Source organism: Bacteroidetes bacterium GWF2_43_63 (assembly GCA_001769275.1).
In the GTDB taxonomy this organism is placed as follows: Bacteria; Bacteroidota; Bacteroidia; order Bacteroidales; family DTU049; genus GWF2-43-63.
Map to the genome: position 1 here is coordinate 1 of MEOQ01000045.1, position 115,343 is coordinate 115,343.

At 41.8% G+C, this 115,343-nt stretch carries 95 protein-coding genes and 3 tRNA genes; 55 read left to right on the forward strand and 43 right to left on the reverse strand.

The window, feature by feature from the left end:
• Nucleotides 1-187 precede the first annotated feature (187 nt).
• The 8 genes from A2W93_09905 (at nucleotide 188) to A2W93_09940 (ending at nucleotide 10,593) form a co-directional block, all read left to right on the forward strand.
• Nucleotides 188-265 (forward strand) — tRNA-Val (locus A2W93_09905).
• Between the two features lie 8 nt (nucleotides 266-273).
• Nucleotides 274-351, forward strand: a tRNA-Val gene (locus A2W93_09910).
• A gap of 927 nt (nucleotides 352-1,278) precedes the next feature.
• Entirely contained in the window at nucleotides 1,279-2,997 is a 1,719-nt protein-coding gene (locus tag A2W93_09915; protein OFY52838.1) for a restriction endonuclease subunit M, read from the forward strand.
• A gap of 1 nt (nucleotide 2,998) precedes the next feature.
• Complete coding sequence (locus A2W93_09920) at nucleotides 2,999-4,348, forward strand: hypothetical protein (protein ID OFY52839.1); 1,350 nt, start codon at nucleotides 2,999-3,001, stop codon at nucleotides 4,346-4,348.
• A gap of 10 nt (nucleotides 4,349-4,358) precedes the next feature.
• Nucleotides 4,359-6,020 carry a hypothetical protein gene (locus A2W93_09925; protein ID OFY52840.1) on the forward strand — a complete coding sequence of 554 codons (1,662 nt, stop codon included), beginning with the start codon at nucleotides 4,359-4,361 and terminating at the stop codon, nucleotides 6,018-6,020.
• Between the two features lie 184 nt (nucleotides 6,021-6,204).
• On the forward strand, nucleotides 6,205-9,231 hold the full coding sequence (locus A2W93_09930; GenBank protein OFY52841.1) for a restriction endonuclease subunit R: 3,027 nt from the start codon (nucleotides 6,205-6,207) through the stop codon (nucleotides 9,229-9,231).
• A 167-nt stretch (nucleotides 9,232-9,398) separates the two neighbouring features.
• Nucleotides 9,399-9,899 (forward strand): hypothetical protein, encoded by a 501-nt coding sequence (locus A2W93_09935; GenBank protein OFY52842.1) that lies wholly within the window; start codon nucleotides 9,399-9,401, stop codon nucleotides 9,897-9,899.
• A 1-nt stretch (nucleotide 9,900) separates the two neighbouring features.
• The gene (locus tag A2W93_09940) at nucleotides 9,901-10,593 is read left to right on the forward strand and encodes an HAD family hydrolase (protein OFY52843.1); all 693 of its coding nucleotides are present in this window, start codon (nucleotides 9,901-9,903) and stop codon (nucleotides 10,591-10,593) included.
• Nucleotides 10,594-10,687: 94 nt separating this feature from the next.
• On the opposite strand, the gene A2W93_09945 is transcribed toward A2W93_09940, so the two are convergent.
• From A2W93_09945 to A2W93_09985, 9 genes are all read right to left on the reverse strand, one after another.
• On the reverse strand, nucleotides 10,688-11,299 hold the full coding sequence (locus A2W93_09945; GenBank protein ID OFY52844.1) for a hypothetical protein: 612 nt from the start codon (nucleotides 11,297-11,299) through the stop codon (nucleotides 10,688-10,690).
• Nucleotides 11,292-12,008 (reverse strand): hypothetical protein, encoded by a 717-nt coding sequence (locus tag A2W93_09950; protein OFY52845.1) that lies wholly within the window; start codon nucleotides 12,006-12,008, stop codon nucleotides 11,292-11,294. The genes A2W93_09945 and A2W93_09950 overlap by 8 nt, the downstream gene beginning before the upstream one ends.
• Nucleotides 12,009-12,050: 42 nt before the next feature.
• Nucleotides 12,051-14,156, reverse strand: a complete 2,106-nt coding sequence (locus A2W93_09955; GenBank protein ID OFY52846.1) for a hypothetical protein — start codon at nucleotides 14,154-14,156, stop codon at nucleotides 12,051-12,053.
• 216 nt (nucleotides 14,157-14,372) lie between these two features.
• Nucleotides 14,373-15,074, reverse strand: coding sequence for a hypothetical protein (locus A2W93_09960; GenBank protein OFY52847.1), 702 nt, complete (start codon nucleotides 15,072-15,074; stop codon nucleotides 14,373-14,375).
• 4 nt (nucleotides 15,075-15,078) lie between these two features.
• On the reverse strand, nucleotides 15,079-16,077 hold the full coding sequence (locus A2W93_09965; protein ID OFY52848.1) for a hypothetical protein: 999 nt from the start codon (nucleotides 16,075-16,077) through the stop codon (nucleotides 15,079-15,081).
• A 12-nt stretch (nucleotides 16,078-16,089) separates the two neighbouring features.
• Nucleotides 16,090-16,734: a hypothetical protein gene (locus A2W93_09970; GenBank protein ID OFY52849.1), complete on the reverse strand. Its 645-nt coding sequence runs from the start codon at nucleotides 16,732-16,734 to the stop codon at nucleotides 16,090-16,092.
• 62 nt (nucleotides 16,735-16,796) lie between these two features.
• Nucleotides 16,797-17,699 (reverse strand): hypothetical protein, encoded by a 903-nt coding sequence (locus A2W93_09975; GenBank protein ID OFY52850.1) that lies wholly within the window; start codon nucleotides 17,697-17,699, stop codon nucleotides 16,797-16,799.
• Nucleotides 17,700-17,759: 60 nt separating this feature from the next.
• A complete protein-coding gene (locus A2W93_09980) occupies nucleotides 17,760-18,803 on the reverse strand; it encodes a hypothetical protein (protein OFY52851.1) in 1,044 nt (347 codons plus the stop codon).
• A gap of 220 nt (nucleotides 18,804-19,023) precedes the next feature.
• A complete protein-coding gene (locus A2W93_09985; protein OFY52852.1) occupies nucleotides 19,024-19,770 on the reverse strand; it encodes a hypothetical protein in 747 nt (248 codons plus the stop codon).
• 108 nt (nucleotides 19,771-19,878) lie between these two features.
• Here A2W93_09985 and A2W93_09990 point away from each other — a divergent pair, with 108 nt between their 5' ends.
• From A2W93_09990 to A2W93_10000, 3 genes are read left to right on the forward strand one after another with little or no spacing between them, the layout of a single operon-like run.
• Complete coding sequence (locus A2W93_09990) at nucleotides 19,879-20,433, forward strand: hypothetical protein (GenBank protein OFY52853.1); 555 nt, start codon at nucleotides 19,879-19,881, stop codon at nucleotides 20,431-20,433.
• 3 nt (nucleotides 20,434-20,436) lie between these two features.
• Entirely contained in the window at nucleotides 20,437-20,916 is a 480-nt protein-coding gene (locus A2W93_09995) for a hypothetical protein (protein ID OFY52854.1), read from the forward strand.
• Nucleotide 20,917: 1 nt separating this feature from the next.
• A complete protein-coding gene (locus tag A2W93_10000) occupies nucleotides 20,918-21,532 on the forward strand; it encodes a hypothetical protein (protein OFY52855.1) in 615 nt (204 codons plus the stop codon).
• 129 nt (nucleotides 21,533-21,661) lie between these two features.
• On the opposite strand, the gene A2W93_10005 is transcribed toward A2W93_10000, so the two are convergent.
• The gene (locus tag A2W93_10005) at nucleotides 21,662-22,690 is read right to left on the reverse strand and encodes a WYL domain-containing protein (GenBank protein OFY52856.1); all 1,029 of its coding nucleotides are present in this window, start codon (nucleotides 22,688-22,690) and stop codon (nucleotides 21,662-21,664) included.
• A gap of 32 nt (nucleotides 22,691-22,722) precedes the next feature.
• Nucleotides 22,723-22,932 carry a hypothetical protein gene (locus A2W93_10010; GenBank protein ID OFY52857.1) on the reverse strand — a complete coding sequence of 70 codons (210 nt, stop codon included), beginning with the start codon at nucleotides 22,930-22,932 and terminating at the stop codon, nucleotides 22,723-22,725.
• A 137-nt stretch (nucleotides 22,933-23,069) separates the two neighbouring features.
• Between A2W93_10010 and A2W93_10015 the strand changes: the two genes are divergently transcribed.
• The 10 genes from A2W93_10015 (at nucleotide 23,070) to A2W93_10060 (ending at nucleotide 33,982) form a co-directional block, all read left to right on the forward strand.
• The gene (locus tag A2W93_10015) at nucleotides 23,070-24,239 is read left to right on the forward strand and encodes an RNA-directed DNA polymerase (GenBank protein ID OFY52858.1); all 1,170 of its coding nucleotides are present in this window, start codon (nucleotides 23,070-23,072) and stop codon (nucleotides 24,237-24,239) included.
• Nucleotides 24,239-25,390 carry a hypothetical protein gene (locus tag A2W93_10020; GenBank protein ID OFY52859.1) on the forward strand — a complete coding sequence of 384 codons (1,152 nt, stop codon included), beginning with the start codon at nucleotides 24,239-24,241 and terminating at the stop codon, nucleotides 25,388-25,390. Before A2W93_10015 ends, A2W93_10020 begins: the two co-directional genes overlap by 1 nt.
• Before the next feature lie 2 nt (nucleotides 25,391-25,392).
• Nucleotides 25,393-26,127, forward strand: coding sequence for a hypothetical protein (locus tag A2W93_10025; protein ID OFY52860.1), 735 nt, complete (start codon nucleotides 25,393-25,395; stop codon nucleotides 26,125-26,127).
• Nucleotides 26,096-27,748: a hypothetical protein gene (locus A2W93_10030; GenBank protein OFY52861.1), complete on the forward strand. Its 1,653-nt coding sequence runs from the start codon at nucleotides 26,096-26,098 to the stop codon at nucleotides 27,746-27,748. Before A2W93_10025 ends, A2W93_10030 begins: the two co-directional genes overlap by 32 nt.
• Nucleotides 27,749-27,804: 56 nt before the next feature.
• Entirely contained in the window at nucleotides 27,805-30,021 is a 2,217-nt protein-coding gene (locus tag A2W93_10035) for a hypothetical protein (protein ID OFY52862.1), read from the forward strand.
• The gene (locus A2W93_10040) at nucleotides 30,011-31,558 is read left to right on the forward strand and encodes a hypothetical protein (protein ID OFY52863.1); all 1,548 of its coding nucleotides are present in this window, start codon (nucleotides 30,011-30,013) and stop codon (nucleotides 31,556-31,558) included. Before A2W93_10035 ends, A2W93_10040 begins: the two co-directional genes overlap by 11 nt.
• A 12-nt stretch (nucleotides 31,559-31,570) precedes the next feature.
• Complete coding sequence (locus tag A2W93_10045) at nucleotides 31,571-32,053, forward strand: hypothetical protein (GenBank protein ID OFY52864.1); 483 nt, start codon at nucleotides 31,571-31,573, stop codon at nucleotides 32,051-32,053.
• 138 nt (nucleotides 32,054-32,191) lie between these two features.
• On the forward strand, nucleotides 32,192-32,464 hold the full coding sequence (locus tag A2W93_10050; protein ID OFY52865.1) for a hypothetical protein: 273 nt from the start codon (nucleotides 32,192-32,194) through the stop codon (nucleotides 32,462-32,464).
• Between the two features lie 10 nt (nucleotides 32,465-32,474).
• Nucleotides 32,475-32,834, forward strand: a complete 360-nt coding sequence (locus A2W93_10055; GenBank protein ID OFY52866.1) for a hypothetical protein — start codon at nucleotides 32,475-32,477, stop codon at nucleotides 32,832-32,834.
• Between the two features lie 23 nt (nucleotides 32,835-32,857).
• Nucleotides 32,858-33,982, forward strand: coding sequence for a hypothetical protein (locus A2W93_10060; protein ID OFY52867.1), 1,125 nt, complete (start codon nucleotides 32,858-32,860; stop codon nucleotides 33,980-33,982).
• Between the two features lie 282 nt (nucleotides 33,983-34,264).
• Here A2W93_10060 and A2W93_10065 read toward each other — a convergent pair whose 3' ends face one another.
• From A2W93_10065 to A2W93_10080, 4 genes are all read right to left on the reverse strand, one after another.
• On the reverse strand, nucleotides 34,265-34,558 hold the full coding sequence (locus A2W93_10065; protein ID OFY52868.1) for a hypothetical protein: 294 nt from the start codon (nucleotides 34,556-34,558) through the stop codon (nucleotides 34,265-34,267).
• Between the two features lie 189 nt (nucleotides 34,559-34,747).
• Entirely contained in the window at nucleotides 34,748-35,671 is a 924-nt protein-coding gene (locus tag A2W93_10070) for a hypothetical protein (protein ID OFY52869.1), read from the reverse strand.
• 7 nt (nucleotides 35,672-35,678) lie between these two features.
• Complete coding sequence (locus A2W93_10075) at nucleotides 35,679-36,926, reverse strand: hypothetical protein (GenBank protein ID OFY52870.1); 1,248 nt, start codon at nucleotides 36,924-36,926, stop codon at nucleotides 35,679-35,681.
• Between the two features lie 66 nt (nucleotides 36,927-36,992).
• Complete coding sequence (locus A2W93_10080; GenBank protein ID OFY52871.1) at nucleotides 36,993-37,244, reverse strand: hypothetical protein; 252 nt, start codon at nucleotides 37,242-37,244, stop codon at nucleotides 36,993-36,995.
• 62 nt (nucleotides 37,245-37,306) lie between these two features.
• Between A2W93_10080 and A2W93_10085 the strand changes: the two genes are divergently transcribed.
• The 4 genes from A2W93_10085 (at nucleotide 37,307) to A2W93_10100 (ending at nucleotide 42,320) form a co-directional block, all read left to right on the forward strand.
• Nucleotides 37,307-38,539 (forward strand): hypothetical protein, encoded by a 1,233-nt coding sequence (locus A2W93_10085; GenBank protein ID OFY52872.1) that lies wholly within the window; start codon nucleotides 37,307-37,309, stop codon nucleotides 38,537-38,539.
• 11 nt (nucleotides 38,540-38,550) lie between these two features.
• On the forward strand, nucleotides 38,551-39,099 hold the full coding sequence (locus A2W93_10090; GenBank protein ID OFY52873.1) for a hypothetical protein: 549 nt from the start codon (nucleotides 38,551-38,553) through the stop codon (nucleotides 39,097-39,099).
• Nucleotides 39,100-39,305: 206 nt separating this feature from the next.
• Nucleotides 39,306-39,677 carry a hypothetical protein gene (locus A2W93_10095; protein ID OFY52874.1) on the forward strand — a complete coding sequence of 124 codons (372 nt, stop codon included), beginning with the start codon at nucleotides 39,306-39,308 and terminating at the stop codon, nucleotides 39,675-39,677.
• 831 nt (nucleotides 39,678-40,508) lie between these two features.
• Nucleotides 40,509-42,320 carry a beta-galactosidase gene (locus tag A2W93_10100; protein ID OFY52875.1) on the forward strand — a complete coding sequence of 604 codons (1,812 nt, stop codon included), beginning with the start codon at nucleotides 40,509-40,511 and terminating at the stop codon, nucleotides 42,318-42,320.
• A gap of 14 nt (nucleotides 42,321-42,334) precedes the next feature.
• Here A2W93_10100 and A2W93_10105 read toward each other — a convergent pair whose 3' ends face one another.
• Complete coding sequence (locus tag A2W93_10105) at nucleotides 42,335-42,757, reverse strand: hypothetical protein (protein OFY52876.1); 423 nt, start codon at nucleotides 42,755-42,757, stop codon at nucleotides 42,335-42,337.
• 180 nt (nucleotides 42,758-42,937) lie between these two features.
• Here A2W93_10105 and A2W93_10110 point away from each other — a divergent pair, with 180 nt between their 5' ends.
• On the forward strand, nucleotides 42,938-43,474 hold the full coding sequence (locus A2W93_10110; GenBank protein ID OFY52877.1) for a hypothetical protein: 537 nt from the start codon (nucleotides 42,938-42,940) through the stop codon (nucleotides 43,472-43,474).
• A gap of 33 nt (nucleotides 43,475-43,507) precedes the next feature.
• Here A2W93_10110 and A2W93_10115 read toward each other — a convergent pair whose 3' ends face one another.
• On the reverse strand, nucleotides 43,508-43,873 hold the full coding sequence (locus A2W93_10115; GenBank protein OFY52878.1) for a four helix bundle protein: 366 nt from the start codon (nucleotides 43,871-43,873) through the stop codon (nucleotides 43,508-43,510).
• A gap of 97 nt (nucleotides 43,874-43,970) precedes the next feature.
• Nucleotides 43,971-46,760 (reverse strand): DNA polymerase I, encoded by a 2,790-nt coding sequence (locus A2W93_10120; GenBank protein OFY52879.1) that lies wholly within the window; start codon nucleotides 46,758-46,760, stop codon nucleotides 43,971-43,973.
• 425 nt (nucleotides 46,761-47,185) lie between these two features.
• On the opposite strand from A2W93_10120, the gene A2W93_10125 reads away from it, so the two are divergent.
• On the forward strand, nucleotides 47,186-48,781 hold the full coding sequence (locus tag A2W93_10125; protein OFY52880.1) for a hypothetical protein: 1,596 nt from the start codon (nucleotides 47,186-47,188) through the stop codon (nucleotides 48,779-48,781).
• Between the two features lie 75 nt (nucleotides 48,782-48,856).
• On the opposite strand, the gene A2W93_10130 is transcribed toward A2W93_10125, so the two are convergent.
• Complete coding sequence (locus A2W93_10130) at nucleotides 48,857-49,054, reverse strand: hypothetical protein (GenBank protein OFY52881.1); 198 nt, start codon at nucleotides 49,052-49,054, stop codon at nucleotides 48,857-48,859.
• A 2-nt stretch (nucleotides 49,055-49,056) separates the two neighbouring features.
• Nucleotides 49,057-49,497, reverse strand: coding sequence for a hypothetical protein (locus A2W93_10135; GenBank protein OFY52882.1), 441 nt, complete (start codon nucleotides 49,495-49,497; stop codon nucleotides 49,057-49,059).
• 189 nt (nucleotides 49,498-49,686) lie between these two features.
• Here A2W93_10135 and A2W93_10140 point away from each other — a divergent pair, with 189 nt between their 5' ends.
• From A2W93_10140 to A2W93_10160, 5 genes are all read left to right on the forward strand, one after another.
• Complete coding sequence (locus tag A2W93_10140) at nucleotides 49,687-52,542, forward strand: hypothetical protein (protein OFY52883.1); 2,856 nt, start codon at nucleotides 49,687-49,689, stop codon at nucleotides 52,540-52,542.
• Between the two features lie 146 nt (nucleotides 52,543-52,688).
• Nucleotides 52,689-53,459, forward strand: a complete 771-nt coding sequence (locus A2W93_10145) for a hypothetical protein (GenBank protein OFY52884.1) — start codon at nucleotides 52,689-52,691, stop codon at nucleotides 53,457-53,459.
• A gap of 170 nt (nucleotides 53,460-53,629) precedes the next feature.
• The gene (locus A2W93_10150; GenBank protein OFY53000.1) at nucleotides 53,630-55,138 is read left to right on the forward strand and encodes a replicative DNA helicase; all 1,509 of its coding nucleotides are present in this window, start codon (nucleotides 53,630-53,632) and stop codon (nucleotides 55,136-55,138) included.
• Between the two features lie 33 nt (nucleotides 55,139-55,171).
• A complete protein-coding gene (locus A2W93_10155) occupies nucleotides 55,172-56,437 on the forward strand; it encodes an asparagine synthetase B (protein OFY52885.1) in 1,266 nt (421 codons plus the stop codon).
• Nucleotides 56,438-56,536: 99 nt separating this feature from the next.
• Nucleotides 56,537-58,366 (forward strand): menaquinone biosynthesis decarboxylase, encoded by a 1,830-nt coding sequence (locus tag A2W93_10160; protein OFY52886.1) that lies wholly within the window; start codon nucleotides 56,537-56,539, stop codon nucleotides 58,364-58,366.
• A 105-nt stretch (nucleotides 58,367-58,471) separates the two neighbouring features.
• Here A2W93_10160 and A2W93_10165 read toward each other — a convergent pair whose 3' ends face one another.
• Nucleotides 58,472-59,431: a UDP-glucose 4-epimerase gene (locus A2W93_10165; GenBank protein OFY52887.1), complete on the reverse strand. Its 960-nt coding sequence runs from the start codon at nucleotides 59,429-59,431 to the stop codon at nucleotides 58,472-58,474.
• A gap of 292 nt (nucleotides 59,432-59,723) precedes the next feature.
• Between A2W93_10165 and A2W93_10170 the strand changes: the two genes are divergently transcribed.
• The 3 genes from A2W93_10170 to A2W93_10180 all read left to right on the forward strand — a co-directional run bounded on the left by A2W93_10170 (nucleotide 59,724) and on the right by A2W93_10180 (nucleotide 63,229).
• Nucleotides 59,724-60,971, forward strand: a complete 1,248-nt coding sequence (locus tag A2W93_10170) for a glycine C-acetyltransferase (GenBank protein ID OFY52888.1) — start codon at nucleotides 59,724-59,726, stop codon at nucleotides 60,969-60,971.
• Nucleotides 60,972-61,299: 328 nt separating this feature from the next.
• Nucleotides 61,300-62,007: a hypothetical protein gene (locus A2W93_10175; GenBank protein OFY52889.1), complete on the forward strand. Its 708-nt coding sequence runs from the start codon at nucleotides 61,300-61,302 to the stop codon at nucleotides 62,005-62,007.
• Entirely contained in the window at nucleotides 61,982-63,229 is a 1,248-nt protein-coding gene (locus A2W93_10180) for a 3-phosphoshikimate 1-carboxyvinyltransferase (GenBank protein OFY52890.1), read from the forward strand. Before A2W93_10175 ends, A2W93_10180 begins: the two co-directional genes overlap by 26 nt.
• Before the next feature lie 237 nt (nucleotides 63,230-63,466).
• On the opposite strand, the gene A2W93_10185 is transcribed toward A2W93_10180, so the two are convergent.
• Nucleotides 63,467-64,126, reverse strand: coding sequence for a hypothetical protein (locus A2W93_10185; protein ID OFY53001.1), 660 nt, complete (start codon nucleotides 64,124-64,126; stop codon nucleotides 63,467-63,469).
• Between the two features lie 79 nt (nucleotides 64,127-64,205).
• Between A2W93_10185 and A2W93_10190 the strand changes: the two genes are divergently transcribed.
• Together A2W93_10190 and A2W93_10195 are read left to right on the forward strand one after the other, a co-directional pair.
• Nucleotides 64,206-64,520 carry a hypothetical protein gene (locus tag A2W93_10190; protein OFY52891.1) on the forward strand — a complete coding sequence of 105 codons (315 nt, stop codon included), beginning with the start codon at nucleotides 64,206-64,208 and terminating at the stop codon, nucleotides 64,518-64,520.
• Nucleotides 64,475-65,095, forward strand: a complete 621-nt coding sequence (locus tag A2W93_10195) for a hypothetical protein (protein OFY52892.1) — start codon at nucleotides 64,475-64,477, stop codon at nucleotides 65,093-65,095. Before A2W93_10190 ends, A2W93_10195 begins: the two co-directional genes overlap by 46 nt.
• A gap of 48 nt (nucleotides 65,096-65,143) precedes the next feature.
• Here A2W93_10195 and A2W93_10200 read toward each other — a convergent pair whose 3' ends face one another.
• A complete protein-coding gene (locus tag A2W93_10200; protein ID OFY52893.1) occupies nucleotides 65,144-65,755 on the reverse strand; it encodes a hypothetical protein in 612 nt (203 codons plus the stop codon).
• Between the two features lie 51 nt (nucleotides 65,756-65,806).
• Between A2W93_10200 and A2W93_10205 the strand changes: the two genes are divergently transcribed.
• From A2W93_10205 to A2W93_10220, 4 genes are read left to right on the forward strand one after another with little or no spacing between them, the layout of a single operon-like run.
• Complete coding sequence (locus tag A2W93_10205) at nucleotides 65,807-66,949, forward strand: hypothetical protein (GenBank protein OFY52894.1); 1,143 nt, start codon at nucleotides 65,807-65,809, stop codon at nucleotides 66,947-66,949.
• 42 nt (nucleotides 66,950-66,991) lie between these two features.
• The gene (locus A2W93_10210; protein OFY52895.1) at nucleotides 66,992-67,744 is read left to right on the forward strand and encodes a monofunctional biosynthetic peptidoglycan transglycosylase; all 753 of its coding nucleotides are present in this window, start codon (nucleotides 66,992-66,994) and stop codon (nucleotides 67,742-67,744) included.
• On the forward strand, nucleotides 67,701-68,222 hold the full coding sequence (locus A2W93_10215; GenBank protein OFY52896.1) for a prolyl-tRNA editing protein: 522 nt from the start codon (nucleotides 67,701-67,703) through the stop codon (nucleotides 68,220-68,222). The genes A2W93_10210 and A2W93_10215 overlap by 44 nt, the downstream gene beginning before the upstream one ends.
• A gap of 17 nt (nucleotides 68,223-68,239) precedes the next feature.
• Nucleotides 68,240-68,725: a hypothetical protein gene (locus tag A2W93_10220; GenBank protein ID OFY52897.1), complete on the forward strand. Its 486-nt coding sequence runs from the start codon at nucleotides 68,240-68,242 to the stop codon at nucleotides 68,723-68,725.
• Between the two features lie 221 nt (nucleotides 68,726-68,946).
• Here A2W93_10220 and A2W93_10225 read toward each other — a convergent pair whose 3' ends face one another.
• Both A2W93_10225 and A2W93_10230 read right to left on the reverse strand, forming a co-directional pair.
• A complete protein-coding gene (locus tag A2W93_10225) occupies nucleotides 68,947-70,068 on the reverse strand; it encodes a hypothetical protein (GenBank protein OFY52898.1) in 1,122 nt (373 codons plus the stop codon).
• Nucleotides 70,069-70,311: 243 nt separating this feature from the next.
• Nucleotides 70,312-72,207 carry an amidophosphoribosyltransferase gene (locus A2W93_10230; GenBank protein ID OFY52899.1) on the reverse strand — a complete coding sequence of 632 codons (1,896 nt, stop codon included), beginning with the start codon at nucleotides 72,205-72,207 and terminating at the stop codon, nucleotides 70,312-70,314.
• Nucleotides 72,208-72,792: 585 nt separating this feature from the next.
• Here A2W93_10230 and A2W93_10235 point away from each other — a divergent pair.
• Genes A2W93_10235 through A2W93_10255 form a run of 5 tightly spaced genes read left to right on the forward strand, consistent with a single transcriptional unit; the run spans nucleotide 72,793 to nucleotide 78,159 of the window.
• A complete protein-coding gene (locus tag A2W93_10235) occupies nucleotides 72,793-74,628 on the forward strand; it encodes a penicillin-binding protein 2 (protein ID OFY52900.1) in 1,836 nt (611 codons plus the stop codon).
• On the forward strand, nucleotides 74,625-75,887 hold the full coding sequence (locus A2W93_10240; GenBank protein ID OFY52901.1) for a hypothetical protein: 1,263 nt from the start codon (nucleotides 74,625-74,627) through the stop codon (nucleotides 75,885-75,887). Before A2W93_10235 ends, A2W93_10240 begins: the two co-directional genes overlap by 4 nt.
• Before the next feature lie 2 nt (nucleotides 75,888-75,889).
• Nucleotides 75,890-76,450: a 2'-5' RNA ligase gene (locus tag A2W93_10245; GenBank protein OFY52902.1), complete on the forward strand. Its 561-nt coding sequence runs from the start codon at nucleotides 75,890-75,892 to the stop codon at nucleotides 76,448-76,450.
• 24 nt (nucleotides 76,451-76,474) lie between these two features.
• Nucleotides 76,475-77,209, forward strand: coding sequence for an LPS export ABC transporter ATP-binding protein (locus tag A2W93_10250; protein OFY52903.1), 735 nt, complete (start codon nucleotides 76,475-76,477; stop codon nucleotides 77,207-77,209).
• Nucleotides 77,209-78,159: a hypothetical protein gene (locus A2W93_10255; GenBank protein ID OFY52904.1), complete on the forward strand. Its 951-nt coding sequence runs from the start codon at nucleotides 77,209-77,211 to the stop codon at nucleotides 78,157-78,159. Before A2W93_10250 ends, A2W93_10255 begins: the two co-directional genes overlap by 1 nt.
• A 62-nt stretch (nucleotides 78,160-78,221) precedes the next feature.
• Here the strand turns inward: A2W93_10255 and A2W93_10260 are convergent, their stop codons facing one another.
• Together A2W93_10260 and A2W93_10265 are read right to left on the reverse strand one after the other, a co-directional pair.
• Nucleotides 78,222-78,605: a hypothetical protein gene (locus A2W93_10260; GenBank protein ID OFY52905.1), complete on the reverse strand. Its 384-nt coding sequence runs from the start codon at nucleotides 78,603-78,605 to the stop codon at nucleotides 78,222-78,224.
• A 269-nt stretch (nucleotides 78,606-78,874) separates the two neighbouring features.
• On the reverse strand, nucleotides 78,875-79,384 hold the full coding sequence (locus A2W93_10265; GenBank protein ID OFY52906.1) for a hypothetical protein: 510 nt from the start codon (nucleotides 79,382-79,384) through the stop codon (nucleotides 78,875-78,877).
• Nucleotides 79,385-79,658: 274 nt separating this feature from the next.
• On the opposite strand from A2W93_10265, the gene A2W93_10270 reads away from it, so the two are divergent.
• Nucleotides 79,659-87,617: a hypothetical protein gene (locus tag A2W93_10270; GenBank protein OFY52907.1), complete on the forward strand. Its 7,959-nt coding sequence runs from the start codon at nucleotides 79,659-79,661 to the stop codon at nucleotides 87,615-87,617.
• 95 nt (nucleotides 87,618-87,712) lie between these two features.
• Here A2W93_10270 and A2W93_10275 read toward each other — a convergent pair whose 3' ends face one another.
• The 6 genes from A2W93_10275 to A2W93_10300 all read right to left on the reverse strand — a co-directional run bounded on the left by A2W93_10275 (nucleotide 87,713) and on the right by A2W93_10300 (nucleotide 94,839).
• Nucleotides 87,713-88,393, reverse strand: coding sequence for a hypothetical protein (locus tag A2W93_10275; protein ID OFY52908.1), 681 nt, complete (start codon nucleotides 88,391-88,393; stop codon nucleotides 87,713-87,715).
• On the reverse strand, nucleotides 88,393-89,736 hold the full coding sequence (locus A2W93_10280) for an adenylosuccinate lyase (GenBank protein OFY52909.1): 1,344 nt from the start codon (nucleotides 89,734-89,736) through the stop codon (nucleotides 88,393-88,395). The genes A2W93_10275 and A2W93_10280 overlap by 1 nt, the downstream gene beginning before the upstream one ends.
• Before the next feature lie 164 nt (nucleotides 89,737-89,900).
• Nucleotides 89,901-92,903: a translation initiation factor IF-2 gene (locus A2W93_10285; GenBank protein OFY52910.1), complete on the reverse strand. Its 3,003-nt coding sequence runs from the start codon at nucleotides 92,901-92,903 to the stop codon at nucleotides 89,901-89,903.
• 111 nt (nucleotides 92,904-93,014) lie between these two features.
• Nucleotides 93,015-94,250, reverse strand: a complete 1,236-nt coding sequence (locus A2W93_10290; GenBank protein OFY52911.1) for a transcription termination/antitermination protein NusA — start codon at nucleotides 94,248-94,250, stop codon at nucleotides 93,015-93,017.
• A 19-nt stretch (nucleotides 94,251-94,269) separates the two neighbouring features.
• Entirely contained in the window at nucleotides 94,270-94,716 is a 447-nt protein-coding gene (locus A2W93_10295) for a hypothetical protein (protein OFY52912.1), read from the reverse strand.
• A 52-nt stretch (nucleotides 94,717-94,768) separates the two neighbouring features.
• Nucleotides 94,769-94,839, reverse strand: a tRNA-Gln gene (locus tag A2W93_10300).
• 294 nt (nucleotides 94,840-95,133) lie between these two features.
• Here A2W93_10300 and A2W93_10305 point away from each other — a divergent pair.
• The 5 genes from A2W93_10305 to A2W93_10325 all read left to right on the forward strand — a co-directional run bounded on the left by A2W93_10305 (nucleotide 95,134) and on the right by A2W93_10325 (nucleotide 103,760).
• A complete protein-coding gene (locus A2W93_10305) occupies nucleotides 95,134-98,292 on the forward strand; it encodes a hypothetical protein (GenBank protein ID OFY52913.1) in 3,159 nt (1,052 codons plus the stop codon).
• Nucleotides 98,293-98,294: 2 nt separating this feature from the next.
• Nucleotides 98,295-99,035 carry a hypothetical protein gene (locus A2W93_10310; protein ID OFY52914.1) on the forward strand — a complete coding sequence of 247 codons (741 nt, stop codon included), beginning with the start codon at nucleotides 98,295-98,297 and terminating at the stop codon, nucleotides 99,033-99,035.
• Nucleotides 99,036-99,291: 256 nt separating this feature from the next.
• Nucleotides 99,292-100,239 (forward strand): deoxyribose-phosphate aldolase, encoded by a 948-nt coding sequence (locus tag A2W93_10315; GenBank protein ID OFY52915.1) that lies wholly within the window; start codon nucleotides 99,292-99,294, stop codon nucleotides 100,237-100,239.
• 10 nt (nucleotides 100,240-100,249) lie between these two features.
• Nucleotides 100,250-102,082: a hypothetical protein gene (locus tag A2W93_10320; protein OFY52916.1), complete on the forward strand. Its 1,833-nt coding sequence runs from the start codon at nucleotides 100,250-100,252 to the stop codon at nucleotides 102,080-102,082.
• Nucleotides 102,083-102,506: 424 nt separating this feature from the next.
• Nucleotides 102,507-103,760, forward strand: a complete 1,254-nt coding sequence (locus A2W93_10325) for a hypothetical protein (protein ID OFY52917.1) — start codon at nucleotides 102,507-102,509, stop codon at nucleotides 103,758-103,760.
• 15 nt (nucleotides 103,761-103,775) lie between these two features.
• On the opposite strand, the gene A2W93_10330 is transcribed toward A2W93_10325, so the two are convergent.
• The 3 genes from A2W93_10330 to A2W93_10340 are packed head-to-tail and all read right to left on the reverse strand — an operon-like array spanning nucleotide 103,776 to nucleotide 106,369.
• Nucleotides 103,776-104,603, reverse strand: coding sequence for a hypothetical protein (locus tag A2W93_10330; protein OFY52918.1), 828 nt, complete (start codon nucleotides 104,601-104,603; stop codon nucleotides 103,776-103,778).
• A 13-nt stretch (nucleotides 104,604-104,616) separates the two neighbouring features.
• Nucleotides 104,617-105,972 carry a DNA repair protein RadA gene (locus A2W93_10335; GenBank protein OFY52919.1) on the reverse strand — a complete coding sequence of 452 codons (1,356 nt, stop codon included), beginning with the start codon at nucleotides 105,970-105,972 and terminating at the stop codon, nucleotides 104,617-104,619.
• A 1-nt stretch (nucleotide 105,973) separates the two neighbouring features.
• The gene (locus tag A2W93_10340) at nucleotides 105,974-106,369 is read right to left on the reverse strand and encodes a hypothetical protein (GenBank protein ID OFY52920.1); all 396 of its coding nucleotides are present in this window, start codon (nucleotides 106,367-106,369) and stop codon (nucleotides 105,974-105,976) included.
• Between the two features lie 423 nt (nucleotides 106,370-106,792).
• Here A2W93_10340 and A2W93_10345 point away from each other — a divergent pair, with 423 nt between their 5' ends.
• The 3 genes from A2W93_10345 to A2W93_10355 all read left to right on the forward strand — a co-directional run bounded on the left by A2W93_10345 (nucleotide 106,793) and on the right by A2W93_10355 (nucleotide 109,000).
• The gene (locus A2W93_10345; protein ID OFY52921.1) at nucleotides 106,793-107,677 is read left to right on the forward strand and encodes a hypothetical protein; all 885 of its coding nucleotides are present in this window, start codon (nucleotides 106,793-106,795) and stop codon (nucleotides 107,675-107,677) included.
• Between the two features lie 58 nt (nucleotides 107,678-107,735).
• On the forward strand, nucleotides 107,736-108,218 hold the full coding sequence (locus A2W93_10350) for a hypothetical protein (GenBank protein ID OFY52922.1): 483 nt from the start codon (nucleotides 107,736-107,738) through the stop codon (nucleotides 108,216-108,218).
• Nucleotides 108,219-108,298: 80 nt separating this feature from the next.
• Nucleotides 108,299-109,000 (forward strand): hypothetical protein, encoded by a 702-nt coding sequence (locus tag A2W93_10355; GenBank protein OFY52923.1) that lies wholly within the window; start codon nucleotides 108,299-108,301, stop codon nucleotides 108,998-109,000.
• Between the two features lie 127 nt (nucleotides 109,001-109,127).
• Here the strand turns inward: A2W93_10355 and A2W93_10360 are convergent, their stop codons facing one another.
• The 7 genes from A2W93_10360 to A2W93_10390 all read right to left on the reverse strand — a co-directional run bounded on the left by A2W93_10360 (nucleotide 109,128) and on the right by A2W93_10390 (nucleotide 114,931).
• Nucleotides 109,128-109,811, reverse strand: a complete 684-nt coding sequence (locus A2W93_10360; GenBank protein OFY52924.1) for a hypothetical protein — start codon at nucleotides 109,809-109,811, stop codon at nucleotides 109,128-109,130.
• Nucleotides 109,812-109,920: 109 nt separating this feature from the next.
• A complete protein-coding gene (locus A2W93_10365; protein ID OFY52925.1) occupies nucleotides 109,921-110,643 on the reverse strand; it encodes a hypothetical protein in 723 nt (240 codons plus the stop codon).
• Nucleotides 110,644-110,662: 19 nt separating this feature from the next.
• Nucleotides 110,663-111,295, reverse strand: coding sequence for a GTP cyclohydrolase I FolE (locus tag A2W93_10370; GenBank protein OFY53002.1), 633 nt, complete (start codon nucleotides 111,293-111,295; stop codon nucleotides 110,663-110,665).
• 38 nt (nucleotides 111,296-111,333) lie between these two features.
• On the reverse strand, nucleotides 111,334-111,522 hold the full coding sequence (locus tag A2W93_10375) for a hypothetical protein (GenBank protein ID OFY52926.1): 189 nt from the start codon (nucleotides 111,520-111,522) through the stop codon (nucleotides 111,334-111,336).
• A gap of 1 nt (nucleotide 111,523) precedes the next feature.
• The gene (locus tag A2W93_10380) at nucleotides 111,524-112,537 is read right to left on the reverse strand and encodes a type I glyceraldehyde-3-phosphate dehydrogenase (GenBank protein ID OFY52927.1); all 1,014 of its coding nucleotides are present in this window, start codon (nucleotides 112,535-112,537) and stop codon (nucleotides 111,524-111,526) included.
• 60 nt (nucleotides 112,538-112,597) lie between these two features.
• The gene (locus A2W93_10385; protein ID OFY52928.1) at nucleotides 112,598-114,286 is read right to left on the reverse strand and encodes a hypothetical protein; all 1,689 of its coding nucleotides are present in this window, start codon (nucleotides 114,284-114,286) and stop codon (nucleotides 112,598-112,600) included.
• Nucleotides 114,287-114,433: 147 nt separating this feature from the next.
• Nucleotides 114,434-114,931: a hypothetical protein gene (locus A2W93_10390; GenBank protein OFY52929.1), complete on the reverse strand. Its 498-nt coding sequence runs from the start codon at nucleotides 114,929-114,931 to the stop codon at nucleotides 114,434-114,436.
• Between the last annotated feature and the right edge of the window lie 412 nt (nucleotides 114,932-115,343).

A 115,343-nucleotide genomic window follows, 5' to 3' on the forward strand; every position in this document is an offset into this window, starting at 1 on the left:
TGAGTTCCTCTGTGAACCGAGCACCAGCGGTGCGAGCTCATGAGCACCTTGCAAAAGTGATTTAATGAGCGAATAAACTAGGATTCAGGAGGTTTTTGGTATGTTTAAATGCGTTGGTCCTGATAACATCCGTCCGGTGGATTCAATGATTCAAAAATTTATTATCTTTGCCTCCCCTTACAAAAGGGGGTTGTTAGCTCAGTCGGTTCAGAGCGCATGCTTCACACGCATGAGGTCACTGGTTCGAATCCAGTACAGCCCACCAGTAAAAACGAGTCTTTAGCTCAGCTGGTTTAGAGCGCTTGCTTGACAGGCAAGAGGTCGGCAGTTCGAACCTGCCAAGACTCACGAAAATGTAAAACGGCTTCAGACCTTGTGTTTGGGGCCTTTTTTTATGGGCTTTTGGCCATAATTTTGGCCTTTAAATTCAAGCGGTTTACACATGGTTTACACATTTGTCTTTTGTTTAGTTTCTTCGGGAAAAGAATGTATAATTGGAGATGTTTTTTAATGAAAAACCTGAGAACGAGCAAATCGAACTGTCCATTTTTCAGCATGAAGGAACTCTCAATCTTATAAAAAAAGAATTGCGAAAGCAGACTATTGATTTGATGATTGATAAAATACGAAATCTCACTGTTTTTTTAAGAAAGTAGTATTTGGAAACAGTGTGTACTAAAAAACTAAAAATCCCCTTAGAAATGTCCAAATGATCCGGAAATAAATCCATTTTAGGATCATTTTTGGTTCAAAAGTGGTCTGTTTTTGGGCGAAATTCGGACAATTCCAGACGTTTTTGGACGATTTCGGGCGAAAATGGTCGAAATCCGGGCAATTTCGGACGATTTCGGACGATTTCGGGTAAATTCGGGCGATTTTCAGGCGATTCCGGGTAAATTCGGGTAATTCCTGGTAATGTTCAAGTAATTTTCAGGTGAATTTGAGTAATTCTAAAAATTTTCAGGCGAAAATTGTTTTAAAATTGAATGTTTTGTGGCGATCTTAGCACGATTCCAAAATGATTCGATAGAAATTATGGCGAATTGTTCGCGAATTCAGAAATATTTTTCATCAAATTGTTTTTTCGGAAGAAAAGTTGGATTTTTCTAAAACACAATTGAAGAAGTGCTTATTGATCTTCGGGAGTGTTCAAAAAAGTGTGTCATTTCGGACACAACTGATAAAATTCAGGGCAACGCAGAGGCTGTTTTGCACGGGCTTTTTTACACTCTCTTATTATTTTTTTCTACATTTGAGAGCTAAAACGATGACATAAACATGAAGAATGTAAAAGAATCCGCGAACTTTATCTGGTCAATCGCCGACCTGCTGCGCGGAGAATACAAACAAAGCGACTACGGAAAAGTAATACTACCACTCACTGTGCTCAGACGACTTGATTGTGTGCTGGAAAAATCGAAAGAAAAGGTACTGGAGAAATTTGCGCAGACAAAATCAATGAAAATTGAAAACCTTGATCCGATTCTCAACAAAACTGCCGGATATAATTTTCACAACCGCAGCAAATTCGATTTCAATAAGCTCGTTGCCGATCCGGCCAATATTGCAGCCAATCTTCGAAACTACATCAATGGTTTTTCGGCCGAAGCCCGGGAAATTGTCGAACAATTTGAATTCGAAAATCAGATTGTGAAACTGGATGAAGCCAATCTACTGTTCATTGTCCTCAAGCGTTTTCAGGAAGTCGATCTGCATCCCGGCCGCATCAGCAATATCGAAATGGGATACATGTTCGAAGAATTGATACGTAAATTTTCAGAAATATCGAATGAAACCGCCGGAGAACATTTCACGCCCAGAGAAGTAATCCGCCTGATGGTAAACATTCTTTTTCTCAACGACCGCGATGTACTTACCAAAAAGGGCATCACTAAAACCATTTACGACTGCTGCGCCGGCACCGGTGGAATGTTGTCTGTTGCCGAAGAGTATCTGCACGACCTCAATCCCGATGCCCGCCTTGAAATGTTCGGACAGGAGCTCAACCCTGAGTCGTATGCTATCTGCAAATCAGATATGCTCATCAAAGGCCAGAACGCCAGCAATATTAAAAAAGGCAATAGTATTTCCGAAGATCATCTGAGCAACCTGAAATTCGATTACCTCATCACCAATCCGCCGTTTGGCGTGAAATGGGAAAAGTATGCAAAGAAAGTGAAAGACGAACATGAACAGCTGGGACACGGTGGCAGGTTCGGAGCCGGTTTGCCCGCCATGACCGACGGTTCGTTTCTGTTTCTGATGCACCTGATGAGTAAAATGAAACCCGATGGCTCGCGCCTGGCCATTGTTTTCAATGGTTCGCCTTTATTTTCCGGCTCGCCAAGTTCAAAGAAAAACGAAAGCAGCATACGCCAGTGGATCATCGAAAACGATATGCTCGAAGCCATTATAGCCCTGCCCAATCAATTGTTTTACAACACCGGTATAAGCACCTACAACTGGATCATTACCAACAAAAAACCGAAAGCAAGAAAAGGCAAGGTTCAACTCATTAATGCTGTCGATTTCTTCAAAAAAATGAGCAAGTCGTTAGGAGACAAACGCAACGAGCTCAGCGACGAACATATCACCGAAATAACAAGATTATACGGTGAATTCAAGGAAAGCGAATACTGCAAGATATTCGACAATAAAGAATTTGGTTATTCAAAAGTGACCGTAGAGCGACCGGAGCGCAATAGCAAAGGCGAAATTGTGAAAGATAAAAACGGCAAACCAAAAGCCGACAGCAGCCTGCGCGATACCGAAAGCATTCCTCTCAAAGAAGACATACAGGAATACTTCAAACGTGAGGTTCTGCCTCATGTGCCCGATGCATGGATTGACGAAAGCAAAACCAACATCGGATACGAAATCAATTTCACCAAATACTTCTACAAGTATAAGCCGCTACGCTCGCTCGAAGAAATTCGGGCTGATATTCTTGAGCTTGAACAGGAAACCGATGGTTTGATGAATGAAGTGCTGAACTGATATGAAAAAATACGATTCATATAAGGATTCTGGCATTGATTGGATTGGAGAGATTCCGAAACGATGGACTCTAGAGAAAATAAAGCATACAACGTATGTTAAAGGAAGAATTGGTTGGCAAGGCTTGACAACAAATGAATTTATTGAAGAAGGAGAAAGTCTTGTAGTTACAGGCACTGATTTTATAAATGGAAGTATTAATTGGGATACATGTTACCAAATCACAAAATCTAGATATGATGAGGATCCCTATATTCAATTAAGAGAAAAAGACTTATTGATAACAAAAGACGGTACTATCGGTAAAGTTGCAGTTGTAAATAAAATTCCCAAGATTGCTACTTTAAATAGTGGGATCTTTGTTACAAGGCCGGTATCCAATCATTACATTTCAGAATTTCTTTATTGGATGCTCGTTTCAGATGTGTTTATTTCTTTCTATAGATATAATCAATCAGGCTCGACAATTCAGCATTTATATCAAAATGTATTCAATGAGTTCAAGTTTTGTTGTCCCTCAATCCAAGAGCAAACAGCCATCGCCAACTACCTCGACCACAAAACCGCACAGATCGACGCCCTCATAAGCAAAAAGGAAAAGCTGATTGAATTGCTTAACGAAGAACGCACCGCGCTCATCAATCAGGCAGTAACAAAAGGCCTCAACCCCGATGTACCCATGAAAGATTCAGGAATCGAATGGATTGGCGAGGTTCCGGCGCATTGGGAAATGTCAAAACTAAAACACCTGTCTTCAATTATTTCAAAAGGAACTACCCCATCAACAATTGGTAAAGACCTCATTGAAGAAGGTGTAATTAAATTTATAAAAGCAGAGAACATCTTTGAAAATATAATTCGGGATCATCCTTCCTTTTTTATTGATGAGGAAACTAATGAATTACTAAAGAGATCTAATCTGTGTGAAAATGACGTGCTATTTGTCATTGCTGGTGCTACAATTGGGAAAGTGGCGATTTTGCCAAAGTCTTTTTTGCCGGCAAATACTAATCAAGCTGTTTGTTTTATCCGCCTAAAGGACACCTCTCGTTCAATGTTTTTGTGGCTGTGGTTGCAATCAAATTACATAAGAGAAATTATTAAATTGCAATCCAATCAAGCAGCACAACCGAATATTTCAATGGAGGATATTGCGAATTTCAACATCCCTACTATGGATGATAATGAGCTCCAACAAATAGTTTCATTTATTGAACGACATTGCTCAAATTTAGATTCCATGAGTTCAAGAGTGTCGATGCAAATCGATCTCTTAAAAGAATACCGCACTGCCCTAATAAGCGAGGTAGTAACCGGGAAAGTGGATGTGAGAGATGAAATAATAAACTAAATTGCACGCCATGAATGAGCAGGAACTGAAGCAATTTTTAAAAGAAAAATATCCGAAGGAAAACGAAGCCTGCGAATGGAAAGAATTCGGGTCATTGAAGAACTCCTTTTCAGGATCGGCAGGCGATGATATAATTTCTTACGTTTCGGCCATAGCCAACATGGAAGGTGGCGCACTGGTTATTGGTGTTGAAGACAACACCTGCGAGATTAAAGGCATTCGCGATTTCAACAACCACACTACTCAAAAAATCAAACTCAGAATACTGGAAAAATGCGCAAGTCTTTCTTCGGAAGGTTTGCACGCCGAAGATTTTACAACCAGCGATTCAAATAAAACGATTTGGATTATTCATATTCCGAAGCACCTGCCCCGCCAGCCGGTTATAGCCCATTCAAAGGCCTGGCAGAGAATTGAAGACAGTCTGGTAGAAATGAGGAAAGAGCGTAGAGATGCCATTCTGAAAGAACCGGCGGGTTATGCCGAAGACTGGTCAGCAGCCATCATTCCAGTAGCAACCATTGATGACCTGGACCCGCTGGCCATAAAGAAAGCCCGCGAAGAATACAAAACAAAAAATCAAAACAGAGCTGCTGAATGTGATCAATGGGACGATGTTACTTTTCTGAATAAGGCCAAAGTCACCATAAAAGGAGCAATTACAAATACCGCCGTTTTATTGCTTGGAAACGAGGAATCCTCACATTTTCTGCAACCCGCAATTGCAAAAATCAGTTGGATTCTGAAAGATGACAACAACACCGAATTGGATTATGAACATTTCGGAACGCCTTTCATTCTCAGTACGCAAAAAGTATTGGCCCGCATTAGGAATCTGACCTACAGATACCTCCCTGACAGCACGCTGTTTCCAACAGAAATACCACAGTATGATTCATATGTAATCAGAGAAGCCCTTCACAATTGCATTGCGCATCAGGATTACAGCATGCGTAGCAGAATTACTGTTGTTGAAAAAACGGATGAACTGGTTTTTACGAATGTAGGTCATTTTATACCTGAATCCGTTGAAATAGTAATTGAACAGGATGCTCCACAGGAGTTTTACCGCAATGCTTTTCTGGCTGAAGCAATGGTAAACCTCAATATGATAGATACCATTGGTAGTGGCATCAAACGTATGTTTAACACTCAACGAAAAAGATTTTTCCCAATGCCCGACTATGATCTGTCGAACCCCGAAAAGGTTGCAGTACGTGTTCTTGGCCGGGTTTGGGATATCAATTACACGCGATTGCTGATTAAAAACACTGATCTTGATTTGAAGACTGTTGTATTGCTTGACCGGGTTCAGAAACATCAGCCCATTACTGATACAGAAGCGTCTGACCTCAGAAAACAACGTTTGATTGAAGGCCGGAAAAACAACCTGTATGTGTCTTCTCATGTTGCAAAAGTTACCGGTGATAAAGCATCTTATATTAAAAACAAGGGCTTCGATGATCAGTATTATAAAGATATGATTATTGAATACATCCGGAAATTTCATGCAGCTGCCCGGGCCGACATAGAAGCGCTTATTATTGAGAAGCTGCCTGCCGGACTAACTGAAAAACAAAAGAAAGACAAAGTGAAAAACCTGCTGCAGGATATGAAACGCAAGGACCTTTTAACACTAAACGAAGAGCAGAAATGGATACTAAAGAAGTAACTGTTTTTAGACATACTCTTAGACATGTTTTTAGACGTGCTTTAGACGCTATTTTAGACGCCATGAGGTTATTAAGTGTTGATATTCAATGCAATACTACGTCATAAATCAACATTTTTAGACGCAACCTTAGACGCACTTTTAGACGGATAGACTCAAAATGAGATAATAAAAGAAGACAGTAATGGCAAACGGAATTCACACAGAACAAACCTTTGAAGCAGTTATCGAAGAATCGCTGCTCAGCAAAGGTGGCTATATCAAAGGTCATTCGGACGATTTTGATACACAGAAAGGTTTATTCCCCAAGTACATTACCGACTTTTTGAAAGAATCACAACCCAAGGCCTGGGAGAAAATCACGGCCACACATAAAGGCGAAGCCGAACAAAAAGTGGTGGCCCGCCTTATGAAAGAAATTGACCTTCGGGGCATTTTAGATGTAATCCGGAACGGTTTCACCGATTATGGTGTGAAATTCAACATGGCTTATTTCATGCCAGAAAGCTCACTCAACCCCGATGCAGAAACATTATACAACCTCAATAAACTATCAGTCACCCGCCAGCTTTTTTATGAGCGCAATGGCCGGAACTCGCTTGATATGGTGCTTGCACTCAATGGCCTGCCAATAGCTACCATCGAATTGAAAAATCAGTTTTCAGGGCAAACCGTTGCCAATGCACAAAAACAATATGTGTATGACCGGGAGCCGGCCGAACCCATATTTCAGTTTAAAAAGCGGGCATTGGTGCACTTTGCCGTTGACACCGATGAATGTTTCATGACCACTAAACTGGCCGGAAAAGAAACACGCTATCTTCCATTCAATATGGGAAACAACAACGGCGCAGGCAATCCGGCAAATCCAAATGGCTACAGAACTTCGTACCTGTGGGAATATGTCTGGGCAAAAGATAGCATTCTCGATATCATCGGAAAATTTCTTCACCTCAGAATTGAGGAATACAAGCTGGATGGCGTTATTAAGAAAAAAGAATCCATTATTTTTCCGCGCTTTCACCAAATGCAGGTGGTACGCATGCTCACCAAAGACGCCAAAGAATCCGGAGCCGGAAAAAATTACCTCATTCAGCATTCGGCCGGTAGTGGAAAATCAAATTCAATCGCCTGGCTCAGCTATCGCTTGTCGAGTCTGCACGATGCATCCGACAACAGAGTGTTTGATTCCGTTGTTGTCATTACCGACCGTCGGGTTCTCGACAGCCAGCTTCAAAATACAATCTATCAGTTTGAGCATAAAGAAGGCGTACTGCAGAAAGTCGACGAAGATTCCAATCAGCTTGCCGAAGCACTGGCCGCCGGGAAAAATATAATCATTACAACACTTCAGAAATTTCCCTTTATACTTGGCAAAGTATCAGAACTCCCAACACGGAAATACGCTGTTATTGTTGATGAAGCCCATTCTTCACAAGGCGGTGAAGCCACTAAGAAAATGAAAGAAGTACTGGCTGCCAAAACGCTTGAAGAAGCTGTAGCCGAAGAAAAAGAAACGGGAATAGATGATGATGCCGAAGACGAAATCCGCAAATCAATGCAGGCACGCGGCAAACAGGACAATCTGAGTTTCTTTGCATTTACGGCTACACCAAAATCAAAAACGGTAGAAGTATTTGGCACCAAAGGCTCCGACGGCCTCCCGCGCCCGTTTCACGTTTATTCAATGCGTCAGGCCATCGAAGAAGGTTTTATTCTGGATGTGCTGAAAAATTACACCACCTACAAAGCCTATTTCAAACTATCAAAACAAATAGAAGACGATCCCAAAGTAAATAAAAAACAAGCTGCACGCGCCATTGCCCGCTTCCTGTCGCTGCATCCGCACAACCTTGCACAAAAAACAGAAGTCATGGTTGAGCACTTCAGGCAGATTTCTTCAAAGAAAATTGGCGGAAAAGCAAAAGCAATGGTTGTAACAAGCTCGCGCCTGCATGCAGTCCGGTACAAAGAAGAATTTGATCACTATATCAAAGAAAAGGGATACACTGATATTCGCACGTTGGTTGCATTTTCAGGCAAAGTGTTGTGCGATGAATTCCCTGATGGTGTATCAGAATCCGATTTCAACGGTTTCGGCGAAAAAGAACTTCCGAAAAAATTTGCAACGGACGAATATAATTTATTGCTTGTTGCAGACAAGTACCAGACAGGTTTTGATCAGCCATTGCTGCACACTATGTATGTTGACAAAAAGTTGTCAGGGGTAAAAGCAGTGCAGACCCTTTCGCGTCTCAACCGCATGCACCCTGGCAAAGAAGACACTTTTATTCTTGATTTCACCAATGAAACCGATGATATACTGAATTCATTTCAGCCGTATTACGAACTCACCACCATCACTGAAAACTCCGATCCAAACAGGCTGTATGATCTTAAAGCAGAAATAGAGAAGCCCGGTATAATCTGGAATTCTGAGGTTGAAAATTTCTGTACTGTGTTTTTCAAATCATCAAAGAACCTGAATGTATCAGAGCAGAGCAAACTAAATGCTTATATCGATCCCGCTGTTGAACGTTTTAAAAAGCTTGCGAAAGCATGTGCCGAAGACGATGTTATCGGAACAGAACTCACACAGGAAGACTACAAAAACACGCTGCAGGCCTTCTATCGGGCATATTCATTCCTTTCGCAGATCATGCCTTTCTCCGATGTGGAGCTTGAAAAGTTATTTACGTATGTTCGTTTTCTGTTGAAAAAACTCCCGCGTACCAATCAGAATGACCGTTTCAGACTTGGCGACGAAGTATCTCTTGAGTATTATCGGTTACAGAAAATATCAGAAAATACAATTGCGCTTGAGCCACTGCCAGAATACAAACTGGAACCAGCAACCGATTCCGGCATCCGGCTTTCGAACGAAGAAAAAGCCGCGTTGTCTGAAATCATTGAGATATTGAATAAGCGCTTCCAGACTGAATTCAACGCAGCCGACAAGCTGTTTTTTGACCAGATAGAGCAAGAGCTCGTCGATGATGAAAAGTTATCCCTTCAGGCAAAAAACAACACAATGGAGAATTTTAGTTTCGGGTTCAACGACCTGTTTATGGACAAGCTCATTTCGCGCATGGAACAGAATCAGGACATTTTCAGCAAAATGATGGACGATTCCGACTTCCGCGATATAGTCCAGACCTACATGCTGAAGAAGGTGTATGAGAGGTTGAATGCGGGGAGTGGTAATGTGTAGAGGGTTGTATTAAAAACTCTTCTACTATTAAACACCAATAATTTTAATACCCTGTTCGTCAATTATGCATTTGTGGGATTCGAGGTCGGTTACCAATAAATACCTATTCAATAAATAAACACGAGCCAAAATGATCATGGCTTTTGATAATCAAATAATCCCTAACTTTGAGTAAAATCATTTTTGAAATGGTTGAAAAGATTTATCATTTTGAGTTGAAAGATTACCAACCCGACGGCGTTAATATAGAAACGCGGACTCCATTTGTATTGCTTATTGGTGAGTGGGAAGTTGATTTCTACGAGGCAAACAAACCTTTCAAAGCCAATTCCGTTCATGGAAACTTTCGGTTTATGAAATTGCTGCAGAACTCGTTTTTAATGGAGGATAACTACCGTCTTGGATTTGATGAGATTGACGGAAAAGTAGATCTGGATACCGCTATAAAAATGGATTTCCCGGCCTCGGATCATCAAACAGTGTATGCCCTGGGTTCACATTTCGACGAAGACGAAGCCTTGTTTCTGATTTCAGATGAAACCCTTCCTGATGGAGTAGCGCTCTTGAAATATACACCTGATGGGGACAGTGATGATCCGGAGCCCGAAATCAATCCGGCCGGAATTGGCGAAAATGAATTTAGCAAGTCAATAAAAAAGAAAGTGTAGAATGAAAAAGATAAGTGTAATTGCTTTTGATGCAGATGATACGCTATGGGTGAACGAACCGTATTATCAGGAAACGGAAAAATTGTTTTGCGCAATGATGCATGAATATGCCTCGCCGGAGCGGGTTTCAGAGGTTTTATTGCAAACTGAAAAACAGAATATAGGTTTGTATGGCTTTGGGGCAAAGGGATTCACTTTGTCGATGATTGAAACAGCAATGCATTTGAGCGACGGCAAGGCGGGTGGAAATATTGTTTCCGGCATTATTTCATTGGGGAAAGCATTGCTGGACAAGCCCGTTGAATTGCTTGGAGATGTTCGCACAGTGCTATCGGATTTACACTCCCGGTATACTATGGTGATTGCCACCAAAGGTGATTTGCTCGATCAGCAGCGAAAGCTTTCAAAATCAGGTATTGAAAAAATGTTTCATCACATTGAAATCATGAGCGACAAAGCCGAAGTAGATTACCAGAAGTTGTTGGTGAAACTGAATGTAAAGCCAGAAGAATTCCTGATGATTGGCAACTCTCTGAAATCAGACGTGTTGCCGGTTGTAGCCATTGGAGGCACCGCCATACATATTCCGTATTCAGTCACCTGGCAGCACGAAGCAGACACAGAGCCGGTTTCACATCCGAAAATTCTGACTGCAAAACGGATGGGAGAGATTCTGCCGATGTTGGAGAATTGATTTTGCCACAAAAGGACCAACAAACCCCCGAAGTTGCATTTGCAAATTGAATTCAGAATTAAAACAAATTGCTGTTGAACAATCCCAACTGAAATCAATGAGTTTCAAATGAATTCCAATAACTGCGTAGCTCACATGAAACAAAGACTTCGGCAATATGAAGAAGGAAGTTGTCATTTTCCGTAATAAATGTAATATCACATTTACTAATTTTCTCTTTTTGAATAGTTGAAATTTCCTCACAGATTTCCTTATTCAGATTTTCTTTACTTGTAAATCCAAATTTGTCAATAGGCTCTTTGTTTTTCTTGTTCAAGACAGCATGCAATTTATTGTCTTTGTCGTTTTTAAGCATTGCAAATGCCCAGGTGGCTGTATATCTGTCGCCGGCCATAACGTGCTGTTTTATTCTTTGAATTAAGTTCCTTGAAATTCCAGTATATAGAAAGAGTCTTTCCTCATGAACAATTTCAGAAAACACATACAATCCGGAGTATTTCTTGTCTTGATTTTCAGTTGCACCGCAGTTAAGTAATAGTTCTTTAATTTTTTTAGTGTTGTTTTCGCGTTTATCAAACAAATAGTTTACTGACTTGTGCTGTTCCGGATTGGTAAATTGCTGTTTAATTTTTTTTACGAAATGAAACAACATTTCTTCTATGCCAGACATCGAAGGAAAAGACTCAGTTTTGTAATTGTTACTCATGACAGTATTTCTTTATTAGAGAGCTAACATTCTCTGAAATTCTAAAGTATTCATCTTTACTAATTCTCCAACCAATATGTTTGGAGAAATAAATCTTTGCACCAGCAAGGCTTGTTTCTTTTTTATTTCCGATAGTTTTTTTTTGCATTTCCTTTTTAATGGTGTATGATCCGTCATTGTTGTCTTCAAATGTATAACCAAGCCAGATGTTTGTAAATTCACCGTCAGCTTGCTTTTTGGGATGCAAACCCCAGAAATTGGATGCAAAACGATTGAAAACTAAAATCAAGGTTGGTTGTATTTGCTCAATAACTTCTTGTGTTATTTCTAGCTGTTGCGCAATAAAATATTTTCCAGCATCAATTGAACAAAATTTCAGCAGATCATTTTGGTTGGAATGACGCTGAACCAGCATGTCAATATATGTTGCTTTATGAGCATGTGATTTTGGCAATAGATCGTACCTTGTTTTGTAATAGGAGTCGGTTTTACAAACTTTATAAAAATTAAACGGGTATGGTTCAATTTTATCATTTTTCCGATAAGACGGATTTATTCCGCAGATCAGTATTTTAGCAGATGAATCAAATTCTGACCAGACATAATTTCGTTCAAGAATTTCATTCAACTTCGGGTCTTCCATTTTCCCTTTATACTTTTCAAATAAATCATGGATTTTGTTCAGATACTTTTCTTCAAATGTGTTCATAGTTATATTTTCTTGCAATTTAGTAAAAATTAGAACATTTAGTTATTTTTTCAGATTGGCATCATCCATATTCATCACGAGTTTCGGCATCTCGTCAAATGAGGAGTGGGGTTGGGGATTGGCTCCGGCAGCGCATTTTCGGCGGAGATGATCGCGGTAGGAAAAAGATGATTGTGCACTATTAGCGGCCAACTGCGGGAATTGCGAACTCAGCAATTGAAGGATCTGCTTTTTGTCGATGCATGAATTTTCGGTCAGATGTGTGGCCAGTGCAAGCAATAGCGGAATATTTTCGTTCAGTATTTTCAATGATTTTGAAAATGAATCCTGCAACAGATTTTTTACTTCATCATTCAACTTGCCATCCAGGTCGAGGTAACTGTCATTTAGAAAAGGGGTGGGGAGATTAACAGCGCCCGGAAATGATCCCATGCCACAATTTCGGATGAGGAGAGCTGCTAATCGGGAGGCTCTTTCGATATCGGATCTTGAGCCTGAAGTCACATGCTCATGGCCGAAAATGATTTCTTCTGCGGCCATTCCACCAAACAAAGCAATCATGTCTTTTTTAAGCGTTTTCGCAGAATGGTATTCGCGAAACTGGTGAATGTCGACAAATCCGCTCAAATCCGCAGAGGCGCTGCGCGAAAAAACCCGATCAGGAATGTAGTTCAGCAGAACAATATCAATAACGGCATGTCCGGCTTCGTGTATGGCGACTATGGCCTGCCGGTCGTCGTCGCGTATTGCCCGGAGCTTCGACATTTCAAGATCAATTGGATATTTCATTGAACCGAGAATCTCATGATCTTTCATTAGACTAACTGAAACGCTGTCTTCAAAAGCTTCGAAAACTGCTTTATTACAGGGTTTCCTGAATTTCGACATTTCGTTGATGACCAATCCTAAGTTGGACACAATCAGTTGATTGATTGTTGACTGGATGGGCCTGACTCCAAGCGAAGGCGTAACCCCTTCAGCGTAGACCATGTCTCGCATACTTTGGCTGAATTCGAATAATATTCCATGCTTCTCCAGATATCGGGTACTGATTGTATTTAACGCGCCCTGGATAATTTGTCTGAAAGCTTCTCCGCTAAGCGAAGGGTAGATAAGGTGGATATTGCCAAGTCTTGCAATCTGCTCATGCCGGAACGACTCGCTCAGTACCTTTTTAATATCAGATCTGTTTATTCTGAGTGATTCAGCATGAAAATCATCGGCACTCATGTCTGGATTGTAGTTGCCACTCATAGAGTAAGCTCTGTCAAGGTTTCCAATAACGAAAACAACACTTTTTCTGCAATCGTAGGTAATGGGTGTAAGAATCATTGAATAGATTTCGCTGATAAATTGAAGTGTTTCTTTTCCATTTAATGTGAGAATGAATGACCGGAGGTCATATTCGGTTTTGAACCGGGGCCAGGCCGCTTCAATGATGCTGTCGATATATTCACTCTGAACAAATTGAAGATAGCCCTTAGATTCTTTTCGGGGTATCCATTTTCCATTGCATAAAATTTCTTCGGAGCCTTTTATATTCAGATAATCGAGAAACAGCATCTTGCCGCCGGTCACAACGCCATTTTTGACAGTAACGCCTTTTCTCAGCAGTGATTCCAAAATCAGTTTGAGTTTCTGGATTTTATCAAACGTATAGAACCCTGACCTGAAATCGTTGAAAGTGCCACTATCCAAAAGCTCCCAAACCAGCCTCGTGAGAGGCTTTTCAACGGATTCCCCTTTGCTGTCAATTGTGCTGGCATTTTGAAACTCATCAAATATGATCATCAGCTTTTTCTCGTTGTCTTTCGAAAGAACGTCGCAAAGCGTTCGACGCACTGACCAGCTGCTTGATGAGTCACCCATGTCGAAACGGTACAGCAGATCGTCCAGATTAAGAAGCTCGGCCAGCCTTTTCACCAGAGCAGTTTTGCCCACGCCGGTCATTCCCCAAAGGTTTATTATAAGCGGGCGTTCCTGCATGTCGGGGAATAGCACCCATGATTCGATGTTACGGCACAGCGAATCTATCACGGAGTCGATTCCGAAAAACTCATTTTTTAGTTTTGCGCAGGCTTCTTCAATCTGTCTGCGACGTGCGCTGATGTTTGATTTGTTGATCATAATAATGTCGTTTTCTGACAAAATTAGGTTGTCACTACGACAAAGCGTGGCGGTGTTGAATATTGAACAAGGAACATGGAGGTGAGAATGATGAAGTTGAGCTTTTTGCCACACCATTCTTTTGTCGCTGCAGGTGGAGACCTGGAATCATTGCAATAAGAAAACCCGACGATTCCATGTTAGTCCTTCGGACGAACGATGAAATTTCGGGTTTGAGGAAGAATTTTTAAACTATTTCTATTTCGGTTTTCTAAATTCCAGCAATTTTATTGTTGCGGCTTCGGTGCAATCATAAATGGCTTTGGCGTATTTCCTTTTGAATTTGTTGTTTATTTTAAAGGAAACAGCCATAACGACATCGTCGCTAACTGATTCAGTTGAAATATCATAATGCCCCTTATATTTTGCAAGTGCATAACTCACGGCCTTTTTAACTGCTTCTTTTATTGTCGTAAGGTCTTGAATTTCTACTGTGCCTTTTCCATAGTTTAGCGCATCGGCTAGAGTTTGTTTTGATATACATATGTACAAGTCCCCGTCCTCTAAAGGTTGCATTGGGACAAGTTTTGTCCTCATGGTCGATTTTTTGTTATCATTTGTCACAAACAAATACTCAAGTCCTTTTCCCTTTTCAGGATCATATCCTTCTCTGTTGTAGCGAGGTCCCATGAGGATTTGTGGGTGTTTGGCCTGTAATTGTTGCAGGGCATTTCGAGCCATTTCATAATGCGTTTCGGATTTCTGGCTGATTCGTATTGCCGCTAAAAACACGGCTAAAACTACAATAAGTCCTGCAATGTCTTTGATTGCGTCGAGCCAGTTTTCGTTTCCATAGCCTTTAATGTCAAGGTTTATGAAAATGGCAGCAATTCCAACAAAGCCGAAGACAGCTGTTAGAATTTTTTCGAGATCTTCGTTGTAATGGCTAATTAGCTTCATGTGGTTAGATTTTAAATGCGTTAATTAAATTTCCGTTGCTATCATATCCCAGCGTCTTGTTTTTAAAATAATGAAACATTTTGTCGGTGTCGCTGTTTGAAACGCCAGATTTAGCGATGAAATCATAGACATCTTCCCAACACATTCTGCTGAATGTTCTGGTATCATTGGCCTGGATATGCTTGCTGAATTCAGTCTCAATGGCCTTTTCTTTTTCGCGAAGCACAATATTAGCCAGAATAAATGGCTTATTCATTTGCAGGGCCATCCAGGTGCCGAGTAGCCAGAAACGAAGCAATTCGTATTTCTGAGCTTCAACGACCGTCTGGTAGTTGCTCCTGAACACCTGATCATACCAGCCATTGGCACCGGTAGTGTATCCATTCGGGACTTTCATGTGTCTGTCATAATTTTCTCCGGAACCGGAAGTGTCATTGCCCGAAGTTACTTTCGCCTCAATGAAAATCAAAGCTTTGTCTGTATTGATAATGATATCCGGCTCTGATCCGCGTGTAATTGTTTCGCCGAAAGCCAGTCTGGCTGAATTCAATTCGGACCAACCGGTGTATTTTTGGTCGTTTGCCGAATAGTATTCCAGTCTGGAAAATGACCAGAGAATCAGCTCTGCAGTATTTATGGCAGTACTGAAATAGTCGTTAAGAAATGACGGCAATAAGTTCTGCCGTTCCAGATACCTGAACACATTCCAGGTAACTGCATCTTCGCTGTTTTCGCGTGCAATGCGACTTTCGCGTTTAACGGTCTTGATAGCCGAAAACAACTCCATGTCCGAATCATCTGCCCAGAGCAGATTCTCTTCTTCTCTTTCATACTCATAGGTCGAAGGAGAAATAAATATCCGGTGCTCCGGACATTGAAAGCGCGGCTCTTTTTTAAATGAGTTTTTCTGTCGCTCCACTGTGTGCGTACAGCCTGCAACCGGACATTCGACAGTAGCGTCATCGATGGAGAGGAGGGGTTTGAGATTTGTTAAATTAAACATGGCAAGAAATACTTATCGTACACTTTTTTGTTTTTGAATTTCTGCTTTTTTAAATGCATTAATTACTTCATTGAAGTGCTTTTCATGTGTGTAATTCTTTTTTCTTACATTCGGATGCCAAGAATTTATCCAAATTCTGTTTTGTGAGTCTACATATGTCCAATCATCATCAAAATCAAAATTCTCATCCTTGACTACGTTTGTCAAGTGAAAAGTATTTCCACAAATAATTATTTCTGGTTTTATTTGGGTATTAATCTGATCAAATATTTTTTCTGCACAATTCTCTTTTTCAATTTCTCTTTTGAAAAGATTCATATCTGTATAAGAAATTCCAGGCGATTTTTTCAAATTGGCAACAGCAATATAGTCGAGTATGTCCGTTAGTTTCTTGTCGTCAAATTCATTGATTTCATCAAAGGAATTTGTGGTAAGAATGCCCCATGACACTTTGCACAAAAGGCCAAAGGTGTTTTTCCATTTTTCGTAACTAAATAGACCTTCTTTTGAATCTCTGACTCTTAAAAATTCAGTTAGATCCCAGTCCTTTTTTCCTTTTGGATCATTTACTTCTTTTAGAACCCACAGAAGTTTCTTTTTGTTTCCAAGCTTACCAAATTTGTCTTCGTTGATAATTCCGTCTTTAATTTTACTCATTTTGGGTTTTTTAGTTTGTAAATTTATTTTGTCTCTCCGCCAAAACACGTCGTAGCGGAAAATTATTTGTATTTCTTCGCCATGGCGTCAATGGTTTTCTTAATGTCTTTTACCAGCCATACTGGCTCCAGTAGCTTCGCGCGGTCGCCCATCATGAGCAGCTGCTGTTTGAATTCGAAATTGGGTTTAATGCGCAGACTTATTCGAAGCTCTTTATCATCATCAATCAGAATCTGCTGCGAAGGATGCAGGGGTAGGGTCTTTAAATATTTTCCCTGAAACGGATCGAGAGAAATTACCACTGTCTCGACCTTGCTGTTGCTGTAAGTGAGTCCGACAATGTTTTCGAAATCAGCCAGCGGATCGCGCTTCTTGTCGTGTTTGAAGACTTCGGGCAGTACCTGCAGATTTTCCATCCGGTCGATGCCAAAGGTTCTGAATTCGTTTATTCCATGCGGCATTCCGACCAGATACCAGCGGTTTTGATATTCTTTCAAAAGGTAAGGCGCCACCTGGAATTTTCGCGTTTTACCGGTACCGAAATTCTCATGAACAAAGCTCAACAGCTGTCTGTTGTGGATGGCCTGAAGAATGTGTTTGAGGTTTTCAATCCCTTTCAATCGGCCCTGCGCATCGAAAACAATATAGGATAAAGCTTCTTTACTGTCCCTGAGACTCGCACTCAGCACGTCAGCAGTGCCAATGATCTCGAAAAACCGCATGACTGATTCAAAATTCGGTGAGCGTTCATGGTCAACGCAATAGCCACCCAGGCTTCTGTTGTAAACGATCTCAATACCAAATTCGTCTCTTATTTGCTCAATGTCGCGCTGCAGCGTGCGTGTCGATATTTCAAAGTCGGAGTCATGGAGAAAAGACCTGATTTCTTCGAACGACGGATGCCGGTCTCCACCTATTTTCTGCAGCAGCAACAGCCAGCGGTGTAATGTACCTTGGTATGACATGGATACTTAAATAATTTTTGTAAATATACAAATTGCGATTAATCTCGTGAATAGTTGATATCACAAAAGAATTTTCTTAATCATATCCCCAAGCTTCAAAATCTGATACTGCTGTAGATCTGCTTGCGAGGCCTCTTCGTTGCCCATCAGCCGATGCAGGTTGCCACGGCATTCCCACGCGGTAGCATATTCTTTATTCATTTCTATCGCACGGTTGAATTCAAACATTGCATCGTCGAAACGTTGTTCACTGATGTATAATATTCCCCGGTTGACAATGGCCGGGACATATACAGGATTAAGTTCCAGCGCAGTTTTCAGATCCTCTCTGGCGCTGTCAATATTTTGAAGGATCAGAAATATTTCGCCTCTTTCGTTGTGAAACACACTACTGCTGCCGAACTTCATTATGGCCTGCTGTGCGGTTTGCAAAGCCTTGTCATACTCCTGCTGTTTTTTCAGCGCAACGATTTTATACTGCCATGCGCGTTCATCTTCCGGCAAAATCCGCAAATGGTTTTCAAGCATCTCCATTGCGTCTTCCATCTGTTTTCCCTTATTATACCGCTGAATAATCGTAATAGCACATTGCAGATATATAGTCGGGTGATTGGGTTCCGCAGCAACAAATGCATTGAAATATTCATCGGCATAAGTGAAACGCGACAAAGCAATTTTAGCCATCACAGCTTCATAATTCAGTTCTTTGCTTTTTTCCGGAAAATCAAACAATGCCATTGGCATTATTGCACCAGGTAAACGCCGCGAATAAATCAGCCTCAGATACTGTTCATATGCGAGTTCGCGGTCACCACACAAGCAATTCAGATGTCCGGCAAATTTCAGCACAATGCCTTGGTACGGATATTTTTCAAGAAGCTCACTCACAATCTCAAAGCTTTTCTTCAGTTTTTCCGCATCGCGTGAATGCCGCTCTACAAAATCGAGCATAACATCCTTTGCAAAATGAAATGAATTGTAATACTGATTCAACGTAAGATCCAAGCCCGAGCACTCCGGAAATCCAAGGATTTCCAGGACTTTCAGAAGCTTTTCGCGCACTTCATCGTCAACGGGGTTTGGGAGTGGGTAGATGATTTTCATTGGGGGTAAAGGTACGGATAAAGTGTTTGTTTCAAACGAAGTGCTCAATTTCCGACGCCAGTATTTTATTTGAGGATAGATGTTCAGACACTATTACTTGAGAAGAATGAAATTCATGAAATTTCAAAAAGCAAGTTCTGTCCGATTCAGGCTAAAGACAGGCTCTTGCACATTCAGAAACCATTATACCATACTGACCAATAAAAGAGCTTACGACCTATTATAATTTATGAGAGGGTACTCCATCTTCTTCTGAGGACACTATGTCTACATAGTCCAACCTGGACCGCAAATTCATAAAACAGGAAAACCTTCTGACTTGCTTTAGCAGCATAAATAATTTGTTTTCTATTTCATTAATGTTTTGCCGCTCATCTAAACTTAAAGTAAAACCACCTGACTTAAGGGGCTGCAAAATGCTTCCAACTGGGTCAACAACATTTACACAAACAATGGCCCTGCCAAAATAGTCTTCGGAATAAATTCTGCGAATTTTCCATGAGTTAACTACAAAATCATCAATTGAGTGACCTTGCAAATCTAAAAATGAAAATGAAAACTTCTGCGAAATTAAGTTCTGCGAATTATCATGCTTAATTAATATGCGGTAGGCAACTTCATTGTAAGGCTCCTCTGAATCATAATTATCAAAGTCAGCTGTATACTCAAATATTTTCTTCATATTCGAAATATTAATTTTACGTACAAATATAATAATAATCAGAAATTTAACCACCACCCCTAAATGTGTTGAGTTACTAAACTGAATTAAAAACAAATTGATGGCCAGCTTGAATAGTATTAAGAAAATTGAAATACTTGATTCGTCAAGCAAGGAAGACGTCCGTTTTACTCGGCCATAATTGATAAATGCAGCCATGGAGGAGCTTAGGACAGTAAATATCATTGGAACTGACTTGAATGGCAGAAAGAGCCAAGAGAAAAAATGAGAGAAGCTGAAAATCATAGAGAGCGAAATTGAACAGAAATAGAAAAATGTGGGGCTAAAAACATTCATTAATACATTTTAAACCACATCCACCAAATAAATAAATTTTAGTAACTTGCCGATTAAATGAAAAAGAACCCTATATATACAATTGGCCATGGACACAGGAAACAAGATGAATTCCTTGGGCTTTTGAAGCAGTTTGAAATTCAATATTTGATAGATGTACGGTCTCAACCCTATTCTAAATTCAACCCTGATTTTAACCAAAATGAGATAAAATTGTTTCTTGAAAAAAACTCGGTGAAGTACGTCTATATGGGAGATACTCTTGGCGGTATGCCAAAAGATCTTTCATGCTATACCCCTAAGGGTATTGTAGATTATGAAATATTGAAATCAAAGGATTTTTTCCTGAAAGGAATTGATCGGTTGATAATTGCAAATGATCAAGATTTGAAGATTGTTATTTTGTGTAGTGAAAGCAAGCCGACTGAATGCCATCGCACTAAGCTTATTGGGCGAGTTCTGAGTGAACATGAAATTGCTGTTGTACATATTGATGAAAAGGGAAAATTGAAAGACCAAATCACGGTCATAAATGAGTTAAATAAGGGCTACTCAGAGATTGACTTATTTGGCGAAAAGAAAAATACAACTTCAAGAAAACCACATCTTTGAAATATGGAAATTTTTACCATAGGCGTTTATAACTCAACTGAAAAAGAGTTTTTTGAAAAATTGACCACTTTAAAAATTGATACATTTTGTGACGTTCGTCAGCGGCGTGGCGTGCGAGGTTCAAAATATGCTTTCGTAAATAGCATCCGTCTTCAGAAAAGACTTGCGGAATTGAATATACAATACCTTTATGAGCCTGGGCTTGCACCTACGACCGAAATAAGAAATCTTCAAAAAGAAGTTGATTTGAACTTGGGGGAACAAAAAAGAGATAGACAGCAATTGGGAAAGGTCTTTATACTAGAGTTTAGTAATAGAATCATCAACAAATTTGATTTGACTCGGTTTAATTCCTTCTTGATATCTTCGGGCGCAAAAAAAGTTGTGTTTTTTTGCGTCGAGGAGTTTCCCAATGCATGTCACAGATCTTTAGTCGCAAATAAAATAAGAGATGAATTTAATTATGAGGTAAAACACCTATAACATGGAAGTTCTAATTGTTGCTAAAACGCATATGAGAAATGGGAGCTGCGTTGGAGGTTATGACATTACAAGTAAAAGAAATGTAAGGCTGTTAAATGCAAATGCTGAAAACCAGCCACATGACACTGAATTTAATGTAGGTCAGGTGTGGGAAATTGAGTACGCTATCAGACCGGTTCTAAATCCACCTCACATTGAAGATGTCCTTGTTTTATCAAAGAATTTTATCAGAGAAGAAAAAAACCCTTACACTTTTTTGCTTAACAGTGTAAAAATTTGGAAAGGTGATCCAACTTGCATTTTTGATGGCAAAGTGAATTTTCCTCGGGGAAAGAGCTGTTTTGTGACAAATACAAGAGGAATTCCATCTCAAAGTGTTGGATTTTGGATGGCAGACAAAGATCTCGAACTTACAATTTTTGGAGACCAGAAGCACTTTTACTACTTTGGTGAATACGGCGATGTTTATGCAATCCCTTTTGTTGGTTTTCAACCTGTAGAAGACAAAATTAAAAAAGGCTCTATAATCAGGGTGTCCCTTGCAAGATGGTGGAATCCAAATCCAAATGAAGACAAAAGGTGCTATTGTCAGCTGTCTGGTTGGTTTATGCAATAATTAGATAATCCCTTATTTGCAATATTAATGGATTAGCCATTTTTATTCAATCCATAATGTTGTAGAAAATTCCCGACATTCAATCTATTTGTCTGAATTTCAAAATGTGATTGTATCACAAAAAGCAGATTATTTACTGGCGTTTTTTTGCGTATAAATTTTAATCAATTCCATAACCCTATTCGTTATACGCGAGACCATGTGAGTTGGGCTGATTACTTTCACATTTTCCCCATACGACAACACCAATTGCTCAAATTCATAATTAATGATCAGGTTTAATCTGACTTCCAGGCAATCCGGGGATAACCATTTTGACTTTTGCGAACCATGAAGAGGTTTTGTTTCTATGTATTTACCGGATAGTCCGAAAAACAACAAAACTACTTCTTCCACTTTTCCGTTTTCCGGAATTGTGACGCCAACAATGTCATCAAAAAATTCGTCCCAGTTCTCGTCTGTTTTTACATATTTTGCTCTTGTCAACTCTTCAACAGAAACAACGCGATCCAAAGCAAGAGTCCATATTTTATTCTGCTGCATATTCAGCCCTAAAACAAACCAGCGATTGTTGTATTGCTTGAGGTAATATGGATGAAACTCTACTTCAATGGGCGCTTGCAAATCAAATGGATGATATTCAAGTTTCAGAACCTGCTTATATGTTATTGCGGAATACAAAACGCCGACATATTCTACCCCCTTTAAGTACTCATTGCTGTCAAAAGATATTACTGATGGCTGAGTTGAATTACTTTCCATCCCCTGTTGCAACTTTGGTATCAACTCGTAAACCCACTCAAACTGCGGCATCCCTTTGAATTGGCTCAGAATTGAAACTGCATCTTTAAGCTGGTTGATTTCTACTTCGTTCAAAGGCATGTTATTGATTGAAAAAGACATGTCGGCATACCGGTAAAACACTTTATGCCCCTCCCTGATTTTGTTCAACTCAACCGCCCAGCCGTCGCAACTCTCCATAAATTCTATATCATAGAGAAGTTGTCGCCGGCTTATTCCTTTCTTCTCCGGGTTAATTTCCTGCAGGACAGTATCGACTTCTCTCATTAGATCCTCAAGAAAGTACTTTCGGCCAGGGTTTCGAAAACAATTGTCGAGAATTTTATATCGAATAAGTGCATGTTTTGTGTCAGGCATATAGAAGATTTATTACATTTGAAGCAAATATATTAAATTTTCGCAACAATGCAAATTGATTGCACTATTATAATATAGTTTTGCTGCAGTTCTTTGAAACACCTGCCTAAGATATTGATTCCGGATGCTGGGAGTAATTGGGAAACCAATGAAACAATGATCGGCATCTCTTCCCGCCCTTGAGGTCCTTGTGGCACTTGTGGCTGGGATAAATGTCCATTGGACATGTCTGGAGCCTGCATAGCATTTATAGCAATGAATGAAATTCAAGATATGAAGCTATGTAAGCTAGATATGATTGAGATCTTGTGAGATCAAGCACGAGCTCATACATAAAGAGTATCAGGCAGGTGTTTTCGAGGAGCTAAAAAGCTAAAAAATGCAAATTGAACAAAAACATATTGACACATTAAGAGCACACTTTGCCGAAATGCAAAACAAAGAGGAATTGGCCTTGCTTTTAAGCGCTGCAAAAAATATTCTTTACGGAAAAGTGTGCAAACCAATAAGTGTAAAGTCTCTGAATTATTATGCAAATCCCGAGTATTGCAAACAGAGATATAAAACATTTGCAATAAAAAAGAAGTCGGGAGGAACACGCACTATTCATGCTCCTGTTGAAGGTTTAAAAACTAAACTGCGCGCATTAAACTTCGCATTACAATGTCTTTATGACCCGCACAAAGCTGCAACCGGGTTTGTGAGAGAAAAATCAATTGTCGACAATGCAAAATGTCATGTCGGACACAATTATGTTTTTAATATTGATTTGAAAGATTTTTTTCATTCATTCGACAGAAACAGGGTGAAGATTGGATTCATGTCCGAACCATTTAATTTAAATGGCGAAAAAGAGCCACTAGCATTCTTACTCGCAAGTCTTTGCACGCATCCCTTTGAAATTGATGGCATACAGCAAATAGTATTGCCTCAGGGCAGTCCCACATCTCCAACTATAACCAATATTCTATGCAGAAAACTGGACCATCGGTTAAGTGGCCTCGCTAAAAGATTTGGGGCAACATATACTCGTTATGCTGATGATATGACATTCTCTTCAGACCACAACATATACGGCAATGAAGATTTTAGAAATGAATTAGTTAGAATTATTGAAGAGGATCAAAAGTTGAAGATCAATCCTGATAAGACCAGGTTGCAAAAAACTGGTTACCGGCAGGAAACCACTGGGCTGGTCGTAAATGACAAAGTGAACGTTACGAGAAGGTATGTCAAGCAAATTCGAATGTATATCTATTATTGGGAAAAATACGGATATGAGAAAGCTGAGCAAGTTTTCAAAAAAGATTATACATTAGACAAGGGTTCTACAAAAAAGAAAACCCCAAGTCTTATCAACGTAATTGATGGGAAATTGAATTTTTTGAAAATGGTGAAAGGCTCTGAAGATGGAACCTATAAGGGTTTAAGAGGCAGGTTTGATTCTTTAGCCGGAGTTTTTGATCCCATTAATGAAGTGTTGGATGCCTGGGAAAAGAATGGAATAGATGAGGCAGTGAGTTTGTACTTTAAATTAAATGCGGACTAATGGCAAAAGATAAATACGACTTTATTTTGGAGTTGATTGCAAATAAAAAATTAAGCTTGAATCAAAAAGATCGGGTATTAAATTTGTATGCATTGGAATTAAAGAAAGATGGCCAATTGTTGAACGAAAGACTAGAAATGATTATTAGTGAGAATAAAATTGATTTGGAATTAATAAAAAGAATTGAAGAGGTTGAAAGCAAGATGCGAAAGTTAAATGACGAACAAAATGCACCTCTTAAACCTGCTGAAGAAACAAAAATAAGAATAGAACCAAATCCAAAACATGTTGCTGATTTCATGTCTTTATTTAATCAACGAGATGGGCTTAAGTATCTAACTCATGATTATGATGAAAATGACGACTTTGAAATTGATAAAATTCTTATTCAGGCAAACAAAGTTTTCACTGAAGCAACAAAAAAACTATTTATTCCACAAAGCTTGTGGCGAACAGTTAAACAATTTGCTTTTGACAGTAAGCAAACAGAGTGGACATCAATATCGGCAGATTACACAAAACCCATCCCAATAACAATCGGCTGGGCTACAAAAGAATTAAGAAATTGGTCAAAGCAAAACAAGTTACACCCTATCAGAAATAATGAGTATAAAAACATCATTAAAGATTTTAAAAGAATTACAAGAATTGAAGCTCCTGATTTTGAAATACTTATTGACAAAACCCTGGGTTCCGTTTTTGCAGATGATATAGAAAATTTCGAAGTTCAAAAAAACGCGTTAGAAAAAGCAGACTTTTATTCGCATGTGGGTTATTTGAAAGCAGCCTTAGAAGCTATATTCGAAGAAATAAAAAAACGATCAGATTCTTCTTTAAACAAGAAAATATCAATTCATTACGAACGATCTATTTCCGATGAAGGATATTACTTGAGAGAAGTTCTCATTACTCATCACAATTCATTTCCATCTAAAGAACTTAAACTAATATTACAAGAATGGAATGAAAAAGGTAACATGGGGAAAATCAAAGAGAAACTTAGAGGGTACTGCCATTGGTCTGTTGAAACCATTATTGAAGAAAAAGCCACTAAAGTTAACATTCTAAGAGATAAAGAATCCCCTGATTTCGAACTTATTGATAAAGTACCCGTTGGGTTTACTCATATATTAACCTTTTACTACAAATAGGCATGATTTACCTAATAGATGACAATCAAAATAATCAGCGACTCAGCAACTATAATATTACGTTTATAGAAGAAGGCGCATTTGATGAGTATTTAATTTCAATTGACAAACTTGAAATAGGAAGCAGCTTTTCTAGCACTTCACACTTAGATTTTTTAAAAAATGCAGACTGTATTCTTTTACATACCACAACAGAGGATTTTTTACCAGGAAAAGGGTTTATTCCAGGATCTAAAACCAATGTCCTAAAAATAAAGGAAATCATATCCCAAGAAGGGGAATTAATTCCGATTGTATTATTTAGCAATTCAATGGGAGAAACAGAATATAACTCTGATAAGAACCCAAACTATATAAGCTCTATTAAAAAGAATTTGTTTTATGAAAGACTCTTTGATTTTTTAGAAAATTACAAAAACTCAGGGATAGTTGATTTAAGAATTATAGCTTGGGGCAGCAATTTTGCATGTAAAGAAGTATCAAGACTTGCGATTGAAATACTAAGTGCTTTTGAGTCAAAGGATAATTCGGACAGATTAAAATTAAGCGATTTGTCGCCGATTATTAAAAGTTTCAAAACATTTCTTGAGCTTTCCTTCTCTAATAGCAAAGTTAATGAAATCTTGAACGACATAGAGGATAATCCAATTAGGATTAAAGAATTTAAGGACAAAATTAAACATATAACTGAATGTTATGCCAAATATGGAAAAAACACTTGTAATTGGAAACAGTAAATTGTTGAATGATTTGGGTGGTGCTTTTATTGAACTGCCTAGCTTAAACAACGAAATCGAAATGCATAACTGGATAGTTGATGTATTTCGTAAAAAAGAAATTGAAAAAGTTGTAATTGAAATTGCAGACAATCCAATACTTTCCCTTAAAATTGGTTATCATATTCGTCTTAGCATTGAAGATCTAAACAATAGAAGCCTTGTTCCAATTCTATTTATTTGTAAGCTGTCCTTAAATACATTAATAATTCAAACAACAATATTTAGTCATATTTTATCTACCAAAGGAGTTTCCTTTTCAGAATATAATTTACAAGAAAATAAAGCGGAAATTGATAATTTGGTTGGTATTAATGAAAGCGAATTCAAAACAAGGTTTCTTGACATTATTCACATTCAACCTGATGAAACAGTGGGGCGACATTCTTTGGCAAATATTTGGGGAGCTTATTCTATGGATAAAGCTTCTAATGCCAATGCTCTGCAAGCAAATTCTGAATTTAAAAAATCACTCTATTTTAAGTATGTTTCAGCATTTAATAATCTTAGTAAATTAAAACCAACTACACTGAAAATACTGGGAAAAATAAATGTTGGCAGTATAAAAAAAATTGAAGCAATTAATAAAAGAATTCTACTTATTGATGATGAAGCTGATAAGGGTTGGGAATTAGTATTAAGAAAGGTGTTTAATACTTCTTGCGATAAAGATTTTATAGTAATAAAAGAAAAGGTAAAAGATTTTGATACGCTCTCGGAAGAAAGTAAACGAATCATTAAATCAGAAAAATTTGATTTGTATCTTGTAGATTTACGTCTTAACGGATTGGACGAAGAAACAAACAATACAATTGAAGCGTTTTCAGGAATGAAAATGTTAAAAGAAATTAAATCTATAAACAATGGTAATCAGGTTATAATTTTTACTGCTTCGAATAAATCTTGGAACTTGAAATCCCTTTTTGATGCTGGAGCGGATGGTTATTACATGAAGGAATCGCCAGAATATAATTTTTCAAAAGCAATTTCCGAACAGAATTATATTGATTTCAAAGAAAGTGCTGAAAAATGCTTTAAAAAGAATTATTTGAGTGCAGTGTACATTCATTGGAGGAGCGCGAAAGAAATGAAATCTAATTTGATTAGTGATTTTATTATTGAATCGGACACTTCTTTAACTATTGCATGGAAATTAATATATCAGGAGTATCTTGATTTTGGATATTTAATATTATTCCAGATTATTGAATCTTATGCAGACTCCTTATTTCAAAGTGATGAATCAGGAGAAGATTGTAAAATAAATGACATCATTGTTATAAAAAAAATAGGCGATAATAAGAAAGAATGGGCACTTAAGCATATGCATAATGGTGCAAATGGAGATTATTTCACTTCTCGAGAAAAAGTGGAACAACATGCAACTCAAAAACCAACAGCTTTATTTAAGGCTTCTTGTATGTTGTATTTCAAATACAAAAAAGATGATGTTTTTCTACAAAACTTTGGCAAATTGAACAGAATGAGAAATGACATAGCCCATGGAAAAGGAATCGGAATTGCAAACCATAATAAATTGATTGAACTTTTGAAGATTATTAAAGAAATTAGAGAGAAATAAACAATGCATATACATTGCACTGGAGTTAGCAACCTTTGCATCAAACATTAACAACAATGAAGATCTTTGATCACTTCCAACATATCAACCTCACAAGCGATCAACAATATGCGTTGGAAATGCTTCAGGAGTTTTTGGAGAGTGATGAAAGTGTTTTCATTCTTCAGGGATATGCCGGCAGTGGTAAAACTACACTCCTAAAAGGATTGGTTGAATATTTAAATGAAATTGGTCGTAAGTCTCAATTAATGGCTCCAACAGGAAGGGCGGCAAAAGTAATTAAACAAAAAACCGGATTTGAGGCCACCACAATTCACAAAGGCATTTACAGCTTTGATACTCTTGTCGAATATGAGGCCTCTGAAACAGAAAACAACTCAGAGAGTTATAAATACTTTTACAAAACCAAATATAACCCAAATATTCATGAAACGGTGCTGATTATTGATGAAGCATCAATGATCTCAAATATTTCAAATGAAGAAGAATATTTTCGGTTTGGCAGTGGATGCTTATTAAATGATCTTATCGATTATTCTCAGATTAAAGCCCATCATTCAGGTTCAAAAATAATTTTTGTCGGAGATCCGGCCCAGCTTCCTCCAATCGGCATGAACTTTTCGCCGGCCCTTGATAAAAATTATCTAGCTGAAAAATACGAGTTAAAAATTGTTGACGCGGAACTCAAAGAAGTCAAACGCCACAATGCAGATAATGGGATACTTAGTTCTGCCACCAAAATCCGTAAGTGTCTGACCTCTGGGTTTTTTAATGACTTTGATGTTAGAGAAAACGGAAATGATGTTTTTAATCCAAAGTTTGAAGAATTTATCCCTTCGTATAATGCTCAACAAGGAACTAAGGTTGTTGTTTCATTTAAGAATAAAACAGCGTCTGACCTAAATCAAATTATACGCAAACATAAATACGGTTCTGATATTCCCATATTGGCCGGTGATATTATTCTTGTTGGTGGCAACCATTATCGGCTTGATATCATGAATGGTGAGTTTGGCGTTGTTTCAGCTGTAGCATCTGATACTATTAAACGAGAGGTAAGGTTTAATTTGAGAGATGGCCGCAAAGCATCGGTTTTACTCAAATGGAGACAGGTTGAATTGGTATTCCCTTCTGAAGGCGGTAACAGTAAAATGGCAAAAGGTTACATGCTGGAAAACTTTCTATATGGAGATAGTTCTCTTAATCGTGAAGAAAAGCAAGCCTTATATATAGATTTTAAAAATCGAAACCCCAACATAAAACCAAAGACTCCGGAGTTTAAAGACGCCATAATTAATGACCCTTTTTTCAATTGCATTTTGCTAAAATATGGTTACGCTGTAACTTGCCATAAAGCTCAAGGGGGAGAATGGGACTCGGTTTATGTTTTTTGGGATAAGGGAGTAAAAGAGAACTTTAACTTTTTGGATTCAGAACATAATCGATCCGGGAAAACAAATTCTGAATTCTATCGTTGGGCATACACCGCCATCACAAGAGCTTCTGGAAAACTTTTCTGCATTAATCCGCCTTATTTCAATTCATTCTCGCAAATGGCAATGGTTGAAGCTACTGTTCAGAACTCATTAAAAGAGTTGACGGGTCATGAAGCCAACCCAATTGAGGTTGTGATTTCAACTGAGGACAAAAAACAACTTGAAAAATTTAATCTCACAAACGCTCCTTTATCATTTCAGAATCACTTTCTCCTAGTGAATTTCGCTATTGGAAAGCATTGCATTGATATATTGAAATGGGAAAAGGTTGGGTATGAAGTCCGATATCTGCTGAAACGAGAAAATGATACTTGCAAGCTCAAGTTTTGGATAAACGTTGACAATAAGTTTAATTCGAATTTTCAGAAAATTCCTACTAATACAAATTCCGAGACATTTTTTGAAGAAATATCCGCATTGATAAATGCCACCCCTGCAATTATTTTTTCAAGAAATACGGTTGACACAATAATTCCCAGAATTGTATTTGATGTAGCTATTGAAGAAGAAAAACCTTTTCTTGGGGTTCTGTTTGACTCATTGCAAAGATTGCACGAGAAATCAAGCATAACAATTGATTTTGTCGAGCATCTGAATTATAGAGAACGCTACACTTTTACAAAAGATGGCGAAACCGCCGTTATTGATTTTGAATACAATGGTGATGGTTTCTTCGGAAGGGTTTTACCAATTGAAAACAAGTGTAGTAATATTGAATTGCTGAAAACTGTCTTGGATTCGGTTTCAAAATTAAAGGAGATGGATTATGTCATTTAAAGAAGTCAAAGAGCTTAGAACATCAGGAAAGCTTGAAGAAGCATTAACAATGGCGTCCTCGGATTTGGAGAATGATCCTTCAAATATCTGGAACAAACGTTCCATTGCTTGGGTGTATTACGATTATCTTAAAACGAATGCATATAAAGAATCCTTTGATAAATTTTCGGAAGTTTTGTCCAAGATAAATGAATTGGAATTGCCGGAAGATGAGAAAATGCTGTTCGATACTTTTTCGTACCAAATTGCAAAAATTATTTTTCATATATCAAAAGAGGAAAATATTGATTATTCGAAGTTAAATTCGATTTTTGATCAAATACAAAAATTTCATTTCACGAAACCATCAGAAGCTTATTCAATAGTTTATAAAGCTTTTCACAAAGGATATAAATCCTGGGCTAATTACATTCAATTCGCCGATTGGTGGGATTTTTCAAATTTTCGATCTGAGGATTATCTCAGTGAGGAATTTAAAGACAAAAAAATGATGTCGATCGCTGAGCAAGCCTACATCGCATATTCTAAAAAGCTGCTTGACGGAGAAGCAAAAGAAGAAAGTAGTTGGATTGTACAAAATAGTATCAACAAAGAAAAAATTCAAGCGTTTCTTCCAAAATTAAATACTATCATTGACCAACATCCGGAGTATCAGTATCCACCATATTTTAAAGCAAAACTGTTGTTATCGCTTGGATTGGATCAAAATATTCTTTCCACATTTCTTCCTTTTGCCAGACAAAAAAGAAATGATTTTTGGGTTTGGGAATTAATAACTGAAATATTTCCTAATGATAAGGATGTGCAGTTTGCTTGCTTCTGCAAAGCGTTAAGTCTTAAAACCCCTGAAGACTTCCTGGTAAAAACGAGGCAATCACTTGCAAAAATTCTTATTGATCTACAACAATATGACGAAGCAAAAACAGAAATTCAACAAGTTGTTGCAACAAGAGAGAAAAACAAATGGCCAATTCCAAATATTATTGGCAAATGGACTGGAGAAGAATGGTATAAAACCGCCGTTATAAAGACCAACAATCAGGAATTGTATTTAAAACATATTACCAAAGCTGAAGAAGTAATATTTCAGGACATTGCAGAAGAGATTGTGCTAATTGACTATATTAATCTTGATAAAAAGATGATATCATTTGTCTCGGCTTCAGAAAAATTTGGGTTTTTTAAATACATGTATATTCCCGGGAAATTGTTTCAGGGAGATGCATTGAAAGTTAGATTCTCGAACAAAAATGATGGTGAACGATTTTTTATTTACACTATTTCGCGGTATGATGAGAAAGCTGAAATACCTGGATTGACAAAAACGGTCAGCGGAAACATAAGAATAGGTGAAGGTAAAGATTTTGGGTTTGTCGATGATGTGTTTGTTTCTCCACAGCTTATAAAAAACAATAATCTTACTAACAAGCAAGCGGTGTCTGGTCTCGCAATGAAATCATTCGATAAAAAGAAAAATAATTGGAGCTGGAAAATGTATTGCATAAAACAGGTAAATAAAGATAACATTCACAACTAAAACAAAACAACCATGATTAAGCACAACGAAATTGTTTCCGAGCTAAAAATTACTATTCAGGGAGACATGTATGGCAAAGTAAAATATCATATTCTTGGCCGCTTCAATGATGAAGACAATGCGCCTGTTTCGGGGCTATATGACAAAAAAATTGACGAACTATTGGCCGCAAACAGACTAACAACAGATCATGACAACCTGGATGATAATTTAAAAATCATCCCGATTGTACTTTTGAATGATTTGTTACTAAATGGTAGTTTCCGGTTTGTTGAGAAAGGATCGGAATATCGCTACACCCAAGAAAAACTGGATAAAATGAAGTACAAGCCAAAAGGTACAACGAAAGATGGCACTATCGAACTTATTAAATCAGATACTAATTATATTGTCCAACGGTCAAAATGGATTGTTTCTGATGCAAATTCATTAACACTAGAGCTGTCTGATAAAATTTTAGAGGTGTTTGAAAAACTTAAAAGTCATGATGATTAATTGTTCATTTTAACTGGTTCAGAGTTAGCTTTCGCGGATTTGCCTTGTTTTAGTGTTCCATATACAGCCAGTTAGTAATATTGCTATGCAGGATGGTTGCACAATTGGGTTGTAATCTTGTGGTCAAACAGAATAAAAATGACAGACAACGCAATATATTTATGTAGTTCACTGCCGGACTGCAAAAGCAGTTCGCCAGCAATAAATTTCATTTCAGTCGATTTGAAAAGAAGCACGGGATATATTGATAAAGTCGGTTCCCGTTGGAAAATGTACATTAGCGGCAAGTATATGTTGGATGAATATAAGCCTCTGCTAAATGATAATAAATACTATTTCTATTCAAATTCGCTTACGGAATGTTGTCTGGAACTCGAAAAATTAACAGGTCGTACGATTGATATGATTTAAAATAAATAACATGGAAACAACCGCCAAACTCAAAAAAATCTTCCCAATCGTCACCGGACAAGGGAAAAACGGAACATGGAAGAAGCAGGAATTGTTGTTTGAGATCGGAGGACAATACCCGAAATCCTTATTTGGAGCGATTTGGGGCGATAAGGTAGATACAACGCTGTTGAAAGAAGGAAACACGCTTCGGCTGTTTTTTGATATCGAAAGCCGAGAATTCAATGGTCGCTGGTACACCGATGTGAAAATATGGAAACTGGAGCCCGAAACCGGAAGCACTTCTTCACCGTTGCAAGATTCACCACCAGTGTCTGATGTCGCTCCGGACGATCTGGGATATGATCCTATGGATCCGCTGCCGTTTTAATTTTTTTGTATTTGTAAAGCATCATGCAAAAAAGAAACTCCAAACACGACCTCATCTTCAACGCAGCAGCCATTGAGTTGTACAAGCTCCGGCCACCGGTGGCACCCGATGATTTATTGGAAGAGTATAGTGATTTTGGAAAGTATCGCTGGTTTATCGATCTGGTTCAATATGATGAACGACTGATGTCGTGCATGGCTGTTATGCTCAGGGATAACCTTGAGAAACGCGGCAAAATTAACCGGCGCGATCTATTCAGCTCACTGCGTAAGATGGCTGCTCGGATGCCGGATAAGCTGATAACGGATCATGAGCTGAGTGACGTGCTGTTTGAAATTTTCGAGAGACTTATGATTTCGGGTAGGCACAATTTCAGTAAAACCTGTATAAATGGATATCAGCAGGCCATAGATACAGTGTTGAAGAAAGTGGTGTTGGGTGATGATGCTGTAAAAACACTGTTGTCGCATGCATCGGACTCGTTCAGGATTCTGAACAGGATTGTGAATTATCCGGTTTCAAACAGCATGGTCAGCATGTGGGCTCTGGCCAATTTCGAAACGGATATTTTCAGACATAAGCGCATCAAGCTTCTGGCGCTTATTCTCAATGATGATCCGGATTACAGAATATCCCTGCAAATCATTGATGACGATCATGAGTATTTCAATCGGCACGACATGGCCGTGTACAAGGAGGCGGGAATTGACATTCAGCTGGGCCGGATATTTTCTGGAAGGTTTTTGCAGGAGCGCGATGACTTTGAGATTATATCCGATTTCGATCCGGCAAAAGAGAACTGGCTTTCAAAGGGCGGATCAATGCATATCAATGACTATTTTTCGAAAGATCATAAAAAACGATATCTGTTAGAAAGACTGGCGCGCAGGTACTATTACCGCTATCCGTCGGTGATGGAAAATCCGGACGATTACATCATGGAACTAAACAGGCATTTCGAAAGAGAGAAAGTGAAAACGTACATCACGGTGCGCATATACGCCATACTTTATTCGCATCTGGAGATGAACATAAAAACGCAGCTGATGAAAAACTGTTACACGGTCACAAAAGACACAGGATTGATCTACGTTGCGCGGCGGATGGGGAATGTGGAGTTTCTGGAATGGATGATGCGAAATTATTGAACAGGAACATGCGCTCCTTTAATTCAGGTGCACATTAAACACTGCTTTTTACCTCATCCACAGTTGCCCTACGACCATTTTTTTCATGCGGGATCTGGCGCTTAAAGACCAATCCATAGATGGTTGATGCCGAGCAATCCGGGAAATCTGCTGTTTCTTCTACATTCTGACTATTTCTGACTAAACGGCTCCACTCATTTCGGAGCAAACGGTGCCATTCGTTTCGGAGCAAAGGGTGCTTTTGAAAATTCGTGAATCCATCGATCAGGCCTTTTCAATTTGTTAGATCTGTTTTCCGTCATTGATCCATTTAATCAGTTCGCTTCTGCGAAATATCAGCTGGCGCCCTCTCTTATAGTGTGGGAGCAATCCTTGCTGAACAAGAGCATAAATTGTCGAGACAGCGCGATTGAGAAATGCCGCCGCATCCTGAACGAACATTATTTCTTTTTCGTTTTCTTGCTTAGGCTGATTAGTCAGCTCGTTTTTTATCTGCGAGAGCTCTTCTTTGATGCTGTCCTTAATAATTGTCTGTAGGAATACCCTGGCCGACTCAATAAAATCTTCGCTTTTCATTTTTCTGGAATTTTGATGATTGAAAACAGATTAACTGATTTGCTACGATCAAAATTAATTACACAAGCGCGAAGCTCAAAAACATAAGTATTGAATTGGTGAAACGATTATATTTTCCGGGAAAAAAGTAACTTGTTTGCACTTTGATTAAGTTGCAAAGTCATGTTTAACTTGATAATTGTGATTGAATTACTGCTCGTACGGTTTTTTCTTTCCAGATAGCAAAATGTATTTTTTCATCTGTCCATCCGTGTTTTCCTTTTTTGAAACGAAGTTGTGAAACACTGTCGGATACTCAAATCCATCGAAATAGTCAGTTAATAAGCGCACATAATATTGTTTTGAGCTTTTTCTTGTTTCATATATTGGTGAACTGCAGGATAGCTTGTGGAAATAATGAAAAAACTCATGAATCAGGAGTTTCTCCTTGCTTGAAATATTAAGCTTTATCTTGAAACAGGTGGGAGGGGGATTGGTTTTGTAGAATGCTGAATATATAAAATGAAAGAGATAAACCTCATCAACATATGGTTCTCCCTTTTTGTTTTTTTCGAAAAATAAGGCTGAAAAGTATTTCACAACGTCTTCCATCGGCATTCCGTTGAAGTTGTTTTTGCATTTTAGTGCTCTGTTTTTGCTCAATTCGAATTGTGTCGGAATCTGAAGTGTTGAGACTATATTGCTGAATTGAAACATCTGATTTTTCTCTTTTGGAACTCCTTCGATTGCGAGTATTTTAAATAGAAAAGGATCAATATAGCTGCAAAATTCCTGAATGTTTTCCTGGCAAAGGTCATTGGTTCTCAGCTCAAGAAAATAGACGGTTGTAATTCTCATTAGTTTTAACAGCACTTCGTTATATTCGTCTTCAGATGACCCCTTAAAATCAAATTTTGTATCGATATTTTCCATAGCTGTTTTACGGTAGCACTCATATAGTAAACACTCGGGATTTAGAAGCATTCCAACATGAAGCTCCATCGAACGAACTGGCGCAATCAGTTTTTTGATGGCATCTCTGTAATTCGTAACATTATAATGAGAAAATATATTTGCCAGAATTTCTTTTTCCTTGCCCAGAAACAGGTTTTCAATGTTTTTGAGGTCAATCATTGCTTAACTATTTAAGAAGTGCGGCCTTGCTTGCTTTATCCATTATTTCATCTTCAAAATCCTTCAGGTAGATTTCAGTCGTTTTGCTGTCTTTATGTCCCATTCCCTGCTGGATGATTTCAACAGGAACTCTTTCGTATTTCATAATAGTGGCCCAGCTGTGTCTGCTTACATAGGTTGTAATATCGCCCCTGACACCTGCCATATGGGCAATTTCTTTCAATTCTTTATTCACCCTTGTGCGGATCTTTCCAACCCGGTTTCTTTTGCTTTGCTCTGTCATATGAATTTTTTCATCCAGTATCGGGAAAATATATTTACTGTCTGAATTATAACGCTTATAATATTCAATTATTTCTAATGCTGGTTCAAGAAGAAGAATTGTGTATAATTTTCCTGTTTTGGCCCGCACATACGATACTCTGCCGTCAATAATGTTTTCCCACTTTAAATTGGCAAGATCGATAAAATTGATGCCCCGTAAATAGTAGCTGAACAGAAAGTAGTTTTTCGTATGGAACAAATGATCATTGTTGTCGAATTGCAAGGAGTCAATACGCGTCATATCAGCCTTGCTGATTGCTATCTTTCTGGCGGTGGGCTTAAGTTTTTGGATTTTATATTTTGCGAATGGATATGAGTTTTTTGGGCAGATTTCTTCGTCAATAGCTCGGTTTATCAATGCGCGAAATGTTCTCATGTGTGTACTGATGGAGCTTTCCTTTAAGTTTTTCTCCCGGAAAAACTGTTCAAAATCGTTTATCATACGAACATTTATGTCAGTAAATTTCAGATCTTTCCCATTTCTGAAACTTTTTAATTCTCTGAAAAGATTGTTGTAGACATCAGCATTTCCCAGATTATTTGTTTTTTTTAAGTCGCTGATTCTGGATTGTAGATATTCGAAGACCCATTCATTTGTCGTTTTTGGGAAAATCATGTTTAATAAGTGCTCATGAGTCAGCGGAATAGAATCAGCCCTGCATTGCACTTCTGCCTTTAATGCCTTGGTTTCCAATTCTGAGATAAATATTTTGATTTGTTCTACTTTGAGTATGTCATTTTTTGGTATCCTTTTTTTTGGATCATTCTTCTTTGGTTTTCTATTGGAAATAATATCCCATATTTCTTTTGTGCAGGAAAACGGAGTTGCTTTATAAACTCTTTTTCTGTCGATTGTTATTCGGAGCAAGATGGGACTTTCGCCATTTGAAAGAACCTTTGAGGGATAAAAAATTACTTTTGCTGCTGACATATCGGTTTACACATGGTTTACACAAATATACTGAATATTTACTAATAAATCGTTATAAATGATAAATTAATTTTCAGCACTACCCTCTGAAAGATAGAAATAGTGCGAATTGCCTAAATCAATGTTTTTATATGTTAATTCTCGTTCAGTGCTTGACAGGCAAGAGGTCGGCAGTTCGAACCTGCCAAGACTCACGAAAACGAAAATCGGCTTCATACCTTGTGTTTGGGGCCGTTTTTTATGGGGTGAAATTTCATTAGTTTTTTTGATTTTCGGGTCCGGTTTGAACAGGGTTTGAACAAAACAGCCCTGCACCATCAAATCAAATCGTTGATACCCATCCCAAACAAAAAATTCTGTAGTTTTACGATGTGAAAACGATGCGGAAAATAGAGTGCTTTGGGTGGCTGACTGAGATATCCGCTGTCTCCTTCGATGGAGATTGTCTTGTGGGACGCCGGGACCTGTGGGACAGCGGAGCTGCTGCATGCGGCATCCGGGTGGGCATTCATAAGATGGCAGGCATTTCTTCTCGCGGGGGACATGAGCGCGCGTTCACGTATGATTATGTTAAGCTGCACATAGCGCAGCGGCCGCAGGCATTGGAGCTCCCAGCCCCGCACGACCTCTCTGCATCGCAGAGCGAAGCGGCGCGATCTGAGTGCGTCGTGTTAGATAAAGCCACTCAGCACGACCTTCTATCGTCTGGCGGCAACAAGGTTTGGTTTGCGACAATTCCGCCGGACATGGAAGCGTCGTGCAGGCCAAATCAGCAAAACGGCTACAGCAGCCGTTACACCTTCTCCGCAAAAGAAAAGGATGATGAAACACAATACAGCTATTTCGGTGCGAGATATTATGACTCGGATTTGAGTGTGTGGTTGAGTGTGGATCCGATGAGTGATGATTATCAGAATCTTTCACCGTTTGCTTATTGTGCGAATAATCCAGTGATGTTGGTGGATCCAGATGGGATGAAAATTGATCCGACAAAGTTCATTGAAAATGCTGAGGGAGGACAAGCTAATTACGATCTTCTTGAAGCTGATTTAGAATCAAAGACTGGTTTAAAACTTGAATATCATTCAGATGGAAAAGGTGGAGGATCTATTTCTTATGAAACAACAAAAGGATTTCTTGGCAGAAATAAACCCGTGATTGATAAAGAAGGAACATCAGGTAAAGCGCGAAGAATGTTATTAAGAGCTATTAATAGTGATGAAACATTAGATGTTGATTATGGCGAATACAATGAAGGGTTCTATAAGAAAAATCTGATATTGCTTAACCCAAAAACAATTCAAGAGCAAATTGACAATACATCCTCAGATTTGAATAACACGACATTTGGATGGGCGTTAACATACTTTCATGAATTTTCTCATACACCACTTGGTGATCAGCACAAAGATCCGTCTCAATCTAATCTTAGTAATAAATATAAGCTTGGTGGGGCTGTAAGAAGCACTAATAGAATAAGAGGTCAATTAGGAACTGACTATGGCAGAAGATCAATGTATTTTGTAATTGATAACGTATTGCCATTTAGCAGAGAAGGAAGAAGACAAATAAAACATTTTCTTGAGCCAACTGAGAAGATAATTAAGTATTAAATCTTATTTAAATGAGACGTATACTACTTGTTGTATTGACAACACTACAGCTGTTCAATATCGATGCGAAAGCTAATAAGATTGAATATGGTATGTATTTTACAATATCTTGTAATTCTGGTGGTTCAAATTGCATTAATGCATACTATCACCGTATAAGATTAATAAACGATTCTACATTAGAGTATTCGATCATTCGAGTAAGTGAAGTCACATTCAATTTTTCCTATAATTCAATAGACACCTTAACTCTTGTAGGGAAATATAGTCTTTTGAAAAACAATTTGACAATAAGTATTGATGATGAAAAGATTTGCACATTTATAAAGCAAAAAAGTGATTCAGGTTTCAATTTTATAATATCAGGCATGTATAAAATGAAGTCTAACTATCTTAGAATGAAACCTAAACAGCTTTCAGTTTTTTCAAATCAAGTGTTGTTTATTGATAAATCTTCAATCCAAAAGAGTAAATGTTTCAAAAGACGCTTGAAGGATGGACAAAAATTGGGTGTGATTATTTGCTTAAATACTTTTTGGTTTTGGGAGCAAATTTTTTAATACATATCCTTGCAACACTGCACTGCAACATCCAAGACAAATCCAAAACACCCAATATCATCAAGCGGTCAGAAAATGGCCGCTTGTTGATTTTAGATATCCGATAGTAGATATTTGATTTTAGATTTTTTTGGAAAAAATATTTTGCTTCCGCAAGTTTTCTCATTTCCCAATGTCCAAGAATCAAATCAACCAAAAATCACGTTATGAAATTATCGAAAAATCTCTTGTCAGTTGCTTTGCCGGTTATCGCTTTTTTCTTATTCAGTTGCAGCGGAAACGCACAGACTTCCGTAGCAACCTCTGAATTGAAGGTCAAAACAGAGTTTCATTGCAATGGAGGAAAAAATAAAATTGAAACCGAAATCGCAAAACTGGACGGTGTTTCATCTGTTGTTGCCGATCTGGAAACAAAAATTGTAACCATTGTTTACGATTCAGCAAAACAAAGCAAAGAAACACTGGTGGCGGCCATTGATGCAACGGGTCATATGACTGAATTCTCGAAAACAGAAGTGAAAAGCACTTGTGGTTCACATGGCAAGGATAACAAAAACTGCGATACGGACAAAGAGTAATATCCTTTTGCAAGTAAAAAGTTAGCGACATTTTTTGTCGCTTTTTTTTGCACTAAGGTTTAAATTTAAAAAAGATTTCGCCACCAGGACACTACGTGTCACGTTTTACGTGAAGACTCATTTTTTTTCGTAGTAAAATTTAGTTGTCACAAAAGTATTTGCAAAAACATCAGATTGCATAATCGAACATTATTACATTACGATGACAAGGCTACGCATTATGAATAAACACTAATCATTTTATAATAGTGGTTAAAGTGATTATTCAAATTCAGTCTTGATTTTAGGGTTTTTGACAATTTTCTGACGTATGTGAATTCATCCATTCAATATAATATGGCTACATCTTTTTTTGTTGTGCCAATGAAATTATTAAGACACATTAGCACGAGTTAATTCGAATTCTAATACCGAAAAAGCAATAGGCTTTTATATGCAAAAAGTTGAATGTTCATCGACATTTTAGCCACGCCACTGTCATCCTGAGTTTCGCTTCTGTAGCGCTTTTTGTGAAATAGCTTGCGAAGTATCGAAGGAGACAGCGCAGTAAACTCCAGCAAGAGAAGGTTGAGGTATGATTTGCTGACCTGGAATCGTCGGTGTACGAGTCCAAAGCACCCAACGATTCCGTGTCCGCGCTTAGTTTCAAATCAGTGTCGGGTCCCGCTTCCAGCGGGATAAACTCCGCGCCAAAATGTTGGGTGCGCAGCAAAAACTTTGCGTTACATCAATTAATTTCAGCACCTCGAAAAAAAAATGCCTATAATTTCATGCGACGGTGTTCCCAATGTTTGAATTGATTAAATTTGCTACCCAATCCCCCCCCCCCAAATGAAATTCAATTCATTCATAGGTGTGTTGCTGCTATTTTCTGCTGCATCACTTAGTGCGCAGAAAGAAACCCGACATACATTTGCCATGGATTCCGTAAACTTTTTGCTCGACGGAAAACCATATCAGATAATTTCAGGTGAAATGCATTATGCGCGTATTCCGCATGAATACTGGCGTCACCGCATACAAATGGCAAAGGCCATGGGCTGCAACACCATTGCTACTTATGTTTTCTGGAATTACCATGAAACAAGCGAAGGTGTTTTTGATTTCGAAACAGAAAACCGCAATCTTGCTGAATACCTTGAGATAGCGAAAGAAGAAGGCATGTGGGTGTTGCTACGTCCGGGCCCGTATGCATGTGCTGAATGGGATTTGGGCGGTATTCCGCCATACCTGCTGAGTATTCCCGACATAAAACTCCGTTGCATGGACACAAGGTACATGGCGGCCGTTGAACGGTACGTGCAAAATCTGGCGGCAGTAGTCAAGCCGTATCTGATTACCAACGGCGGCAACGTCATTATGCTGCAGGTGGAGAATGAGTATGGCAGTTATGGCAATGACCGGAATTACATGAATGCAATGAAAAATCTGTGGAGTGCGCAGGGAATAGATGTTCCCTTTTATACTTCAGATGGAGCCACCGAATATATGCTCGAAGCCGGCGCACTGCCTGGTTGTGCAGTCGGTCTTGATCCATGTGGAAATATGGATGATTATAATCTTGCACGGAAAATGAACCCCGGCGTCCCTGTATTTGGAAGTGAAATTTATCCGGGCTGGCTCACACATTGGGGCGAAGAATGGCAGCGTCCCGACACCGCGGATCTGTTGAACAATGTTCGCTTCTTGCTCGAAAATAAAATTTCTTTCAACCTTTATGTTTTGCACGGCGGCACAAATTTCGATTTTTATGCGGGAGCCAATTCGGGTGGAACCGGCTATCAGCCAGATATTACAAGCTATGATTACGATGCGCCCATCAATGAGCAGGGACAACCGACACCGAAATATTTTGCATTGCAAAAAGAAATATTGAAATACAAAACAAAATCAGAAAAACGCTTCAAAATGCCTGAGCCGGTACCGGCTATGGAGATTCCTGAAATTGCAATGACAGAATTTGCATCTGTGTGGAATGCGCTTCCGGAGCCGGTTTTATCAGTTCAGCCAAAACCATTCGAAGCCTACAATTTGTATTACGGATTTGCAGTTTACAAAACCACTTTGATTGGACATAAATCGGGAAACCTCGCCATAACTGACTTGCATGACTATGCCACTGTTTTTCTGGATGGAAAATTTGTTGGAACAATCGACAGAAGTAAAGGCGAAACATCAATAAAACTACCAGCTTCGGAAAGCAAAAATCCTGTTCTTGAAATTTTTGTTGAAGGTATGGGGCGTATCAATTTCGCGCAGCAGCTTATCGACCGAAAGGGAATCACGGAGCGCGCTACATTGAATGGCATGACCCTGATGAATTGGGAAGTGTACTGTTTGCCTATGGACTCAGCGTACATCGCCCGGCTCGACAATACAAAATCAGAAAACAGGCCGGGGAAATTTTTCAAAGGAACTTTTTCTCTTGAGAAGACCGCAGACACATTCATCGATATGTCGCAGTACACCAAAGGTGTTGTCTGGGTGAATGGTCACAATCTGGGCCGATACTGGAACATTGGTCCGCAACAACGTTTGTATTGTCCGGCGCCTTTTTTAGAAGAAGGAAAAAACGAAATTATTATTTTAGATTTGTTGCAAATGGATGCGAAGTCGGTGACCGGGAAGAAGAATCTTTATTGAAAAAAATCATCATGCTACCACTCGCAGTATTCCTCAAAGGCGACTTCGGCATCTGAATAACCCAGTAAAATAGCCTGATACAGGTCGATGCAGGCTTTTTCGTAATAACGATAATCGAAATAGGTCAGGCCACGGTAATAATAAGCTTTTCCGCTTGTTGAGTCTATAGAAATGGCAGCATCAAAGTCTTTCCAGGCGCCGTCCAGATCCTTATTGTCCCATTTTGAAATTCCTCTGGCAATGTAGGCTTCGGTATATTTTGGATCAAGCGAAATGGCATAATCAAAATCAGCAATGGCACCAACATGATTTTCCTGGGCCTCTTTTTCAATGCCGCTGGAATAATAGTTAACGGCAGTTTGATCGGACACCGGCTCCTGACACTGTGCTGCAAGAGCAAATGAGATGAATAATAGTAGCGCGAGTATTTTTTTCATCAGTATAATGTTTTGAATTATTAGACAAATATAATCATTTGTGTTATTTACATCATACAAGGATGTGAAATATTGAAGGCCTCAACTGTTGTTATTCTCTTCGGTATTGTCAGTTATCTGAAGAAATAAGTTACTATGAACCGCCTACAAATATTATCTTTGAATTCAAATTCAATCAATATGTCTGTTCTAAGTTTTGGATACTACATTGACGGAAAACCCTACAAAGTTTTAGATGAAAGGCGCATGAGGGCTAGCGCCGGCATCATGATGCTGCTGGGAACCATTGCAACAATCAACGGATTCGTTCTGCATCAGTATGCAATCATACCATACATCATGGGGTTTTTTGTGATTAATTTTTTGATTGGTCTTTTTATTAACCCCTTGTTTTCGCCAACTGTCTTGTTGGCATGGTTATTTGTCCGGCGGCAGTCGCCGATACCCATTGGCGCGGTTCAGAAAAAATTTGCATGGAGCATTGGGTTTATGCTTTCAACAGCTATTTTTATTTTATCACTTTACCTGCAGACCGACGAGTCGTATTTTCACAATGTATGCATGCTTTGCATGTTGTGTCTGTTGATGCTTTATCTCGAAACAGCATTTGCCATCTGTGTTGGTTGTAAAGTATATGATCTGGCTATTAGAGCAAGGCTGCTCCCCAAGCCCAAAGAAAGACCCAATTGCATGGGCGACAGCTGCGAAACGAAATAGGAGGGAATTGTGTGTTTGGATAAACTGCTTGCATTACAGATTCAGTCGTTGATTCCGTAGTGCATTGATCATTCTTGAAGTTTTTTCAATCTGGTCGCGACTTTGATTTGCAATAGTCTCTTCAATGAATTCCAGTTCGGTTGAAATAATTATTTGATTGAGCAGTTCCATTAAACTACTATAAGCATATTGATAGAAATGCGCTTGATCTTTCGCACTGGTTCTCGAGCTTCCTTCTGCAAGATTGGAGCATACGGAAATGGAGGCACGTCTCATTTGTGTTACCAGACCAAACTTTTCATAGTCTGGAAATGTGACAGTGAATTTATACACCATCTTCGACAAAATTTTGCTTTCTTTCCAAGCTTCCAGCTTTTCAAAACTATAAGTAAATCCCATTTTATTTTGATTTTAAATTGAACTTCTCAACTTCTCAACTCCTCAACCTCTAAACCTCTAAACTCCTAAACCTCTAAACTTCTCAACCCCTAAACCTCTAATGCGCTTCCAGCCACGTCATTCCATGTCTCACGTCTACTTCCACCGGAACTTTCAGCGGTAGTGCGGCTTTCATCAGTCTTTCAATCTCCGGTTTTACAATATCAATTTCTTCTTTCGGCACATCGAACACCAATTCATCATGCACCTGCAAAATCATTTTTGTTTGCAGCCCGCTGTTTTGAAGCCATTCGTAAATGTTGATCATGGCCAGTTTGATCATGTCGGCCGAAGAGCCCTGAATGGGGGCATTGATGGCATTGCGTTCTGCAAATCCGCGCACAAAACTATTGGTCGAATGAATGTCTTTCAGATAGCGCCGGCGATGTTTCAGTGTTTCAACAAATCCGTTCGCACGTGCAAACAGAATGGTGTCGTCCATATATTTTTTTATTCCGGGAAATTGTTCAAAATAATTTTCGATGATATCCGCAGCTTCTTTTCTGCCAATTCCAAGTCGCTCCGAGAGCCCGAATGCAGAAATGCCGTAAATGATTCCGAAGTTCACCATTTTTGCATGTCGGCGTTGTTCTGGTTTGACATCGCTTAATGAAACCCCATACACTTTTGCAGCAGTGGCTGTGTGAATATCAATGCCTTGTCTGAATGCATCCACCATATGCTCATCGTTTGCAATCGAAGCAATGATGCGGAGTTCAATCTGGCTGTAGTCGGCCGAAATCAACACGTGGTTTTCGTCGCGCGGGACAAATGCTTTACGTATTTCCTGTCCGAGCTCAGTGCGAATGGGTATGTTTTGTAAATTCGGATTCGTAGAGCTGAGGCGGCCTGTAGAAGTCACTGCCTGATTGTAATTGGTGTGTACACGTCCTGTTTTAGGATGAATCAATTCGGGCAATGCATCCACGTAGGTGTTCTGAAGCTTTGACAGACCGCGGAATTCCAGCACTTTGGCAACAATCGGATGCCGCGAAATGTATTTTTGTAATACATCTTCTGATGTTGAATATTGTTTTGTCGCTGTCTTTTTTGGTTTCTCGGCAATCTGTAATTTGTCAAAAAGAATATCTCCCAATTGTTTCGGACTGGCAACATTGAAGGGCTGTCCGGCGAGCTGATGAATTTCGGACTCGAGCCGCAAAATTTCTTTTCCGAGCGTCAATGAAAATTCATTCAATGATTTTTGATCTATTCGAACGCCGCTCCGTTCCATGTCTTCAAGCACTTCTATCAACGGCGTTTCCATGTCGTAAAACAAATCGGTCATGCCATAAGTGTCGAGTTCCGGTTCAAGAATTTTCCACAATTTCAACGTCACATCGGCATCTTCGCAAGCGTAGTCTTTAAGCTTTTCTGGATCCACATCAAAAATTGAAATTTTCTGTTTTCCGCTTCCCAGCAGCTCTTCAAATGTGATGGTTTTATAGTTCAGATAGTTCTCGCTTAAAAAATCCAGATTGTGTCTGAGCTCAGGATGTAGGAGATAATGAGCCAGCATAGTGTCGGCGAGCTTTCCTCTAACGGTGACTCCATGCGTGCGTAGAACGGCAATATCGTATTTTAAATTCTGCCCGACTTTTATGATTTTTTCATTTTCAAATATCGGCTTTAGTTTTTCCAGTGCGATTTTTCGAAAATCATCATCTTTTGTATGAACAAAAAACGCCTTGCCTGGTTCAGTGCTAAATGAGATTCCAACTAGTTTTACAATCAGTGTGTCGAGTGAATCCGTTTCGGTGTCAAAGCAAATCAGATCTTTCTTTTTCAAGTCTGCAACTAGCGTTTCAAGACTTTGAATATTGTCTATCAACTGGTATTCATGCTCGGTACTGTTGATGTTGCTGATGATGGAATCGAGTCCGGCTCTGGCTTCTACGAAGTCCTGATCGAACAACGTCGATTGACCGATGGCAACAGCCGGTGTTTTTTCGGCAATAACACCCATAGTATCCCACCAGCGTTTAGCGAAAGTCTTGAATTCCATTTCTTCGAAAAACTTCTGTAAAGGCGCGAAGGGAGGCACTTTCCATTCAAGGTGCGAAGGCATGAATTGTATGGGGACATCGATAATAATGGTTGCAAGCTGCTTTGAAATCATGGCCGATTCTTTTCCCGCCAAAACCTTTTGTTTCATGGTGGGATTTTTTATTTCTTCGGCATGCGCAAGCAAATTTTCTACGGTTCCATATTCGGCAAGTAATTTTTTTGCGCCCACTTCACCAATGCCAAAAATCCCAGGAATATTATCAGCCGAATCACCCATGATGGCTAGAATATCTATTACTTGTTCTGGTCTTTCAATCATGAACCGGTCACACACTTCACGCACCCCCCACACTTCAGCTGCAGCACCGAATTTGGCAGGTTTGTACATGAAAATATTTTCGCTCACCAATTGTCCGAAATCTTTGTCGGGTGTCATCATATAAGTTTGATATCCGCGTGCTTCAGCTTCTTTGGCGAGCGTGCCAATCACATCGTCGGCTTCGTATCCATCCACTTCGAGGATTGGAATATCCATCAGCTGCAACATTTCCTTTATATATGGAAGTGAGATGGACAGATCGTCAGGCATTGGCTGGCGATTGGCTTTATAAAAATCAAACTCATCGTGACGTGCAGTAGGAGCTATGGTATCAAAAGCAACTCCAAGCAGATGGGGTTTTTCCTTATTAATCAAATCGAGAACTGTATTGCCAAACCCCAATATGGCACTTGTATTTAATCCTTTTGAATTGCGAACAGGATTTTTTATCATCGCGAAATAGGCCCTGTAAGCCAATGCCATGGCGTCGAGCAGAAATAATACCGGTCTCTTTTCTTCCATCGAAAAAGTTGTTTTTGTAAAAGTAGTAAATTTTTAGTAGCCAGTTGAATTCAGCTTTGTTCATTCATAGTTACAATCGTTACGCGTTACAATCACATAGCGCGGATTTGAAATCCGTGCTATGTGTATCACTGTCACGGTTGTCATATCCGCGCCAGTGAAGATAAATTTTCAAATCATCTCGTATTCACACATTGGAATTTAATCCGCGGAAGGCGGATCATTTGCGACCGTGTCATCACGTGAAACGTGACAAGCTGTCTCACGTAAAGCAACACATTTTCACATTAAAAGTATTTTCCATGCTCTACGGCTTTATGACTTCACAATTCAGTAACCTTTTCTTGTCCCATTATTATTTGTTCCGTAATGATCAGCTAATATGTGCATGTTTACTTTGCAACAGAAACTAAACGAAAAGAAAAATGAAAAATGTATTGACTATTGCAATGGGCTTTTTAATGTCTGCTGGATTGTTTGCGCAGCACAGTATTGAAAACCCGTTTTTTGATCAGGTAAGTTATCGTGGCGCTTTCGATGCCACCACTTTATGGACCGATGGCTGGACAACGTGGAATGCCGAAAACACAGCTTATCCTGCAACAACCGTGACAAAATCGGGCGAAATTTCTGCCAATGAAACATGGACAGCATCGAATGTGTATAAAATTCAGGGCTTTTTATATGTGCGTTCTGGTGCGACCTTGACCATTGAGCCAGGCACTGTTATAAGAGGTGACAAGGCCAGTAAAGGCACTTTAATTATTGAACGTGGCGGAAAGCTTAATGCAATCGGAACAGCTTTAAATCCCATTGTTTTCACCTCGAACGAAGCTGCTGGCTCACGCGATTATGGTGACTGGGGCGGAATTATTCTTTGCGGAAAAGCAGCCATTAATGTTCCTGGCGGGGAAGCACAGATTGAAGGCGGTCCTACCTCTTATTATGGCGGCGCTTCAGCTCCCGATAATGCTGACAACAGTGGAGCTTTGAGTTATATCCGCATTGAATTTCCGGGCGTTCCTTTTGTAACCGACAAGGAAATCAATGGGCTTACCATGGGTGGCGTTGGTAGCGGAACTACGATTGATCATATTCAAGTGTATCGCTGTGGCGATGATGCTTTCGAATGGTTCGGAGGAACGGTGAATGCAAAACATCTTGTCTCTTCTTTTACCTGGGACGATGATTTTGACACCGATTACGGATACTCCGGAATGATTCAGTATGCAGTGGCATTGCGCGATTCGTCTATTGCCGATCCGGGTTCAGGCTCCAATGGTTTCGAAAGCGATAACGATGGTGCAGGTTCAACCAACACCCCAATCACCAATCCTATTTTTTCAAATGTTTCGATGTTTGGTCCTAAAGTTACTCCTTCAACAGCCATCAACTCCAACTACAAACGCGCTATGCACCTGCGTCGCAACACGCAGATCGATATTTACAATTCGTTTTTTGCAGGATATAAAGATGGGCTGTTTGTCGATGGTTCGGCTGCAAGGCAAAATCTGGCCGATGGCGAATTAATGTTGTATGGTGTTACACTCGCCTATTGCGCTGGTAATTATTTTCCTGATGATACCCTAAATGTGGTTCGCAATTATTTCAATCACGCATCAAGAGGTAATGACACTTTACTCGCACACACAGCCTTGCAAATTTCCGATCCTTTTAATTATGGCAATCCCGATTTTCGTCCAATGGCTTCAAGTCCGGTGTTGAGCGGTTCTGTTTTCGCAGGAATCGAAAACAGCCAGGTCGGAGTTTTCGGCGATGTGGTTCTTTATCCAAATCCAGCAACCGATGTTGTGAATGTTGAATATTTCCTCAACAACTCTGGTTGTGTAAGCATAGAAGTTCTCGATATTCAGGGACGTTCGATTGGTCTTGGATTCAACGAAAACCAAAGGCCCGGCAACCAGCATGTTCAGCTTAATGTGGCTGCGCTACACACTGGATTATATTTCATTCGCATCATCTCGGCCAACAGCAGCAATGTAGTTCGCTTTTTCCGATAGACAATATGCAACTGAAAAAAATACGGGCTTCAGAAGAAATTCTGAGCCCGTATTTTCGCAATGTAAATGGAGTGATTATTTTTCAGCCTTCTTTCGCGGGCAGGTTGATATGCCCAGCAAAGCATATATGCCGCAAAAGCCGGTAAATGCAGTTAGTAAAGGCACCAGCCCAATCAGTCCAAGCCAGCTTTCATAATACCAGCCAGCAGCGCCAATGCCCAGACCTATGATAATTCGAATAATGGTGTCGGTTTGTCCAATGTTTTTTTTCATGATTATATTTTTTCAAATGTTAGCAACTCGGTGCTGTTATCACTGTCATCTTCTAATTCAATTTTACTGTTGCTTTGTTCAAGAATAACCCAGTCATCGCTGATTTCAATAAGTTTGTCCGGACTACTGAATGTCAGATAAAGTCTGTCCTGAGAGTCATCGACGCCTGTACTCCAGGTGCCTGAAACATTTCCCGATGAGGTAGTGGCCATAATGGTTCCATCGTCATTAAAGGTGAAGGTGTATCCGGCATAGTCAGTGGTTTCTTCATGATCTTTGTCGTAGAAATACGTTATTTTCCACTCGCCGGATTCCAGGTTTTTCTGCACTACTGCAGGGGTGTCTTTGCTGCATGAGGAAAACGCAAGTACAGACAAAAGGCCGAGGATTAATATGCTTGTTTTCATTGTAAGTTTGATTTTTGTCAAAGATACGACCGGCATTGTAGCTACTTCTTCAGCAAATGACATATATCAGCCGGTTTGCTTTTGTAACAGCCGGTTCGCTATTGATTATTTGCTGGCAAAAACAATGTTGGTAACATTGTTCTAACACAAAAACCAGAAAATGATAATCTGTGTTTCACGCTGAGGTAATATTGAATAGCGAATTTTGTACAGAAAATAATCTGTATGAAAAAGTCACTTTTAATTTTGCTTTTTATAATACTCAACATGTTTGTTCAGGCACAAACTAATTTCCATGCTGCATCTCCTCTGAGTCAGGGAACGATGGCGGTAAATGGTCGTGTGATTGATGCAAAAACGAACGAGCCCATTATTGGTGCAAATGTTGTGATCAAAGGCACATACAGCGGATCATCAACCGACCTTGATGGAAACTTCACACTGTCTTCAATTCCAAAGGGCGATCTGACGGTGACCGTTTCCTATGTTTCATACAAGCCTTTTGAACAAACATTTTTTATTTCAGATGAAGAAAATCTGTTTTTGGATATTAAGCTTGTGGAAAGTATCACGCAAATGCAGACTGTGAATGTTGTAAGCAACCGCGTTACTGGTACTGAAATTTCCATGATGCAGACTATTCGTCAGAGCAATCTGGTGGTGAATGGTGTTCCTTCGCAATTGATTAAAAAAACACAGGACCGCGATGCGGGCGAAGTGGTAAAGCGCATTCCTGGCATTACCATTCAGGACGGACGCTTTGTAATCATTCGCGGATTGAATGAACGATATAATTCTGTTTGGTTGAATGACCTTCCTGCACCCAGCTCTGAAGCGGATGTCCGTGCGTTTTCATTCGATTTGATTCCGGCCTCAATGATTGATAATGTGGTTGTTTACAAAACTTTTTCTCCGGAACTGCCTGGTGATTTTGCCGGAGGACTTGTACAAATTTCAACCATCAGTAATCCTGAAAAAAACTTTTTGCAGGTATCGTATTCCAATGGGTTTTCAGAAGGATCAACCTTCCAGCAACATCTGATTTATCCGGTTAATGGAGCAGGTTTTACGAATAGCACTTCTTTATTGAATCTGCCGGGAGGACTTCCGGAAAATGTTTCCACAATCCCATCCACCGAGGCGGGAAAAGATGAAAAGACTTTCTGGGGTCAGACCATGAATAAAATCTGGACGCCCCATTCATTTACGGCTCCAACCGATCAGCGATTTTCAGTTGCCGGAGCCTGGCGCAAAGACCTGGCTAATGCACGGCTGGTTAATTACACGCAAATCAATTACAGCACTACTTTTCAACAGGACTCCATTTTTAGAGCAAGCTACAATGCGTATGACGAAATCGCTCAAAAACCCGACACCAGTTATTGCTTCAGTGATGTTCAGTTTAATAATTCAGTGAAAGCCGGCGCTATGATGAACTGGTCGCTGATAAAAGGAAAGTCCACGCTTGATTTTAGAAATCTTTTTAATTTTCAGACGTCGAATCGTGTGACTGAGCGTGAAGGAAAAGACTTTTATGGCGGACTTACCATTAAAGGTTTGGAAATGGCTGTAAAAAAGAGACAGTTGTATTCGGGCCAGCTGAGCGGAACTCACACGTTTGGAAAGAAAGAATCAAAACTGAAATGGTTTGCCGGATATTCTGCGTCGTCGCAGCAAATGCCGGATGCAAAGCGATTGACCTGGGTGCTGAATGACCAGCAAGACAGCCCGTATTACGGACAGTATGGTCTGAATTTTTCGTTCGCAGCCAACTCGAATCTTTCAGGTCGAATCTTTCACGACATGAATGAGCAGATAGTGAATGCAGGATCAGATTTCAATTCAAAATTTACAATTGGCAAGAAAAAATTTGACTACAAGGCCGGATTGTTTTTCGAAAACCGCAATCGCTCATTCAGTGCAAGGAATCTGGGCTACAAGATTGCTAAAACCTCATTGTTCGACTGGAATATTCCATATCAAAGTGTTGAAGAAATCTTCAGCAATGAAAATATTAATGCTACCGATGGAATTATGCTTGACGAGCAAACAAGTCCATCAGATTCTTATGTGTCAAACTCAAACATGATTGCTGGTTATTTTACTGCAACAATTTCAGTTGGCTCGCGAATTAAAATTCATACGGGGGTAAGAGCAGAACAAAGCAGCGTTATTCTTGATTCTTACAAAACCGATGCTACCAATCCACCAACCGTTGAAGACGAAGTTCATTATCGTTCCGATACACTTTTGTTGTTGCCGGCTCTTAATTTATCGTGTTCTCTGACTGAAAAAAGTTTGCTGCGATTTGCCTATGGTCAGACAGTAAACCGGCCTGAATATCGCGAAATTGCTCCGATGGCTTTTTATGACTATGAAATGAAAGCGGTAGTATCAGGCAATGATAGTCTTACTTTTGCTACAATACATAATTATGATTTTCGCTATGAATTTTATCCAAACTCGAACAGCATGTTCAGTTTGGGTGCTTTTCACAAGCAATTCGTCAATGCAATCGAATATCAGATTATCCCGACGGGTAGCGGTTTGCAATACACTTTTCAGAATACGCCCAAAGCCAGTGTAAGTGGAATTGAAGCAGAAATGAGGCTTTCAGCAGCATCCACAAATGCTTCAAAATTGCTGAAAAATTTCACAGTGATTTTTAATGCCGCCTATATGAAAAGCCGGATTTTGTTTAGTGAGAAAAGTCTGGAAGATGATCGCCCATTGCAGGGTCAATCGCCTTTTATTATGAATGCATCGCTTTTCTATCAGAACGACTCATTGGGTTTGAATGCAGGCTTAATGTTTAATATTGTAGGCAAGCGAATCAGCTTTGTTGGAGATCCTTTTACAGGGAACCCTCATATATATGAGATGCCGTCCAATCAGCTTGATTTGAGTCTGAGTAAAAAATTCGGCAAAAAAATCGAATTGAAAGCGCAGGTAAGAAATCTTCTGAATAGCAACGTAAATTACAGTCAGAATGTCGAAACGGCATCTGGGATGGTCACTCAGACCACCATGCAATACAGGCCCGGAAGATATTATCTGCTGGGACTTGTCTGGAAAATGTAATTTGATTTAGAAATACTAATTTTTCAGTTATCTTTCGAAGGGCTATACCAGCCTTTTGAAAGATAATTTGTTTGAATTAATTGATAGTCCGAAAAAATTGTATTTTTGTGAATTGTCTCATAATGCTGTTTTAATTATTGTTAATTATGGAAACACAGGTTTCAGAAAATGTTGAAATCAAAAGAAAAATCTATCGTGAGAAATCCATCTGGGTAGGCACCATGCTTGGAAGTCCTTTGGTTGGCGGGTATATGATGGCTTCAAACTTCCGTGCTTTTAATGAAAAAAGCAAAGTCGGACAGACCTGGATAATCTCAGTTCTGATAACCGTGGTGGCGTTGTATTTGGCGTCTTTGATTCCGGATAGTTTCAGCAGGTTGGCAAATTTTCTGGTTCCTTCAATCAATGCCGGAATTGCAGCTGTGATTGCAAATAAATTGCAGGGCGACAGGATTGCAGAACATATTCGACAGGGTGGAAAAATATTTTCCGGATGGAGAGTGTTTCTGATCACTGTAATTGCGGTGGCTGCCATACTGACTGTAATTTTCGGATTTCTCTTTTTGGTAGTCGGGTCGCAGGAAATGTCCTGCAATTATTATGGCCCGGTCCAAAATGAACTTTGTTATAATGAATCGGAAGTTAGTCAGGCTGAAGTGGACCGGATGTCTCATTATTTGTACAGTACCGGTGTTTTTACTGATGACCAGATGATGTCGGTTCTTATGGAAAAATCCGGTGATACCTATTCAATTTCAATGATGTTTAACGATGGAGTGGAAAAAGATCCTGATTTTGTGATGATGGTGGAGTATCTGCGGCAGGATCTTGAAAAAGGAATGCAGAGTCCGGTATTTGTAAACATTTGTGCTCCAGACGATGTGTCAGATGTCAGGATGTGTGTTGATGGCAAATAGAAGGTCTGAATGGCTTTTTCTATCTCAGTAAAGAATCATACTCATATTATCGACAAAACAATAAATACAGTAGTCAAAATTTAATTTTCAACATTCAGAAATCCGACCGGGATATATCGTATTTTTGAAACATGGAAGAGAACAAGGATAAAAAGTATACAAAGCGTAACGTGAAACCTGCGCCAGTAAAGGCCTCTGCGTTGGATCACGGTCGCGTTCCGCCGCAGGCTGTCGATCTTGAAGAGGTTATTTTAGGCGCATTGATGCTTGAACAGAATGCATTAAATACTGTTATTGATATCATTCAACCCGACTCATTTTATAAAGAGGCTCATCGTTATATTTTCGAAGCCATTCAGTCTTTGTTTGCCCGCAGTTCGCCCATCGATATGCTGACCGTAATCGAAGAGCTCAAAAAACAAAGTAAACTTGAGCTGGTTGGTGGTGCTTATTATATTACCTACCTTACAAACCGGGTTGTGTCGAGTGCCAACATTGAATATCATGCTCGTATCGTTGCACAAAAATATATTCAGCGCCGCTTAATTGAAATTTCGACCGAAATCATCAATGATTCTTTTGAAGAAAGCACCGATGTTTTTGATTTGCTTGATAGTGCCGAAGATAAATTATTCAAGATAAACGAAGAAAATCTCCGTCGCAAAACAAACGGAATGGCGCAGCTGTTGCGGTCTGCCCGTGAAATGGTTGAATCGGCTTCGAAAAACGAAAACTCATTGTCTGGTGTGCCCAGTGGTTTTAAATCGCTTGACGCTGTAACAGCGGGTTGGCAGCGGTCCGATCTCATCATTCTTGCTGCCCGTCCGGGTATGGGGAAAACAGCATTTGTACTTTCAATGGCCCGCAACATGGCCATGGTCAACGAAGTTCCGGTGGCACTTTTTTCTCTTGAAATGAGTGCCATTCAGCTTGTTATGCGACTTATTGCATCTGAAGCCCGCATCAGCAGTGAGCGCCTGCGTACAGGAAAGCTGACAGCGCAGGAATGGAAAAGTCTGAACGACAATATGGACAATCTGTCCAAAGCCAAACTGTATCTCGATGATACACCCGCCTTGTCTGTATTTGAGCTTCGTGCAAAGGCCCGTCGTTTGAAACAGCAATACGATATTCAATGTGTGATTGTTGACTACCTGCAACTCATGACTTCTAAGGTGGATAAGAATGCTAACCGTGAGGTTGAAATTTCCACTATTTCGCGTTCACTGAAAGCTTTGGCGAAAGAACTAAGTATCCCGGTCATTTGTTTGTCTCAGCTGAGTCGTGAAGTTGAAAAACGCCCCGGCAGCAAACGTCCGCAGCTGTCCGATCTTCGTGAATCCGGTGCCATTGAGCAGGATGCCGATATCGTCATGTTTATTTATCGTCCTGAATATTACTTTAAAGAAGATGACAAAAACACAGATATTGAAGCTATCCGGAATAAAGCTGAATTGATTATTGAAAAACACCGTAACGGTCCTCTGACAACAATCAATCTGAAATTTCTCGGCGCCTATGCGCGTTTTTATGAAGAGAATGATGAAGATTTTTCGCAGGCTATACGAATACTTTCCGAAAGCGGGGCTTCAAATTCCGGCAGTTCATTTACCGTGCAATCAAAAATGAACAGCGATGGTCCCGGCGACGATTTTTCAATTCGTCATGGAGGTATCTGATTTTCGCATGATATTTGACAAGCGCCCGAAATTATGAAAGTTCGCATTTTTCTGATATTGATTTTTTTTGCCGTGTTGCCGCTTAGTTTGCAGGCAACTTATCTGTTGATTCCAATGGACAATTCGCAAAAAAATCATTTGAAAGCCTATGGAATAACTTTCTGGATTCTGACTAATAATGAGGAGGCCGAGTGGTTACTCAACTACAGAGGTGGAAGTTTTTTATGTTCGTTCTCAAAAACCATTCAGGAAGAATGTAATATTCGCGGGGTTTCGGTTGAAGTGATTTCTGATGCACAGGCAGCTTCCATCCGCTCCGAAATTGCCGATCCGTCCGTCAACATGGATGTCATTAAACTTTCGAAAGCGCCAAAAGTTGCTGTTTACGCGCCAAAAACGAACCTTCCATGGGATGACGCTGTGACACTCGTGCTCACGTATGCCGAAATTCCCTATGAGCAGATTTATGACGAAGAAGTGCTGCGTGGCGATCTGCCCAAATACGACTGGTTGCATCTTCATCACGAAGATTTCACCGGACAGTATGGAAAATTCTGGGCGAACTATCAGAATACAGATTGGTATCAGCACGATGTGGCTGAATCGGAAAAAGCGGCCAAATCGCTTGGGTTTTCAAAGGTCTCGCAAATGAAACTGAGTGTCGCAAAAAAAATCCGTGATTTTGTAGCGGGTGGCGGTTATCTTTTTTCAATGTGCAGTGCACCCGACAGCTATGATATTGCATTAGCTGCTGAAGGTGTCGATATCTGTGCTTCGCAGTTCGATGGTGATCCGATGGATCCGCAGGCGCAGAGCAAACTTGATTATTCCAAAACTTTTGCATTTGAGAATTTTAAAATCAGCACCAATCCCTACGAATACGAAGTTTCTAACATAGATGTGTCTCTTACACGCCGCGCTATGAGCCCGAAAGATGATTATTTCGCACTCTTTGAGTTTTCGGCAAAATGGGACCCAGTGCCAACAATGCTTTGTCAGGATCATGAAAAAATCATTAAGGGTTTTATGGGTCAGACAACTGCTTTTAATTCTGCGACCCTGAAATCGTCGGTGCTTGTAATGGGCGAATTTAAATCCATCAAAGAAGCCCGATACATTCATGGAGAATATGGCAAGGGAACATGGACTTTTTTGGCCGGTCATGATCCGGAAGATTATCAGCATTTTGTGTATGATCCACCGACGGAACTGGACCTGTTTCCAAACTCTCCGGGATACCGGCTTATTTTGAACAATGTTTTATTTCCTGCAGCAAAAAAGAAACTGCAGAAAACGTAGTATATATAACGGCTTCAAGTCATTCGTGGAAAACGGTTTTCTCAGTGCACTTCAATCCCATTAATAATTCTTTTCTTTGTTTTGAAATTCGGAAATCAGATGGCTTTTTATTCACTCAGCGAAATAGTTGAATTGCTACGCAAACGCGGTCTGGTTGCGGAAATCCGAACGGAGGTCAATACTGAACTTGAAGCATCCGAAATAGCAGATCGTTTTGCAAGTGATGAAAATCGCAGCAGGCCTTTGTTGTTCACTCAAAACGGAACAGATTTTCCGCTGCTGATGAATTTGTTTGCGAATAAAAAAATTACTGACGAATTACTGAATCTGAATGGCGCAGAAGGATATTTTTCGCGTGTGCAGAATCTGCTCTCGATGATGGACTCAAAGCCGCGCCTGTCGCGCAAAAGCATTGGGTCGCTGATGAGTCTTCGAAAAACATCACCAAAGAAATTGCATCGCCGCGGCAAGTGCATGAAGGTTGTTCAGAAAGAGCCCGATCTGAATTTGCTTCCAATTATCAAGTGCTGGCCGCATGATGGCGGGCGTTTTCTGACGCTCCCTTTGGTTCATACGATTGATCCGGACACCGGACAACAGAACACCGGAATGTACCGAATGCAGGTTTTCGACGGACAGTCAACAGGCATGCACTGGCACCGGCACAAAGGGGGTGCAGCGCATTTCGAAGCCTGGAAGAAAAAAGGAAAACGCATGCCGGTAACGGTGACCCTGGGCGGAGATCCGGTGCTGACCTATGTTTCAACGGCACCACTGCCCGAAGGAATAAGCGAATACATGCTCGCCGGTTTTCTCAAAAACGAACGCGCACGTTTAGTAAAAAGTCACAACAGCAATATCTGGATTCCTGAATGCAGCGATTTTGTAATCGAAGGATATATCGATCCTGCCGAGCCATTGCGCACCGAAGGCCCATTTGGTGATCATACAGGGTTTTATTCTTTGCCTGATGAATATCCGGTATTTCACATCACGCGCATTTCGCACCGCAAAAAAGCGGTTTATCCGGCAACATTGGTTGGCGTTCCTCCAAAAGAAGATCAATTTCTTGGACATGCAACTTCGCAGATTTTCTTTCCATTGATTCAGAAAATATTTGTACCCGAAATTCTTGATATGTATTTGCCGGCTGCAGGCGGATTTCATAATCTCGCGCTGGTGAAAATCAAAAAGAGTTTTCCCGGTCAGGCTGTGAAAGTGATGCATGCTTTATGGGGGGCCGGGCAGATGATGTTCACTAAAGTAATTATGGTTTTCAGCGAAGATGTGGATATCCGTAATCCGCGTGCAGTGCTCGATGCAATAGATGCCAATTTCAGTCCGGTGCATGATCTTCATTTATCTGCCGGCCCGTACGATGTGCTCGATCATGCAGCTCAATCATTCTCGCATGGCGGAAAGGCGGGATTCGATTGTACTTTGAAAACGGAAGAAAGAAAATCGAAATCAGCGAAAGAAACAGATGAAATCAACGAATCAATGCTGGTTTTCGGAAAGTCGGTACATGTAATATTTTCTGATCATGCAGTGGCCGAAAGTGGAAACTTGTTTCTGAACATGTCTGCCGGAGCTGATTCTGTAAAAAAAGGAATTTATATCATTACGGATACCCGCATGAAAGAAGCTTCGGATGATATTCTTCTGTGGTACGTTCTTGCAGCCATTGATCCAGCCAGAGATTTTTCACTGATTCGAAGTCTCCCGACAGAAGGTGTGTTGGTCATCAATGCCTGTGTGTATGGAAAACGCGCAGTGCCCGGCGGACGCTGGCCTGCAGCCACAATAATGAGTGACGAAATCATTCAGCTGGCCGATGAAAAATGGAATGACTATGAAATTGGCCCGCTCATCGAAAGCCCTTCAAAAAGACTGAGATTTCTGAAAAGCGATTCATATTTGAACCGGTGATTTGTATTTTGAAGATATAAAAAAAGCGCCGTACTTCCGCACAGCGCCTTCAAAATTTTAAAATCAAAGATTTCAGTTGAAATCTAAAATCGAATATCTAAAATCTTATATCAATCCCTGTTCGTGTTTGATCTTGATATTTTTGAGCATATCCTGGGTCATAGCATCGAGGTCGAACGACGGTTTCCATCCCCATTCCAGACGTGCGGCGCTGTCATCGATGCTTTCGGGCCAGCTGTTGGCAATGGCCTGTCGATAATCCGGTTCGTAAGTGATTGAAAAATCGGGTTGATATTTTTTAATGCTTTCTGCCAATTCTGCGGCCGAAAAACTCATTGCGCCAACATTGAAGTTTGAATGATGTTTCAATGATGTAAAATCTGCTTTCAATAAATCAATAGTAGCTTTGATACAATCGGGCATATACATCATCGGGAGTCGTGTTTCAGCGCTGACAAAGCAATTGTACTTATTGAATTTTACTGCATCGTAATAGATTGCGACTGCATAATCTGTTGTGCCGCCGCCGGGAAGTGTTTCATGGCTTATGATGCCGGGATAACGGAGTCCGCGGACATCAAGACCAAATTTCCGTACATAGTAATCGCCAAGTAATTCTCCGGCCACTTTCGTGATTCCATACATGGTGGAGGGCTCAAGAATAGTTTCCTGCGGAGTGTTTACACGCGGCGTGGTTGGTCCGAAAGCCGCTATGGAACTTGGAACCAGAACGCGATCCATTTTCATTTCGCGCGCCACTTCAAATGTATTTATAAGTGCATTTATGTTAACATCCCAGGCCAGTGCTGGATTTTTCTCGCCATTGGCTGAGAGAATAGCTGCGAGATTGATGATGGTATCAATGCTGTATTTTTTGCTTATTTCAGCAATGGCGTTGCGGTCACGGGCATCAAGAACCACCATGGGTCCTGTCGCCAGCGGTGAATTCTCGCGGATATTGATATCTGAAGCAATTACATGTTCGTTGCCGAAATCTTTTCTAAGAGCAAGAGTGAGTTCAGAGCCAATTTGCCCGAAGGCGCCTATAACAAGAATGTTTTTCATCAGGATGCGTTTGTTTTCTTGCGCAAAATTAGATTATTTTCACAGGAAATTTAGATTATTCTGCGATATTTTTGCAGCAATATACCTGATTGTCATCAATTGGCGCCGATATTAGTGTTGAAGCAATAGGCCAATTGTCTGTATTTGTATTTAATGTTCACGTGTTTGTTTCAAGTCCTGGAGGAAACAACTGTTAAAACTTAAAGAGTGACAGGTTCTGATATTTTCGATAGTTGGGCACTGATTGATCTTAAAAAAAAGTGTAGATTTGCCGGTATAAAATATTACAACCATGCAAGGGAAAGTGAAAGAATATCTGACAAAGGAACTGGCAGCCATACGCGAAGCTGGTCTTTTTAAAAATGAACGTATCATTGAAAGCGTACAGGGTGCAGAAATCACCGTAAAGGGGAAAAGAGTTCTGAATTTCTGCGCCAACAACTATCTGGGTCTTTCATCACATCCGGAACTGATTAAAGCTGCGCACGAAGAAATTGATCACCGCGGCTATGGACTTTCATCGGTCCGTTTCATTTGTGGAACACAGGACATTCACAAAGTTCTTGAGCAAAAAGTTTCTGACTTCCTGGGCATGGAAGACACTATCCTTTTCTCTTCTTGCTTCGATGCAAACGGTGCTGTTTTCGAACCACTTTTGGGTGAAAATGACGCAATCATCAGCGACGCACTCAATCATGCTTCAATCATTGATGGTGTGCGTCTTTGCAAAGCTCAGCGCTGGGCGTACAAACACAGCGACATGCGTGATATTGAGGAAGAAGATCAGGCTACCGGAAAAATGGCCAAAGGCCTTGAGCGCTGTCTAAAAGAAGCCCGCGAAAAAGGTTGTCGCTTCATTATGATTGCTACCGATGGCTCTTTCAGCATGGATGGCGACATTGCTGTTCTTGATAAAATTTGCGATCTGGCGGATAAATATGACGCTATGGTAATGGTCGATGACAGTCATTCAACCGGATTCCTTGGTAAAACAGGCCGTGGAACGCACGAATACCGCGGCGTTATGGGCCGGGTGGATATTATAACCACTACATTCGGAAAAGCATTGGGTGGCGCATCAGGCGGCTGCATCAGCAGTTCAAAGGAAATCATTGACTGGATGCGCAATAAAGCCCGTCCGTATTTGTTCTCAAACACCGTTGCTCCTTCTGTAGTTGGCGCGACCATTAAAGTTATGGATATTCTGACAGCTTCAACCGAGCTGCGCGACAAACTGGAAGCCAACACCAAAATGTTCCGCTCGAAAATGACCGAAGCTGGCTTTGATATTGTTCCGGGCGAGCATCCCATCACACCAATCATGTTCGGTAAATATCCGGATTGTTCAAAACTGGCTGTCAAATTTGCTGACCGCATGCTCGAAGAAGGCATTTATGTAATTGCTTTTTCGTTCCCGGTTGTTCCAAAAGGCAAAGACCGCATCCGCGTTCAGATTTCAGCCGGACATAGCACCGAGCAGATTGAAAAAGCCATTGCTGCTTTCACCAAGGTTGGCAAGGAACTCGGAATGCTAAAATAATTGTTGCTTGGCGACATTTGTATTTATAAGTAAAGGGTAAGAGCCGGAGAAATCCGGCTTTTTTTGTGCGCTTGAATTTTGCCACAAGGACACGAAGGCACAAAAACTGAATATTGAACAAGGAATAAGGAAATTTGAAGTAAGAAGTAAGTTTGAAGTAAATAGCCTTCAATATTCTCACTTCATTGTTATTTATTCAGGGTTCAAAGGACCGGGATCTCCCAGAAAACCAACGCGCGCCCAATATAGCTGCAGTGAGAATTGCCAAGAGGACACAAAAATATCCAATGCTTTTGCAGTTCAAAAATAATTTATGTACTTTTGAATTATGAGATTTGTTCCGGCCGATTCATATCGCAGACGCATTTGCTTATCCCTGTCGGGTAAAAGTTTTGATGAATGCCGCAGACAGCTGGGCGATGCGGTTTTTGCTGAACTTCGGCTTGACCGGATTGATATGTCTGAACTGGAAATCCGCAATCTGATTCAGGACGGATATGAATGGATTATTTCAGTCAGAGAACCCTTTTTACTTAAGAATAATTTTCGGGAATTATTCAAAGCTTCTTTGACTGGTAAAATTCGTTTTGTTGATTTTGATTTTCAGCTGATTTCTGACCCCCGCATGCAGGAGTTGCTTAAAATTGCACGTGATGCTGATTACAAAATTATGTATTCGTGGCACGACTTTGAAAAAACACCCAACCGTGAATATTTGTTGAAGAAACGCGAAGAGATTTTTGCTACAGGCCCCGATGCCATAAAAATGGTTTGCATGGCAAATACGATGGATGATGCTGCAACCATTTTATTTGCCTATCGCAATTTTAAAAATATTACAGCGTTTTGTTTAGGTGAAGAATGTAGTGAAACCCGCATTACAGCGATGAAATGGGGGCTTGGAATTTCGTATGCTCATCCGGACGATGCTGAAAGCACGGCTCCAGGCCAGTTTTCGTATTCCGACATGTTGGCTTTTGGTGAAATATTGGACAGAAAAGGAGAATTTTATGATCGAGCAGATTCAGCCATATAAAATTGAAGGTGTGCTGCAGGCCGTTGCTTCGAAAAGCTATCTGCAGCGGGCGCTGGCTATTGCCGGACTTGCAATGGGACCAACATTTATCCGCAATTACAATGCATCCGCAGATGCCATTGCTGCACAAAATATCATTTCGAAACTTGGCGCAAAAGTCAGGGGTGGAAGCCGTCTGCATATTGTTCCCGGCAAACCTGACCCCTCTTCTGAAATTATTTTTGATGCGGATGAATCTGGTCTGAGTTTACGCATGTTTTCTTTTATTGCAGCACTCTACGGAAGAGCAATCATGATGACTGGCAAGTATTCACTTTTGGCGCGGCCGGTCGAGCCCCTCGTTGAAGCATTGTTGCAATGCGGAATTCAGGTTAAAACCACCAATGGCGCATTGCCGCTCACGATTTGCGGACCGATTTCGAAAAATAAAATTGAGCTGGATGGTTCTTTCAGTTCACATATGCTGTCGGGCTTATTGATTGCTGCTCCGCTCCTGGAGCACGATACAGAAATTTCAGTACGCAATCTGGTGAGCCGGCCTTATATTGCAATGACGCTGAATATTATGCGGCAATTTGGTGTTGCCATCGAAAACAATAATTTCAGACAGTTCTATGTAAAAGGCCGTCAGCAGTATCAAGGGCAGGAATATAGTATTGAAGGTGACTGGAGCGCAGCTGCTAATTTTTTGGTAGGCGCTGCAGTTTCCGGAAAAGTTGAAATGACTGGATTGAATCAGAATTCGCTTCAGGCTGATATGAAAATCCGGGAGATTCTGGTTGACTTTGGTGCGCATGTAAATGTGCTCAATAATTTCATAAGTGTTAGTAAAAACGAGGCCAGGCCTTTCAAAGCCGACCTGACCGATTGTCCCGATTTATTTCCACCAGTGGTGGTACTTGCAGCCGCAGCAAATGGTGCTTCGGTGTTAACCGGCACTCAGCGCCTCATTCATAAAGAGTCGAACCGGTTTAAATCATTGCTTGCTGTGTTTTCGAAACTCGGGCTGAAGCTTGAACCACAGGGAAACGACCTGCATGTTTTTGGCGTCGGCTCGCTCCAGGGTGGTGAAGTTGACAGCTTCAACGATCACCGAATTGCCATGTGTGCAGCTATTGCCGCAACGCTGGCAAATTCGGAAATTAAGATCAGCAATGCTGAAGCAGTGAGTAAATCGTATCCCGATTTTTTTGCAGATCTGAGAAAAGTGATGGCGAAATAATAAATATAAACTAAGCCATTCAAGACGGCTTTTTCTAACGGGTAGATGTTACGACATTCCACCGTTTCGGCTAACTTCCGGGTTGACGTTTGACTTTATAAGCCGAAACATGGAACCGTCGTAACTACTGCAAAAACAACGGTTCCATGTTCTTCAGCTCCGGCGTCGCTTTCGAACGGTGGAATGTTGTTTTTGCATCCGACAACAATTTTTTGAAAGCCCCGATAAAATGTCGGGTTAGAACAGCGTCTCCCGAAACTCATTCAGTAAGCTTTCGTCGTCGTTTTTCGGATTGTTCACCCGCGAAGAAACGGGATAAAAATCAAATTCGAGTTGCCCGGATATTTTTGCAATGGTTGCTGCATCGGTATTGTTTGAAAGCCACTCATGCTGCAGTTCTTTGGGCACTACAAGGGGCATGCGTTCGTGAATATGTCTGATGTTTTGAGCAGCTTCGGTGGTGATGATGGTGAAAGTATTTACTTGTTGTCCGTCGGCATCCAGCCATGTATCCCAGAGCCCGGCCATAGCAAAGAGTTTTGCTTCTTTTGGTTTTATTACAAATGGCTGACGGTTTTTATCCTGCATCCATTCAAACCACGATGTGGCGGGAATAAGGCAGCGAGCGGTCTGTACAAGTTTGCGAAACGATGGTTTTTCGTGCAGTGTTTCAACCCGGGCATTGATCATTTTATTTCCGATGGCGGGATCCTTGGCCCACGAAGGAACAAGTCCCCAGCGAAACAACGACAGTGCACCGGGTTTAGTATTGGTGATAACACCCGCCACCTGCGATGGTGCAATATTATAGCGCGGCCTGAACTCAGGTGGTACCGCCAGATTCCACTCTTCTTCCAGGTCTTTTTTCTTTACATTGGCTGTGAAACGTCCGCACATGGTGTGTGGTTTTTTATATATACGAAGATATAGAATAAATGCAATTTTTGTATCTTTGTTCATATTCATGTTTTGCATAATGGAAGAAAATTCCGGACATATTTCAGTGGCAGATTTCTCAAAGCATATGTTTTGGGATGTGAATAAAGCGGAAATTGATTTAGTGCGCGATCGTCACTATGTTGTCAGGCAAGTATTCAGCTGTGGCCTGATGAATGACTGGAAGCTTATTTGCCGGTTGTATGGCATTCAGGAAATAGGCGAAATTGCAAAGCAGATACGGGATCTTGATCCAAAATCACATGCTTTTATTGCCTTGATTGCAAAAATACCTGAAGAGGATTTTTTATGCTACACTACGAAACAATCGACACCCCAACACTGGAACTTCTGAAAGACCTGATGCAGATTCCTGCTCTGAAAAATCTGCGTCTTGTTGGCGGAACCGGTCTGGCTTTACAAAAAGGTCACCGGAAGTCTGTTGATATTGATTTATTCGGATCGATTAAAACCGACGAAATTGAATTAATGAATTCGCTAAGCGTGTTTAAGGATATGAAAATCCTTCAGCAAACAAAAAACATTAAAGTATTTTCCATTAATAATATCAAGACAGACATTGTGAATTATCCCTATCCATGGTTGTTTTCTGGAGTTGAAACGGATGGAATCAGAATGGCAGATATCAGAGATGTTGCTGCAATGAAAGTGGCCGCTATTACAAACCGTGGAACGAAAAAGGATTTTATTGATTTGTGCTTTTTACTTCAGGATTTTTCTATTTCTGAAATAGTCGGATTTTATCTGACTAAATATATTGATGGTTCAGATTTTATGGCGCTGAGGAGCCTTGTTTATTTTTCTGATGCCGAAAGTGATCTGATGCCTGAAATGCTTATTCCTGGTGATTGGGACTCAATCAAAATTAAGATTAAGACCGAGGCTGAAAGATATCAAAAGTTAATATAACGCTTTTGGGAATTTTCTCACACGTGAAAAGGCAATTTGTTTTCTCATTTATATCAATCCCGTCCACGAATAGCGGTCGATGACGTTGCCGAATTTGGTTTGAAGAAATTTAAACGACGGCAGGAAATGTTTGCGTTCGAGATACACAAAATATTCGCGGGTGAGTACGTGAATGTCGTCGTCACTGGCATCCTCGGGAATCGTGAAGCGGTAATTCATATCGCGCAGAAGCCCGATGCGGGGCGCTTTTTCGAATACCGAAGCAAAAGTGGATTTAAATGGAAAATCGATGGCCAGTCCAAGATAATAATAACGTAGCAATGAATTGAAGCCATAGTTGCGATAGGCGCGTTTGGTAGCTCCACGTCCGAGCAGAATGCCGGGGAAGAGATCGAGATGCGCCGGAATGGTATAATGCAGCTTTTCTTCCGCTTCGTGGCGGGTTCGGATAAACTCACCACGCAACGACGACATCAGTTCATCCTTTTCGTTGAAAACGCCGAGAACAATGGCGATGTCGTCTACCTGGTTCCATTCGAGATAGGAATAATTGAGAACCTTGAATTGCGCCGATGACTCATAGGCCTCCTGCCGGACTGCAAACACAGCATCTGCATCGTTCTTATTCAACCTTCGTACGTAACCGATCCCCGTATTCATGTGCTAAAATAATATTGATTTGATCAAATTCCTAACTTTGTTAAAAAAATCATGGAAAATTTTATTTGGAATATACCGACACAAATGCATTTCGGAAAGGATGTATGTCTGAAAATGAGAACAATACTTCCGGCATTTGGTTCAAAAGTCTTGCTGATCAGAGGAGGCGAGTCTACGGTTAAAAACGGCGTCCGGCAGAAGATGATCAACGAAATTGAGAGTGCCGGATTGCAATGGAAAGAATTTTCAGGAGTGAAACCAAATCCCGAAATCGAAGAAGCCCGCGAAGCCGTGAAGATTGGCCGGGAGTTCGCCCCGGATGTGATTCTGGCCGTTGGCGGTGGCAGTGTAATTGATACGGCCAAAGCCATTGCAGCAGCGATTCCGGTCGATAACGATCCGTGGGATTTATATACAGGAAAACTGAAACCAAAAACAGCTGTTCCCATCATTGCTGTGCTGACACTGGCCGCGACCGGCACCGAGATGAATCCGTTCAGCGTGATGCAGAACAGAGCTGAAGGTGTGAAGACATCGTTCATGAGCCGGTTGGTGGCGCCAAAATACAGTTTTCTGGATCCGTCATTTACAGTGAGTGTACCGCGTGCGTATACTGCCTACGGAATTTCGGATCTTGTGGCGCACTCCATGGAAGCATGGTTTGGCGAAGGAGATGCAAGTCTTTCAGACCGTTTTACGGTGGCCATTATTCAGGAAGCAATCGAGTATGGACCTCGCCTGTTGAAGGAAGTGGACAATGTCGATCTGCGCGCACGCATCATGTATGCAGCTACCTGTGCGCTGAATGAGCTTACCATGTTTGGCCGCAAAAGTGGTGACTGGGGTGTGCATGGTCTTGGTCATGTGTTTTCATTACTCTATGGAATTCCGCATGGAGCAACGCTTTCGGCCATTTATCCGGCATGGATGAAACACATTGCCAAACGCGATTCAGCCCGCATTGCGGAATTTGGAAAAGCGGTATTCGGTGTTTCGGGTGTTGATCAAACCATTGAGCATACCATAAAAATGTATCGCAGTTTTTTAAGTCCGACAAATCTCAACGAAATGAAAATTGAAAGTTATGATGAGCATCAGGTGATCGATGCGATGATAAAATCAGAAGCTTCGGGATATCATTATTTACTTAATGAAGAGGATTATCGAGAAATACTGCAATTTATGAAAGCGTAGTCACTGCCATTTCTTTTTAACTTTGCAAAGCAAATTCAATTCATGGCTACCCTTAAAAAGAAAAAACGCTCGTTTTTCGGCCGTATATGGCGGTTTTGTCTGAAACTGGCATTGATGTTTTTTGTTCTTTCAATAGGATCTACGATTGTGTATCGATGGGTCAATCCGCCGGTAACACCATTAATGATCATTCGTCTTTTCGGCCAGAAAATGGAGGGAAAGGAATTGAAAATGGAATATGACTGGGTGGATATTGATTCCATCAGCACATATATGCCGCAGGCAGTCATCGCAGGCGAAGATGGTTATTTTTTATATCACAATGGTTTCGATTGGGATGCTATTGCGCAGGCACAGGAGTATAATAAGACGCATAAAATCAAGCGCGGCGCAAGCACCGTTTCGCAGCAAACTGCAAAAAATGTTTTTCTATGGCCAGACCGAACCTGGCTTCGCAAGGGGCTTGAAGTGTATTTTACTTTTTTGATAGAAACGTTTTGGAGCAAGGAAAGAATCATGGAAGTGTATCTGAATGTGATTGAATATGGCGAAGGAGTTTATGGTGTAGAGAAAGCTTCGCAAGGGTATTTTAAGCGATCCGCAAAAAAGCTGACCATGGATCAGGCCGCCACGCTGGTGGCGTGTTTGCCGAATCCGCGCAAATGGAACCCTGCGATTGCTCCGTCCATTATGTTTTCGCGAAAGGCAATTATTCTGCGCAATATGTATAACATCGGTCCGCAGACATTAGATAAACATCCATACAGCGAAGTCCGTGGAAAAAAGAGGCGATAAAGAAGTTTATGCATGGCTTGAGAAGCTCGGAATTGCGCATGATTATTACGAACATCCGCCGGCTCCGACAGCCGAAATTGCAGCGCAATACTGGAAAGACATTGATGCGGCGCATTGCAAGAATTTGTTTTTCCGCAACCACAAAGGCAATCAGCATTATCTGGTTATTTTTCATTATCAGCAGAATATTCTGATCCGGGATCTGGAGCAGCGTTTGAAGCAGGGAAAGCTCACATTTGCTTCACCCGAACGCATGGAGCGATATCTGAAAATCAGCCCCGGGAGCGTGTCTCCGTTTGGTCTCATTCACGACAAGGATCATCATATCATTGTATTTCTCGATGAAAATCTGCTGCAATACGACCGCATCAGTTTTCATCCGAATCTGAACGAAGCCTCTCTGGTTGTTGGGTTTGGGGATTTTATGAGATATTTGGAGGCGGTGGGGAATAGGTATGAGTTTTTGAGTTTGTATTAAGAATTAAACTGTACGAAATGCAAATGAATGATGCTGATAGAAAGCTAATCCAGTACCAATGCAGAGCAGGCTTTGTTGTTCCAAGCTTGCTGTTTTTTTCTTCGTTACTGGTTTCCTTTGCATTTTTGGTGAATAAAAAAAGTCTGAATTCTGACAAAGAATTTGTTTTTATAATTTGGCTATTGATCTCTTTGGTAGCGGCAATTCTGATATCATTTATCATGAACAGAAAATATTATCAAGATTTGCGCTTTGGAGAAAAGGAATGCAAAAAGAAAATCATCCAGAACACTATTCAAAGAACGGAATATGAGGCCGGAAGTGGCGTTGTAGGTCATTCAGCCATGGAAATGAAAGCTTTTACCCGTTACGATATCATCGTCGAAAACATCGCTTATCAAGTTGAAGTAGATTTTTATTTGCATAGTAAAAAGGGAGATGCAGTTCTCTTTTATTATGCCAGTAAAAGCAGGTTTTTATTAGGCTTCGAATTGGAAAAATAATAAAACAGTGTTATAAATAAATAGGAGAAATCCGCCGCGGCGGATGAGTTCCAGGTCGCTGTCTTCCTTCGATACAATTTTTTCTTCGTTTCCCTTCGAAAAAATCACTCAGGATGACAGCGATTTAGAGGCTGGGCGTAGTCTTTAATATAAAATACGCTGGGCGTAGTCTGGAGACTACGCCCTCCAGAAAAATATTAAAAGACTACGCCCAGCCATACTTATTTCATCAATTCCGAAATCATCCGGTCGGCAAACAACAGACCTGAACGCGAGAGTGCAAGAGACTTTTCGGTGATATGAAAATTATCAGATGCGTTTAATTTATGCACTTCTCTTTTTAATTCTTCCACGCTCTGTTCACCGAAAAGCTGTGTCATTTCATCAAGCTGAATGCCGCATACCATACGCAAACGAGTCAATAAAAATTCGTTGTAGCGATCAGTATCATTTAATGTTTCACTTTCGAAAACCGGCTTCCGATCATTGATTCCGGTAATATACTGTTGAAGATCCGACACATTCCACGATCTTGTTTTTCCGTCGAACGAATGGGCCGATGGCCCGAGACCAAGGTATGGCGCGCCTTTCCAATAGGCACTGTTGTGTTTCGATTCAAATCCGGGAAAACAAAAATTGCTGATTTCATATTGCAGAAAGCCACATGCTTCGGCTTTTTCAACAGCTCTGATGTATTCTGACGCCTGAAAATCTTCGTCGGTGTTTTGCAGAACGCCTTTATTGATGCGGTTTTCGAGTATTGTACCTTTTTCAACAGTGAGCGAATACATACTGAGATGCTTCACGCCAAGATTTTTTATTTCTTCAATGCTTTTCAAAACTGTTTCCGGATCAGATTCTGGAATGCCATGAATAAGATCGGCGCTCACATTATCGAAACCCGCATGAATTATATCTCTCAACGCCTGATGTGCACGAGAGGCATCGTGTTTGCGCCCAAGATATTTCAAATCGTTATTATCGAAAGACTGAACGCCGATGCTGATTCTGCTCACTCCCTGATTTTTCCAGAAAGAGAGTTTTTCCGGAGTGACATCATCTGGATTGGCTTCCAGTGTGACTTCTGCATTGGCTTCAATAGCGTAATATTTATGAATTGCGGAAATGATCTCACTGAATTCCTGCTCTGAGAGTAGCGAGGGCGTTCCCCCGCCGAAATAAATTGTCTGTAAAGGGTTTATTATTTCATCTTTTCGCAACTCCATTTCGCCAATAAGCGCTTGCATAAATTCACTGTGCCATTTTTTTGTTGCAAGCGAAAAGAAATCGCAATATGGGCACTTCGAATGGCAGAATGGAATATGGATGTAGAGATGAGACATTTGCAGTGGTCAGAGAGTGGTTATTGGTTAATAGTTAACGGTTATTGGTTGGCGGTTGTTGGTTAGTGATACGTTGTAAAGTGTATTTTTACTGGCTACTTACCATTGGTTACTCACCACTATCACGTGCCTTTAAGAACTTTACAACCGAGACACGAAGTGGCGAGCTCATGAACACAATTAAAAGCAATTTAACGGGTGAATAAACTTTCAACTTTCAACTTTCCACTTTAGCACGAAGTGCTAGTAAGCACGTTCGTTGCGGCCTTCAATGAAATTAATGAACGATTGAGTTACCACACGATTGCCTCCGGGCGTAGGATAATCGCCGGTGAAATACCAATCACCTTTGGTTTTCAGTGCCAGATGCATGTTTTCGATGCTTTGATATACAACATTGATTTTTGCATTGATGCCTTTGGGTGTAATCATCATGGCAATTTTTTCCGAAATCTGATTGGCGGTAAACGGCTTGTAAATTTTCTTTACATGATTTACCATTTCTTCTTTCGGTTTGCCGATCTGTTCTTTGCAGAGACGGTACACTTCGTCGATAACATTGGTTTGTTTTGTGTCGTGCAGCAATTCGATGGCAGCGCGGAAAGCAATGAAATCGCTGAGTTTGGCCATGTCGATTCCATAGCAGTCGGGGTAACGGATTTGCGGAGCTGACGACGCCACAAGTATGCTTTTCGGCTCGAGACGATCCAGAATTTTTATAATGCTTTGCCGCAGTGTTGTCCCGCGCACAATGGAATCGTCTATGACAACAAGATTGTCAATTCCATTACGCACCAGTCCATAGGTTACATCGTAGATGTGATCGACAAGATCTTCGCGTTCCTTATCAGTCGTAATGAAGGTGCGCATTTTCATATCCTTCACGGCAATGGTTTCAGCGCGCGGATGCAATTTTAATATTTCATCAATCGCTTCGGCCGATGGATTCTTTAATGCCAGGATTTTGTCGCGTTTTACTTTGTCCGTAAAATCAAGCAGGGATGCATACATTCCCATGAAAGCCACGATGGCAGTATTTGGAATATACGAAAAAACGGTGTTTTCGATGTCGTAATTAATGGCTTCGAGCACCTGCGGAACGATGAGCCGGCCTAGTTTTTTGCGTTCCCTGTAAATATCGGCATCGGTTCCGCGCGAGAAATAGATTCGTTCGAAGGAGCAATATTTTTCTTCTTTTGGTTCAATGATCTGTTCAACGGAATAGGAGCCGTCTTTTTTCACAATCAATGCCTGGCCTGGCTTTAGCTCCTGTACGTCTTCGTAATGAATATTAAAAGCTGTTTGAATAACAGGACGTTCGGAAGTTGCCACCACTATTTCATCGTTTGCATAATAGAATGCTGGCCGAATTCCGGAAGGATCGCGCAAAACAAAAGAGTCACCGTTACCAATCATGCCCGCGAGAACAAAGCCGCCGTCCCACAACGTGCTTGATTTGCGGAGGATGTTTGCAATGTTCAGCTCTTTGGTGATGTGATAAGAAATTTCAACGCGGGATAATCCTTCGGCTTTATAGCGTTGATAAAGCAAGTCGTTTTCTTCATCCAAATAATAACCGATTTGCTCCATGATGGTCACGGTGTCGGCCGTTTCGACCGGGTGTTGACCCATCTGAATCAGTTTCTGGAATAGTTCTTCAGCATTGGTCATATTGAAGTTTCCGGCCAGAATCAGGTTTCGGGTTTTCCAGTTATTGGGACGAATAAATGGGTGTACGTATTTAATGCTGTTTTTTCCGAAGGTTCCGTATCGCAAATGGCCAAGAAAAACTTCACCGGTAAAGTCAACATTTTCTTTCAAATAGTCAAGGTCGAGGTAGCGTGGTGATTGTGCGTTCTTAAGTTCATGCAGCGGAGCAAATGCCTGGTTGAAGGTATCGATGATTGGGGCAGACGAATTGCTTCTGATTCGATTGATGTAGGGCTTTCCGGGATGCATATCAAGTTTTACACACGCCAGGCCGGCTCCATCCTGGCCACGGTTGTGCTGCTTTTCCATAAGCAGCGACATTTTCTGAAGTGCGTAAACAGGGTTGCCGTATTTTGCCAGATAAAATTCCGCCGGCTTACGGAGGCGCAGAAATGCAATTCCACACTCATGCTTGATGGCTTCGCTCATTGCAGGGTTTGAATTTGTTGCAAATTTACTGAAAAACAATGAAATTATGAAATGGCTTTTTTAAAATATAGCTTTGGCGTTTATTACAATCTCTCGTTTATATCGGCGCTTCAGCGATTGAATACTTTGGTGACATTTTTTTATTCTTTTGCACCGACAGGGATTAGGCATTAAAAGGTCTGTAAATACTTCTGATTATTGCACCCGATACTGACTTAAAGCGCGCTATATCAAACTTTGTAACACAGAGTTTAACGGAGTACCCACAGAGGCGCACAGAGTAGATTTAATCGGGCAAAAGCCGATATCAATTACAGCAAAGTGAATTTGTAAGCGAGCTTTCAGAATTCGACATGCTGTAATTGATTAACTCAACTTCGTTGTGTCCTTTCCAATCGGCTTTTGTTTTTTTACTCCGATCCGCATCAGCGTATTAAATTACACTCTTTAAAAATTGCTGAGCTACTCTGTCTGACTACGATCCAGGAGGTTTATAAATGTTTAAATGCGTTGGTCCTGGTTGCATCGAATGTTTATCTCTTGCATGTCCGCCATAAACATTAAATTTGCACAGCTATAAGAGCCATGTCGGAACACAGAAGTTTTTCAAATCGCAAATTGTTTTTCTATGTCCTGTTTGCCGCAACAGGACTGGCTTTTATTATTAAGCTTTTTCTGATTCAGATTGTTAATGACAAGTACAAAGAGTCGGCCGACAACAATGCCTTGCGGTATATGTATGAGTATCCCGCCCGCGGCCTAGTGTACGACCGTTTTGGAAAACTGATTGTTTACAATAAGGCAACTTTTGACCTGATGGTTATTCCAAGGGAAATTGAAAACCTTGACACCTTGCGGCTTTGCAAGATTATTGGCATTTCAAAAGCGGAATACGATAAACGGATGAAGAAAGTTACTAATCTTTCCGGGTATCATCAACCGTCGATACTGGATAATGATTTGCCGGAAGAGGTGTACAGCCGTTTTCAGGAAGAGAGTTTCAGATTTAAGGGGTTTTATATTCAAAGCAGGACCAAGCGGGCATACACGATGCCGGTGGCACCGCATACGCTTGGTTATATTGGCGAGGCCAGTCCGTCTGTCATTGAAAAGGACCCTTATTATCGATCCGGAGATTACATTGGTATCAGCGGCCTTGAGAAGTCATACGAGAAGGAACTGCGTGGCGAAAAAGGTCTGCGCGTAATGGTTGTAGATGTTCATAATACGGTCCAGGGTAGTTTTAAAGACGGAGAACTTGACCGGATGCCGGTTTCAGGAAAAGATTTGTATTCAACCCTGGATCTTGAATTGCAGAATTACGCAGAGAGCCTGATGGTCAACAAACGTGGAGGCATTGTGGCCATTGAACCGGCCACAGGCGAGGTGCTGGCCATGGTGAGTGAACCTTCTTACGATCCAAATCTGCTTGTGGGCCGAACCCGTTCGAAACATTATGTCGAATTGCAGAATGATGTTCAGAATCATCCGCTGTACAATCGTGCAATCATGACAAGATATCCGCCCGGAAGCACTTTCAAGGTCGTGAATGGACTGGCTGGTTTGCAGGAAGGCATATTTGATGATCAAACAATGTTTTCGTGTTTTGGTGGTTATCGTCTCAGTGATTCTCACACCATCGATTGCCATTCGCATCCGAGTCCGCTTTCTATTCGAAATGCCGTTGCATATTCGTGCAACACCTGGTTTTGCTGGGCTTTCAAGAAGTTCGTCGACAGCGATAAATTCTCTTCTTCGCGCGAAGGCTATGAGCGCTGGCGCAATTATATTTATAAACTTGGGTATGGTCATGCGCTGGGAATCGATCTCCCAAATGAGTTTGGCGGCTATGTGCCGGAAGTTGACTATTACGACAGAATGCTGGGTCATCGAAAATGGCATGCAAACTCAATCGTTTCAGTTGCTATTGGCCAGGGAGAAATTGGTGCAACCCCTTTGCAACTTGCCAATCTGACCGCTATTATTGCCAACCGCGGATACTACATCACACCGCATGTTGTCAAGGCCATTGGCAATAAAAATAACATGAACACAAAATACATGAATCGTCATGAAACGGGCATTGATTCTAAGTATTATGAAATTATTGCAGATGGAATGGAATCGGCGGTGCTGAGTGGAACTGCTACGGTGGCTCAGATGGACGGAGTTGTGGTTTGTGCAAAAACAGGTACAGCCCAGGATCCGCCACGGAAAAACCATTCTGTTTTTATCGCATTTGCGCCAAAGGTAAATCCAAAAATCGCCATTGCCGTTCTGGTTGAAAACAGTGGATTTGGCGCTACCTATGCCGGCCCTATTGCCAGCCTGATGATTGAATACTATTTAAACAGAAAGATAGAACGCAAAGACCTTCAGGAAAGAATTCAAAACACTATACTGCTTAACCCGAACCAATGAGCCACTTTGAAAGCAAAACTGGAAAAATGGATTTCTGGGTGTTGTTTATTTACATCGCCCTGATGATCATTGGCTGGTTGAGCGTTTTTGCAACAGGGTACCGTGAAGGCACATTCAGTATATTCGATTTTTCGATGGCCTATGGCCGTCAATCGGTGTGGGTTCTGACTTCCGTGCTGATGGGACTGGCCTTATTGCTTATCGATGCACGATTCTTGCCGCGGGTTTCGTTTGGTTTTTATGTGGGTGTTTTGATTTTGCTTATTCTAGTTCTTATTATTGGCACTGTCACCTCTGGAAACCGCGCCTGGATTGAGCTTGGTGCCGGGGTAAAATTGCAGCCCTCGGAGTTTGCAAAATATGCAACGGCATTATTTCTGGCCAAGTATCTGAGTATCCCGGGAATAAAATTCAGTAACAAAAAAAACAGAAATACTATTTTCATTATTGTGCTGATTCCAACGTTGCTTGTTTTTTTACAGGGCGACACGGGCTCCGCTATTGTGTTTGGTTCATTTCTTTTGCTTTTTTTCAGAATCGGAATGCCGGGCTTTTTTATATTTCTGGTGATGTATGTTGCAGCACTTTTTGTTGCAACTCTTCTCATTAAACAAATTGTTCTTATAGTAATTCTGTTTGGAATATTTGCGGCTCTGATTTATATTTATCGTGAAAAGCGCAAGGAAATAATCCGTTATCTGATTATGTTTTTTGCATCTGCCATCTTTATCGTCAGTGTGAATTATATTTTTGGAACGGTGTTGAGACCTCACCAAAAAGACCGAATCAACGTGCTTATCGGCAAGGAATACGATCCAAAAGGCTCTGCTTTTAATGTGAATCAGTCGCTTATTGCCATTGGTTCCGGCGGCTTTTCGGGAAAGGGTTTTCTCGAAGGAACGCAGACAAAATACAATTTCGTTCCGGAACAGACAACCGATTTTATTTTCTGCACCATAGGTGAGCAGTGGGGTTTTGCAGGCAGTTCCATCATTGTAATATTGTATGTTTTTCTGCTGATCCGGCTTGTAATGATGGCGGAGAAACAGCGATCGGATTTCAGCCGGTATTATATTTATGCCGTTGCCGGTATTTTCTTTTTGCACTTTTTTGTAAACATAGGAATGACCATTGCTCTCGTGCCAGTTATTGGAATCCCGCTTCCATTCGTAAGTTACGGGGGTTCTTCGCTGTGGGCGTTTACGCTGATGCTCTTTACTGTTCTAAAACTGAACCTTCACCGAAACTCAGTTTTGTAGCTATGATCCAACGGTTGTTTATTGCATTTGATGTTGTCCCATCTGAAACTTTGTCGCGCGAGTACGATAAACTGCGTTTGATTTTTTCGCGCGATAGGTTCTCCTGGGCGCGGCTGAATCAGATGCATATGACGCTGAAGTTTCTGGGCGAAACATCATCGGATAAAATTCCGATTATCCGGGAAGCAATGCTGGAGGCCTTTGACGGAGAAAGCGCCGCTGCATTTTCATTGGACTCGCTGGGTGTTTTTGGATCTTCATATGCGCCAAAAGTGTTGTGGACACATGTCGTGCCTGAAGATCAATGCCGCATCTGGTTTGATAAACTAAAATCTTCGTTGCTTAGCCGTGGCTTTGAATACGACCGTCAGAATTTTGTTCCACATCTTACGCTGGCACGCATTAAATCAATCGCTGACCGGAAAGTGCTGAATGAAACAGTTGTAAAATACAAGGACTTTTGTTTTGCGGAATTCCGTGTGCAGGAAATCGTATTGTATGAAAGTCTGCTGAAACCAACCGGCGCGGAATATATCCGTCATTTTTCCGTTTCTCTGTATTAAATTGAAATTTCGTAAGTTTGAATAATGAAACTCAGGGCAGAAAATATAGTTAAGCGTTACAAGTCGCGCACAGTCGTGAAAGAAGTGTCCTTTGAAGTAAATCAGGGCGAGATTGTAGGATTGCTTGGTCCCAACGGTGCCGGCAAAACCACTTCCTTTTACATGGTTGTGGGTCTCATAAAACCCAATGAAGGCAAAGTGTTTCTCGATGCTGAAGATATTACGGAATTACCGATGTATCGCAGGGCGCAGAAAGGAATTGGTTATCTGGCCCAGGAAGCCAGCGTTTTTCGCAAACTCAGTGTTGAAGATAATATTAAGTCGGTTCTGGAATTCACCAAATTATCCAAACAAGACCAGAATGAAAAAGTTGAAAAACTGCTTGATGAATTTGGTCTTCAGAAAATCCGCAAAAGCAAAGGAATTCAGTTAAGTGGCGGTGAACGCCGGCGTACAGAGATTGCAAGAGCTCTGGCAGTAGATCCGCATTTCATCCTGCTGGATGAACCCTTTGCAGGGGTTGACCCGATTGCTGTTGAAGACATTCAGGAAATTGTTTCAAAGCTGCGCGATAAAAATATTGGCATATTGATTACCGACCACAATGTGCATGAAACCTTAACAATCACCGATCGGGCGTATTTACTGTTTGAAGGATCCATCATAAAGGCAGGCTCAGCGCAGGAACTGGCCGATGATGAATATGTACGCAAAGTATATCTTGGTAAAAATTTCGAGTTGCGTCAAACTGTGAAATAATGCGCGATATGCGAATTCTGTTTTTCTGTTTTGTGATGTTTGTGGCTATTTCTGCTAATTCGCAAACGAAAAATTACGCTGTTGTTTTGCATGGTGGCGCCGGCAATTTTGATTCAAAGACCTTCGCGCCAGCACAGAAAAACAACTATGACCATTTTTTTGAAAAGGTTCTTTCAATGGCCGACAGCATGGCGCAGGCCGGCGATTCGGCGATGAATATAGTTGTCGCTGTCATTACGAAAATGGAAGATAGCCCCATGTTCAATGCAGGACGGGGCGCGGTTCTTACCGAAGAAGGCATTGCTGAACTCGATGCTTCGGTGATGGATGGTACAACATTGAAAGCAGGTGCTGTTGCGGGCGTACGAACAATCAGAAATCCGATATTGGCGGCGCTGAAAGTGATGACAAATTCACAGCATGTGTTTCTGGCTGGTCGCGGAGCGGAACAATTTGCAGCGCAGCAGGGACTCGAAATGGTAGACAGCAGCTATTTTGTGACTGACGAAATGAAAAGAAAATTTGAAAAAATAAAAGCTGATAAAAACGGAACCGTGGGTTGTGTGGTGCGCGACATCTATGGAAACATCTGCGCTGGCACCAGCACCGGAGGGATGATGATGAAGAAATGGGGCCGCATCGGTGACAGCCCTGTGATTGGCGCGGGCACTTATGCCGACAGCCGCTATGCGGGAATTTCGTGCACCGGACACGGTGAATATTTTATCCGATATGCTGTTGCCTATGATATTGTTGCCCGCATGAAATATGGCGGACAGACACTTAAAGAGGCCATACATGATGTTTTGTTCGAAGTGCTTCTGCCCGCTGGAGGCACGGGTGGCATGATCGGAATTGATGCAGCCGGAAACATTGTTGTTGATTTCAACACCACCGGCATGTTTCGTGCTTCGACCACCCAGAGCGGGGTGCATGAGATTGAATATTGATCTATTTCACGAAATATTCATCTAGGACTGTCTGAATTACTGCATATGTTTTAGCATGCTTATTATCCCCAGGTTAACAATAATACAGTCAGTAAAAAGATGTTAAATATAATAAGTAGTCCTGATATTGCAATTCCAATGATCGCGAAGACTTTATTTTTGAATTTATCAGGATTTTTTTTTGTTTTGTTCAGACCTATAATCCCCAGTATTAGTGCTGGAATTGCAGCAAAATATATAAAAAGAATGATAAAGCCATTCAGAAATACAGCAAAAACAGAAGCCAGTGCTAGCGCGAAGCTGACAATGCTTGCCCAATGTGTTTTTGGAGGATCCTCTGCGTGGCTTGCAGGCAAAGTAGAGATATTGTGACGGATGGCTTTTTTGAAATCAGAAGTTTTGATTTCAGTTGGAAGGGTTATCGGATTATTGCAGCAAGAAATCATTTCGCCGTTTTGTGATTCAGCATATTTTGTTGTTGAATCGGATGTGTTGATTCCACTGATTTCAGAAAGGCCAAAAATTTTTGTTTTCTCATCAAATGGTGAATTAGTACAAATATCTTCATGATTAATATTTGGCTTTTCTACTTGGTGTTCAGTGTCACGACCAGAAATCAGAGAGTATCCGTTTCTGTAAATTCATTTATCAATCTGGCATGCAGACAGGGAAATCAAAAAGCATATGAATATGAATTTTTTAATTTTCATGATTTTTACATTTCAAATTCAATGAGTTTAAAGAAGTATTTTCCTCTGGAAGAATTGTACGACAGCCACAATTCATCCATTGTAAGTCTTGTTATTTGAAATTCGGGTGAGGTTGGAATGCACATGGGATATATCCCAATTGTGTCTCCAGACGGGAAATAGGGGTTATACCCGTTCAGATTCAGCACGAGATTGGTGTTTGACTCATTCAGACTGAAATCAGACCACATGGAAAAACAGGAAGATGTATCTGAAGGGTATAGCTTCCCTTTAACCGTTAAAGCGTTTTCAATGAGGCGTGTATCCGAATAGTCGTTAAACCGGAAAACCCAATCGCAGCTGTCTTTCCATTGTTGAGTTATGTCAATGCCATTTCTTGTAAGAGAAACGATTTCATACCATCCCTGAATCCGGAAATTGGCATTTCTGAAACTGATCCCGGGTCCATCTTCATACTTGCCACACCCGCTCAGAATCAGAAGAATGCCAAGAAATGCCAAAACTTTGTATTTCATAAATTCAGGAATTATTTCGCTGCAGATGTTTGTTTCTTTTACAAAATTAAAAGATTATTTTAAACACTTGTAAATTGCTGATTGTCAAATTTTAACATTTTCGAGGAATTGTGCTGTTAACCAAATGCAACCTTCGAAAATTGCTTTAATCCGATTTAAAAATAAAATTCAACGGATGTATACATTAAATTTGCATATTCTGTTTTATCATATAACAGTCAAAGCAGTCTAATGCCTTATGCGTCGGCTTGGAAAATTTATATTGTTTGTTTTGATGTCTGTTGCTGGATTTTATTCAGTGGCACAATGCCCGGTGAATGCATGGTTTACCTGGGACCGACTATGCAACAACAGCATGATTCATTTTACCGACAGCAGTTTCTTGACCGGCGTTGGCCAGATCGTTGATTGGCAATGGGATTTCGGCGATGCTTCGCCCGGCAGCGGCAATCAGAATCCAAACCACAATTTTCCCGGCAGTGGTTCCTATAATGTTTCGCTTACTGTTACGGATTCTTCAGGCTGCACCGATGTTGTGACTTTGCCTGTGGTGGTCGATCCGCTTCCCGTGGCTCAGTTTACATTCAATCCGAACAATTTTTGCTCGGGTAGCTCAACCAATTTTGCCTTTACAGGCAGTGGCAACGGGTTAACCTATGCGTGGAATTTTGGCGATGGCCAGACTTCTGTGCTTCAGAATCCTTCTCATGTGTACACATCTTTTGGTTGTGGCACGCAGAATTTCAATGTAACACTAACTGTCACTGATGACAATGGTTGTACCTCGACAATCTCGCATCAGGTCTCAGTTCTACAGCAGCCCAATGTATTTTATTTTGAACCCAATGGTTTTGTGTTTTGCCATACAGATACGTCATCGATTTCCGATACGCTGCATGTGTTTAACTTCTCTCCGGATGCGGGCTGCATAAGTTCATATTCCATCAACTGGGGAGATGGATCGCCGGTGTCGTCTGCACCACCTGCGCTGTTCGACGGTACCAATGCACTTGATCATGTTTACACCGATATCGGTTATTATGTGGTAACTATCACTGCAGTTGGTGCAAATGGCTGCCAGACTGTTTATACAGATACAGCTACCGTTGAAAGCAATCCGGTTGCATCTCTTATTGGACCACCGGTTGGCAGCAATGTTGGCTGTGCGCCGATCAATGTTTGTGTGGTAAACATGAGTCAAAACATTTCAGCTTCTACTCTGATGACCATAACCTGGGGTGATGGCGTCACGGAAGCGTTACCAATCTCCTCGGTCGGTCAAACCATTTGTCATAATTATCTGATTTCCGGATGCTCTGCCGGCTCCATGACCAATTATGCCATCACGCTGACTGCTCAGAATGTTTGCGATTTCTCGCAGTCGTCGTGGTCGCCTGTGCGCGTGTATGAGCCGCCGGAAGCAATGATCAACATTGTGGACGATTCGGTATGTGTTGGAGAAAACGCTGTGTTTGTAAATGTTTCGCAGCCCAATCTGTGCGCAGCGACTTCAGCTACATGGTACACCTGGGATTTTGGCGATGGCACCACACTCGGTCCAACGCTGGTTCCATCCGGAATGAATCCGCAGCAAACCATTTCGCACGCTTATGGAGATACAGGTGTTTATGTTGTTACATTGACAGCCAACAACAGCTCGGTGAATGGTTGTGGGATGACTTCGTTTCAGGATCTGGTGTATGTAAGTCAGACCTACGCGCAGTTTTCGTATGACACTGTTTGCTTCGGCGGGCCTACTCATTTTATTGATTCCAGCTGGGCGCTGAGTTCTTCCATCGATACATGGAACTGGAGTTTCGGTGATGGTGGAAGCAGCACTGTGCAGAATCCAAATTACACCTATACCAACTGGGGCGATTTTACAGCGTCCCTGACTGTTACTTCCGATGCGGGTTGCATGGCTGCCATGACGCATCTGGTTCATGTTGATACCCTGCCGTATGTCGATTTTGCATGGGATACAGTGTGCGTAGGTGATCCGACCAATTTCACCAATCTGTCCTACGGCCGCGGATCGCCGATTATTGATTACTATTGGAATTTTGGTGACGGCAACACTTCCACGCTGGAAAATCCGGGTCATACGTTTGCTTCTGCAGGAAATTTTACGGTTACGCTTACTGTTACAGATGCGCATGGATGTGTGAATTCAATCTCATATTCTGTTCCGGTAAGTCCGCCACCTATTGCTGATTTTGAAGCTGATACGGCCTGTGTTGGTTCTGCAACTGTTTTTTCAGACCAGTCCGTGGCTCCCTTCGGATCCATTGTCAGCTGGAACTGGGATTTCGGTGACGGCACCGGAACTTCAACGTCTCAGAACCCAACATATATCTATGCTGATACCGGAAACTATTTTGTGACATTAATTGTTGAAACCAATATTGGATGTATTGATACAATTGCGCTTCCGGCGTACGTTGCGCCGATTCCGCTGGCTGATTTTAATTTCGATGTGGTGTGCGCAGGCAATCCAACTTCATTTACAGATGCATCGCAAACCTATGGCTGGCCCATCGCTTCATGGCAGTGGAGTTTTGGTGACGGGAATATTTCCACTCAGCAAAATCCAACACATACCTACGCGGGTCCCGGCCAATACACGGTTTCGCTCATTGTTGCCAATCAGTTCGGATGCAGCGACACCGTGACGCATGTTGTTCCGGTTGATTCAATCCCTGATGCAGCCTTTGCTGCAAACAATGCGTGTTTAAATCAGAGCATAAGTTTTATTGATAATTCTGTCGCACATGGCAGCGCGATTGTCGGCTGGGACTGGGATTTCGGCGATGGTAATTCTTCTGCGCTACAGAATCCAACACATCTTTATGCGGCCGCAGGGACTTACAATGTCTCCTTAATAATTACTTCAGCAAGTGGCTGCTTGGATTCTATTACTCTTCCGGTTACTGTCTATCCGCTTCCTGTGGCCGGATTTACGCTTGTTTCGGCCTGTGAAGGCGATCCTGTAAATTTTACGGATACTTCTGTTGCAAACGGCGGTGTCATTGTTTCCTGGGACTGGGATTTCGGCGATGGCATTGGCACTTCAACGGTTCAGAATCCGCAGTATTTTTATGCTGACACGGGAACATTCAATGTTTCACTTATTGTTATCAACAGCAATGGTTGCAGCAACACTGTGACAAATCCGGTAAATTATTTTCCGCGTCCAACGGCTGAATTTGCGCATGATACAAGCTGTGCGGGTCAACCAATTACATTTACTGATGCTTCATCAGGAAACGGCGGCACGATTGTCAGCTGGGACTGGGACTTCGGTGACGGCAATTTTTCCACACAACAGAATCCAATACATCCGTACGCTTCTTCAGGATCTTTTTTAGTAACGCTGATCGTTACAAGCAGTTCCGGCTGTGCTGATACTGTTCAGCATGCAGTTGTCGCGGACTCGCTTCCTGAGCCCTTGTTCAGCGCTCCTCCGGTGTGTTTTAACGAGACGACAATTTTCAATGATCAGAGTATAGCACATGGATCGCCCATTAACAGCTGGTTTTGGGATTTTGGTGATGGCAATTCTTCTGTTCTTCAAAATCCGGTACATCTGTACGGCGCACCGGGAACGTATTCTGTAACACTGGTTGTGGAAAACACAAATGGTTGTCGCGACACACTTGTTCAAAATGTTATTGTTTATGCGCTTCCTGTGGCTTCGTTCTCTTATTCCGGAACCTGTTTGAACAGGGACATTAATTTTACTGATTCTTCCAGTCCCGGAAGTGGGGCGTTGAATTCATGGGACTGGAATTTTGGCGATGGAACAGGAAGTTCAGTCATTCAGAATCCAATATATCAGTATGCGGTTATTGACAGTTTTCTTGTTACAATGATCGTTGCGGATCAGTATGGCTGCGCTGATACAACATCGGACAGTATTCGCGTAAGCCCGCTCCCTGTCTCAGGTTTCATGGCCGATTCAGTTTGTCTGGGATTGCCGACGCATTTCACCGACACGTCACAACATTTCGGATTCGTAATCAATTTCTGGGAGTATGATTTCGGCGACGGAACATCTTCGAATCTTCAGAATCCTGATCACATCTATGCTGCAGCAGGAACATATACGGTGCAGCTGATTGTCGGAAACACCAGCAGTTGCTATGATACCATACAACAGACCGTGTTTGTGAAACCCTCTCCTCAGGCGCAGTTTGCATTTACAAATGTTTGTTTCGGAGAGACCATGAATTTTTCCGACAACAGTATTTCCAATGCAATGGCAATGCTTAGCTGGGACTGGGATTTCGGCGACGGAAACAACGCTGTTGTTCAAAATACGCTGAACAATTATACCGCTTCCGGCACTTATCCGGTTGAACTGATAGTGATGAATTCATGGAATTGTTCAGATACGCTCACGCAGAATGTGACAGTCTATGCCTTGCCTGAAGCAGGATTCATGTCGAGTGTTGCCTGTATTGGCTTCCCGACTTCGTTTGTAGACACATCAAATGCGGGAAGTGGAATAATAAACAGCTGGGACTGGGATTTTGGAGAATCCGGCGCAACGGCAGCAATGCAGAATCCAACGTACACTTATGTGAGTGGCGGAACAAATTATTTGGTAACGCTTATAGTCGAAGACCAATATGGGTGCGCTGATACAGCAATCCTTAATATTTCGCTGCATCCTCAGCCTGTAGTTGATTTTTCGGCAACGACTGCTTGCTCGGGCTCATCCACCAGTTTCACCGACCTTTCAGTTCCTGCTGCAGGTGTGATGAATTCGTGGAACTGGGATTTCGGGGATGCAAGTTTTTCAAACACCCAAAATCCGCAGCACACTTATGCTCCGGCTGCCATCATTCAGAATTTTACAGTTACTTTAATTGCTTCTGACAACAATGGCTGTCCCGATACGGTGAGCCATGTTGTAACCGTAAATCCCCGGCCAACAGCGGCTTTCAGCGCTGATACAGCGTGTGTAGGCAATGCCACCGCATTTACTGATTTATCGTTGCAAACCGCGGGAATTATTAATTCCTGGAATTGGGATTTCGGTGATGGCGCAGGAACTTCATTCAATCAGAACCCTCAATACACTTATGCTTCATCGGGTGTGCCGCAGATTTTCAACACGGCGTTGATGATTGAAGATGCCAATGGATGCCGCGATACGGTGATTCATCCGGTGCTTGTGAATCCGTTGCCCGTTGTAAATTTTGCTGCTAATGCGGCCTGCACGGGTTCGGGTTCTGTTTTCACCGACAGCTCTTTCAGCAATGGTGGAGCTCTGAATGGCTGGTCATGGGATTTTGGCGATGGCAGTGGAACTTCGTCAATGCAGAATCCGGCATACACCTATGCGACTGTGCTGATTCCAACCAACTACAATGTTAATCTTGAAGCAACTGACATCAATGGTTGTGCTCATGATACAACGATTCAGATTGTAGTGAATCCTTTGCCCATTGCAGCCTTCAACTCTATTTCTGCATGCTCTGGCTTCCCGGGCCAGTTCAGCGATGCTTCAACCAGCACCGGAGGAAATATTACGAACTGGGACTGGGATTTTGGCGATGGTGCGGGAACTGCTGTTGTTCAGAATCCGGCTTATCAATATGCAACAACAGCATCAGTGACGACTTACAATGTTGTGTTGTGGGTGACCGATCAGAATGGTTGTGAAGACAGTGTCACCATGCCTGCGACGATTTATCCATCACCTGTTGCAGACTTTGTTTCAGACAGTGTTTGTTCGGGATCGGCTTCGCAGTTTACCGATGCATCAACGTCCATTGGCGGTGCCATTACCGCATGGAGCTGGGATTTCGGTGATGGCACAGGAACTTCCGCTTTGCAAAGTCCATCATACAATTACGCTGCAGTGCTTAATACGACTACATATCCGGTGACACTGATTGTTGAAAATGTAAATGGTTGTTTTGACACACTTACTCAAACTGCGCTCGTGTGGCCAAATCCCGTGGTTGACTTTCATTCGGATATTGCATGCATGGGGTCGACGACCAATTTTTATGACGATACTTATTCCAATGGCGGTGCACTTCAAAGCTGGCTCTGGGACTTCGGCGACGGAACCGGAACAGCATCGCAGCAATATCCGGATTATCAGTACAGCAACTCGGGATACTATAATGTAACACTTGACGTGACCGATGTCAATCAGTGTGTATCGTCTGCGACAGAAACCATTGTTGTGGATTCGCTGCCGATTCCGGATTTCACCTACACACTTTCCTGTACGCAGGGCATTGTATATTTCACCAATGCCTCGCAAGGCAATGGAAGCACTATTGTAGGATATATGTGGGATTTTGATGATCTCAGCATGTCGGGTCAGACCAGCCCGGCTCATTATTATTTTGCAACCGGCACCTTTGACGTGACATTGTACGTGTACAATGATCGTGGTTGTTCGGACTCACTGATGGTACCCGTGACCATTCAACCGGGCCTGGACTGGGATTTCGCGGCAACGCAGGAATGTGTTGGCGAAGCAACCGCGTTCACTGATTTCAATCTCAATCCGAATGTACCAGCTGTTGCGTGGTTCTGGAATTTCGGCGATGGCACTTCTTCGACATTAGAAGATCCGATGCATCTGTATCCTGTTTCAGGCACATACAATGTTTTACTAACGGTAACCGATGCAGCTGGTTGTACATTTTCAGTGTTGCATAATGTTATAGTCAATCCAGGACCTGTGGCTGATTTCAGTGCAACTGTTGTTACTCAGGGCAACCCAACTTCTTTTACCGACCAGTCAACAACAATGCTTGGAACAATCATTTCATGGAATTGGGATTTTGATGACGGCAATATATCAACTCTTCAGAACCCGCTTCACACCTATGCTGCGCCGGGAATATACAATGTGACATTGATTGTATTTAATAATTTTGGATGCTCTGATACAACTTCAATTCCGGTGACTGTTTTACCATTGGTCGATGCTGATTTTATTGCAGATACCGTATGTGCACAAACGCCAATGACCTTTGCAGATATGTCTGTGACTGGCGCCGGCTCCATCAACTACTGGTACTGGGCTTTTGGTGATGGCTACAGTTCAGCGTTGCAGAATCCGCAGCACACTTATTATAATTCAGGATTTTTTACAGTAACACTGATTGCAACCAATACGGCAGGAATTTCGGACACCACCACACACCAGGTACTTGTACTTGAAGCACCGACTGCAGAATTTTTATCCACTTCGATATGTCAGGGAAATGCCACCGCATTCATGAATCAGAGCAGCGGTACTACCAGTAATGTCATTGGCTGGACATGGAATCTTGGTGACGGAAACACCAATTATACTCCAAGTTTCAATCATGTTTATGATTCAGCCGGATCGTATAATGTTTCGCTTATTGCCGTGAATACCCTGGGTTGCCGCGATACGGTTTCACATCCTGTGAATGTGTGGGAGTTGCCGCAGGTGAATATTTCCGCTACACCACAAGAAGGATGTCTTCCGCTTGATGTGGTCTTTACTGATCTGACAACGGTGGGCGATGGTACCATCACATCGTGGCTCTGGCAATTTGGCGATGGCTATACTTCGGTATCGGCGGGTGGGACCTTCCATGAATACACGTCGCAGGGTATGTTCAGTGTTACGTTGACGGTTACCAGTAATCATGGTTGTACTTCGACACAATCCTTTCCGAATTACATTCAGGCATATCCGAATCCGATTGCATCATTCTATTATTTTCCAACAAATCCAAGCCTGAGCAATCCGGGCGTGAATATGGTAGACGTCAGTGTTGGTGCGAGTAGTTGGAGCTGGGATTTTGGCGATGGTGAGAGTTCAACAGAGCAAAATCTAATGCATGAATTTGCAGATCATGGAAATTTTAGCATCACACTGGTTGCCGGAAATAGCTTTGGATGCTATGATACGACATCGTTGCCGATTCATGTTGCTGCTGATGAATTGTTCTACATTCCGAATGCTATTACGCCCAATGGCGATGGCCGCAACGACTGGTTTATGCCTTTCGGCGCGGGATGGTCGGTTGAGAATTATGAAATGAGAATTTATAATCGCTGGGGACAAAATATTTTTGTAACGACTGACATCAATCATGCATGGGATGGTACTGCAGAAGATACAGGAAAGCCTGTTCCTACGGGCGTTTACGTGTGGAAAATATGGTATGTTGATCTGGACGGTAAGACACAAAACCTGATCGGACGGGTAACGGTGACCTATTGATATAAGATTTGAGATTTTATTTTTATCTGCGATTTTTGAATGACGTTTCAGAGCCGCGAAGTATTGTGACTGAGTCGGTGCAAAATGAAATGATTTTACGATTGTTTATTTGTGCGGATAATATACAACCCCGCGAAAAGCGCTCCTACAGCAGAGAACAGGTGCCACAGCCAGTGAACACCCTGCGACATGGGCTGTATTGGATTGTCGTCATATAAACGAAAAAACAATGATAAGGCCAGGAAAATCACGGCCGCCATTAAATGTCCGATGGCGTGCCAGTTTGAACGCCAGGCGTAGAGCAGTGCCGGAACAAAAATGACGACACCGACAATAAAATAGCCAATATTTATTGCCTGCTGAATCGGCAGCGTGTTGAAAAAATATCCTCTGATTATACCTGATGAAACGATGATGATGAGCGGCATATACCAGTTTTTAAAAAGTCGCTGCATGAAGAAAAATGCAACACCGAGCGATAATAAAAACATAGGTAAAACATCGAGGGCCATGAGCCAGCGCTCGCTCCGGAATGCGTGATAGAGCGTGCTGCCAATACCACCGGTAAATAAAGGCGGCAGCGTGAAAAAAATTACGAACCCTTGTTTCTTATATTGTCCTCGTAAAACAATCAGAAAGTAAATGACAGGAATTAGAAACAGAAGTGATGAAAATGCGTTCCAGGGCTCAGTAATGAAGCGATCGGGTTGTGTTTCATGATAGATCGGGCCACCGTCTGTGACAAATGAATAATCAATATCCGGTCTTTTTGCCATCAGTGAATGCCTGTGTAATTCTCAGGTGTAAGCGCCTTCAGTTCTTTCTTAACAGCAGCACTAACTTTCAGTGTGTCGATAAACTTATGCAGGCTATCGCGCGTCACGTGCTCGTTTCCGCGTGTCATATTTTTTAGGGCATTGTATGGATCCGGATATTTTTCTCTGCGCAGAATGGTTTGAATTGGTTCGGCCAGCACCGCCCAGTTGAGATCAAGATCGCTGCTGATTTTTTCGGGATTGACCAGCAATTTTCCCATGCCTTTCTGAAGCGATTTGAATGATATAAGCATGTGTGCAAGCGGCACTCCGATGTTTCTGATTACCGTTGAATCTGTGAGATCGCGCTGCAGCCTCGATATGGGGAGCTTTTCGGAAAAATGTCGCAGCAGCGAATTAGCTATACCCAAGTTTCCTTCGGCATTTTCAAAGTCGATCGGATTCACTTTATGTGGCATGGCCGAAGAACCAACTTCATCTTTTTTTACTTTCTGCTTGAAATATTCAATCATCACATACATCCAGATGTCGCGCGAGTAGTCAATCAGAATGGTGTTGATGGCTGCAAGGACACTGAACGTGTTGGACATGATGTCGTAATGCTCAATCTGCGTCGTTGTTTGCTGTCGGATAAGGCCCAGGTTGTTTTTCAGAAAGTTATTGGCAAACTTCACCCAATCGGTTTTAGGAAACGCAGCATGATGGGCATTGAAGTTTCCGGTAGCGCCTCCGAATTTTCCACTGGCAGGAATTTTTTTGAGCAACGCAAGCTGATTTTCGATGCGTTCTGCAAACACTGCCATTTCTTTTCCAAGAGTAGTAGGTGAAGCCGGCTGCCCGTGCGTGCGTGCAAGCATCGGCAGTTTATTCCATTCTCTTGCTTGAGACTTCAGGTTTTTCAGAATGGTTTCGATTTCAGGGATAACTGCGTTGTTCAGCGAATCGCGCAGCATCATCGGAAAAGCAGTGTTGTTCACATCCTGCGAGGTGAGACCAAAATGAATAAACTCTTTGTATTCCTGAAGTTTTAATTCATCAAATTTTTCGCGCAGGAAATATTCAACCGCTTTTACATCGTGATTCGTTACTTTTTCAATGTCCTTGATCTGCCGGGCATCGCTTTGGCTGAAGTTGTTCACAATGTCGCGGAGAGCTGTAATATTCTTTTCCGACAGTCCTTTAAAGACTGGGAGTTTGAGCGTGTGCAGGATGATGAAATACTCAACTTCAACCAGCACGCGGTATCTGATCAGAGCGAACTCTGAAAAATATTGCTGAAGAATGCGGGTTTTATCGTTGTAGCGACCATCGACCGGTGACACTGCAAACAGGGATGCTTCCATTGGGGGTGGTTTTTTGCAAAAATACAATTTAATGTGCTAATGTGCTAACGTGAATATGCACAACGCGCAACGCCTGGGAGCAGGCTGCTATACTGTCACGGATAACATATCCGCGCCAGTATAGGTGTTTACTGGTCACCGCTGATCACTACTGACCACTGAACTTACAGTTTGCGCTGAACTTCAATTTCGGTGAAAGCTTCGATGATATCGCCTTCTTTCAGGTCGTTGAAATTATTGATGCCGATACCGCAATCCTGACCTGTAAGAACTTCTTTCACGTCGTCTTTGAATCGTTTAAGAGAGGATAGGCCTCCGGTATGAACAACAATTCCGTTGCGAATAAGATGAATCTTGCTGTTGCGGTTAATTTTGCCATCGAGCACCATACAACCGGCAATGGTTCCCAGTTTAGTGATCTTGAACACTTCGCGGACTTCGATGCTGGCCACCACTTTTTCTTCGATTTTAGGTTCGAGCATGCCTTCCATAGCTGCTTTCACTTCTTCGATTGCATCGTAGATGACAGAATAGGTGCGGATATCGATTTCCTCACTTTCGGCTAATTTACGGGCAGCAACGCTGGGTCGAACCTGGAAGCCAATGATAATGGCATTCGAGGCAGTTGCAAGCAATACATCGGACTCGGTGATTCCGCCAATGGCTTTGTGAATCACATTGACCTGAACACTGCTGGCGCTGAGCTTGAGCAATGCATCGGATAGTGCTTCAACGGAGCCGTCAACGTCACCTTTGACAATAATATTGAGTTCTTTGAAATCGCCGATTGCAATACGACGGCCGATTTCATCGAGTGTGATATGTTTCTGTGTTCTGAGCGACTGTTCGCGGATGAGTTGCTGGCGTTTGAACGCAAGATCTTTCGCGACTTTTTCATCTTTATAGCAGGTCAGTCTGTCACCGGCCGCTGGAGCGCCATTGAGGCCAAGAATGAGCACCGGAGTGCTGGGGCCAGCTGTCTTTACAGGCTGATTACGTTCGTTGAACATTGCTTTGACACGACCATAATAACTTCCGGCAAGAACAACGTCTCCGCCTTGAAGTGTTCCTGCGTGAACAAGCACTGTTGCCATGTAACCACGGCCTTTATCGAGTGAGGATTCAATGACGGTACCTGTTGCGAGTTTATCAGGATTGGCTTTGAGATCGAGCATGTCGGATTCAAGCAATACTTTTTCAAGCAGAATATCAATATTTACCCCATGCTTTGCATCAATTTCCTGACACTGATATTTGCCACCCCAGTCCTCAACAAGCAGATTCATATTTGCAAGCTGTTCCTTGATTTTTTCAGGATTCGAGCCAGGTTTATCGATTTTACTAATGGCAAAAACCATTGGAACACCGGCAGCACGAGCGTGGTTGATGGCTTCAACGGTTTGAGGCATCACCTGGTCGTCGGCCGCAATTACAATAATTGCAACGTCAGTGATTTTCGCACCACGTGCACGCATGGCAGTAAATGCTTCGTGACCTGGGGTGTCGAGGAATGCGATTTTTCTTCCGCCTTCAAGTGTTACTTCGTAAGCGCCAATGTGCTGGGTAATACCACCCGACTCTCCGGCGATGATGTTACTTTTTCGGATATTGTCGAGCAGCGATGTTTTACCGTGGTCAACGTGTCCCATAACTGTAACGACTGGTGCGCGGGTAACCAGATTGTCAGAGGTGTCGTCGTCGTCATCCTGTGGCATCTGTTCATCTTCGAGCGAAATAAAATTGACATCAAAGCCGAATTCGGAAGCTACAATTGTGATTGCTTCGGCATCGAGACGCTGGTTTAACGAAACGAAAAGACCAAGGCCCATGCAGCTTTGAATGACTTTTACAGCTGGAACATTCATCATTGATGCAAGTTCACTCACTGTAATAAATTCGTTTACTTTCAGAACGCTCTGACCCTTTTCAAGTTCTTCCATTTCTTCCTGACGCTGCAGCTGGAATGCATCGCGTTTCAGGCGGCGGTATTTCGAAGATTTTGATTTGGGAGCACCTTGCAGCTGCGACAGTGTTTCCTTAATGTGCTTCTGGATATCTTCTTCAGAAGGAGCCGGGCGCGCCTCGTTGCGTTTTGGTTTCGGGATCTTGCTTTTATTCTTGTCAGGGCCTTTAATAACATTTGGTGTAGCCGGAGAAACCGCTTCTTTTTTCTGAATACGCGGGCGATGCTTTTTATCGATGCGGGTCGGGCGGTTTTTATCCGGAGTTGATTCTACTTTTGCCGCTGGCTTTTTTTCAAACTGAGTTACATCTATTTTCCCAACTTGTTTTGGTCCTGTGAGAACAACAAATTCTGTTTTGAGATAACGTTCATCATCTGATGGCACAACTTCCGGTGCTTTTTCTTCAACCGGAGGAATTACCTTTGGTTCCGGAATTATTTCAGGTTCTTTTTTAGCAACGGGTATATCTTCTTTAGCCGGTTTCTTTTTGGCAGGCTGTATTCTATCTTCTTTTTTACCCTTTGATTTTTTATCAATATTATCAACCTCAATTTTGCCCACCAATTTAACTCCAGGGAGTTCGACTCTGATTTTGTGTTCTTCTGGAGCTGGCTTTACAACAACTGTTTCGGCAGATTTTTCGGGGATGATTTTCTTTACTTCTTCAACAGGTTTTTCCTCAATTACTACTTCTTCTTTTTTTGCAGTAGTTTTCTTTTTCCCTTTTCCTTTAACGTCTTCAAGATTAATTTTCCCAACCACTTTTGGTTTCATCCGGGGTTCGGGTTCTTCCTCAATAGCTTTTATTTCCTCTGTTACGGGGGAGGCGATTTCCTCTGGCGCAGGAGTTTCTTTTACGGGGATTTCCTTGGCTGGGACTTCTTTGGCTGGGACTTCCTTAGCGGGAGTTTCCTTGACAGGCGTTTCTTTGGCACGTTTTGTTTCTTCAGGAACTACAGCAGTAATTTCTTCAGCAGGGTTTTCTTTCTTTGTTGAAAGCGAAATCTTCATGCTTTCCTGTTTCTCGGATTTATCCACATGAAACTCTTTAAGCAAAGCAGTGTATGCTTCTTCACCGATTTTCGCATTGGCATTGTCAACAGGAAAACCATTCTTATTCAAAAAATCCATGATGGTATGTACCCCAACATTGAATTCTGTTGCGACTTTTGCCAATCTTTTTACTCCCGGGTTATTCTCCATATCTTGTTTTTCGGTTCCTGAAAACGTTGTAAAATTACAAATTTTTATTCACTAGCTTAAATTGCAGGGGTTTGGGAAATTTACAGACGTCCAAAACCACTGCGATTGTTGTTATTCAAATTCACTCTGAAGAATGCGGATAACCTCTTCCACGGTTTCTTCTTCAAGGTCTGTACGTCTGACCAGTTCTTCTTTTGGAAGCTCCAATACGCTTTTGGCAGTATCACATCCGATTTTTTTCAACTCCTCGAGAATCCATGGATCGATTTCATCAGAAAATTCCATCAGATCTACATCATCCTCTTCTGCATCAACATCGCGGAAAACTTCAATTTCATAATCAACGAGTTTTGAAGCCAGTTTGATGTTTTGTCCGCCCTTGCCAATGGCAAGCGAGATCTGGTCTGGTTTAAGGAAAACTTCGATTATTTTTGTTTCTTCGTTTACTTTGAGTGAAGATATTTTTGCGGGACTGAGAGCGCGGCTGACAAAAACGGAAAGGTTGTTGGAAAAATTAATCACATCAATGTTTTCATTGCGGAGCTCGCGTACAATTCCGTGAATACGGGAGCCTTTCATGCCAACACAAGCGCCAACCGGATCAATGCGGTCATCATAGGATTCAACAGCCACTTTGGCTCTTTCGCCAGGTTGACGAACAATCTTACGGATGGTGATCAGTCCATCAAAAATTTCAGGAACTTCCATCTCAAAAAGACGTTCCAGTAAAGCAGGAGATGTGCGTGAGAGGATTACAAAGGGAGTGTTGTTTTTAAATTCAACGCGTTCAACAACTGCACGGATAGATTCGCCTTTTTTATAAAAATCGGATTGAATCATTTCGACGCGTGGAAGCACGAGTTCATAGTCCTCATCATCAAGAACAAGCAGCTCTTTTTTCCACACCTGACTCACTTCGCCTGAAACAATTTCGCCAATGCGATCTTTGTATTTCTGATAAATGTTTTCCTTTTCAAATTCCATGACCTTGGCCTTCAGCATCTGGTGAATGCTCTGGATATCACGACGGTCGAACTGAGTGATTCCAAAAGGTTCTACCACCTGCTCGCCGATTTCGAAGTCGGGTTCTATTTTCACCGCTTCGCTGTAAGCGATTTCCATGTTGGAATTCGTCAAATCTTCGTCAGCAATAATCACACGACTGCGCCAGATTTCAAGGTCTCCGGTTGACGTGTTAACGATCACGTCAAAATTGTCGGCCACTTCGAATTTTTTTGCCAGGATATGTTTGAAAATATCCACCAGAATTTTCATCAGTGTGGGCCTGTCAATGGCTTTTGAGTCTTTAAATTCGCTGAAGGATTCAACCAGATTCATTGTTTCCATAACACAAAGGGTGTTTTTATTATTTAAACGATACAGTTATTTGCGTTTTCAGGCAATCGGCGTAAGCGATTTCCTGATTTTTAATTTCTTTCTTTTTGGGTGGAATTTTCACAGCCAGCGTAAAAGTATTTTCATCAGCGGCGACAATAGTGCCGGCGATTGTAGTCTGGTCTTTCATTGTCACGGATGCGTTGCGGCCGATGTTGTTGATGTATTGACGCGGTAACACGAGCGGCGTGCCTACTCCAAACGAAGACACTTCCAATTCGAAGTCTTCGGTTTCGCGGTCCAGCTGACTTTCAATAAAGCGGCTTACACGTTTACAGTCTTCAATTTTGACACCGGCATCGCCATCCAGTAAAACCAGAATGTGATTGCCCTGCCGGACTTCGACCGTCACCGGAAAAACCTTGTCATCACCGCAGCTTTCGCGGGCAAGATCAAGTATGGTGCTTTCTTTAATCATCTATGTCAGTTAATAATCGAGGGGACAAAATGTCCCCTCGCTCAGTCTCCTGTTGTCCGACCAGGACTCGAACCTGAACCAGCAGAACCAAAATCTGCTGTGCTGCCATTACACCATCGGACAATTTTGAAACAGGGTGCAAAAGTACGAATATTTTCAATATCACATATGTTTTTATTATATGGATAGTGACCGGGGATGTCTAAATAGGCTCGTAAGCGTTTTTTAGTGCGGGTTTTCAGCATGATCGAATAAATATGTTTTGCTGTTAATACACCTTGGCCCGGGTAAGTTTAACAAGTTCACGCATTTTTTATCAGTTTTAATGCGTTGACTTTGTATGTTTTACCTATATTATCCAGTTGATTAAAATAATATTGTAATTTCGCAGTTTATTCACGGAACAACACATTGAATATGCAAAACTTCAAGAGACTGAACACACTGATTGGATGGGCTGTATTTGCTATTGCTGCAGTCGTTTATACTCTAACCGCTGAACCCACGGCCAGCTTCTGGGACTGCGGTGAGTATATTGCCACTTCGTTTAAACTGCAGGTCGGGCACCCACCCGGAGCACCTACTTTCCAGCTGCTGGGGCGCTTCTTCTCCATGTTTGCTTTTGGCGACGTATCTCAGGTGGCGTTCATGATTAACATGATGTCAGTGCTTTCCAGCGCTTTTACCATCCTGTTCCTCTTTTGGACCATCACTCATTTTGCCAAAAAACTTGTTGGTGGCTCAGTCAATACAGCTTCTCAACTCTGGACAATAATCGGAGCCGGCATCGTTGGTGCTTTGGCTTATACTTTCTCCGATTCTTTCTGGTTCTCAGCTGTCGAGGGCGAGGTTTATGCCATGTCGTCCATGTTCACAGCACTTGTGTTTTGGCTTATGCTGAAATGGGAAGAAGACGCTGATGATCCGCGCGCCTTCAGGTGGATAATTCTGATCACTTTTCTCATGGGCCTATCCATCGGTGTTCACCTTCTGAACCTCTTGACCTTGCCGGCGTTGGTCATGATATATTATTACAGACGATATGAAGTGTCGAAAAAAGGGGTTGTGTATGCACTCCTTCTTTCACTTGTTTTACTCGCCATCATGTTCTATGTGCTTATTCCGGGTATGGTTTGGCTTGCCGGTCATTTCGAACTGTTCTTTATCAATAGTATTGGCCTGCCGTTTAATTCAGGAACCTTAATTTTCTTTGCCGTAATCATTGGGCTTATAGTTTGGGGACTCCGCTGGTCGAAACGTAAAGGCAGGGTGGTATTGAATACCATCGTGCTTTCTTTTGCATTTTTAATGATTGGCTATTCCACTTTTTTCCTCCTGATTATCAGATCCAATGCCAATACACCAATCAACGAAAATGCTCCCCGCGATGCCATCAGCTTGCTGTCTTACCTGAACCGCGAACAGTATGGTGAAACCCCGTTGATTACCGGACATTATTTCAATGCACCGCTGAATCAATCGAAAGATTGGAAAGATGCATCGCCTGTGTATGAAAAGGATTTGGAAAAAGGAAAATATATTGTGACCGATGAACGTGCGAATTCACGTCCGACTTACAATAAAAAATACACCACATTCCTGCCCCGTATGTGGAGCAGCCAGGAAAATCATCATATTTCGACCTACCTGGAGTGGGGCGGAATCAGTGAAAAAGAAGTGTATAAAAACGTTCCAACAAGCTCGCGTGGCGACAAAATATACACGCAGGGAACACCCAAAAACCCACCGACTTTTAGTCAGAATATGCGCTTTTTCTTCACCTATCAGGTGGGTCATATGTATTTCCGTTATTTCTTCTGGAATTTTGTTGGCCGTCAGAATGATATGCAGGGCCACGGCTCTCCGACTGAAGGAAACTGGCGTTGCGGTATTCCGGTCATCGACAAGATGCACCTGGGAAATCAGGACATGGTTCCCGAACATATGAGCAAGAATCCGGGAAACAATTCCTTTTATTTCCTTCCGCTCATTCTCGGACTGGTTGGCTTATTCTTCCATTTGAACAAACATTCAAAAGATACGCTGGTTGTTACATTATTGTTCCTCATGACCGGCCTTGCCATTGTGGTTTATCTGAACCAGTATCCATATCAGCCGCGTGAACGAGACTACGCCTATGCCGGCAGCTTCTATGCCTTTGCAATCTGGATCGGACTCGGTGTAGTGGGACTTGTGCAGCTTTTAAAGAAATTATTTAAAGAAAGTATTTTAGCTCCGATAGCCGCAACACTTATTGCTCTCCTGTTGGTTCCCGGCATCATGGCCAGCGAAGGATGGGATGATCATAACCGCAGCGACCGATACACGGCGAGGGATTTTGCCAAAAACTATCTGGCTTCGTGTGCGCCCAATTCCATATTATTTACAAACGGCGATAACGATACTTTCCCGTTGTGGTATGTGCAGGAAGTTGAAGGATACCGCACCGATGTGAGAGTCGTAAATCTTTCGCTGTTCAATACGGATTGGTATGCCGATCAGATGAAACGAAAAGCGTATGATTCTGATCCGGTGCCGATTTCCATGAATCACATTCAGTACCGTCAGGGTACCCGCGACATTGTTTATTTGTTGCAGGATGAGGCAATGGGACATGTAAACATCAAAGAGCTTTTTGATATTATGCATGCAAACCCGGAAAAACTTCAGCAGAAAGTCCGTGAATATACACTTGATTTCTTCCCATCCAGAAAATTCTATCTGCCTGTTGACACAAACAAGGTTGTTCAGAACGGAACAGTACCAGCTGCCTGGAAAGATGATGTAACCGATAGTCTGAACTGGACCATCAACAAAAATGTTATTCAGAAAAACACATTATTCTGCCTCGATATTCTTGCGCATTTCAATTGGGATCGTCCGATCTATTTTGCAATAACAACGGGTGATGATGCCTATATGGGCATGGAAGATTATTTCTCGCTGGAAGGTCTGGTTTACAAACTTGTTCCTGTGAAAACAGTGAATGCCGATGGCAGCACTGGCCGCGTAAACACTGCAGCGATGTATGATAATATGATGAATAAATTTGCCTGGGGCAATCTGACCGGCGAAGGCGTTTATCTCGACGAAACCAACCTGCGCATGTGCATGAATTTCAGAAACAACTTCGCCCGACTGGCCATGGCTTTGCTCGACGAAGGTGAAAAGGCAGACAGCACCTTTGATGCGGATAAAAAGAAAAAAGCAGTAGCTGTTCTGGATCGTTGCATGGAAGTGTTACCGGAATCGGCCGTACCATACAATTACTTTGTACTGCCCGTTGCAGAGGCCTATTATCGCGCCGGAGAAATGGGAAAAGCAAACGCAATTGTTTCGAGACTCATCGATCTTTACGATGCGGAACTGGCTTATTATTTCTCGCTCGACAACCGCCGCGGCGAACTGGTTAATTTCGACAAGCAGCAATCTCTCTATGTTTTGCAGCGCATCATGATATTGACTGAAGGTTTGAAGCAGGATGCCATTTTCAAAAAAGCAGAGCCGGTGTTTGGCAAATATTACAGTTTGTTTACCGGGGCACCCTATAACGCTCCGAAGGCTGTTACGGAATAAACATGTATGTCGTAAGGCCCTACATACTCAAGGATCTCAATACCCGGAATTGCATATGGCGCATTCCGGGTAATGAGAAAATTATTTATCTCACATTCGACGACGGGCCTATTCCCGAATTGACGCCGTTTGTTCTTGAAACGCTCCGTAAGTTTAATGCTAAAGCGACTTTTTTTTGCGTGGGCGATAATGCACGGAAACATCCGCATCTGCTGCGTGAAATAATTGAGCAGGGACATTCGGTTGGAAACCACACCCACAATCATTGCGATGGCTGGAAAAAAAATTCGGACGAATACGAACAGAATATTCAGCGGGGTTTCGACTTCATTCCGGGAAATATGTTCAGGCCTCCTTACGGTCATATCACTCCCTGGCAGATAAACCGGATGAAGGATCAGGTCTATATTGTTTTATGGACAGTTCTGAGCTACGATTTCGACAATAATACCACTCCGGCCCGCTGTCTGCGCAACGTAATGCGATTTACAAAAAGAGGTTCCATTGTGGTTTTTCACGAAAATCTGAAAGCAATTCCACGGTTGAAATACACCTTGCCCAGATATCTTGAACATTACATCAGTCAGGGTTACCGGTTCGAAGCACTTACTGAGCCGGTGTTGCAGAAAGCACTGCACCATAACTGGATTAATGCTTCAGGAAAATTCGTGACCAGAATGATGGGGAGTATTAATATTCCGTTTATTTCTCCGAAGGATTTTGATCGGAAAGTATCTGGATAGGCGCATTGCCATTGCTTTGATGTTATTACGGTAGTTGAAAATATTTCATCTGTTGTTTCATCTTTGGATGTAAGAAAATCGGATGAATGTTTTTTTTGAAAAAATAGTTTACAGCGATTTCAAAAGTCAAATAATAATAGAATTGTCTGAATTGACCGACTGACAATAGTATTCACAACTTATTGACAGCTTGTAAATATTCTTTTTTCGTATCTTTGGAAATTGTTTCTTACAAAGAATCTTAACAATAGTAATCATGGCAGAAACCAGAATGAAAACCATGCCTTTGGTAAAATTTCCCGAGGATGAAATGCTGGAACTTGTAAAAAGTTTCACTCCTTCGAAACTGGCATCGTTTCTCGATGTTACCGACCTGAAGGCCGACACCTTAGGACCTAAAATGGAAAAAATGGCCGAGTGGGCTATTTCGCTCAAGTGTGCTTCGGTGTGCGTTAATCCCGTCGAAGTGGATGTTCTTCCGACTTTGCTGAAAGGATCAGGCGTAAATGAAACTTACGTAATGGACTTTCCACTTGGCAAAATGGAAATCGATGTCAAAGCCTGCATGACGGCTGACACAGTCAAAAAAAGCCGTGAACTGCGCGGCGAAGGAAAAGGTCATATCGATATTGACATCGTAATAAATGTAGGCCGGTTTAAAAAAGACCCTGCATACACACTTGAAGAAATCAACGCGATGTGCGATGCTGCCGATGGTGAACTTGTAAAAGTAATCGTGCGCTCTTCGGAACTCACCGAAACAGAAGTTTATAAAATATCTGAGCTTGTTTTGAAATCGAAAGCTCAGTTTATTAAAAATTCTACCGGCATGGATCCTTATGGCGCCACACCAGAGCACATCAGAATTATGCGCGAAGTAGTCGGTGACAGTTTTGGGGTCAAGGCTGCAGGAGGCATCTCTGACGCAATGACTGCGTTGCGGCTATTGTATGCCGGGGCAAAGAAACCCGAACTGCAAAACCCCAGTCTTTTCCGCATCGGAACCAGCGCTCCGCTGTTCATTTTCTCGTCCATGGGCTATCTCCGCTATTCTTCAGAAGAATGGCTGAAAGCACAGGTGATTCCCTGCACCGTTTGTCCTTATCATATGAAAGACAAGGTCCGCAGAGAGATTCGTGAAGAAAGCAATACGTATTGTCAGGAGTGCCAGTACAAATTTTACCTGAAAAACAAAGATTTTTAAACTACCGAATATGAGCGAATACAATAAAATCAAAGGTGGATACCACGGCAAACTTCTGCGTGTTGACCTGTCATCCCTCTCATATAAAATAGAAGATCTGGATGAAAACCTGCTGCTCGATTATATTGGTGGCAGAGGACTTGGCGTTAAACTTCTCTATGACGAAACTGCCGCCGGAATTGATCCGCTGGGGCCGGAAAACAAACTGTATTTCCTTACCGGGCCTTCGCAGGGAACTAATATTCCAACGCACTCGCGCTTTGAAGTAGTTGCCAAGTCACCCTTAACCGGAACTGCAGCCGGTTCAAGTTCAGGTGGACATTTTGGTTTACAACTCAAAGGTACCGGCTTCGACGTGGTGGCATTTGAAGGAAAAGCCAATAAACCGGTATATGTTTATATTGAAGAGGGAAATGTTACCATCCACGACGCATCGCATTTGTGGGGACAGCTTGTGCCTGCTGTCTGTGATAAATTGATTGAGGAAACCAATGCCAAGGCGGCCATTGCCTGTATTGGCCCGGCTGGTGAAAATCTATCCCCGATTGCTTCAATCATGAATGACAAACATCATTCAGTCGGTCGCTCCGGACTTGGTGCTGTGATGGGCTCAAAAAACCTGAAAGCACTGGTGTGTAAAGGAAGCGTTGAAACACCGATAGGCGATAAGGGAAAATTTGATGCTGCAAACAAGAATTGGAGAAGATTCATTGGCGAGGCTCCTTTGACAAAAGACGTATTGAAAGAATATGGCACGCTTGCTCTTGTTAAAGTCATTAATCATTACGGTGCTTTTCCCACCAATAATTTTCAGGATGGATATTTCGTAGATATTGATTCTATCAGCGGAGAAACTTTCAGAGAATTCAACTTTGTCAAAAGCGAACCCTGTCGCGGCTGTCCCATCAGTTGTGTTCACATGAGCCGCACTCCGTCGCGCGACGGAAAAGGACCGGAATTCGAAACACTTTGGGCATTTGGAGCTCTCTCAGGTATCAAAGACCTCGACGAAATCACCAATGCCAATTACAATTGCAACGATATGGGTATCGACACCATTTCGGCAGGCAGCACCATTGCCTGTGCCATGGAATTGTCGGAAAAAGGATTTCTCGATGAGGAGACAATGAAAATGATCCGCGCTGAGCTGGGTCATGATCTTAAATTTGGCGACACGAAGGCCATTGTTTTATATAGCCGCCTGATTGGCACCATGGAAGGTTTTGGTAAATATCTGGCTATGGGCAGTGCACGTATGGCAGCGCATTTTGGTCATCCGGAACTGGCCATGCATGTGAAAGGGCTTGAATTGCCAGCGTATGATCCGCGCGGATTCCACGGAATGGCCATTTCATTGGCAACGAACAACAGGGGCGGTTGCCACCTCAGAGCCTACATGGTTGGACCCGAAGCACTCGGAACTCCTGTTTTGATTGACCGATTCACTGCAGCCGGAAAACCCGGTCTGACCATTTTATATCAGAATCTCACTGCCACTATCGACTCCATGTGCAATTGCGTATTCACAAATTTTGCACTTAATCCCGATCTGTATGCCGAAATGCTTGCAGGAATTACCGGACGCGAAATCGATGGCAATGAGCTGCTGAAAATGGGTGAACGTATCTGGAACATCGAAAAGATGTACAACGTTCGTGAAGGACTCACCCGGAAAGATGACACCCTCCCCAAACGCTTGCTGGAAGAACCATTCAAGTGCGGACACTCCAAAGGCCATAAAATCGAGCTGGAGCCAATGCTTGATGAATACTATTCGCTGCGCGGCTGGTCGAAAGAGGGAATACCATCCGAATCGAAACTGAAAGAGCTTGGATTGAAGTAAAGCCAAAGCGAATTTTAAGTAGTCTATAGACACCTGATCCGTTACGGATAAAGGTGGTTGATGCGGAGGCAAAAACTACATTCCACCTTCCACCGTTCCGGCCTGTTTAGAAAAGTGGATGTCTCAAAACGACGTCTTCTTCAGAAACAATATTCCATCGTCCGAAAGCGACACAGAAGCGAAAGGATATGGAATCGTTGTTTCTGAAGCTGTTACGACGATTCCATATTCCGGTCGGAATAATTTCAACGACAACAAAACCGACCGGAACGATAGAATATCGTAACTATTTTCAATTTTGAGACATCCTCTTCTTCTGATACAGCAGTATGATTGCTCTATTGATTGGTGTTTTTCACTTCTTGCTATAATTATGCAATATTTCTACCCGGAATCAAGTTATATTTGCATTAATTTAACGGGCATGAAAAACACTTGTTTATTTATTCTGGTCATGATGGTCTCTGTTTTCCTCATGGGTCAAAGTCCATCTCTAAACAAAGCCACTGCAGGTTCTGACAAGATCAGGGTGTATTTTGACTGTGCTTATTGTGACATGAATTTTATAAAGGAAGAAATTGGATTTGTCAATAATGTCCGTGACCGCTCCGAGGCCCAGGTTCAGATTATTATGACCTCTGAGATGAATGGATCGGGCGGTGCCAGATACAGCGTTATGTTTTATGGGTTGAAAAATTTTGAAGGCATCGACGATACCCTTGCTTTCTCTGTTCCGTCCGATGCAACCGAAGAAATGATCCGTGACAAATACATTGCAACATTCAAGTTGGGATTAATGCAATACGTTATTAAAACCGATGCTGCCAGTTTTCTTTCAATTCAGTACAACGCGCCCGATACCACGGCTCCGCCTATAGATAAATGGAACAACTGGGTGGCCAGTGTGAGCGGGAGCTTTTATCTGAACGGACAGAAGAGCTATAAATCGCTGTCGAACTACAATTCCTTTAATATATACAAGGTATTGCCTGAATGGAAAACATCTTTTTCTTTTGGAAACAGCTACAGCGAATCAAGCTATTCGTACGAAGAAATCGACTATTACTACAAATCAATTAACCGAAGTATTTATAGTTCGGCCGATTATATAGGATCTATCTCAAATCACTGGTCTTGGGGATTGTTCGGCGCAGCCAATTCATCGACCTACAGCAACATTAACTTTTCTGCAACGCTGACGCCAGGAATTGAATACGATATTTTTCCATATAAAGAGGCCACAACCCGCCAGGTGCGCTGTGTTTATACAATAGGACCAAAATATAACATTTACAACGACACTACCATTTTCGACAAAACCAGGGAGCTGCTGTTTGCGCAAACACTGGGCGTGGCGGCCGAAGTGGTGCAGAAATGGGGAAGCCTGAGCGGATCGGTTACCGGAAACACCTATATGCATGATCTGAGTAAAAACAGTGTCGATGTATATCTCAACACCTCCTTCCGCTTGTTCAAAGGCCTGGAACTATCTGTCTATGCCTATTACAGCATGATTCACGATCAGCTTGGATTGCCAAAGGGCGATGTGTCGCAGGAAGAACTGTTGCTTCAGCAAAGGCAGATGCAAACACAATATTCGTATTACGTGAGTCTGGGTTTGAGCTACACCTTTGGCTCCATTTACAATACCGTGGTGAACCCACGTTTTGGAAATTAATTATAAGCATTACCTTTATCTGATTGAGGTTGGTACTCCCTCAAATCCCTTAATGCTTTTCACAACCGTGGCGGCTTCATTGCAATAATCGTGTTCGAAAATTAAACCGATGTTTTCTTCTATGGCTTTTTGCAGAAATATTTCTTTTTCTTCGAGCGCCAGAATCGGCATTACATCTACCGATGCAACCCATACAGGTGAAATGTGCGAAATGGAAGGAATGAAATCGGAGGCGTAGAGCCATTTTCGTGAAGGGGTGTGTAAAAGCGGCAACATTTGTCCGGCGGTGTGACCGTCGCGCAGCAGCACCGAAATGCCGGGAATAATTTCTTCTTCTTTTTCAACAAAACACATCAGCTCGTTTTCGTGCAGCGGCAGAATGTTTTCGGCAAAATAGGCGGCAGCTTCGCGTTTATTGGGATTCATGGCCGATTCCCATTGCTTTTTGCTTACCCAGTGTTTTGCATTCGGACACACGATTTCTGATTCACCGCTCTGAGCGCGGATTACAGCACCACCGCAATGATCGTCGTGCAAGTGCGTAAAAATGACATCGGTTACTGAATCGGTCTTGTATCCTGCGTTTTGGATAGCATGTGCAAGCGAAGTGCGTTCAGAAATATATTTATACTGATAATATTTTTCATCTCTTTTATTTCCGAATCCGGTTTCGATCAGAACAAGCCGGTTCGAAGTCTCTACAAGCAGACAACGATTGGTAAGCGGAATGAGGTTGTCTTCGCCAACATCATAAAAGCGGCTCCAGATCGAGCGGGGGATTACACCGAAAGCAACGCCGGCATCTATTTTCCAGGCTTCGGTAATTATTTGAATAATTTTCATGTTGCAAAATTAATCAACTGAAAATAATTTTCCATACATCCTGAAGTCTTGATACCGGATTTATTTTTATCGAAAAATCTTTTTTGGGAAGAGCCTTATTGTTGGAAGCAGCAATGATTATATTTTTAAAACCAAGTTTGTCGGCTTCGGAAATGCGTTGTTCAATGCGGCTAACAGGTCTTATTTCGCCTGAAAGACCCACTTCGGCTGCAAAGCAGATTTTGCTGTCTATAATCATGTCGTGATACGAGGAGGCGAGGGCACTCACAACCGCAAGATCGACCGCTGGATCGTCAACACGGATGCCTCCGGTTACGTTGAGAAAAACATCATTCACACCCATGCGGAGGCCGCTGCGTTTTTCGAGAACGGCCAGCAGCATGCCCATGCGGCGCTGATCGAAACCATTGGCGCTGCGTTGCGGATTTCCGTAGGGGCTCGGGCTCACCAATGCCTGTATTTCGAGCAACAATGGACGAACACCCTCCATGGTTGTTGCAATGGCTGTTCCCGGTAAATCTATGGCGCGGTCTGAAAGAAAAACCTCCGAAGGATTGGATACTTCGCGGAGGCCACTGGCGGTCATTTCAAAAATACCAAGCTCAGAGGCAGATCCGAAGCGGTTTTTCAGCGTTCGAAGAATTCTGTATCCATGATGCCGGTCGCCTTCGAACTGCAGAACAGTATCGACGATATGTTCCAATACTTTGGGACCTGCAATGCTTCCGTCTTTGGTGATGTGTCCGATAATGAAAACCGGCACCCCGCTTTTTTTGGAATATTGCTGCAACTCTGCCGCGCATTCGCGAACCTGGCTGATGGTGCCGGACGATGATTCGATGCGGGCAGTATGCATGGTCTGGATTGAATCAATTACCAAACAGTCGGGCTGCATTTTTTCGCAGGCACCAATTATGCTCTGAACATCTGTTTCGGAGAGAAGATAGGTGCTGTCGTTTTTAACGCCAAGTCTTTCAGCGCGCATTTTGATCTGGTACAGACTTTCTTCACCGGAAACATACAGGGTTTTAATACTGGGATGCGTAATGGCCACCTGCAGCATCAGTGTAGATTTGCCGATGCCCGGCTCGCCACCAATAAGTATGACAGAGCCTTCAACCACGCCGCCACCCAGCACCCGATCGAGTTCGGCGTTATTAAGCGATTGACGTTTTCCGGATGAGTACTCTATTTCAGACAGCCTTTTTGGATCCTCCGATTTTGCAAAACCAACAGTTTTTGCAGGCTGAGCTGCAATAACTTCTTCAACCAGCGTGTTCCATTCGCCGCATCCGGGACATTTTCCGTTCCATTTGGGATATTGAGAACCGCAACTTTGACAAACAAATGCGGTTTTGGTTTTTGCCATTTTATTCTTTGATGAACTCTCTGTAAATAAACTCTCCGTCGGTGCGATTCAGAATGACCATCATTTCCTTATTGACAGTTAGTACTTCCCAGTCACCATTGTAAATCGGGTAGGTGCTTTGTTGCATGGTGATAATTGTTTTGGATGCACCGGCCTTTACCGAGTATTCTGCAGTGGCTATCGTGTCAAGTGTTGTTCCGCCAGTCGGACGGATAGTCATGTAAACCATTTCGCCCTGGAACTCCCACAATTCGAACCACGAGATTGTGGAATCCTGATCTACGCGGATTAGTCTCCATGTTTCGTCAATTTTGTCCTTTTTCATTTTTGTGCAGGAGCTGAAAGCGATGCCGGCAATAATCAAGGCAAATACTACGAAACTGTTAAGGTATTTCATTGAGTAAATGGTTTAATGTGCAAACATACAAAAATAATTAATTTCGGGAAATCAAAAATTGTTTGTTGCTTGCCAGTCTCCGGAGCCTCGCTGCCTCCTTCGATACTTTTCTTCGCTCCGCTTCGAAAAACTCATGATGACAGCGGGGCTCAGCGTGACAAGGGCGGGGCTCAGCGTGACAGCGTCGGGGCTTAGAAAACAGCGGCCTTGCTCATCACGTCAAACGTTACCACTTCTAAAATCAAAAATCTCACATCAAAAATCAAAAATCTTTTATCTTATATCATTCAGTGTTCTTTCTTTACTTCACACTTCTTCCTTCCTTGTTCCTTGTTCGATGTTCTTACATCACTTCTTCACTTCTCACTTCCTTGTTCCTTGTTCGATGTTCTTATGTATCTTTGCGCCGCATTAAAAAGCAATATGAAATTTTCTCTGCGGTCTTATCTGGAATTGCATTTCGTTGTGCTGCTGCTCGGATTCACAGGGATTCTGGGGAAGCTTATTTCATTGCCTGCACCGCATCTGGTTGTTTTCAGGGTTTTTATTGCCTTTGTTACGCTGTTTTTGTTTCTGAAAATCCGGAAGCAAAATCTTGTTTTGACCCGAAAACAAATATTTTCAGCAATTTCAATCGGACTGGTTGTGGCTGCACACTGGACAACTTTTTTCTACGCCATTAAACTTTCAAATGTCTCTGTAGCACTAGGATTGCTGGGTGTGGGATCGCTGTTTACCGCGTTGCTTGAACCGCTCATTTTGCGGCAACGATTTTCGTGGTTTGATATTGTTACTGGGATTTTTATCATTGTCGGCATTTATATCATTTTCCGTTTCGAGAGCCGCTATGTCGAAGGCATTATTTCCGCCATTGTCTGTTACTTTTTATCTTCTTTATTCAGTGTTCTCAACAAAAAGCAGCAGGAAAAAGTTCACCCTTCTGTTTTGAGCATGTACGAAATGCTGTTTGCGTTTATTTTTGCGCTGGGGGCACTTCCTTTTCTGATGCCTGAAGCGTTCAGCAATTTCTGGCCTGGCACTTCCGACCTGTTTTATCTTATTTTGCTGGGAAGTATCTGCTCGGCATATGCATTTACAGCTGCAATAAGATTCATGAAAGAAATGAGTGCGTTTTTTGTTGTGCTGCATATCAACCTTGAACCGGTCTATGCCATTATTCTGGCCTATCTGATTTTTGGTGAATCCGAACACATGTCTGTTGGCTTTTATGCTGGAGCTTCGATTATTTTTGCGGCAGTTTTTATTTATCCGTTTCTGAAAAAGCAGAAGAATATAAATCAATCATAAAATTTATTCAGGGCATTAAACATGCACCCGTTTTTAATATCTTAGTAAAAAATTATTTATGAAAACACTTACCCGCCTTTCAGCTTTGATGCTTTTTCTGATTGTTCCCGTGCTTTCATTTGCCCAGACCTGGGTAGAATATGAGTGGGAGGAATACAGTACTGAATTTAAAATTCCTTCAGATTTTGAAGTTACTGAGTCTTCTTCGGAAAAATTCAGCGCAACCAATGGAGCTATTCTGATGAGCATTTATCCACGGACCGACGAAAGTTTGACATGGGAAGAAATGGAAAATTCGTTAAGGACCTGGACAACAGAAAACGAAGTTCTTGTAAGCGGAGATATTGTTGAACTCGACGAAGAAAAAATGAACGGGTATTGGGGCGTATTGCTCGAAGGAACAAAGAATGACTACAATGTCGGCACAATGCTTATTGTCGATCCCGACTTTACCGATATCAGCCTTTATATCTGGGTTGCCTACGATGCCGATCAGGTCGATACCGTACTCGAAATGCTGATGTCGTTTACTCCGATGTGATTCGACAAAAATATTTTTTGAGAAATATACAATTCCGGTCCCGGTTTTCGTTTACCTTTATAACACAAATCTCATTAATTATGCCGAGCCCGAAATTTCTCATTCCGGTGATTTCTTTTGTTTTATTGTTTTTTTTCATGGATGCCAGGGCGCAGGAACTTGTTCCTACCGATGAAATGGCGCTGATCATTGTTGTGGTTCACCAGGAAGGGAAGCCCAATGCGGTTGGCGAAACTGTTACTTTTAAAAGCAAAAAAACGGGGAAATCATTTAGAGTTGTTACCGGTGCAGATGCCCAGGCCAAATTACTTTTGCCTGAAGGCGACGAATATGAAATGTCGTACAAGGATTTTTTTACCGAAAAAGATTACAGTGTGATGGAAGTTCCTTCGGAACCCGGCATTGCTACTTATGAAGTCGAAGTAATTTATGAGCCGGCCAAAATGTTTAAGCTCGAAAATGTCTATTTCGATTTTGGTAAAGCCACATTACGACCCGAATCTTTTCCTTCACTCGATGAACTTGCAGAACTGCTTAAGCTGAAACCAGCCATGGTTATTGAAATTGCCGGCCATACCGACGATGTGGGCGAGGATGCTTCAAATCTTACGTTGTCGCAACAACGATCAGAATCAGTCCGGAATTATCTGATCAGAAAAGGAATTGCCGCCAACCGGATTGTGGCCAAAGGCTATGGTGAAACAATGCCCGTAACTACCGGCACCAGCGACGAAGCGCGTCAGAAAAACCGCCGCACCGAAGTGAAAATACTTTCGCAGTAGCGAAAGATTTACGAGATGAGATTTGAGATATTAGATTTTTGAAGGATAGTGGTTGAAATTAGATTTTGAAACCAGATCCCAAATCAGATCTCAGATCTTAAATCAAAAATCTTATATCTTATATCACTCAGTTCCACACAAACAGCCACTTCACGCCTTTGTACAAACCAATAAAAATGTATCCGAGTACACCGGGTTGGGTGCGTTCCTGAATGGAGACATTGATGAGCGAGTAGTCGACCTGCTGATTGATATTTCTGAGCTGCACCTCGAGCAGATCGATTTCCTTATTCAGGCGCTCCAGCTCTTTTTCCACTTCCAGCGCGGCTTTCACGTCTTCGGCTTTAGCAAGAAGTTCCAGATATCGCTGTCGGGCTTTGTTTGCGTTGTCGAGCCGCACCGTCAGGTTGTTGTATTCCATGGTGATGTCTTCGCCGCTGATGTTTTTGTAAGTGACTTTTCCGAGTGTTTCAATTTCTTTCAGCGCGCTGTTCAGGTGTTCTGATTTCACCCGCACCGAAGTATAATTATTCGAGACAGAAACGGCATAGCCATCATATTTTTTTGCAATGGCAACAACGCTGGCGCTCGCCGAATCCGGATTTTTCACAGTGATACCAACACCTGCATTGTAAATGATCATCTGATCTTCGTTGAAGCCGGCCAGTTGATCTGATTCTTTTGTTGATTCACTGGATTTATAACCACCATCAAATCTGTAATTCACCGATTCGGAGCGGTAGGCGCGTGTTGGCGCTGCACAAGAGGCAAGCATCAGAACAGCCAGAATAAAAAGTGCTGTGTTTTTCATGGTTTGAATTTTAGTTCAAGATACGTAAAAATCAGAAATCCACAAAAAAGGTGTGCACAAAAAAACACCTGAATGGATGATCAGGTGTTTTCGGAAAAGGGATAATAAATTATTCGTTTCTTCCAAAGAGACGCAGAAGCATCAGGAAGAGGTTGATGAAGTCGAGATACAGACTGAGAGCGCTGAACACAGCCATTTTTCGACCGGCCTCGGGATTGGCCATGGCATATTCCGCGTTCTTTTTGATGCGTTGCATGTCATAGGCAATCAGACCTGTGAAAACGAGTACACCTACAATGGTGATGATGAAATCCATGGTGTCGTTTCGCATGAACATATTCACTACGCTGCCAATGATAATGGCTGTCAGTGCAATCATCAGAATGTTGCCGAATTTTGTCAAATCCATTTTTGTGGTATAACCGGCAATGGCCATGATGGCAAACATACCTGAGGTGACAACGAATGCCAGCCCAATGGTTCCGAGTTGGAATGCAAGAAAAATAAAGCCAAGACTGGCTCCCATCAAAGCTGAATACAAAATAAAAATTGCAGACATGGCTGTTGCTGAAAGCTTGTTGTATCCAAACGACATCAGAAGAACAAGGCCTAATGGTGCAAGCATAACTATCCAGCCAAGAATGGTCATTCCTGATTCGCTATACAAAAGACGAATCAGAGATTCCTGCGAGCCGAACAGAAATGAAACCACGGCTGTAATGAGCAGCGCTGCAAACATCCAGGAGAAAACTTTAGCAATAAAGCTGTTTTTGACACCTGCCTGTTCTTTGGTGAAAACATGCGGATCTGAATAATTGGTGTTGTTTTCCATATTTGTTTTTGTTGATTTTTTAATGAAGTTTTGTACTTATCAGCGTCATGAATTCCGCGCGGGTTTTATCGTTGCGGAATACGCCGGTAAAATCGGAAGTAGTGGTTATGCTGTTCTGTTTTTGAATTCCACGCATCATCATGCAGAGGTGATGAGCTTCAATAACAACGGCCACTCCAAGTGGTTTCAACACGTCCTGCAAACAGTCTTTTATTTGTGTTGTCAATCGTTCCTGTATCTGCAGTCGTCTCGAAAATGCGTCAACAATGCGGGGAATTTTACTTAATCCAACAATATAACCATTGGGAATATAGGCCACATGTGCTTTTCCAAAAAACGGGAGCATGTGGTGTTCGCACATGGAATACACTTCGATGTCTTTTACAATCACCATTTCGCGGTAGTCTTCGCGAAACATGGCTGACCGCAGGATCTGTTCAGGATTTGCATGATATCCATGCGTGAGAAATTGCATGGATTTGGCAACGCGTTCGGGCGTTTTCAGCAATCCTTCACGTTCCGGATCTTCGCCCAGATGTTTTAGGATTTCGGAATAGTGAACTTTCAGTTTGTTCAGCGTTTCTTCGTCGTAATGATCGATGCGGTAGTAACTATCGTCAGGGTAATTATCCATCAGATTTTCTTGTTTCATTACAGGGCTCATGGTTCTGTTTTTTTACCTGAAAATTATTAAGAATTATCACAGGTTTTTCCATGACCGCCACAGCTGCAACCAATAGACTCACCTGTTTTCGGGTCCTTGGTTGAGCATTGCTTTTTGAACTCACCGCCTTTTATTAAAAACATCTTTATGGCGATGCCGGCAACAGCCAGTCCCACAAGAGCAACGCAGATTAATATAACCACAAGTAGGTTCATGTTAATCGAGTTTGCTGAGTTTCACTGCAAGGTCGGCCAATCGCTGCGAGTAGCCATATTCATTGTCGTACCATGAAACAATTTTCACCATGTTTCCGCTAATGACCTGCGTAAGCAGTGAATCGAAAATAGATGAATGCGGGTTGTCAATGATATCGACACTAACGAGTGGATCTGTGGTGTATTCGAGAACACCCTTCATTGGGCCGTCAGCAGCGGCTTTCATGGCAGTATTGATTTCCTGGGCAGTGACAGTTTTTTTCAAAATAACCGTAAGGTCAACTACAGAGCCATCCGGAGTGGGAACGCGCATCGACAATCCGTCGAGTTTGCCGGTGAGTTCAGGAATCACAAGGCCTATTGCTTTTGCAGCACCGGTGCTGGTTGGGATGATTGAAACTGCTGCAGCCCGCGCACGGCGCAGATCTTTGTGCGGTGCGTCGAGAATAATCTGATCGTTGGTATAGGAATGAATCGTGTTCATCAATCCGTGTTCGATGCCGAAAGTGTCGTTCAAGACTTTAGCAACAGGAGCGAGACAGTTGGTTGTGCAGCTGGCATTGCTAACAAGGACATGTTCTTTGTTCAGCAGATTGTCATTAACTCCGATTACAACGGTAAGGTCAACGTCATCGCTTTTGTCGGCAGGAACACTCAGTGCCACGCGACGCGCACCGGCAGCCAGATGTTTCTGCAGATCAGCTCTGCTGCGGAAACGGCCGGTACATTCAACCACGATATCCACACCAAGTTCTTTCCATGGAAGATTGGCAGGTTCCTTCTCGGCATAGATGATGTATTTTTTTTCATTGACAGTGATGCTGTTTTCGTCAGCTATAACTGTTCCGTCAAAACGGCCGTGAACGGAGTCGTATTTGAGAAGGTGAGCGAGCGTTTTTGCATTAGTGAGGTCGTTTATGGCCACAACTTCCACATCGTTGTTTTTCAATAAAGCCTGAAAGGTAAGGCGTCCGATTCGGCCAAAACCATTTATTGCTATTTTCTTTTTCATGATAATGTTGATTTGTACTGCAAAAGTACAAAATTACTGCATTCATGAAATTTGCCGGAATTGTTAGTAGATAACAGTAATGCCGCCATCCCTTACATGAACAATTCCGCTCGGATCTCTGAATTGAAGCCGGAAAGCATAAACTGCATCAGGGACTACTTTACCATTGACATATCCATCCCATTCGAATGAAGGAACCGATGAATAAAACACCAGATTGCCCGTTCGGTCATAGATGCGGATAAAAAAGTCCTCAATCGGAAGATTAAGCCCGCTGAGATGGAAACGATCGTTAATACCGTCGCCGTTTGGAGAGATGGCGTTGGGAAAATACAGGGTGTAATCTGGTTTGATGGTGATTGTTTGCGTGATAGAATCTTTGCATCCGTCAGCATTTTCAACATAAAGCGTGACTGGAAATTCGCCCCAGGTATCCAAAGGATAAGTATGGGTGAATTCGGGGACTGAGTAAGTTGTGCCATCACTCATAATCCAGTTCCAAAGTACCGGCCCACCCTGCGAATTGTCGAAAAACTGAATAACCGGATTAAATGACGATGCATAGGGCGGCTGAGAGAAAAATGAAGCCACTGGACTGGGAATTACGGTCAGCTGAACGGTTGCTGTAGCAAAACATCCACTGGCGTTGGAGCCGGTGACTGAATAAGTAGTAGTAGTAGCAGGTGTTACCTGAAGCTGATCGTTCACTCCGCCCGGAGTTTGATCGAGTGTTGCATCGACCGGGTTGCTTTGCCAAAGGAACGCATCGGCTCCGTTTGCTGAAATCTGCGATGTTACTCCGGTGCACATTCTATCGGGTAGGGCTGTAGCTGATACAACAGGTTGTATGTTTACAAAAACGGTCACCGTGTCGCTGTCGGCACACTCTCCTAAGCCAGCTACAACGATATAGGTTGAATCCTGGGGTGGGGAAACAGTAATGCTTGCTTGGGTTGCTCCTGTATTCCAGATAACCGGGGCCGTTGTGACAGCGGTAAGTGTTGCATTCTGTCCTTCGCAAATGGTCTTGTCGGGCCCCGCATCAACATTGGCGATGCCCACAGTAACGGCAACGTTATTGGTTGCTGTATGATTGCAGTAGTCTGTAACGGTGACAACATACGTTGTTGTGGTAATTGGTGCAACCAGATGGTTTGTTACAGCAGGAAGTCCATTGCTCCAGCTATAGGTATAGGGTGGAACACCCATGCTGCCGAGTGCCCAAACAGCAACCGTATCGGCACATATCGAAGTGTCTGGCGCAATAAGCACGTTCATCTGGTCATAGTCCAGAATCATGATTTCAACAGTGTCGGATACTGTGTTGCAACTGATTTGATTTTGCAGAACCAGAATAATTGTTTCAAGACCTTCAACCAGTGTGTCCATGGTTGGACTGATGGTCAGGCAAACCGAGTCGGTGCCCGCAGGAATTGTGAGAGAAGCTGGAATGGTAGCATAATCAACACCATTGGTTGCGGTGCCAAGAATTGTATAATTGACCGTAAAATTCGTAGCCGGGGTGCTTGATAATGAAAAACAGGTTGTCACATCGTTGCAGCCAGCCTCCATGGCGAAGCTTCCGATAGTAGCATCATTTACATAGGTTGAAGCTACATTCAGTGTTGGGCTGGAGAAGCTGTTGGCTTCGAGAAAAACGCCGGAGTCCAAGTTATAATCAGCGACATCCCCGACAGCCAGTTTGATGTGGTATTGAACACAGGGAGTAACCAAAGCCCATGCGGTCAGCACGGTTGTAAAGCCGTCGAAAACAATTGTAGTTCCTCCCAGCCCTTCGTTATTTACGAAATACTGGCTGTAGGAGGTGTTGTTGACATTGTTAATTGTTACTGGCAGAGTCGTGTTGGGAATTTGCGCAATATTACGGCTGCTATAGCTTCATCCTGCCGGGTTTGGACCTGAAATAAAGAACCCAAACACATCGTTATAGTTTGTGCCAACCCATTCCAGATATTCCTCAGAACCAAATACATAACGAAATTTTATTGTGTCTGAAACCGGGATGAAGTCAAATTCAATTTTGGCGACATCGCTGATATTTGACGAAACCAGATTTTGCAGATTTGCATCTGTTCCACCATTGGTGATTTCGTCATTAAAATTAACAGCAGGACTACCAATAGGAAATGAGGTAGTGACAGGTATAACAAATCCAGTGCTCATCACAACTCCTGAAGTCAGTCCCAAATTGGTATTGGTTGCGCCAGTTGTAAATTTTGCTATTGATGTTGCAGCGCCGGTATACACAGCATTGCTGTAAGTAATACCAGAGCCAACAAGAAAATCAACATATTGTGAGGCCGTGAGGTTGGAAGTCACAGTGAGCTGCCCGTATCCTTTGATTCCGGATAGCAAGATTATCAGTGCAAAAAACATCCGGGATAGGAGTGTTTTCATTTTTGTTTATTTTAAAATTGTCAATGTTCCGTGATATTCTTTTGCCGGATGATGAACGCCGGCCATCTTTTTCAAAACGTAGAAGTGGGTGCCTTCTATGTAGCCGACAGAAATTTGAGCATTGGAGCTAAATAATGTCAACAACAGGCTAAAAAAAACAGTAATTCGTCTAAGAAACATGGTAATGAAAAATGGTTTGTCTGGCAAAGATATTATTTGCCAATGGAAAGTTGCATGGCAGTAGTAATAATTATTTGATTGGTGTAAATATTATGCTGAATTGCCAATGCTGCATCCATAGTTACGTCGATGGGTGCAGTCTGAAAATGGCGGGTTGTTGAAACATTTCACCATTCCGGCTAGCTATAATCCCGTGATGGGTTCGAAACCC

Coding starts and splice junctions, on each gene's coding strand:
- A2W93_09915 (OFY52838.1), top strand. CDS start 1,279: ATGAAGAATGTAAAAGAATCCGCGAACTTTATCTGGTCAATCGCCGAC.
- A2W93_09920 (OFY52839.1), top strand. CDS start 2,999: ATGAAAAAATACGATTCATATAAGGATTCTGGCATTGATTGGATTGGA.
- A2W93_09925 (OFY52840.1), top strand. CDS start 4,359: ATGAATGAGCAGGAACTGAAGCAATTTTTAAAAGAAAAATATCCGAAG.
- A2W93_09930 (OFY52841.1), top strand. CDS start 6,205: ATGGCAAACGGAATTCACACAGAACAAACCTTTGAAGCAGTTATCGAA.
- A2W93_09940 (OFY52843.1), top strand. CDS start 9,901: ATGAAAAAGATAAGTGTAATTGCTTTTGATGCAGATGATACGCTATGG.
- A2W93_09945 (OFY52844.1), bottom strand. CDS start 11,299: ATGAGTAACAATTACAAAACTGAGTCTTTTCCTTCGATGTCTGGCATA.
- A2W93_09950 (OFY52845.1), bottom strand. CDS start 12,008: ATGAACACATTTGAAGAAAAGTATCTGAACAAAATCCATGATTTATTT.
- A2W93_09960 (OFY52847.1), bottom strand. CDS start 15,074: ATGAAGCTAATTAGCCATTACAACGAAGATCTCGAAAAAATTCTAACA.
- A2W93_09965 (OFY52848.1), bottom strand. CDS start 16,077: ATGTTTAATTTAACAAATCTCAAACCCCTCCTCTCCATCGATGACGCT.
- A2W93_09970 (OFY52849.1), bottom strand. CDS start 16,734: ATGAGTAAAATTAAAGACGGAATTATCAACGAAGACAAATTTGGTAAG.
- A2W93_09975 (OFY52850.1), bottom strand. CDS start 17,699: ATGTCATACCAAGGTACATTACACCGCTGGCTGTTGCTGCTGCAGAAA.
- A2W93_09980 (OFY52851.1), bottom strand. CDS start 18,803: ATGAAAATCATCTACCCACTCCCAAACCCCGTTGACGATGAAGTGCGC.
- A2W93_09985 (OFY52852.1), bottom strand. CDS start 19,770: ATGATTTTCAGCTTCTCTCATTTTTTCTCTTGGCTCTTTCTGCCATTC.
- A2W93_09990 (OFY52853.1), top strand. CDS start 19,879: ATGAAAAAGAACCCTATATATACAATTGGCCATGGACACAGGAAACAA.
- A2W93_09995 (OFY52854.1), top strand. CDS start 20,437: ATGGAAATTTTTACCATAGGCGTTTATAACTCAACTGAAAAAGAGTTT.
- A2W93_10000 (OFY52855.1), top strand. CDS start 20,918: ATGGAAGTTCTAATTGTTGCTAAAACGCATATGAGAAATGGGAGCTGC.
- A2W93_10005 (OFY52856.1), bottom strand. CDS start 22,690: ATGCCTGACACAAAACATGCACTTATTCGATATAAAATTCTCGACAAT.
- A2W93_10010 (OFY52857.1), bottom strand. CDS start 22,932: ATGCAGGCTCCAGACATGTCCAATGGACATTTATCCCAGCCACAAGTG.
- A2W93_10015 (OFY52858.1), top strand. CDS start 23,070: ATGCAAATTGAACAAAAACATATTGACACATTAAGAGCACACTTTGCC.
- A2W93_10020 (OFY52859.1), top strand. CDS start 24,239: ATGGCAAAAGATAAATACGACTTTATTTTGGAGTTGATTGCAAATAAA.
- A2W93_10025 (OFY52860.1), top strand. CDS start 25,393: ATGATTTACCTAATAGATGACAATCAAAATAATCAGCGACTCAGCAAC.
- A2W93_10030 (OFY52861.1), top strand. CDS start 26,096: ATGGAAAAAACACTTGTAATTGGAAACAGTAAATTGTTGAATGATTTG.
- A2W93_10035 (OFY52862.1), top strand. CDS start 27,805: ATGAAGATCTTTGATCACTTCCAACATATCAACCTCACAAGCGATCAA.
- A2W93_10040 (OFY52863.1), top strand. CDS start 30,011: ATGTCATTTAAAGAAGTCAAAGAGCTTAGAACATCAGGAAAGCTTGAA.
- A2W93_10045 (OFY52864.1), top strand. CDS start 31,571: ATGATTAAGCACAACGAAATTGTTTCCGAGCTAAAAATTACTATTCAG.
- A2W93_10050 (OFY52865.1), top strand. CDS start 32,192: ATGACAGACAACGCAATATATTTATGTAGTTCACTGCCGGACTGCAAA.
- A2W93_10055 (OFY52866.1), top strand. CDS start 32,475: ATGGAAACAACCGCCAAACTCAAAAAAATCTTCCCAATCGTCACCGGA.
- A2W93_10060 (OFY52867.1), top strand. CDS start 32,858: ATGCAAAAAAGAAACTCCAAACACGACCTCATCTTCAACGCAGCAGCC.
- A2W93_10065 (OFY52868.1), bottom strand. CDS start 34,558: ATGAAAAGCGAAGATTTTATTGAGTCGGCCAGGGTATTCCTACAGACA.
- A2W93_10070 (OFY52869.1), bottom strand. CDS start 35,671: ATGATTGACCTCAAAAACATTGAAAACCTGTTTCTGGGCAAGGAAAAA.
- A2W93_10075 (OFY52870.1), bottom strand. CDS start 36,926: ATGTCAGCAGCAAAAGTAATTTTTTATCCCTCAAAGGTTCTTTCAAAT.
- A2W93_10080 (OFY52871.1), bottom strand. CDS start 37,244: ATGGTGCAGGGCTGTTTTGTTCAAACCCTGTTCAAACCGGACCCGAAA.
- A2W93_10085 (OFY52872.1), top strand. CDS start 37,307: ATGCGGAAAATAGAGTGCTTTGGGTGGCTGACTGAGATATCCGCTGTC.
- A2W93_10090 (OFY52873.1), top strand. CDS start 38,551: ATGAGACGTATACTACTTGTTGTATTGACAACACTACAGCTGTTCAAT.
- A2W93_10095 (OFY52874.1), top strand. CDS start 39,306: ATGAAATTATCGAAAAATCTCTTGTCAGTTGCTTTGCCGGTTATCGCT.
- A2W93_10100 (OFY52875.1), top strand. CDS start 40,509: ATGAAATTCAATTCATTCATAGGTGTGTTGCTGCTATTTTCTGCTGCA.
- A2W93_10105 (OFY52876.1), bottom strand. CDS start 42,757: ATGAAAAAAATACTCGCGCTACTATTATTCATCTCATTTGCTCTTGCA.
- A2W93_10110 (OFY52877.1), top strand. CDS start 42,938: ATGTCTGTTCTAAGTTTTGGATACTACATTGACGGAAAACCCTACAAA.
- A2W93_10115 (OFY52878.1), bottom strand. CDS start 43,873: ATGGGATTTACTTATAGTTTTGAAAAGCTGGAAGCTTGGAAAGAAAGC.
- A2W93_10120 (OFY52879.1), bottom strand. CDS start 46,760: ATGGAAGAAAAGAGACCGGTATTATTTCTGCTCGACGCCATGGCATTG.
- A2W93_10125 (OFY52880.1), top strand. CDS start 47,186: ATGAAAAATGTATTGACTATTGCAATGGGCTTTTTAATGTCTGCTGGA.
- A2W93_10130 (OFY52881.1), bottom strand. CDS start 49,054: ATGAAAAAAAACATTGGACAAACCGACACCATTATTCGAATTATCATA.
- A2W93_10135 (OFY52882.1), bottom strand. CDS start 49,497: ATGCCGGTCGTATCTTTGACAAAAATCAAACTTACAATGAAAACAAGC.
- A2W93_10140 (OFY52883.1), top strand. CDS start 49,687: ATGAAAAAGTCACTTTTAATTTTGCTTTTTATAATACTCAACATGTTT.
- A2W93_10145 (OFY52884.1), top strand. CDS start 52,689: ATGGAAACACAGGTTTCAGAAAATGTTGAAATCAAAAGAAAAATCTAT.
- A2W93_10155 (OFY52885.1), top strand. CDS start 55,172: ATGAAAGTTCGCATTTTTCTGATATTGATTTTTTTTGCCGTGTTGCCG.
- A2W93_10160 (OFY52886.1), top strand. CDS start 56,537: ATGGCTTTTTATTCACTCAGCGAAATAGTTGAATTGCTACGCAAACGC.
- A2W93_10165 (OFY52887.1), bottom strand. CDS start 59,431: ATGAAAAACATTCTTGTTATAGGCGCCTTCGGGCAAATTGGCTCTGAA.
- A2W93_10170 (OFY52888.1), top strand. CDS start 59,724: ATGCAAGGGAAAGTGAAAGAATATCTGACAAAGGAACTGGCAGCCATA.
- A2W93_10175 (OFY52889.1), top strand. CDS start 61,300: ATGAGATTTGTTCCGGCCGATTCATATCGCAGACGCATTTGCTTATCC.
- A2W93_10180 (OFY52890.1), top strand. CDS start 61,982: ATGATCGAGCAGATTCAGCCATATAAAATTGAAGGTGTGCTGCAGGCC.
- A2W93_10185 (OFY53001.1), bottom strand. CDS start 64,126: ATGTGCGGACGTTTCACAGCCAATGTAAAGAAAAAAGACCTGGAAGAA.
- A2W93_10190 (OFY52891.1), top strand. CDS start 64,206: ATGGAAGAAAATTCCGGACATATTTCAGTGGCAGATTTCTCAAAGCAT.
- A2W93_10195 (OFY52892.1), top strand. CDS start 64,475: ATGCTACACTACGAAACAATCGACACCCCAACACTGGAACTTCTGAAA.
- A2W93_10200 (OFY52893.1), bottom strand. CDS start 65,755: ATGAATACGGGGATCGGTTACGTACGAAGGTTGAATAAGAACGATGCA.
- A2W93_10205 (OFY52894.1), top strand. CDS start 65,807: ATGGAAAATTTTATTTGGAATATACCGACACAAATGCATTTCGGAAAG.
- A2W93_10210 (OFY52895.1), top strand. CDS start 66,992: ATGGCTACCCTTAAAAAGAAAAAACGCTCGTTTTTCGGCCGTATATGG.
- A2W93_10220 (OFY52897.1), top strand. CDS start 68,240: ATGCAAATGAATGATGCTGATAGAAAGCTAATCCAGTACCAATGCAGA.
- A2W93_10225 (OFY52898.1), bottom strand. CDS start 70,068: ATGTCTCATCTCTACATCCATATTCCATTCTGCCATTCGAAGTGCCCA.
- A2W93_10230 (OFY52899.1), bottom strand. CDS start 72,207: ATGAGCGAAGCCATCAAGCATGAGTGTGGAATTGCATTTCTGCGCCTC.
- A2W93_10235 (OFY52900.1), top strand. CDS start 72,793: ATGTCGGAACACAGAAGTTTTTCAAATCGCAAATTGTTTTTCTATGTC.
- A2W93_10240 (OFY52901.1), top strand. CDS start 74,625: ATGAGCCACTTTGAAAGCAAAACTGGAAAAATGGATTTCTGGGTGTTG.
- A2W93_10245 (OFY52902.1), top strand. CDS start 75,890: ATGATCCAACGGTTGTTTATTGCATTTGATGTTGTCCCATCTGAAACT.
- A2W93_10250 (OFY52903.1), top strand. CDS start 76,475: ATGAAACTCAGGGCAGAAAATATAGTTAAGCGTTACAAGTCGCGCACA.
- A2W93_10255 (OFY52904.1), top strand. CDS start 77,209: ATGCGCGATATGCGAATTCTGTTTTTCTGTTTTGTGATGTTTGTGGCT.
- A2W93_10260 (OFY52905.1), bottom strand. CDS start 78,605: ATGATTTCTTGCTGCAATAATCCGATAACCCTTCCAACTGAAATCAAA.
- A2W93_10265 (OFY52906.1), bottom strand. CDS start 79,384: ATGAAATACAAAGTTTTGGCATTTCTTGGCATTCTTCTGATTCTGAGC.
- A2W93_10270 (OFY52907.1), top strand. CDS start 79,659: ATGTCTGTTGCTGGATTTTATTCAGTGGCACAATGCCCGGTGAATGCA.
- A2W93_10275 (OFY52908.1), bottom strand. CDS start 88,393: ATGGCAAAAAGACCGGATATTGATTATTCATTTGTCACAGACGGTGGC.
- A2W93_10280 (OFY52909.1), bottom strand. CDS start 89,736: ATGGAAGCATCCCTGTTTGCAGTGTCACCGGTCGATGGTCGCTACAAC.
- A2W93_10285 (OFY52910.1), bottom strand. CDS start 92,903: ATGGAGAATAACCCGGGAGTAAAAAGATTGGCAAAAGTCGCAACAGAA.
- A2W93_10290 (OFY52911.1), bottom strand. CDS start 94,250: ATGGAAACAATGAATCTGGTTGAATCCTTCAGCGAATTTAAAGACTCA.
- A2W93_10295 (OFY52912.1), bottom strand. CDS start 94,716: ATGATTAAAGAAAGCACCATACTTGATCTTGCCCGCGAAAGCTGCGGT.
- A2W93_10305 (OFY52913.1), top strand. CDS start 95,134: ATGCAAAACTTCAAGAGACTGAACACACTGATTGGATGGGCTGTATTT.
- A2W93_10310 (OFY52914.1), top strand. CDS start 98,295: ATGTATGTCGTAAGGCCCTACATACTCAAGGATCTCAATACCCGGAAT.
- A2W93_10315 (OFY52915.1), top strand. CDS start 99,292: ATGGCAGAAACCAGAATGAAAACCATGCCTTTGGTAAAATTTCCCGAG.
- A2W93_10320 (OFY52916.1), top strand. CDS start 100,250: ATGAGCGAATACAATAAAATCAAAGGTGGATACCACGGCAAACTTCTG.
- A2W93_10325 (OFY52917.1), top strand. CDS start 102,507: ATGAAAAACACTTGTTTATTTATTCTGGTCATGATGGTCTCTGTTTTC.
- A2W93_10330 (OFY52918.1), bottom strand. CDS start 104,603: ATGAAAATTATTCAAATAATTACCGAAGCCTGGAAAATAGATGCCGGC.
- A2W93_10335 (OFY52919.1), bottom strand. CDS start 105,972: ATGGCAAAAACCAAAACCGCATTTGTTTGTCAAAGTTGCGGTTCTCAA.
- A2W93_10340 (OFY52920.1), bottom strand. CDS start 106,369: ATGAAATACCTTAACAGTTTCGTAGTATTTGCCTTGATTATTGCCGGC.
- A2W93_10345 (OFY52921.1), top strand. CDS start 106,793: ATGAAATTTTCTCTGCGGTCTTATCTGGAATTGCATTTCGTTGTGCTG.
- A2W93_10350 (OFY52922.1), top strand. CDS start 107,736: ATGAAAACACTTACCCGCCTTTCAGCTTTGATGCTTTTTCTGATTGTT.
- A2W93_10355 (OFY52923.1), top strand. CDS start 108,299: ATGCCGAGCCCGAAATTTCTCATTCCGGTGATTTCTTTTGTTTTATTG.
- A2W93_10360 (OFY52924.1), bottom strand. CDS start 109,811: ATGAAAAACACAGCACTTTTTATTCTGGCTGTTCTGATGCTTGCCTCT.
- A2W93_10365 (OFY52925.1), bottom strand. CDS start 110,643: ATGGAAAACAACACCAATTATTCAGATCCGCATGTTTTCACCAAAGAA.
- A2W93_10370 (OFY53002.1), bottom strand. CDS start 111,295: ATGAAACAAGAAAATCTGATGGATAATTACCCTGACGATAGTTACTAC.
- A2W93_10375 (OFY52926.1), bottom strand. CDS start 111,522: ATGAACCTACTTGTGGTTATATTAATCTGCGTTGCTCTTGTGGGACTG.
- A2W93_10390 (OFY52929.1), bottom strand. CDS start 114,931: ATGTTTTTTGCACTGATAATCTTGCTATCCGGAATCAAAGGATACGGG.